A 115,343-nucleotide genomic window follows, 5' to 3' on the forward strand; every position below is an offset into this window, starting at 1 on the left:
TTGTAAGTAACCAGCCTCTTCTAATCTACTTACAATACCCGATACCGTTCCTTTAGCTAAAGAAAGTTCTTCACACAAATTAGATATAGTCATTTCTTTATTATGTGCAATTAACTTAATGACTAAAATCTGTTGAGGCGTTAATCCACTTGTTCGCATATTACTACCAATTTGACAATTCATACTTGAATAAATCTCTTTAATAAGCATAATCATCTCAAACCCTTTTTCCCTCATAGTTCCCCCTTAAATTACTCACTTATTTTATTCCACTTTAACCAACCAATCATAAAGCATACACCGCCACCAAAAAGTGCCGTTCCAAGACCTACATAAAAGGGTGCCCAATAAATTGGATTAATAAAACTTGTAGAGCGAATAACAATTCCTAATGTCATCATAAAGGCCATGATTATATAACCTTTTTTATCAAAAAATGCAAAAGCACACACCTTTTCCTTTACATAAGAAGCAATACGTTTTTGGTGTTTAATTGCCATCTTCCTAAAAATAAACTTAAAGAAAATACCAAATACACCAAGTGCTACAACGCCTGAAATAAACCAACAATTTGGCTTACTCAAAATAACTTCATAGCCTAATTTCATAATCATTGTACCTGCCATCATCCAAACCATTGCTGCAATAATGAATAAAGATCTTTTTGAACATCTTGGCATAAACTCTTTCATATTCTCACCTCTATTAGTTCGCATGCGAACCATTTGTCTTTTACTATTTTATGCTTCTATCATCTTTTTGTCAACTAGTAACTTTTATATTTACTTTCTCTAGGTAGGTTGGTTGTCATGTGATATAATTTTGGTAAGATTCACACCAAATGATAAACTTATTTTAGGAGGTACCTATGAAAAAATTTATAATAATAAGTTGCATCGCCCTTGTCACTTTATTAAGCTTTATAGGGTGTAGTAGCTCCATCTCTACAAAAGATATTTCTAAGCTTTATAGTACAAGTCAAGGCAGTCGTTATATTGTTGTAATTGAAGTTAAACAATCTCATCTTTCTTTTGACCTTAGTAAACATGTAAAAGATGCTATGAATAAAGTTGAAATTGCTATTCCTGTTGATGAACAATTTTATGACGATGTTAGAAAAGGCGACAAATTAAGCAGTGATTTTAGAATGGGCTCACTTCTTACTTCTGGCAGTGTAGGCTCATGGGATATTACAGTAAAAGATAAACTTATTTTAGAATAAATGCACTTGCATTCAATAAGCAAGCCCCTCTACTTGGGATTTCGCCTAAGTAGAGGGGCTTCTTTATTAAACTTTACTTACTCCTGGTACACCTGCAATAAGTTTAGTAAATTCACTTTTGATAATCGTTAGGGACATAAAAAATACAATGATCTTTTCTTCTTGAAAAATATAAGCAACTCTGCACGCAAAAGTTTTATTTAAGGGAATTTTATATTCATAAATAGTCTTGCCTTCATACTTATAACCTTTTACCGTCTTAATCTTATAGGCTTTTTCTTCAATAACCCTATTGATATTTTCATAAATCTCATTTTTTATCTTTTCTTCAAATGGTTTATTACGTCTAAAAAATTTATCTAATATACTGCTTTCTTCAATAATCACTTGATACACGCTCTACCTCCTAGTAATACCCATAAAGCACTACATTTTGCTCATCTTGTATATAATCTTTAAGTTGTTGATGGCTCGCTTCATCCATCAACAAATGTATACTTACCTCATCTAGATAATCTATTCGTACAATTTCTACGCCTAACTCTTCTACAAAAGTTTTTATAGGCGTTAGGATATTGTAGGGACACTTTAAAAGTACCTTTTCTAATTCTTCTTCCTCTTCTTCAGTCTCTTGCCTATAATTGGCACGTACAACACTACTCTCCTTAGACTCAAGTACATAAAGCCTTAGCTTATTACTTCTAGGAAACTCTCTTTTTTCTATAATCTTTAGAAGTTTCTTAAGTTCTTCTTTAGAAAGGTCATAAAAAATCTCTTCATGAAATCCTTCTTCATACAAATTGTATCCGCTTACTATTTTCTCTATAACAATCTTTCTATTCTTCTTATAAGAACGTATATCGAGACAATTTAAAAGCTCTAACTGTTCTAGTCGTTTAAGTGTATCCATGACAAAGTTATCAATGGTTAACATCACTCTCTCCTTTTGTCTTTATAATGTCCTCATTATTATAACCATACCTTGGTTTCTTGTGCTAGCTTTAATTTAAACTTCACCACTGTACATATAAAGGTATTCTTGATACCAATCTTCACAAAGTTCTTCGCATAAATAGTCTTCAGTTGTATAGAAAATCTCTTCTAGATCACCTCGCTCGGCAATCACTTTTGTTTTGCCAAATACCTGATTATCTTCTTCTATATAAAAGTACCAGCCACGCCATTCTAGTTCTGTCAAATACATCTTTTTAATCCTTTCTCGTTGTAACACTTACTTAGCATTTCTTTATTATAGATAGATTATAAACTTTTCCTCTTAATCATCTCTTTCAGAGTATTATATCATTCTCTTCACTATAAAAAAAGGAAGCCACCCATCCGGTAACTTCCTTTCAAGTTGAGAACTCTATTTCTACATCTTTATTTATTTCCCTAATAAACTAAGTTGGTTAACCGTAGCAAAGTTCTGTACATTATAAAGCATTAATGCATCTTCTATGCCATTTTCACGCATATAAGTTGCAATAGGCATATTTAAAAATCTTAAATCAAGTACATGTATTTCTTCAAAGTGTTCTGTTAAAAAAGGAATCATTGCATTGGCATAAGAGTCTTTAATAACAGCTAACTTTTTCCCATTATTCACACTTGATTTAATCGTAATAATGGGATGATTACCACCTAAGAAAACAGTATATTTATCTTTTTTATCCAGTTGTCCCATCTCATAAACTGTATCCGTTGTTCTATTATCAGCCATATAGAACACTTCTAGCTTTGCAGGTTGTTTAGGTATAAAAAGTTCAATGGTATCTGGCTTTGCAAAAGTAAAATTCCCTTTAGAAAAGAGTGAGCCATAAAAAGCTTCACTGCCAATAGCAAGGTCAAAATCTTCCATTTCTAAAGCCTCTATCCCATAAGCTTCACAAAAAGCTAAATAGCTATAATACGCTCCAAGAGTCGTCCAGTGATGGTCTGTTTTATAATACAGATCTTCTTCTTTATGTGCATCTAGTGCTGCAAATACATCTATTGTATGGATAGAATCTTTAAGTCCATTGTCTACAGTATCAATAAATAATTTTTCATCATAAGGTGTTGCATACGCTGGTAATTTATCTTCATATAGTTTAGTTGCTGTTGGTGCTAACATAAAATACACATTAAAGTTTTCTGCAAATTGATTAATATAGTTGATGTTCTTATTCATCAAATCTAAATCGGGTGTCTCAAACTTCTGTAAGAAATAATCATCTTTCCCAATATACACCCCATTGTTTTCTTTTTTCTGCAATAAAAGCTCTGTTCTAGACTTCATTGCAATGAAGGTCTCACGCCCTGGGAATTGATCTGCTATATATGTTTCTACCTCTTTACCATAAGTCCCCTTAAAGAATTTATCAGTGGTAAACTTTGGCTTAGTGGCTAATGTTCTATTTTCAAGTTCTGAAAAAGTTTTATCTTTAGCTATGAGCTGAAGTGCAAAAAAGCCTCCTATATAAGCAATAAAACTAGCTGTTAAAATGATTTGAAAGCTACGTCTCAAAGTATCACCTCCTAAAATCTAAAATATAAAAATGGATTGAATGTTGAATCGACTAAGTAAGCTGTGCTTAAAAGCATTACAACTACATAGAAGATATAAAGCATCCATGGTTTGAACTTCATTTGAAGCTTCTTCATGATTGGTGTAGCAAAAATCATTCCAAGGAGGATGACTACTGCATAATTTGAAAGCTGATAAAGTGTTTGGTTACTCAGTATACCTGCTTCCCCTAAGCCAAACATAGCTTTTAAGTACACTATAATATGACTACTTTCTTCAAGAGCAAATAATACCCAACTAATCAGTACAACACCTAATAAATAGATATGACTTACAAAACGCGGCATTTTATCAAGTGCTTTTAAAAGACCTGCACGCTCTATAATAATAAGCACACCGAAGAATAGCCCCCATAAAATAAAGTTCCACCCTGCTCCATGCCAAAATCCAGTTAAAAACCATACAATCATTAGGTTGCGATAGAACTTTGGCTTACTTACACGGTTTCCACCTAGAGGAATATAGAGGTACTCTCTAAACCAGCTGCCAAGTGTCATATGCCATCTACGCCAAAACTCTGTTACACTTTTAGACATATAAGGATAGTTAAAGTTTTCTGGGAATTTAAAGCCCATCATCTTTCCTAAACCAATAGCCATATCAGAGTATCCACTAAAGTCAAAGTATAATTGTAGCGCAAAGGCTATAATTCCAAACCATGCACCTACAAAAGTCAACTCACTCGCTGGCATAGCCTTTACCGCTTCCCATGCCATCCCAATATTATTGGCAAGAAGTACTTTCTTTCCAAGACCTTCTATAAAACGCATAATCCCTTCACTAAATTGATCAAGTGTCTCAACGCGATGATTCAGCTCATGTTCTACTGTTTCATAAGTTACAATAGGGCCTGCAATCAGTTGAGGGAACATAGCTACATAAGCACCAAATGAAATAATATTCTTTTGTACTCCAATTTTTCCACGATATAAGTCAATGGTATAAGACATGGTCTGGAACGTATAGAAAGAAATCCCTATTGGTAATGCGATTTGTAAGAAATGAATATCAAGATTTAAGAAGTTATTGACATTATCAATGAAGAAGTTAGCATATTTAAAGAATCCTAACATCCCTAAATTACCTACCATTGATACAATAAGTGCAATTTTAGGAATAACTGAATGACTTCTATAATGGTCAATAACACGTCCAACAGTATAATCTAACACGGTTGAAAAAATCATAATGAGCACATAAACAGGCTCACCCCAAGCATAAAAGATTAAGCTTGCAATAAATAAAATGAAATTACGCAACCCTCTTGGCGCTACGTAATAAATCATTAAAAATATCGGTAAAAATATAAACAGAAAGAGTAAACTGCTAAATACCATATAACACCCCTACTTTACTTGTGCATTAAAATTACTAATAACAGTGTCTGCTGATTCACTAATTACAAAAATAACATAATTTCCTTTTGTTGCTGTTTTATAGTTTTGAACAAGTTCAAATTGTGCTGGTAAATAAGATTGCCATTGATTTTTAAGTGATTCTACACGTCTTTCAATACCTGCAATAACTTTAGATGCATCACTTGCATTATTAAGTTCAAATACAGCAACTTCACTTGCATGAACCATCATCATTGGCATACGTACTTCATAACTTTTAAGAATAGACGTATCAATACCATATGTATCTGCAAAGAATGCACTTTCCATGTTCATCATACCTGGCATCTCAACATCTCCTGTAAGTACTTTCGCCATTAATTCAGATGCAGTCATTGTTGTTACTTCTGGTTTTGTTTCTGGTGTCGTTTCTGGTTTTGGTGTTTCTGGTTTGGATGTTTCCGGTTTGGATGTTTCTGGTTTGGATGTTTCTGGCTTTGATGTCTCCGGTTTGGATGTTTCTGGCTTTGATGTTTCTGGTTTAGATACTTCTGGTTTTGTCACAGGCTTATTTGTTTCTGGTTTCACTTCTTCTTTTTTAGGTTCTTCTTTTTTCTCTTCTTCTACTTTTTCCTCAACTTTTTCTTCTGTGCTTTCTTCAGTTATATCTGTCTCTTCTATATCTTCTTCTGGTACCTGTGTTTCTTCTTCACTTGTTCCCTCATTTTCTTTATCAACAGATGGCGTTTCAATTGTTGTATCTTCTGCTGGCGCTTTTTCGCTACTACATCCAACAAGTGCGCCTCCTACAGTGAGTGCAAGCATAAGTCCTATAAATTTTTTATTTAATTTCATATTCTAGTCTCTCCTTTTTGTCATCAAATCATTATCATTTTAACATTAAGACGTAGTGTTATCTAATAAAGTTCCAGTTTTTATACCTGGTATATATTGGTACATTTCATTTGGACATAATAAAAAGAGAAATACCCTATAGCATTTCCCTTTTTACTCACTTATCTATTCATTTATAGATGATGTACTTCTACTTCTTTCCCTAGCACTTTAAGCAGTTTCACTACATCTTTAACCACACTATTTTTCAAGTTAAAATTAGCTGGAAAATCTGGATTTTGATGAGCTGGATTAATGGCCTGCCCTACCCAAAAAGTAATATGGGTACTTTCTTCTAGTAACATACGTGCAAGTCTTGAAGCACCATCTAATCCATCTATTCGAATGACACCTAATCCTTTTTGTTTTTCCTCTAAATAATTAGAAAGTATTTCCTTTGTAGCATTTAAAGTAAGTAAGCCTTCTGTTACCAAATCAATACCTGCCATATATCCCATAGGAGGTACTTTCTGATTATAATTTTGTAAATCAATACAAATCTCTTCCTCTAGCTCTCTTGCTACAATATTTGCTGTTGTACCACCACAAAGTACAACTTTTCCTCTTGCTGCTTTTATTTGTTCTACTAAAAGCCCATCACTAGCTTGATCTTTTGGTGGACCTGTAAATAAATCTAGATAAGTTCTTTCTTGTAACTTAACTGCTACAACCGTTGTATCATCTCCTGGCCTGGAGTCATAGAGATTTTCACATACGCCTAATAAATCTCTTGCAATCATAGGTGCCTCTTGTTCTACTCTTACAAGGTCAGTCAAATATTGGTCGATATGTTCCCATTGCCAACCTAAATTGAGTGTCATCCCTACTCCAGCATGTACAACCCCATCACTAATGATAACAAGTGTATCACCTAGTCGCATCTGAAAATTACTTTCATAAATCACTTTATTATTAATGGTGCGCGTCCTCTTATGAAGTGGGAAAGCTTCTCCTTTACGATAGTAGAAAACAGGTGGGTTATCATATTCCACCATATAGGCTTCCCCTGTTTCTTTAATCTCTAATATTGTAAATGTGGAATACGCTAACTTTCTTACTTGACACTCTGGCAATGTATTTGCAATGGTAGAGATGGTTTCTTCAATACTTGCGCCTTCTTTTAGCATGGTAATAGCTATTTTTGAAGTCAGTGTGGCTAAGATATTAGCTTTAACCCCACTGCCTAGCCCATCTGATAAAACAATAATCATACCATCCTCTGTTTTGACCATCTCAACGTGATCACCACACAACTCTTCGTGGTATTTGTTCATACTGTATTTACCTATATCTATGGAATACCTCACTAGCGGTCACCTTCTTCATTCAGCACTTTCCTAAGTTTCATAATAGCCACTTTTGTCTCAGCAGTTGTCTCTCCCAACAAACTGGCTATTTCTTGTGCAACACGCATTTGTTTGTCAATAATAGACTGAGTCACATCCAGTGTACTTTCTTTTAAACTTAAAACTTCTTTTTTACGCTTTTCTTCATCTGTAATATCTGCAAAGATGACCAAAAGTGCTTTTTGTTTTTCTAGGTAAATAATATGTCTATAGGCAATAAAGTCATAGGTTGTAAATTCTACTTTCTCCTTATTTGAAGAAGTTTTTGTTCTTAGCACTTCTTCAAAAGGCTTAGGATCCATCATAATACTGATGCTTTTACCTTTCATTAAATCCCCTTTATATCCAAAGCGCTGTTCACTACTTGGATTCATATCTATTAATTTACAATGTCTATCTAATATTAAAATACTATTCGGTGAGTTGTAGAAAATTTCGTTGCTTAATCTTTCTGCAATACTTCTTGTATAAGGTAAGCACATATCTATTTGAGACATACCATGTAATACAGCAATAGCTTTGTCACGACAAGTTTCATAGCCACAAGCTCCACAGTTTAGTTCATCACTTTTTTCAACTTTCCCCATACTTTCTAGGACTTGATGAATCTGCTCCTTGGTTGCTGTATAAATTTCTACCTGCTTATTTTTAAAATTACGTAAGAAAGATACTTTTGGATTATAGTATTTCACATCACTTTTTTGATCTACTGGCTTACGCATAAACTTTTGAATAGCACTTAATCTTGTAAATACGCTACCTTCTTGGTTATGCCCTCCCGGTCCTGCAATACAACTTTCACCACATATATTCATCTCAATACATACATTTTTCAATTTACCTGCTCGTAAGTCATTGAGTATTTCTTTACAATTCTCCATACCATGTACACGTAATACTTCTAGATGATTATCCTCTATTACTTTACGTATACCATTTAAAACCCCGCCTACTACAGGGTACTTACTACCTCTTAAAGTCCCTACAAGATTAGGCTCATCTGGTTCTAACTTTTTATAATCAATGCCTTGTTCACTAAAATAGTGCATGATTTCATCAAAAGTAAGTACTGCATCTATATCCCCATCTAGCTCTTCACTAAGGGCTTCACAGATTTTTGAGATACAAGGTCCAATAAAGACAGTATACGCTTCTGGTGAAACCTCTTTGATCATACGCCCATGTGCAATCATAGGTGATACAATAGGCATCATATTGGGAATCAAATCAGAATAATAGCGCTCAATAAGTCTCACCGTAGATGGGCAGCATGTTGTAATCAATTCCTTTATCTCGGTTTCTTGTATGTAGTCTTCATAAGCTTTAGAAACAACTTCTGCTCCTACAGCTGTTTCTTCTATTTGATTAAAGCCAAGTGCACGTAGCCCTGCTATAAATTTATTACTTTCTTCAAAGTAGGCACGGTAAGAGGGTGCTAAAGAAACAACGACTTGCTTCTTTTCTACAAGTGCTGCCTTAACTTGGTCTAAACTAGATTTGACATCCCTTGCATTTTGAGGACATACGACTAAACAATGGCCACATGCCACACATCTTTCTGTTATAATATGTGCCTTATCATCTTTCACTTCGATAGCCTTCACTGCACATGTTCTGACACATTTATAACAATTTTTACAGTTGGTACTTGAAAAATTCATTACTTGCATGTTCTCACTCTCCTATAGACTTGCTCTTTAAAAAAGTCATCTACACCTTCTCTTGGAACACTATAAATCAAGCCCTCCATTTCTACTGAAACTGCCTCTGTACAATGCCCCAGACAGAATGCTGCTTTCAAAATGACACGTTCTTCTAAATGATAGTCTCGGATTAGTTGCTGAAGCCTTTCTATCACGTCATGAGACCCTTTCACATAACATGCACTTCCTACACATACTTTAATTTCCATAGACTCACCCCTGAATAGTCTAAATTTTAACAAATACTATGATTTTATTATAAACTTTCTATTTCATAGTATCAACCTTCTTTGGAAAATTCTTTACATAGGTTATGATATGAATGCGAACTATAGAAAAAAGAGTTATAAAACAAGATTGCTCATTGTTTTATAACTCTTTCTTCTCCATTTATACAATGTATTTATGCTCATCAAACATTTATACTTTTTAAGTATTTTTTTATTTAATGCTCTACCATATTATGAATCCATTTATACGATTTAAAACGTGTCATACATAAAATAGCTTTCACCACTTCTTCTAGCATAAGCATCATCACTACATACTCTAATCTTAAATTAAATACATAGACACCAATAAAGGATAAGGGCACACCTATTCCCCACATAGTACATGCTTCTAAAATAAGGGAGCATTTTGTATCTCCACCACCTCTAAAAATACCAATAATCATAACAATATTATAAACTCTCGGTATAATAATTACTGCATTAATGAGTAATACATTAATTGTCATTTGAGCTACTTCTGGTGTGACATTAAAACAACTCACAACCAATGGCGCCGTTAATGCAATCCCTATTGAAATCAAAATACCTAGTCCTGTAGATAAGATAATAATACGCTTAGCATATAATTTTGCTTTGTCTATATCTCCTTCACCAATGGCATTTCCTATTATAGTAAGGACTGCTGCCGCAATAGCAAAGATGACCACTAAGAAAAAGTTTGTAATGGTATTAACAATTTGAATGCTTGTAACTGCCGTCGAACCAATATGTCCATAAGCTTTAGTGTAGATCAGTGAACCAAGTCCCCAGCATATTTCATTGGCTGTAATAGCAAGCATAGGTTTGGTTGCTTTTTCTATCAATTCTTTTGGGACTACAAAAAGTTCTTTTGCTTTTGCTGCAAGCTCATACTTTTTAATATAAATCCCACCAACGATACATACTGTTTCTACAATACGTGCAAGGAGTGTTGCAAGAGCTGCTCCGGCTACCCCCATTGGTTCTACTATACCTAATCCAAAAATAAAAATGGCATTAAAAATAATATTTATAAGTACTGCAATAGCACTCGCAACCATAGGTAGTTTTGTACGCCCAATACATCTAAGCCCATAACTATAAGCAAATGTAATCGCTGTTAAAATATAACTAAACGAAACGATTTTTATGTAACTTGTGCCAAGTTCTAAAATTTTAGGTTCCTTATTAAAAAAGCCTATCATTTGCGTTGGAAATACCTGTACAACAACAGTGATGACTAAGGCATAAACACTTCCCACCATAAGCGCTAGCCCCAACATACGCTTAATATTAGTCAGATCTTTTTTTCCCCAATATTGAGAAATGAATACACCTGCTCCTGCACAAATTCCTGTTAATCCAACCATAATCAGAAGGAAAATTTGATTGGCTAAACCTACAGCTGCAATCTCTCCCTCTCCTAATCGCCCAATCATTAGGGTATCAATCATATTTAATGATGAACTAATAAGGTTTTGAATCATAATAGGAATAGCTATTGTAAAAAGTAATTTAAAGAAAACCTTATCTTTCGTCATATCTTTTATAGTTTGTTTCATTTTTTCACCTACCCCTTTTCCAAGTTTATTCTATGCTCAAACTCATTCTATCTTACCTTAATTATGTATTATAGTCTACTCTTTTAATTGTATGGATTAATAAAATCTGCACTTTTGGTACTGGCATTTTAGCAGACATCTTTTTCAGTTAGTTGACTTATTTATACTTTTTATTTACCATAAAAATATATGTTATATCTATAAACATTATAGACAGTATCTTTGAATAATGTCTTTTATATAATCTTATTTTAAAAGGAGACTTTTACATGGCAACAATTAGAGAATTAGCAAAACTCTGTAATGTATCTGCCGCTACCGTCTCACGTGTGCTTAATCATGATGAAACAATTAGCGTATCTAAAGAAACACGTAAGAAAATCTTTGAAACTGCAGAGCTTGTATCCTATCAAAAACCTATACGTACAAAAAAGCCTAAACCTACAACACTTACAATTGGCCTTGTCCATTGGTTTAATGAACTTCAAGAACTCAATGACCCTTACTTCATCTCTATTCGTCTAGGAATAGAAGAAGCTTGCTCCACCCATTCCATTGAGCTTGTGAAAATCTTTAACTCTGATGCATTAGAGATGAATTTTCCTAATGTTACTTTTGATGGCCTTATCATACTAGGTAAATTTTCGCAAGAACATATTGACCGTTTTACTACTTACTCACAAAACATCGTCTTTATCCATTCCAATGAACAATACTTTGCTCATGACTCGGTTGTGGTTGATTTTGCCGATGTTACAGAACACGTTCTTCATCATATAATCGAAAAAGGTCATAAAAAAATAGGATTCATCGGAGGTCACGAGGTCATTCCTTATACGAATACCGCATTAGATGATACACGGGAGACAACTTTCAAAGATTACCTCACAAAAATTAATCTCTATAACCCAAACTATGTTCGCATAGGTCAATTCAACTTCCATAGTGGCTATATACTTATGAAAGACCTTATCATAACAAATAAAGAAGAATTGCCTACTTGTATTTTTGCTGCAAGTGACACTCTTGCAATAGGAGCTTTAAGAGCAATTGCAGAAGCCGGACTTTCTATCCCTCAAGATCTTCAACTTATTGGCTGCAACGATATTCCGACTTCACAATATACTTCTCCTGCACTTTCTACCATAAAAATTTATACTGAACTCATGGGACAAACAGGTGTTAAACTTTTACTTGAACGTATCAATGGTGAACGTACAGAATCTATTAAAGTTGTTGTTCCTCACAAAGTCATTTTCCGTGAAAGTTTCCAATAAAAGAGGAGGGTACTACCCCTCCTCTTTTATTATCTATTTAGTTGTAAGCCAAGACATCACTTTTGCTTTAATAGCTATTCTAAGCATCTTGCCTTCTTCTTTTGTAATTTGTTTATTCTTTACACCTTCATTAATTGCTGCATAATATTGTTTTAATAAAGCTTTTTTAAAGCGTTCTACTTTTATATTACGCATTTCAAGTACTTCTGGTAGTTTTTTGCCTTCTTTAATCATTACTTCAAGTTCTTCATTTGAAATACCTAATTTACAAAGTGCATTTTGAATCACTTTAAAATTGTCAATGACAAAAGGTGTTGGTTCATTACTACGTTCTTCTTGTTTTTCTTCTGTTTTTTCTTTTGTTGCAGTTTTTACTGTTGCTGCATTTACTTTCTTATCTTCTTTTTGAGTTGGAACAGCCGCGCTAACTTCAAAATTTATATAAGTATTAGGTTTTGGAGCTGGTTCAGGCTTGCTAACATCAGCCTTTGGTGCTGCTGTACATGCCATGACTGCATTCATACACATAATCCATACAAAGGCCATACTTACAAATTTCAATGCAAATTTCTTCATCTTTTGCTTCACTCCTTTAGACTTGATATAGCAATAGCATGTGGAAATTTATACTTTTTATCCTCCCAAAATCTTGAAATGAATAATTTACTAAAAATTGGGCATTCTATTTCTAAATCCATCTGCTCCTAAAGGAGGTGTTCTTATATGCCAAATTATATACGTTGTAGAAATTGTGGATATGACATGTACGGTCCCGAGTACCTAGCTAATGCTATTGACCCCTTTGCTTACAGCAGTGATAGCTACTATCCTCCTACCGCACTACTTAATCTTTCTACTAGAGCTGATGACCAAATAGAATGTCCTTACTGCCACAGTAAAGGCAACTGGAGCCATTAAAAAAAGAGGTGCTAGCACCTCTTTTTTTAATACTTATAATTTAATACTAAGCAGTCATATTTATAATAACTAGAATAATAAATCTCATCTTGTGCCAGCTGAACAATTTCTTGTAATATTTTATCTAGTGACCATTTATTCATACTCAGGTTAGAGAATATAATATTTCTTTCTCTCATTTTATCCTTACTAAACTGTTTTTTTAAGTTGTCCCAATCCTGCTTAGTCTCTACTCGGTAAACACCTTCTAAAATGGTAGGTGTATTAATTGAAAGTAAGGCATTATTATTTGCCTTTGGATATTTTGTTTTATCCCATATATGGCTAAGTTCCATATAGCTATCTTTTTCATTAATATAATTATAATATTGTCCTATATGATTACTATCTTGGTCCCCCCATGTAAGATCTACATGATAATAGTTACCTCCAAGTTTTACCAAGTTCCAAGCGTGTGGTATACCGTCCGCCATTCCTTCAACAATTTGAGTAGGAATTCCTACACTATTTAAAAAATACATTAAACTTTTTGCATATCCATCACATACTGCTACTGTATCAATAAGCGCGCCACTCATCATATGTTCTGTTTTTGCTTTATTGGTTCCATATGTAATTTTTCTTGCTAAGTAATCAACTAACTTCCATTCACGTTCTACTTCTGTCATTTTAGATGTAATCTGACTTGAAATAGTATTATTAATCATCTTATCTACTTGAACAGAATCCTTAGTAAGCCTGCTTTTATCTTGTACACCATATTCTAGTTTTAAAACGACTTTCGGATTGCGCTCACCATAAACAGTGAGCTTATACTGGCTATAATACAATTTAGGATACTTCATTACCAATGTATCTAATTGATTAGAAAATAGGTTTTTCATAGTATCTATAGTATATTTTCCATTTTCAAATCTAAAAGTCATTTCTTCTTGATACGTGTCTAGGCCATATTTTAAAATTTCTTCTAATTGACTATTCTTTTCAATATACCATACTTGATTGACTTTTGGTGCAGGTATAGTAAAACAAGTAATTTGTATTTCTCCGCTTTTATCTTTCTGTGTTACATAGTAAGTTCCTGGCAAAGTAACATTTGTTGATGTTGTAATAGGAGCTGCCAAACTTCCATCTCTAGAAAGAAAAGTTTCTTTATCTCCTACCTGTATTGTATATGTATTTACATTCCCCACATTTTTCAACACATTGGCTTTAACTTGTACTGCTAAACTACAAACTAGAATCATAAGTATACCTATTAATCTTAGTCCATAATGCTTTTTCAATACTTCGCCTCCTAATCACCTTAAATCCGAAGGCTCTATTTGACTACTCGGATACGCCCTCTTGAGTCCGCTTGTCCTCCTTTAACAGGATATGCTTCACCTTCTATATTTATTACAACATAATCTGCATCATAATAATACCCAAGCGTTTGCACTAAACTTGCTAGTACACCCTTTTGTTCTCTTGCATTATAATTTAAATCTACAAATTCTCCACTTAATTCTACATATAGGCAATTCTCATCATCCTTAAAGGTTTTCTCAATCGTCACACCATTTGATAGCGTTGTTACATACTCTGAGTCTACTACTCTTTTTAGTAAATCCGTTAAAAAATGTTTAGGTTCCTCATTGGTCATTATAGCTACTTTTTCCTTAATAAGTTCTAGCACACCCGTTTCTTTTTTAGCTATATAAAGAGATACCGTTTCTTCTTGAGCTTTATTATTTTCTATTTGATTAAGTTCAAATTCCTGAACGCCATTATCATTTTCATACTTAGCATATATAAGTCCTACTTTTTCCCCATAAACCTCTGTTATTTTGTAATCATCATGTAGTGTTGTAACCTCAATACCCTTTTGCTCTCCTAATGGTGTGTCATACTTCTTATCTACTTTAGTAATCGTACGTATTGCACCATCCGAAAGCACCCAACTATTTCCAGCTATAAGTGGCAGTTTGAGCACTGTGTTTTTATATTGTCTCAGTGTAGTATAATTTTCTTTAATAGCTACATCTTCTACAGATGCCACTTCATAGATTGCATCTTCTTCCTCAACATAAACTTTTGTTACACTTTTATCTCCATATAAAAATTTAATTTGCATAACATCATTATTTATAAACTCTACCCAACTTGAAAGTGATTTATGTTTTTCATTACTTTCATAAGTCCATATTGTATCTTTAATAACAGGTAAATAAGTATCTAGTGATACACTTGGTTTTTGAGGTAAGTCTGCAATTTCTTCTTCTACTAAGATGTCACTAGGTTCTTGCTTTTTAACATAGTTAAATCCTAGACCTATTACAAGTACTGCACAAAGTACAGGAATAACTACTCGTTTCTTTAGTTGCATATTTACACTCCTTTCATCAAGAATGATACCCTTTCTCTTTCATATTACCTAAAAATACGTCTAAAAGCTAGCTTTTTATCGTATAAAACCTTTTTGTTTCTCTATATTAAAGTTTCCTTCCTCGTCCATTTCAACAGTATACATCATTTCTACTTTATAATCTTTAATCCATTCTTTCCCATATACCCTTAATTTACCAACTACTGTGACTACGTTTTCTTCTTGCATTTCTCTATTTTTAACTTTTCGCACTGAAAAATCAAGTAACTCTCGTTCTACACTGTCTCCACCTATTGGTAGAAAAGCCTTTTCTCCATTCTTATAGATGTAGTCATTGACAAAACAGATTAAACTTTGTAAATAATACATATTGTTAATTTCTTCTGTAGCTTGCTTAAGATTATTATAATACGTATTCTCCATAGTATTATTCCATTTATCTAACACCTCTGATTGACTCATTTCCCAACTATTTGTTACTTTTAACATACTAATTAATACATCTTCTTTAACTTGTTCAATCTCTCCTACTAGCATCTCTAATCCAAAGGGCATCATATAAAGTTCATCTTGAGGCGTTCTTTGTAAAATCATATAATAACGATATAAGTCTACTTTTTCTTTGCTATTTACACCGACACTTTCCACTTTTACAAGGTAACGATCATGTCCATCCGCTTCTAACAATGTCATTCTAGAATCAATTAAAGCTACTTTTCCCTTATAGGTTTCTTCAAGTATATTTTCGGCAAATCTAAAGAGTCGCTCTTCATCTATAGTTTCTTGGATGGAGTCACTGATATATTCTTCGTATTCCTCATTACTTTTTGTCATAGCGTACTGCCTAATACCATAAACACATCCGATAATAATCAATACACATAATGTCATGATAAGTAGTATAATCTGTATATGTTTTTTTATCTTCATATCAATGTCTCCTTCCCTCTTATCTTTTAACCTAATGCCTTTTCTATGGCTAGCTTCATATTATTAATTTCTCTACGTTTAAAAACATTTACTAATCCTAAGCCTACCAATATAGCTACTATACTAATATCTGTCACAAGACCTCCTACAAAAAATAGAAGAAATACTACTGTAAATATTCCTGCTATTAAGTATGGCTTTTTAGATTTTGACCACATAACGGGTACGGTATAACGATTGTTCCTAAGCTTTATAAGATACACATACCAATCTGTCTCAACAAACGTTTCCCCTTTATTATTTTGACCTATGTTAAGAACTGTATCATCTTCAAGATTCTTTTTTAATCTCTTTAAAATTTCTTGTTGATTCATGTCTTCTGTAAGATAATAGTTTATCATATAGTCCCCTCTTCTTTTGTATCTATAATGCCTTATTATGACGAATAAATTTTAACACAATATTAATTTTTAATAGATTCTATGAAAAAAAGATAGCAATCTATACAATTGCTATCTTCCTAGACACTTTATTCACTTCAATTTCTTATCCAATAAGGTGTGGATGATCAAGTTTAAACTTAAGGACACTATGTTGATTTTCTAATTGTTCAAGCTTAACAAGTGTTTCTTCATAAGCCAACTCACTTTGATCATATTGTAATTGTGAAATCATCCCTTTTTCAAGGTAAATCTTGTTTACTGCTAATTCTTTCTCTTTAAGAACTAAATCTGAAACATAAATTTCATGTTGTTGTTCTAGCTGTTTAATATTCACATAAATTTCGCGAATAGCTTTTTCTAAATTTTCTTTTGTTAGCTGTTTTGAATCTCTTGCAATTTCACGATTAGCACGCATTGTTATTACTTGAATATAGTCATAAGTCATTATTGGTGTTTCTTCAGCTACTCTTAAGTCTTCAGTCGCTTTCCAAAGATCAATATGTTTTTCTGCTTGACTACTTGCAAATGCGTTTAAACTAGCAACCTCTTTATAAGGTTCATAAACTACATTTGGATCTTCTAACTTATACCTACTCATCGTTACACCCACCATATTACCTAGTTGAGTGTACTTTAAATCCAGTTGCTGTTCTAGATCTGCCTTACTTTGTAATGTTTGTTGATAGGCTAAATCTTGTTGTTGCATATAAAGGTCACTTTTAAGCCCTTTATCTTTTTCTATCTGATTTTTTAAGTTCTGTTTTTCTAGAAGCGCAATGTTACTATTTAACATTTCTAACTGTCTTTCACTTAACAAGATATCTTCATAAAGTGATGTAACACTTAGTGTAATTTGATCTTTTATAACTTCTTGCTGCTTTCTTGTATATGTAGCTTGTACGTTTTGTGCATCATAAGCATAGTATCCACCTTGTAGATAAGCCATATCAGCATTTTCTTTATCCAAGTCGCCCTTTTTTTCTGTTATTTTAAGTTGGAGGCTTTTGGACTGTGCTTGTTTAATAGCATTATCTAAAGAAAGTACTTTTGCTTCTTCAACGTCTTTTGCATAAGTCAGACTACCCGCTTGCACCATCAAAGTAGCACCTAACAAGCATGCTAGCATTTTTCTTGTATCCATCTTTTCACCCCTTTTGTTCAATTTTAATCTTTTTTATTTCTATTCATAACGTAAAGCTTCTACTGGATCTAACCTTGAAGCTTGTTTTGCAGGATATACCCCAAAGATAATTCCTATGGCACTAGAAGTACCCACTGCAAAAGTAATCATACCTGGTGTTAGAACAACATTTAAGCCAAAAGCTCCTCCTAAAGCTGCTGCACCTACATAACCTAGTATCATTCCTATTATACCACCTAGTACGGTTAAAATAATAGCTTCCACTAAGAATTGTCTCATAATTTCACCATTACTTGCTCCTACAGCTTTACGAATACCAATCTCTCTTGTACGTTCTTTAACTGTTACCAACATAATATTCATAATACCAATTCCACCTACTAATAATGAAATGGCAGCAACAAAACTAATAAATCCTGTGACAATACTCATAACCATATCTAATTGGCCAATCATACTTGTAGCACTTTGTGTGGTATAGCCATTTTTTACATTATGACGTTTATCTAAAAACCTTCCTACTTGGTAGGCTACTTCATTTGGATCATACCCTTCTTCTGTCATAAATGCTGCGCAATAACTACGTAAATCTCCAAAGTTAGTAATTTGATCCATAGTTGCAAAAGGTAAGTAAATAATAATAGGCATCATATCTTCTGGCATTCCTGGGAAAGTCATCTGTTCTGCAAGTCCAATAATTTCAAAGCTATGCTTTTCACCCGCTATATTTAGTTCTACAGTTTCACCAATAGCATCCTTAGCATTGTTCGATCCCATAACAGCTTTTGCATAGGTTTCTGATACAACACATACATTTGTTTTTGCAGCTTCCTCTTTCGCCGTAAACATACGTCCATCAACAATAGTAAGTTTTTGTACAACATCCATATTATAAGGTACACCTGCAAACATAACCCACTTATCTTCATCTTTATAATCTTTAATTACATCTGACCAATTCTCTGTATAGAGTATGGCTTCTTTAACTTCTTTCATTTCTCCTATAGCTTCTAAGTCATCTTGATTAATCATATATTCTGGTGACCAGTTATTCACCTGAATCATAACAGAACCCTTACCAACATCTTTAAAGGTACTCATCATCATATCTTTGACACCAGCACCGACACCTAAAACCATAATAACCGAACCTATCCCAATAAACATGCCAAGCATAGTGAGAAACGTACGCATTTTATTACCTAGAAGCTGATTAATCGCACTTTTAATACATTCTATGAGATTCATTTTAATCCTCCCACATCAAGTCTTTGTTGTTGAAGTTGTTCATCTTGAGTCAGCTTTCCATCTTTAAACACTACTTTACGTTTTGTATAAGCTGCAATCTCAGGTTCATGAGTAACCATAACAATGGTAGCCCCCTCATCATTTAGCTCCTGGAAAATTCGCATGATTTCTTCGCTCGATCTACTATCTAGATTCCCTGTTGGTTCATCTGCAAAAATAATAGAAGGGCTATTAACAAGTGCACGTGCAATCGCAACTCTTTGCTTTTGTCCACCAGAAATTTCATTAGGCTTATGTTTTACACGGTCACCTAAGCCTACACGTTCTAATGCTTTATAAGCTCTTTCACGTCTTTCCTTAGGCTTAATTCCTGCATACATAAGAGGTACTTCTACATTTTCCAAAATAGTAAGTTTAGGCAATAAATTAAATGCCTGGAAGACAAAGCCAATCTTCTCATTACGAATTTTAGAGAAATCTTTATCCTTTAATTCTGATACATTAACACCATCTAATATGTAGCCACCTTCTGTCGCTTGATCTAAGCATCCTAATATCGAAAGAAATGTAGTTTTCCCTGAACCTGAAGGTCCCATAATAGAGACAAATTCTCCTGCCTCAACTTTAAAATCTACATCAAATAGAGCTTGTAATTCTAAGTTACCATTTTTGTAGACTTTATTCATTTTATCAATCTGGATCATACTTACTCACCTACTTCTTCAAGAGGTAAATAACTTACACTCATTCCATCTGTAAGTGCTTCTGTAGGGTTAGTTACAATAAGATCACCTGCATTTACATCACTTACTTGTACATATTGATTATCTGCTGCCCCTTGTTTAACAATACGCTTTGATAGCATATTATCAGTACCTACTACAAATAAATAGTTTTCATCTTCTTTATCTGTCATTGTTGCAAGTAATGGTACTGCTACAACACCTTTTACATCTGATGTAATAATCTTTAAGTCCACTGTAAGACCTTCTTTTAGCCCATTAGCATTCTCTAAAGTAACTTCAATAGGAATAGCTGTACTTACTGCACTTTTATCTTGAACAGCCTTTTGAACAGCTACTGGAGATACCATAGAAACAGTTCCTTGCGTTTCTACTGTTGTAGAACCATTATACTTCACATTCACTTGAAGACCCGTTTCTAATTGTGCTGCATAATATGGAGAAATCTCAGCTTTTACAATAAGTTTATCTGGATTAATAATTGTTACAAGTTCTGCTCCTGGTGCTACAAAGCCACCTTCTTGTGCTGTTACTTTTGAGACAACACCTTCCATTGGTGCTACAACTTGTTCTTTCACTTTTGAGATTTGATCTAATAAGCTTTCTTTTTGAAGCTCTAAAGAAGCAATTTCATTTTGTTTCATTAAAATATTTTGTGCTTTTGTTTCATCATGTACTTTATTTTCAAGTAAATCTAAGTTATATTGTGCATTAGCTTTTTGCATATTAGCTGTTTCAATATTTTTTTCTGAAGATGCTATTTTACTTTCAATAGATGTTACTTGTTCTTTAGCATTTAATAAAACTTTTTCCGCATCATCTAACTCTTTTTGTGCAGCTAAACCTTCATCAAATAAAGTTTTTGTTACATTATGATTTTTTTCCGCTTGTTCTACATCTTTCTTTGCAAGTGTAAGAGAAGTTTCTAGTTGACGAATACTTTCTTCTAAATCTGTAAGATTTTTGTCTATCGTTGCAAGTTCTGTTTGACTTTGCATAATAGCTTGCTTACTTCCACCTTGAAGTTGACCAAGAGCAATACGAGCTGTCTCCATTTGAAGTTCTAACTTTTCTAAATCTCTTTGCAAGTTTTCTTTTGTTTCTATATCATAAGTTAAGAGCACATCGCCTTGCTTTACATAGTCTCCTACTTCTACTTTTATTGTTTCTACTTTTGTACTCGCTTCAGCAAATACAACCTCACTTTTTTCTGCTTTTACAGTTCCTGTAGATGAAATTTTAGTTTGAATATCACGTGTCATTGCACGGTCTACATTAACAAATGTCCCTTTAGGATCACCAGCCAAAGCTACAGCTTGATTCCCCCCCTTTAGCATACCTGCTACTAAAAAGACCCCAATAACTACAACTACTATAATAGCAGTTAACTTCTTCTTACTTTTCATAATTGCCTCCCTGTCTCCTACAATATTATATTGCGTATAATATCATAATATAGTTTTTAATATAAGAATTGTCAAACACTTTTTTATTGATATGTATAATATTTCAACTATGAAAAATTTATCATATTCATATTAAAATAGTATGAATTATTATTCATATATTTTATTCATACAACCCTACCTCTAATTAAAAAACCTTTCCCTTCTTTTCATTATACCCTCCTTATGATCTCTAAATTTATTACCGATCTATTTTTAAGCCTATAAGCATCTTTTTTATAAATTATCTATTAATATTCCAATTATTATACTAACATTTAAATATTAATTTACACACAATATAATTCTTAAGTTTTTTTAATAATTAAACTCTAAAATTCTAATCAATATGTACATACGTTTGTAAAGCATAGAAGTTGGAAGTAAATTATTTTAATTGTATATTTTAACAGTTTGCCTTATAATATAAGCCATAACTTTTATTCGAAACGAGGTGTTCCTTATGTATGCAAAATTAGTTCAAGATGCACGCGAAAATATAAAAGATGTTGTTATCAAAACTCCTCTTTTACATAGTCCTGTCTTCTCTAATTTAAGCGGCAATGAAGTCTATTTAAAATGTGAAAATCTCCAAGTAACTGGTGCTTATAAAATTCGTGGTGCTCTGAATAAAATTAGAAGCCTTTCTGAAGAAGAAAAAGAAAAAGGCGTTGTATGTTCATCTGCTGGTAACCATGCTCAAGGTGTAGCTTATGCAGCTACTTTAAGCCATGTAAACTCAACAATCGTTATGCCAGAAACAACACCTTATCTAAAAGTTCAGTCTACTAAAGATTTTGGTGGTAATGTAGTACTTCATGGTAGTTGTTATGATGATGCTTTCCAGGAAGCTTCTCGTATTGAAAAAGAAAATGGTGCAACGTTCCTTCACCCTTTCAATGACCCTGATGTAATCTATGGCCAAGGTACAGTAGGTCTTGAAATCTTAGAAGAAATTCCAAACCTAGATGTTATTCTTTGCCCAATCGGTGGTGGTGGCCTTATTAGTGGAGTTGCTCTTTATGCAAAATCTATTAATCCAAATATTAAAGTAATTGGGGTTCAAGCTGAAGGCGCCAATGCTATGTACCGTAGCTTCAAATCTGGCACACTTACTTCTCTTGATAAAGTGGATACAATTGCTGAAGGTATTGCCGTAAAAACACCAGGTTCACTTACCTTCTCTTACATAAGAGACTATGTAGATGATATTATTACTGTTAAAGATAGTACAATTGTAGATAGCTTACTCATCTTAACAGAAAAACATAAACTTCTTGCTGAAACTTCTGGTGCTGCTTCTCTTGCCGCACTTAAGAAACTTAACTTTAAAGGCAAAAAAGTAGCTGCAATCATTAGTGGCGGTAACATTGATATGTTAACACTTTCTGCACTCATTAGAAGTGGACTCGTATCTCGTGGACGTCTTTTCTGCTTCACCATCGAGCTTCCTAATACACCAGGCGAGCTTCTTGAGGTCTCTAAGATTCTAAGTAGCATTAATGCTAATGTAGTTAATCTTGATCACAACCAATTTAAAGCACGTAATCGTTTTAAAAATGTACTTCTTGAAGTTACAGTTGAAACAAATGGCCCAGAACATATTCACCTCATCAAAAATACATTTGAAGAATGTGGCTATTTCATTACACAACTTTATTAAGCATTTTCAATGCCCTTTAATAGGGCATTTTTTATTTATAATTTCCCTAAGGTCTTCATGCAATATTGAACGACCAATAACAAAAAAAGGAACTGATACATTTATCCATGCATCAGTTCCTTTTCATTTACTTACTATATTACTTACGCTTGATAAGCAACAACTTGATTTGGTTTTACATCAAGAGCATTCGCTTCATCAGTATCAATGTGTAATTCTAATGTAAAACTTTCATGTACGCGTACTAATACGTCATGTAAAGTTCCTTTTCTTTCACCATCAAAGTCAAGTGAAATAAGTTGTTTATCACAAAGTCCAAACGCTTTAGCTTCTTCATTTGACATATGTACATGACGTTTTGCCACAATACAACCTTTATCTAATGTTACTTGCCCTTTGGGACCGATAAGTGTTACCCCTGGTGTCGCAGCAATATCACCTGAATCTCTAAGAGGTGCTTGCACTTTTAAGAACATTGCATCTGTTTTTGATACTTCTATTTGTGTTTCACTTCTAAGTGGTCCTAGAATACGTACATTTTCTAGCTGACGTCCATTTGATCCTACAACTGTTACACGTTCATCTGCTGCATATTGTCCACCCATTAAAGTTTTAATTGGATGAAGCTCAGCCCCTTCTCCAAATAAAACCTCTAAGTCTTCTTTACAAAGATGAATATGTCTAGCAGAAATGCCTACTGGAATCTCAATTTTTTTCATTGCTTTCCTCCTGATGTCTTTAAGGCCCTATATAAATATATAGGACCTTTCTATTTTATCTATTATTTTGTTAATCAAGCTATAAAAATTAAGCTACAAAGCTTTTAAGAACAGTTAAGTTTCCTTTGATTTCATAAGTACCTGTTGTAGCTGGAATTAAAAAACTATCGCCAAGTTTGATTTCTGCTTCAAAATCATCTGCTACTAAAGTACCTTCACCTTCTACACATGTGTAAATGAAGAATTTTTCTTCATTACTTGTGTCTTTTAAGCTATCTTCTACAACATGTTTTTCTACTGTGAAAAACTCACCTTCGCAAAGTAATGTTTCGTTGATCGCACCTTCTGGAAGAAGTGTAAAATCAGTTACTTCCATCGCTTTATCTAAGTGCATTTCACGTCCACGGTTGTAGTCATATACACGGTATGTAATATCACTACTTTGTTGGATTTCTGCAATGATTACACCAGGTCCAATAGCATGGATTAATCCACTTGGAATGTAGAAGAAATCACCCTTTTTAACTGGGATAGAGTTAAGGAATCTATCAAGTGTCCCTTCTAATGCTGCTGCCTTGAATGCATCTTTATCAGTTGTTGTTGTACCAATAACAAGCTCAGCACCTTCTTTAGCATCCATTACATACCAACATTCTGTTTTACCAAATTGATTTTCTACACGTCTTGCATATTCATCACCTGGGTGAACTTGAACTGAAAGGCTATCACATGAATTGATAAGCTTTACAAGAAGAGGAAACTCTTTACCTGCACATTTTGTACCTACTAATTCAGCACCTAATGTTTCTACAAGCTCTAATAAAGTTTTACCAGCATATTCACCTTGTTTTACAACACTCATACCTGCTGTATGTGCAGATACATCCCAGCTTTCGCCAATTACGCCTTCTGGCATATCATTTCTGTAGTTTTCTAAATCACGTCCGCCCCAAATACGTTCTACGTATACAGGATTAAATACTAATGGTTTCATTGTATGTCTCCTTTTATGTCTTTTAATAAAGTTTAGTGTGCAAGTGCAGCAATCGCTGTACCGATTAAGTTAAGGTCTTCCCCTTGAATGAATTCATAGTAATGACCATGTTCTTTAGTTAAATGAGATCTCATATAGAAATCTAATTTTTGTCTATAGTCTTTAAGTTTGTAGAATGTTGTACCTTCACCTACAATAGCAACTGGTCTTGCTTGGTCACGACCTGCACCTGTTTTTAAGATACATGCTGAAAGTTTAATTGCAGAGATTTTAGCTGCACGTTCAATCATTGCATCAATAAGTTCATACATAAGTGTACAATCTGTTGCTTCTTCAATACATTGTACAAGTACATTTTCACTGTTATGAGGATGTGCTACAAATAAGCTTACATCGATAAGCTCTAAGTTTTCTAAAGCCATAACTTTTTCGTTGCAACCTGTAGAGAAAATGCCTTCTTTAGCTGCACCTTTTAAAACTTCTTGTACTAATGGTCCTAAGTATCTACCACTGATCATTTTTTCTAATTGATAATCTCCAGGATTGTTAGAAGATTCATCTAACACTTTGTCCATTGCACCACGTGGTAACTTGTTGTATGCGCCTGACTCTGTATTAATAATCATTGTATCATCTTGAGCATCTGTAATTTTAGTAATTTTACTTGAATCTTCGATATAGCAAAGATTTGTGCCTGTCCCAAAGATAAATCCAATATAACCATCAAAGTTACGTTCACTTGTAATCCCTTTACCACCAAGTAAAGTTGCTACTGTATCATTTAAAATTGCTACATTACGATCTTTACCATCAACTTCTTTAAGACCTTCTACTAAGTTTGCACCAATCATTTCACCTACTACTTCTGGTGCTTTAACTTCTTTAGACCATCTTAAAAGAAGACCATCTTTATCTTTATTAATTTGAGTTGGATAAGAGAAGCAGAATCCGATTTCTGTAGATTTTGCTGCTACGTCTTTTGTATAATCAACTAACGTGCCAAAGAATTCTTGTTTACTAAGTTCACGTTCAATGCCAGGCATTCTTGTTTTTGAAAAGTCGCTAATGCTTGGTTTCATATTATCATCAAAGCTTACTAGCCCTACTCTAAAGTTTGTTCCTCCTGCATCAATAACAACAGCTGGTACATTTGTATCAATGTTATTCTTTACAGAAAGGTATGTTGGAATCATATCAAGGCTACTACCTTCTTGAGATAAACCTTTTTCCATTTCAGCAATAAACTTTTGGCATTCTGTTTCAAAATTAAGATCGCCATAGTACATGCCGTGTTGACTTAAAAATTGTGTAATAATTGTCTTTGACATATTCGTTTCCTTTCTCTCATTAAATCTACGATTATATTATCTATTTTATCATATCATGTCCTAAGCTTATCGTTAAGTGTAAATTAATATAATTTATAGTATTTTTTTATATACCATATTTTATCTGATATTTATGTCTCTCTTTTATTGCTTTTTAAAGTGCAAAAATGTATAATTGACACGTTGATAATATTTTGTCAACTACTACATATTATAGAACCGATTTATGGAGACTTAGGTGATGAATAGTAAGATTAAAAGTGTACTATCTATTTTATTTGGAACACTACTTATGTCTATTGCAATCAATGGCATACTTGTTCCTAATCACATGTTAAGTGGAGGGATTAGCGGAATTTCTCTCTTCCTGCATTTTCTTTTTGGCTGGAATTTAAGTATCATGAATGTTATATTTAATATTCCGCTCTTTATACTGGCTTTTATCTTTTTAAAAAAGCAATTTATTTATTTTAGTTTACTTGGTATGATAAGCCTTTCCTTATGGTTAGAAGTAACCTCCGGGATTGTTATTCCTACCAATAGCCCACTTACTATCATTCTAGTTGCTGGTCTTCTAAATGGCGTAGGTATGGGTATTATTTTCCGCAATGAAGCTTCTGTAGGTGGAACAGATATTATCGCTAAAATTGTTAATAAATTTTTCTCTATTAGTATGGGAAATGTGATTCTTGCTATTAATATGTTGATTATGCTTACTGCCATTTTCACATTTGGCCTAGATATTGCCATTTTAACTGCAGCAAGTATGTTTATCAGCAGCCAAACAACAAATTATGTTGTAGATGGCCTTAATCGTAGGCGTACAGTCTCTATTATTACCTCACCAGATGTCGGTCAAGAAATTGCACAAGATATTATGGATAAAATGCATCGTGGTGTAACTATTGTACCAGCCATTGGTGGTTATACCCATCAAAACAAATATATTCTTTATGCAAACGTTAACTTACGTGAAGTTGCTAAAGTTAAAAATATCGTTTCAAGCCATGACCCACATGCTTTTGTTACTGTATCTGATGTAGCTCAAGTAATAGGTAATGGACGTGGTTTCCTACCACTAGAACAAAATACATAAATAAAAGAGGAAGTGATCATCACTTCCTCTTTTATTATTCTCCAAATACTTCTTTATAATCCTTTTGGAATTTGATAATGCCTTCGGTAGTTAAAGGATGCTTGGTCATTTGCTCAATAACACCATAAGGTACTGTAGCAATATGTGCCCCTGCAAGTGCGCATTGTGTGACATGTATTGGGTTACGCACACTCGCTGCAATAATCTCTGTCTCTAATTTATAATTATCAAAAATGGTTACGATATTACGAATTAGATCAATCCCTGATTCTGAAATATCGTCTAAACGACCTAAGAATGGGCTCACATATGTTGCACCTGCACGTGCAGCAAGTAGTGCTTGATTAGCTGAAAAGATCAATGTAACATTTGTCTTAATTCCTTCTTTAGAAAGGACTTTTGTTGCTTTTAACCCTTCTAAAGTCATTGGAATTTTCACCACCATATTAGGGTGAATCTTAGCAATTTCACGCCCTTCATTGATCATCTCTTCTGCAGTTTCACTTGTTGCTTTTACTTCTCCACTAATAGGTCCATCAACTATTGTTGTAATTTCTTTAATGACTTCAAAGAAATCTCTTCCCTCTTTTGCAATAAGAGAAGGATTTGTTGTTACACCACAAATAACACCTAAGCTTTCAGCTTTTTTGATATCTTCTACTTTAGCTGTATCAATAAAGAATTTCATGCGCTCATCCCCTATACAATTTCTTTAAATAATGTTTTTACAGTAGGATAAATCTTTGCAAACTTCTTATACTGTGCATCATATTTTGCGACTAATGCTTCATCAGGTTCTACTGTATTAATAATTTTTACAATCTGCTCAGCTGCTTCTTCTACATTTTTGTATACACCACAACCTACCATTGCAAGCATAGCACCACCTAATGCTGGGCCTTCTTCGCTTTCAATCTGATCCACTTTTACATTAAGAACATTGGCTATAATCTGTCTCCATAATGAGCTTTTTGCACCACCACCACAGATTTTTGTACGTTCAATTTGAATCCCTAAACTTTTTGCTACTTCAAAAGAATCACGAAGTGCAAAGGCAACGCCTTCTAATACGGCTTGTGTCATTTCCTCACGTGTCGTATCCATAGTCATACCAATAAATGTACCTCTAGCATCTGGATCATTATGTGGTGAACGTTCTCCCATAAGATAAGGAAGGAAGAATACTTTATTCTCACCCAACTTATTTATTTTTTGTTGCTCACCTATATAATCTTTATCTTTTACAATATCATCCATCCACCATTTATTACATGAAGCTGCACTAAGCATACACCCCATTAAGTGATAGTGACCATCTGCATGAGCAAAAGCATGAAGTGCGTTATGTGGATCTACACCAAACTGGCCACTTGATATAAAAATAGTACCTGATGTGCCAAGTGAAATGTTACACATACCATTTCCTACAGTCCCTGTTCCAACAGCTGCTGCTGCATTATCACCAGCTCCAGCTATCACTTTAACATGACTATTTAAGCCAAGCTCTGTTGCAATCTCTTCTTTTAAAGTACCTACTACTTCATAACTTTCAAAAAGTGTTGCAAGTTGATCTTCTTTAATACCACAAATCTCTATCATTTCTTTAGACCAACATTTATTTTCTACATCTAGTAGTAACATACCTGATGCATCTGAAACATCCGTACAATGTACACCTGTAAGTTTGTACGCAATGTAATCTTTAGGAAGCATAATTTTGTTAATACGATTAAAATTCTCAGGTTCTTTATTTTTCACCCATAAAATCTTTGGAGCAGTAAACCCTGTAAATGCAATATTTGCTGTATACTTAGATAAGTTTTCTTGACCAATTACTTCATTTAAGTAGTTACATTCTTCCCAAGTACGCCCATCATTCCATAAAAGTGCTGGACGGATTACTTCATCCGATTCATCTAAGATTACAAGTCCATGCATCTGCCCACCAAAGCTGATGCCGTCTATCTCATCTTTGTCTACATTCGTAATAAGTTCTTTGATCCCTACTACAACTTGTTCCCACCACTCTTCTGGCTTTTGTTCTGACCACCCTGAGTTTGGAAAGTAAATAGGATATTCTTTAGAGACTACATTTTTAATGGTTCCTTTTTCATCTGTCAGCAGTAATTTTACTGCTGACGTTCCTAAATCAATACCGATATAGAGCATACGCTACCTCCTTATTATCCCATGAATGGATTTTCTGTTTTATAACGCATACCTTTTGGCTGATTAAAGCCAATTTCTTCTGTTTCAACACCAATGTATTTGAATACTTCATAAAGTGTTTTGCCAAAGTGACCGAATGCTACTGCACCATGATGTGGGTAGTTCCCTTCAATAAGTACATGACGGTAGAATCTTGCCATTTCTGGAATTGCAAAGATACCAATTGCTCCAAATGAACGTGTTGCAACTGGAAGCACTTCACCTTGTGCAATATAAGCTCTAAGTTTCGCATCTGCAGTACTTTGTAATCTAAAGAATGTAATATCTCCTGGTACGATATCCCCTTCTAAAGTTCCTTGTGTTACTTCTTCTGGAAGAGATCTTGCCATAATCATTTGATATTTCATTGAACAGAATGAAAGTTTACTTGCTGCTGTATTCCCACAGTGGAAGCCCATAAATGTATCTCTTAATGTATACTCATGCTTGCCTTTAATATCTTCTTCATATAAGTCTTGTGGTACTGTGTTATTAATATCTAGTAAAGTTACAGTGTCTTCACTTACAACAGTTCCAATAAATTCACTAAGTGCCCCGTAAATATCAACTTCACAAGATACAGGAATACCCATTGCTGTTAAACGGCTATTTACATAGCATGGTACGAAGCCAAATTGTGTTTGGAATGCTGGCCAACATTTACCTGCAATAGCTACATACTCTCTTGATCCTTTATGTGCTTCAACCCAGTCTAATAAAGTAATTTCATATTGAGCAAGTTTAGGAAGGATTTCTGGTTTCATGTTCCCTTTACCTAGCTCTTCTTCCATACTTTTTACGACTTCTGGAATACGAGGGTCATCTTTATGTTTGTTGAAGGCTTCAAATAAATCAAGCTCTGAGTTCTCTTCGATTTCTACACCTAAATTGTAAAGTTGCTTAATTGGTGCATTACATGCTAAGAAATCTTGTGGTCTTGGACCAAAGCTAATGATTTTTAATCCTTGTAAACCAATGATTGCACGTGCCATAGGTGCAAACTCATGAATCATATCTGCACACTGAGTGGCTGTACCTACTGGATACTCAGGGATATAAGCTTTAATGTTACGTAATTTTAAATTGTAACTTGCATTAAGCATACCACAGTATGCATCCCCTCTACCTTGAACCAAGTTGCTACCTGTCTCTTCTGCTGCTGCTACAAACATTACTGGACCATCGAATTTTTGAGCAAGTAATGTTTCTGGTGTTTCTGGCCCAAAGTTACCTAAATATACAACTAACGCATTACATCCTGCATCTTGAACTTCTTTTAATGCTTGTAACATATGTACTTCATTTTCAATACAAGTTGGGCATTCAAAAATCTCACTGTATTTTTCTGTATATGCTTTTACTACTGCCTCTCTTCTTGTTACTGATAAACTCATTGGGAAACAATCTCTACTTACTGCTACAATTCCTAATTTTAAAACTGGCATATTACTCATTTTTATTCCTCCTCTTATTTAACCTCTATATTTTTGCCTAATAATCCAACAAAAGCCCCTTTGATTCCTGCATCTTTATGAGCGATGAGCCATTTGTTTTTTGCAGCTAACAAACGGTCTTCCCCTACTTCTCTTTCACAATCATCAAGTGCTAAGTTAGTATGTTTAGGTAATATAACAATGCATTTAAAGCCTAATTCATCCACACTACAAGGTGCATAATGTAATGTTGTTCCATACATTTCTACAACTGTACCCGCTGGAACATAGAAAGCTTCCACAAGACTTGTATCATAGGTATAATCTTCACTGATATCTTGCTGACTTCCAAGTAGTAAAACCATATCCGTTACAGCAACATTGATTTCAGAATTTCTATGATACTCTAGAGCATTAAGCAAATGATTGTGCCCATTGCAGTAACCTATTTGGATTGGTAACTCACCAAATAATTTACTTTGAATTTCTTGTGCAATAGGTAACGCTTCTAATGCATTCACAGAAGGTTCATAGATAACACCATCTGGCACATCTACTTCATTCATCACTTCTAGTAATGACGAAACTTCTTGTACGCTTGTAATGATTCTTCCATACTTTTTAAAACTTGGTTCACTCACTTGCTTTACTTTCATGGATCTCATCCTCTCTACTTTGTGCACGTGCACAGTTTAATATAAAAAAATAAGTTTCTCAAACTTAAATATAATATTTAAGCTGTTAAATATTATATTTAAATTTGATCTGGGTTTTTGTTAAGTATGCTATAGTATCTGGCGACTGCCCTGTCATCAAAAAATCAAACATGATTTTTGTAGCCTCATATCCTTGTACATAAGGTTCTTGACATATAGTTGCTGCAATATTTCCTTCTAAAAGATTCTTTTTAACACTTTCAATCGTATCCACTGTTATAAGCATCACTTTCTTTAATAGCCCTAAGTCTTCTACTGCTTTTAGTCCACCTTCTATACCACCAGCTGCAAAAAATATTCCTGTAAGTTCTGGATGTTCTTCTAACATTTGTTTTGTTGCAAGGTAAGACTTAATATCTGTGTCATCATTTTCATAGACACCTATGATTTCAATAGGATACTGTTCTTGTTGTATAGCTTGCTTAAAACCTTCAATCCTCATGTTATGCCCTAGTATTAATTTATTACCTGTTATAATACCTATTTTATGCCTTCTCCCTGTAATACCGAAGATATTAGCAGCTACATATCCAGCTTGTAAGTAATCACTACCTACATAGCATAATTTTGTAACATCTGGTATATCCGTATTGACTGTGACAATCGGTATATTCAGTTCATTCAACCTGTTAGCAATACGCTCACTATTTATCGGTGATAAAATAAGTCCTGCTATATCTTCTGCAACAAGTTCATCTATCCTTTTTAACTGTTCTTCAATATCGTAACAATGAGTTGTTCTTAGTAAAGTCTCAAATCCAAAGTCTACAATTTCTTTATCTTTCGCTTCTACACCTAAAATCACATCTTTGTAAAAAGGGTTATCATGAGCATTTAAAATCACACCAATCTTCTTATTCGTACTCTTTTTAGCTAAGCCTTTTGCTACTAAGTTAGGTTTATAATCCAGTTGCTCTACGATTTTTCGTATTCTGTCTTCCACCTCCTTTTTTACACCGCCGCGATTATTAATGACACGGTCTACCGTTCCTCTAGACACCCCTGCCATCTCTGCTATCTGTTTTACTGTTACTGCCATTTACTCATTTCTCCTTCTATTTTGTGCACGTGCACAATACCTATTTTTAACATATCATATTTTATTTATACTTTCAATCTTTTTCCGATTTATTATTTAAGTATTTAAAATAACTACAAATATCAGCCTTTGCTCTTGTATACTTTTAACAATCTTTAATCCTTCTTCACTTTTTACGACGGATTTTCCCTTCTGATTTGTATATATAGGATGTAAAGGTTAAATCTCAAGTACTTTGGCGGCCACCTACTTGTAGTTTTCCTTTTACTGCTAAGGAAATGGATAAGCTTTAGGATTCCTCCCTCTTACCTATTGTTAAGCTTTTTCCCTAGTAAAACTTAATCTATAGTAGTCTGTGGCAAGCCTATAGATTAGGGATAGTACTGCTTATCTTAAGTTTTGTAGCATATTATTATGTTCAGCTCAATATATAGGCATCTATAACTGATGGGACAAACCTTGACACTTCTTCTGTACTATAGGCACTACCATTATTCTTAGCCAATATGTCTATTACCCTATTCCTATTTTCTAAGACACATGTCAATGCTATAGGGACAAGATCCGTTCATAGTATAATCTGATTGTTATAACTTCCTATACCTATCTGTGAATATTCTTTGCTGCAAACTTCACAAGCTACTTTGCCACAAAACAACAAACTCACTTAAGTAGATCTCATTTTTAAGAGGGAGAGATTACTTAGGTGGGCTTGTTGTATTTATATTACATCTTAAATTTGTTATATCATTCTTCAACAGACTAAAAGCTATCTCTTTATAGTGAGATAGCTTCCTTTAACTCTAAAATCGCTTTTGTAAATAATTCTGGCTGGTCTATCATTGTTGCATGCCCAGCTGCCGGAATACTTTTAAATTTTTTGTAAGGTGCTTCAATCTTTTCAAAATATGCCTTCGCTAATGAATAAGGTGTTTGCCAGTCTTCTTCTCCCATTATATAAATAACAGGCACTTTATATTCTGTACTATATCTTTCTAAGTCATATTCATCATATAAGAATGGCCACAACTTTCTGTAGTTCTTCCCTATATCACTTGTAAAACTCATTCCTTCTTTAATGCTCATATAAGGACTTAAAAATACTGTACTCACTAACTTTAAATCCGGCCCCATAGCTAGATTATATTTTTGTTGGATCTGACGTACTTGCATTAGCCTTTTTAGTTCTTCTTGCGTATATTGAAGTGCTGGATAAGGTTCTAACGACTTTAATTTTTCAATATGCTTTGTTGCACCTTGTGCTTTAGCACATGCCATCACTTTATTAAATCCCACTTGTTCATTTTTTCTAAAACTTACAACCTGCCCTACGCCAATATATCCACTTACATATTGAGGATATTTCTTTACAAATAGGGTACCAAGTACACTTCCCCAAGAGTGACCTAAAATAATAACCTTTTCTTTTCCTAGTTTCTGAGTTAAGTATCTGACTACTTCTAATGTATCAGCTAACATCTGTGTTATTGTAGCTGTATTTGCTACTTCTTCAGGATTATTGGCTTTAAGTGTCTTACCAGTATTTCTTTGATCCCACTGCACAACTGTAAAGTCCTTCTCCCAACCAAATTGAAAATCAGGTATAAAGGGCATCATCGAACTTCCTGGTCCACCATGTAAAAAAAGGATAACTGGGTTCTTTTTATTTTCTCCTCTAATATAAAGATACTGCCAAATTCCCCCGATTTTCCTCTTTTCCATCTGTTCGATACCATTGGGTGATTTTATTGCATATTGCTTTCGTCTGCTTGATTTTAATAACATCTTTCTCACCCTCATTTTATTTTTAGTATACGCTTTCATTTTAAGTTTACAAAGCTATTTCCACTTTTACATAAGCTCAAATTTAATCGTACTTGCTTCTTCATATAAACTAATCATAGTAATAATCTTATATTCATCACTTAATACTACATCTTTTTCTGATTTAGCACCCATTATAAAAGGTACTCCCATGGCACGGAATACATATATTCTAGCGCTTTCACCTGTTAACTGATCATAATGTTCTTTAATAAATCGCATCAATGTCTGACATTCTGGCAAGGTTAACTCACCACCAGCCAACTTATCTTTTAAGATTTTAATACTTACAACTTGATCCATTTCAACAATTTCTTTTGCCATCATAATATCTTTGTACATTTGTATAGCCTGTTCTGTTAAAACATGCTTCTTAATCAAACGTTCTAAGTCTATATTACTTTCTTCTATATCTGCACTAAACATTTTAGCTAAATCATCTAAAGAAGCTTCATCCTTCATATTCACTATCATTTCTATACGATCTAAGATTTTCTTTCTAGGAAAGAATGTTTCTTGACCTGTAGAAACGGATTTTTTAATAAACCATTCTTCTGGGATAATATTTTTTCTTTTCCATCTATAAAGCTGCCCATAGGAAATACCTGTTTCAATTAATAAATCCTTTTTTGAAATAAGTTCGTCTTCCATTTTTGATCACCCTTTTCTCACGCTGTAATTTGTACAATTTCTCCTACTTTTGAACATGGGTCAACTGAAATAAAAGTAGTATACTCTACTTTATCAATGATGCAATCTGGACCGATTTCTACATGTTCACCTCTTATAACACCTACTTCTGCTGTATCAATACGAATTCGGTCACCTTCAATAACTTGGGCAATTAACTTACCTTTTTTACCATCAAAGTCCATCTTAACAGCAAAATTAAACCATTTTTTGAATCCTACTTCATCGCTCGCTACTACTTTTTTTCCAATTTCAATTGTGCTTGCACCTATTTCTTCTACCTGACATGGTCCTAATAATTGAATCGTTACTTTCTCACTATTAATACGTCCAGCACCTTCTAATCCACCTCGTAATAAGAAGTATTCTGCCTCAAGATCTTCTTCTAAATGTAACATACCATATACTTTGCAGTGGTCTGCCTTAATACTTCCTCTTATTTCAGCAGCTCCCATAAGCTTCATCGTTTTCCCTTCCAAATTACCTGTAATCTCAAAAGCACCTGCTGTTTTCATCTCTTGAAAGTAAATATTCCCTTGTGCTGATGCAGCGCCTGCACTACTAAATTTCTGGCATGTAATATTCCCCTCTAATTCTCCACTTCCTAATATGCGAATCTTATTATATTGTCCTTCTATGCACTTTCCATCACCCATAATACGTACATCACCTGAAGCCATATTATTTCCTCCTTAATTTTTAACCACATCTATTACTTCTGCTTTATCGCTGATTTCAATAGTTTCTCTATATTCCACTTGCTGCACTCTACAACCAGGCCCAATCACTACACGATCACCTCGTACCATCTTTACGTCAGCATTCTCCATGTAGATGTCATCGCCTTCAACTACATTTCCAGTAATTACACTTGTTCCACCAGTAAACATCCCAAATAACTTAAAGAAATAAGGCCTAGAACTTTCATTATAACCATTAATAGATATTTTACTTGCTCCCATTTCATTAAAGGTACAGCTTCCATTTCCTGTACGGCATTCAATACGGATTTTTTCTGCATTAATTGTTCCATAATTCTTAATGGCCCCTTCAATGTTCACTTCTTCAGCTTCTATATTTTTACCTGTAGTTAATACCCCTGATGCTGTAACCTTCTCACATTTAATATCACCTTCAATAGTTGTTGCACCAGAACTTACAAGTAAGCCACCTCTCATATCTCCTCCGATTTTACATGAACCACTTACCTTTACTTCTTTTGCTTCTACATCTCCTGTTACTTTCCCCGCACCTGAACATCCAAACTTATCACATATTACATTGCCGTGTACCTTGGCTGAACCAGACCCTGAAAAACGAATACATTTTAAATCACCATTTATTTTTCCTGCACCACTGATTGATACAGCATCAAATTGTCCTCCTGGATAACTTCCAGCACCACTAATTTGTAAATCTCTATTACCCATTTTCATTCACTCCCTAAGTTGTAATTTTATTTAAAATATTAAAACTCATTTAGAATTATATTAACTTATTACTTTATAAACTAAGAATAACACAACATTGTTTCACTGTAAAGAGTTTTTTGTAACATTGTTTTACTTGTTTGTTTTATACTTTATTTTCTTCACTTATAAAACAGTTAAATTTCTATTAGACATTTAATTTTCCTATATAAAAAGCCCCCATACTATAACATATATCATTGTTATAGTATGGGGGCTTTGTGTAAAGTTCTCTATTTACATTAGGCTTCTATTTGTATTTGAAGTTCTCCATCCTTATAATCTACTAAAAATGTAGAGAATGGTTCTACGTCATTAGCAATAAGCATACGTCCAATCAACGTTTCCACTTTACGTTGTAAGAAACGTTTAAGTGGTCTTGCTCCAAACACTGGATCAAATCCTTGATCTGCAATATATGCTGCTGCTTCATGAGTTAGGCGAACACTTAGTTGTCTATCTGAAAGACGTTTATTTAAGTCTTTTACAAGTAAGTCTACAATCTCTATAATTTGTTCTTTCATAAGTGGTTTATAAATAACTATATCATCAAGACGATTTAAGAATTCTGGTCTAAAATGCATCTTCAAACGGTTATTAACGCCTTCTTCTACTTCTTGTGTAATCTCACCTGTTTCAGTAATTCCTTCTAATATAAGATCAGAACCAATATTAGAAGTTAAGATGATAATTGTATTTTTAAAGTCTACTGTACGTCCTTTTGAATCTGTAATACGTCCATCATCTAACACTTGTAAAAGTACATTGAATACATCTGGATGCGCTTTTTCCACTTCATCAAATAGGATAACAGCATAAGGTTTACGTCTTACAGCCTCTGTAAGCTGACCACCTTCTTCATAACCAACATATCCTGGAGGTGCTCCAATAAGTCTTGCCACTGCATGTTTTTCCATATACTCACTCATATCAATACGGATCATTGCACTCTCATCATCAAATAAAGATTCTGCTAATGCCTTTGCAAGTTCCGTTTTACCAACACCTGTTGGTCCTAAGAATAGGAATGAACCTATTGGTCTACGTGGATCTTTAATCCCCGCTCTTGCACGAATAATCGCATCACTTACTTTAGATACTGCTTCTTCTTGCCCAATCACACGTTTATGAATAATTTCTTCTAAGCGAAGTAATTTGTGGCGCTCACCTTCCATAAGCTTTGTTACAGGAATTCTAGTCCATCTTGAAATAATCTTAGCAATCTCTTCTTCATTGACTTTATCACGAAGAAGTCCTGCTTCACCGAGTGCATGTACTTTTGCTTCTGCTTCTTTTAGTTTTGTTTCTAGTCCAGGGATAATACCATATTTGTATTCAGCTACTTTATTTAAGTCATATTCTCTTTCATACTTTTGCATCATAGCTGTTGCTTGCTCTATCTCTTCTTTTGTATTTCTTACAGAAGTAATGAGTTCTTTTTCATTTTCCCATTTAACACGCATTGCATTAAATTTATCTTTAAGCTCTGCTAATTCTTTTCTTGTTTCTTTTAAGCTTTCTTTTGAAACAGCGTCATCTTCCTTTTTAAGTGCTGCTTCTGCAATTTCAAGTTGCATCACTTTACGTGCGATTTCATCGAGTTCTGTAGGCATAGAATCTATTTCTGTACGGAGCATCGCACAAGCTTCATCGACCAAGTCAATAGCCTTATCTGGCAAGAAACGATCTGAGATATAACGATCTGAAAGAGTTGCTGCTGCAATAAGAGCATTATCTTGAATTTGCACACCATGATAAATCTCATAACGTTCTTTAAGTCCACGTAAAATAGCAATGGTATCTTCTACTGTAGGTTCACTCACCGTAACAGGTTGGAAACGACGTTCAAGCGCTGCATCCTTCTCAATATATTGACGATGTTCATTAAGTGTTGTTGCACCAATACAGTGAAGCTCACCACGTGCAAGCATTGGTTTTAATAAGTTGCCTGCATCCATAGATCCTTCTGTTTTCCCTGCACCAACAATATTATGAATTTCATCAATGAAAAGAATAATACGTCCTTCACTTTTCTTAATCTCCTCTAATACTGCTTTAAGCCTTTCTTCAAACTCTCCCCTAAATTTAGCACCTGCAATAAGTGCACCCATATCAAGAGAAAAGATTGTTTTATCTTTAAGGCTTTCTGGTACGTCACCATTTAGAATACGCTGTGCTAAGCCTTCTGCAATAGCTGTTTTACCAACTCCTGGTTCTCCAATAAGGACTGGATTGTTTTTTGTTTTACGAGAAAGGATACGAATGACATTACGAATTTCACTGTCACGTCCAATAACAGGATCTAGCTTTCCATCTCGTGCACGTTGTACTAAATCATAACCATATTTGCTAAGTACATCATAAGTGCCTTCTGGCATATCGCTGGTTACACGACTTGCACCACGTACTTGTTTAAGCACTTCACCGAAGTTTTTCTTATTAATATTATAAGCACGTAAAAGGTTTCCTACTTCATAGTTAGCAGTCTCAATAAGTGCAAGCATAATATGTTCAACCGAAATATATTCATCTTGCATCTTATCTGCTAACTTCTCACTTTTTACAAGCATTTTATCTACGTCTTGAGATACATAGATTTTATCTGCTTCACGACCAGGTCCAGAGACGCTAGGCTTTTTGTTAATAGCTGAAATAACAGCTGATTTTACAGCACTTACTTCTATATTCATTTTTGTTAATAAACTTGGTATAAGCCCATCTTCTTGATCTAAAAGCGCATATAAAATGTGTTCTTGATCGACGGCATTATTTTGATGGCTAATAGCTGCACTTTGTGCATCATTTAAAGCTTCTAAAGATTTTTGAGTAAATTTTTGCATATTCATACTGTTACCTCCTCAATATGCTTAATGTCTAGATTGTTATTTTATAAATATTAAACTCTAATGATACTGCTATTTATATATTGTCCATAATGATTACTTAATTCATTATTTAAATAGGATAGATTATCATTGTATTCAAAATAAATCTTAATACCTTTATCAATGGCTTTGATATAGTCTGCTATAGCATTTGCTACTGCCTCTCCGTCATGCCTTCCTTCATCTTGACGTATAAGCTCTCTTGTCCATTTCCCCCCTTGGTCAATCTTCCATCCTGGGAGTTGTACTTGACTTTCATACATACTCCAAAGTTCGAAGAAATGAGAAAGATATCTTTGAAGCACATCACTTTGTGTTCTAGAAATAATCTTGAGTTCACCGATTCTTTTATTATTACTTCTATCTAAAGTTATGGCATAACGAATGGTTGGATTATATTTATATCTTAATACACTTCTAATACTCATCATGCAGTCAGCCGCTTGTGGCTGAATCTGAAAATGACTATATCCATCTAAAAGTTTTTCTACTTGATCAAACACGTTTTTCATTTGCATCTCTGGGGTAATGAGTGCAACTTTTTCTGCAAGTATTTGATTGATTAAATTTGAACGACTTGTATTTAGTCGATAAGCTAAGGCATCTACTGCCTCTACTACATCATCCATAAGAACAATACTGTAAACGCTCTTTTTCATCTCATCACCTCTTTTACACTCCTATTGTATGCTTTTTTATATTTCTTGTCAATGATATTATATAATTAATTACACGAATTATTGTTGTAAATTTTTCCTTATCTTTATACGAAATGGTATCATTCTTTTCTCTTTGATCAACCCATACATTATTATCCTCTCTTTCTTTCTCTTTATCCCCATTGTAATGATAAGATATTTAGTAATGTCTAAAAATATAAAGAGGAGGTATCCTTGGATACCTCCTCTTTATATTTTAATTCTTATCTTACTTATAGCACATTAATCTTCATAATCTTGGTATTGTGCTTTTAATGCATAAAGTTTTTCTTTCAGTTCTTCTACAACTGTTTGATAAGCTGGGTCATCATAAACATTGCGTAACTCTTCACTATCTGTTCTTAAATCAAAGAGCTCCCACTGTGGCCACTCTTTATCTTCTACTTCCTTTAAGCATACACCGTTAAAATCTCTTGCTTCTTTTAAATAGCAAATAAGCTTATAATCTAGCGTACGAATACCATAATGTGGTGATACGCCATGTTCACCTTCATATACCCAATAACGATAGTAGAGTGTATTACCCCAATCTTCTGGCACTTCCCCTTCTGCAATCGTTCTAAAACTACGCCCTTGCATATCTTCTGGTATTTCAATACCTGCATAGTCTAAGAAAGTCTCTGCAAAGTCTAGATTAGAAACGAGTTCATTAATAACCGTTCCTGGCTTAATTGCTCTTGGATAGCTCATTAAAAACGGCATACGTAATGATTCTTCTAACATATAACGTTTGTCGAACCATCCATGGTCACCTAAGAAGAATCCTTGGTCAGATGTATAAACAACTATAGTATCTTCAATTAAACCCTCTGCTTCAAGGAAATCAAGTAAACGACCAATATTATCATCTACAGATGCAATACATTTTAAGTAATCTTTCATATAACGTTGATACTTCCAATGTTTAAGTTCGGCATCTGTTAATCCTTCTGGAAATGGTTGTTTAAGATCAAATTCAGTAAGTTCTTCTATCTTCATTAGATTAAACTTAACAGCGTCACTACGTCCTTCATATGTATCATTAAAAGTATCTGGAACTGGAATCTCTACATCTTCGTACATATCTTTATGTTTTTCATCTGGTACCCAGTGACGATGAGGTGCCTTATGGTGACACATCATAAAGAATGGTTTCTCTTCATCTCTATTTTTAATCCAGTCTATTGTAAGGTCTGTTACAATATCTGTTGCATAGCCAATGTGTTGTTTAAGCTCTCCCATATCATATAATTTTGGATTGATATAATCCCCTTGCCCATGGAAAATATTCCAGTAATCAAAACCTGTTGGATCATAGTTGCCCCCATGGCCTAAATGCCATTTTCCAATAATACTTGTTTGATAGCCATGAGCTTTTAAGATTTTAGGTAAATTTTGTTGACGCCCATCAAATCCATCTTCCAATGTTTTTACACCATTTAAGTGGCTATGTTTACCGGATAAGATTACTGCACGACTTGGGGCGCAAATAGAATTTGTACAAAAACAATTATCAAATCGTGCCCCCATATCAGCTAATCTATCCATTTGTGGCGTTGTATTTACTTTACTTCCATAACAACTCATAGCATGAGCTGCATGGTCATCTGTCATAATAAAAAGGATATTTGGTTGTTTATTCTTCACGTTACTTCTCTCCTCCTATTGAATTTACATAGGATTACTATAACAAACTCTTAACTTTGTTTCTTTCTATTTTATACTGTGTTACAATATCATAAATAAATTACTTCAATTCGAGGAGCTGCACTTATGACTACTAGTACTTCATCTAAACGTACTGTTATTGATTATACAACTATAGATCCTTTCTTTAACTTTCAATTAGGTAAAGTATGCCACAATATGGCCAATACACCACTCGAAGAACATACCCACCCTAATGGGATTGAAATTACTTATTTCGTTCGTGGAGAACAAGTTTATACTATTGACCAAACAAGTTATACCATTAAAAGTGATGAAATGTTTATTACTTTTCCAAATGAACTGCATAGTTCAGGACAACACCCAAAAGATAAATCACTCTTTTATTATCTTATTATTGATAAAGATCTAATAAGTAAGTTACTCTTTGACCCATTAGAAAGCAAACACTTACTTGATAGCTTACTACAAATAGAAAATCGTGTTTTTAAAGTAAGTACTACACTTGCTAGCTTATTTGAAGAGCTGCTATCTTATAGTACAAGTTCATCTCCTTATATTAAAACACGTATTCATGCCCTTTTGAACCATATTCTCTTGACTATTGCCGAAACCAATCAAGCTCATATTTCCTATGAGGATACCTCTATGCCTGAGGTCCTTTCTTATATTGAGCAACATTTAGATGAAAACATTACATTAGAGCATCTTGCTCAAATTGCTAATCTCTCTGAAGGGCGTTTCAAAACTAAATTTAGGCAAGATATTGGCATGCCTCCACGAGAATATATTTTACGCGAAAAAATAAAGCGGGCTAAAGAACTTCTAGAAGATGATGTATTAAGTATCACAGATATTAGCTATATGCTCAGCTTCTCTTCTAGTCAATACTTCTCTACTGTTTTTAAACGTTTTACATCTATCTCGCCTTTAGAATATCGACTTAATTTACAAAACGCTCCTAATCTATAGGAGCGTTTTACTTATATTCTTTTAATAAAAGAACAACCTTTTACCTCATATCCTCTATCCTTATAAAACTGGCAAGTATCTTTTAATCCCTCATCTTCTACAACAATTCTATGTATGTTTCTCTTCCTCGCATAAGCTTCTACATCTTCTAGCAACTTATTACCCACTTCACTATTTTGATAACTTGATTTTACTGCAAGTGCATTGATTTTTATATATTCTTCATCAAACTCATATGACATTCCTTTATGGATACCTATAAATCCTATAACTTCTCTTTGATCTAGAGCTACCAATGTATGATAGTCTGGATGAACTTGAAAACGTCGGAGCCTCATAATAAGTTGTTGTGCATTTGATTCTTTATACCCAAACTCTCCTATCATCAAACTTGTTAACGTTACTGCATCTTTTACTTCATAAGGCCTAATGATTACATCCATCTTTCTTCCTCCTTGTAGTATGAAAAGAACCTTCTCTTATACCTATTATAAGAGAAGGTTCTTTAATTATCTATATATTTTAAAAATCGACAAATTTATTTTGCGGTATTTGAAGCAATAAGTGCCACATCCCACACACCACTAAATGGTGGTGAATAGCATAAATCCATAAATCCAAATTCATCTACAGTAAGACCTGAGTAGATCGCAATCGCATAATAGTTTGCACGTGGTACAACTACACCACTTCCAACTGTTTGAGCACCTAATATTTTTCTAGTCTCTGCATCGTATACTAACTTAATGCTTACTTTTTCTGTACCATAGTAAGAAGCATAGCTATTACCAGTAATAAAGTTTGTTTTATAATTAAGGCCAAGTCTTTTTGCTTCTACTTCTGAAATACCTACTTTTGCTGCATCTATATCAAATAATTTGATAGCTGAACTGCCAATAAGTTTAAATGGCTTTCTCTCTTTTCCACCTAATAAATCTGCTATAATACGCCCCTGTTTATTTGCATTAGTTCCCAGTGGTGCATAAAGAAAGGCTCCTGTAATAGCTGATTTCATGATACTACAGTCTCCTGCAGCATAGATATCTGCTACACTTGTCTCCATATCCTCATTTACAACAATTGCACCATTTGCTGCCTTTTCTACACATTCTATAAACGCAGTATGTGGTCTAATACCAGCACAATTAATAATCATATCCGCAGTTAATGTTAAGTGATCTGTACCATTTGTTACTACTACGCTTTCAATCACGTCATCTTTTGCACTTAAAGATTCTGCTTTATACCCTGTAAGTACTTGAACTTGATTACGTTCTAATTCTTCTGTTAGGGCTACTGTAATTTCTTCATCCATTGTACTTAAAACACGATCAGCAAGTTCTACTAGCACCACGTTCTTATTGTACTTTCTACATGCTTCAACAAGTTCAAGTCCAATAAATCCTGCTCCAACTACTACTATATCTTTAACATCTTCTTTTTGAAGTTGCTCTTTAACATGGGTGCCATCTGCCACATTACGAATCTCATAAAGATTAGAATATGGCTTATCAAATGGTACAAAGCGATTAACACCTGCTCCACTACCGATTACTAACTTATCATAAGAGTCTGTAAAAGTTTCACCTGTTGTTAAATCCTTTACAGTAACAACTTTTGCTTTTTCATCTACTGATAAGACTTCGTGATTAATCTTAACTGGAATACCACTTGCAACAAATTGTTCTGCTGTTCTAGCAATAAGATCTTCACCTTTTTTAATTTTATCTGAAATGTAAAAAGGAATACCACAAGCACCAAAAGATACTTCCTCTCCTTTTTCATAGACCACTAAATCCACTTGGTCGCCTAAGTTTCTTTTTAATTTAGTAGCTGTACTCATACCTGCAGCTACACCACCAATAATGATTACTTTCATTTCTAGCACCTCATTTCTAGCCAATATAATCTATTATTACTCTTCCATCATGCCTGACTTTGTCACGCCTGCTTTCATATCTTTAAAATGTTCCATATTCATTTGTCCAAGTGTACGATCTACAACAATCGCATTCACCATAGAACCTGTTACATTTAATAATGTTCTACCCATATCTACAATTGGGTCAATAGCAAGAACAGGGCTTACTACTGGGAATGATGATGCAAGTCCTACACCTGAAAGTGCAACTGAAGCAGCCATTGTAGCTGTCCCCGGAATACCTGCAATTCCAAGAGATCCTAATGCCACTACTATAATAGACATTGCAATAAATGTTACATCAATTGGCATACCATTTACATTTGCTACGAAAATAAGTAGTAATGCTGGGAATACCCCTGCACATCCTTGCATACCTGCTGTAGTACCAAATCCAGCTACAAAACTTGCTGTTCCATCATTAACACCTAACTTCTCTGTTAATGTTTCTATTGTAAGTGGTAAACAACCTACACTTGATCTAGAAGTAAATGCTAAAATCATAACAGGGAGTGCTTTTTTAATATAAATAATTGGATTGACACCAAAAATTGCAAGAGCAATAAGCTGAATTACAAACATAATTGCTACCGCCACATATAAAGCAACAATGAAAATACCTACTTCTAAAATACTTGTAAGACCTCTTTGTGCAATAGTATTAGCAAGTAATGCAATAACTGCATAAGGCATATATTTAATAATTGTCATTGCAACACTCATAATAATTTTATGAAGTGCATTGGTTAAATCAAAGAATGGTTTAACCGTATCATAGTACTTCTTAGACATTCTTTTTGCACCCATTCCAAAGAATACTGAGAAAATTACAAGTGCAATAATATTAACATCTACCATCGCCTTTACAGGGTTTGCTGGAAGTAAGCCTCTTAATGTATCTACTACATTATTGACCTCTTTAATCTCAGCACTTCCTCCGGCAATAGCCATACCACTACCTACATTGAATAACATACCTACCCCAAGTCCTACTATTACTGCAATAACAACCATTGTCATTGTTACAATAATAGAGTTCTTAGTCAATTGACCAATATTGGCACCTTCTTTCATATTAATAATAACATGAACGATAGATACCATTACTAATGGAATAACTAACATACGAATTAAATCAATAAAACCATTACCAATTAGGCTATACCACTTCGTTGTTTCAGCTACAAAGGTAATGTCCATAGGATTATCTGAAAATCCTGAAATAGCTTGGATAACAAGACCTAGAACTAATCCAAGGACCGTACCAACGATCATCCTCTTTGAGAAATTTACTTTTTTCTTTTGTAGCCTATTCATTACTACAAATAGTACCACAAGCAAACCAATACAAAGAAGTGTTTTGAAATCACTTAGCATCAAAAATTCTTTAAAAAATACACTATTCATGTTGTCTCTCCTTTAATGTCTTTATATTTTAAGTTAATTCTAAGTATATTATTAATATTTTACTCAGAATCAGCTCTCTAGCATAATATCTAGTATAACTTCATCTGTTTTTTGCATACCTTCACGAGCAAGGGTACCTACTGCAGCAATTGTTTTTTCAACATCATCTTTGACAAGACCTGTCCCTACCTCAAATACATTCCCCTCTAATGCCATTAAATGACCTAAAATCGCAGCATCTAAGCTTGTTGCAATCTTAGCTGCACATGAAGGTTTTGCTCCATCACATACCATACCTGATGCAATAGATAAAGCATTTGTCACTGTATCACTAATAACCTTTACATCTGCGCCTCTTTCTAAATAACTCATACCGCATGCAGCACCACATGCAGCACTTACTGCACCGCAATATGCTGAAAGTCTACCAATACCAGTCTTTTGATGAATACTCATAAGCAGTCCCATAGCAAGGGCACGATAACGTTCTTCCTCTGATGCATTTTTATATTTTGCATACTCAATGATAGGCAATGAACAAGTCATCCCTTGATTTCCACTTCCTACAACAGTTACTACAGGATATGGGCAACCTCCCATTCTTGCATCTGATCCAGCTGATCCCATTGCTTTTAATTTTAGATAAATATTTTCTTCTCCATAGTACTTAGCAATTGTTCTTGCTACTTCATTTCCATACTGTTTTTCTAATCCTGTCTTTGCAATTTCTGTATTATGGGCAAGTACCTGTTCAAACAAACATTTAAGTTCATTTACATCAATCTCTTTAACAAATTTGCAAATTCCTTCAACACTCATCATTGAACGGTCAACACTATAGCCTTTTAGTGTATCATCTTGTAAATTTTCTTCATAGATGACTTCATTGTTTTTAGTAATCTTACTAATATTATTATGTGTACGTTTAAGCTCTACTATAATGTGTTCTTTACCTTTTATGCACTCAACTATAATATGAAGTTTTTCAGATGTCTCTAATTTCTCTAATGTAATAATATTTTTTTCTAGAAGTGCTTTTGCCTCTTCTAATTGTTCCTTTGTTACTTCTTGAAGTATCTCAAGCTCTTTGTCGCTTCCCTTAACAACAAGTCCTAAAGCTACACATGCAAGAATACCTTTTAGACCATCACCATTAGGAATCTCTACACTTTTAGCATTCTTTATAAAATTACCACTACATTTAATAATAACTTTTTCAGGATATGCTCCTAATACTTCACTTGCTTTTGCAGCAGCATATACCACAGCAATAGGTTCTGTACATCCAATAGCTACAACTAGCTCTTCTTTTAAAATTTCTAAGTACTCTCTCTTCATATTCTTTCTCCTCGTGCCCTTTTCTAGTTTTAAATTTATAAGCATTGACAGCAATTTAAAAGTGATTATTAACCTTAATTGATTTTTATTATTACTTATAAATTGTATACTTTAAATACACATTATGTCAATACGTTTTCTATGTATAGTATAGTCATGCTCCATAACTCATTTTTAATACTTTTATTTTATCTTACCATATGACAAAGTACAAAAAAACAGTCTATTTTTCTAGATTAAAAGAGAAATAGACTGTCTAAAAAATTATTTATTTTTTTGCTCTAGATATTCATCGTATGTCATCATACGATCAATTACACCATCTTCTTTAATTTCAATAATACGATTTGAAATTGTTTGAATGAATTGGTGGTCATGTGATGTAAAGAGAATGTTTCCTTTAAAGTTGATTAGACCATTGTTAAGAGCTGTAATAGACTCAAGGTCTAAGTGGTTAGTTGGTTGATCAAGAAGAAGAACGTTAGAACCTGCTAACATCATACGTGAAAGCATACAACGTACTTTTTCTCCCCCTGATAATACTTTTGCTGATTTAAGAGCATCTTCACCAGCAAAGAGCATACGACCTAAGAAACCACGAAGGTAACTTTCTGTTTTTTCATTTTCAGAGTATTGACGTAACCAGTTAATAAGATCTAAATCACAATCATTGAAGTATTCACTATTGTCTTTAGGGAAGTAAGATGTAGATGTTGTAACACCCCATTTAACAGTTCCTGAATCTGGTTCCATTTCCCCAGCAAGGATTTTGAAAAGTGTTGTTACAGCAATTTCATTTTCCCCTAAAATAGCAATTTTATCTTCTTTATTTACACGGAATGTAACATTTTCTAATACTTTTTCACCATCAATTGTTTTTGATAAGTTTTCTACGTAAAGAATTTCGTTACCAACTTCACGATCTTGGTTAAATGCTACGAATGGATAACGTCTTGAAGATGCTGGCATCTCATCAATTGAAATCTTATCAAGCATTTTTCTACGTGATGTTGCTTGTTTAGATTTAGATTTATTAGCAGAGAAACGAGTGATGAAGTTTTGAAGTTCTTTAATCTTATCTTCGTTTTTCTTATTTTGAGCTTTCATAAGGGCTTGAACCATTTGACTTGATTCATACCAGAAGTCATAGTTACCTACGTACATTTTAATTTTACCATAGTCAATATCTACTGTATGTGTACATACTGTATTTAAGAAGTGACGGTCATGAGATACTACAATAACTGTACCTGGGAAGTCTAAAAGGAAGTCTTCTAACCAGTTTACAGAGTCGATATCTAAATGGTTAGTAGGCTCATCGAGTAAAAGAATTCCTGGCTCACCAAATAATGCTTGAGCAAGTAATACTTTAACTTTATCTCCACCTTGAAGATCTTTCATAAGGCTGTAATGAAGGTCAATGCCAACACCTAACCCTTGAAGAAGTTGTGATGCTTCTGATTCAGCTTCCCAACCATTCATTTCTGCAAATTCACCTTCTAATTCAGATGCTTTAACACCATCTTCATCTGTAAAGTCTTCTTTTGCATAAAGTGCATCTTTTTCTTGCATGATTTCATAGAGTCTTGCGTTCCCTCTAATAACTGTCTCAAGTACAGGACATTCATCATATTGGTAATGATCTTGTTTTAATACAGACATTCTTATATTAGAAGGAATACTAATTTCACCTGTTGAACTATCAATCTCACCTGATAGAATCTTTAAGAATGTAGATTTACCAGCACCGTTAGCACCGATTACTCCATAACAGTTACCTGGAGTGAATTTTAAGTTTACATCTTTGAAAAGCTTGGTACCACCGTACTGTAAGCTTACATCTGTTACTGTAATCATTGTATTCTCCTTTTTTCGTTTATTATCGCAATGCTCATTATAGCATATTCTCTAGCAAATAGTAAACTTTCTTATCATTTACTCATTACGAATATACAATGATAGCTTGCATCAGCGTCAAAAGGTACACCTTCAAAATCACCATAACATTCTATATTCTTATATCCTACTTCAACTAACATTGCCTCTAATTCATCTTTTAAAAGGGGTATGAGCATGGTTGTATGCTCTTCTACCTTATCTTTTAGATGGAATTTGGTATCAAAAGCTACTTGTGTTTGATCTTCATTCATGCGATAGCTTCTAAAAAATTGCATTCCTATTTCTTCATTTGTAATAGGAGGAAGTTCTGTTACATTATGACGCATGACGCGATCATAGTTTACGATCTGTACGACAAATTTCCCATCTGCTTTAAGAATGGTATTTAGATCTTTTAAAAAGCCTTTAATCTTTTCTTTTGTTTCTAAATGCACAATAGAATTGCCGATGCAGTATGCTCCGTCAAAATGCCCTTCTATACAATCTTTAATATTTTCCATACTACAATGAATTAATGCAAGTTCTGCCTCTTCTATATCTGCTTTTGCTTTTGCACTCTCGATCATACCAGCGTCTGCATCTAATGCTGTCATTAGGTACCCTAACTTGGCTAAAGCTAAAGCATAGCTTCCTGTACCACAAGCTATATCTAGTAGCTGTTTAGGTGCTTGTCCTAAAGTTTTTTGTAAAAATGTAATTTGTGTGCCATAAGCGGGAAAAATATAATCATAACATGATGCGATTGAACTATAAAATGACATACTAACTCTCCTCTTTCACCAAAATAATATTGTTATCCTTATTTCTATTTTACCCTTAAAATAAAAATTTAATAGTCATATGAATTGCTTTTTTGTTTTAAACCTCGTATACTTATTAACGGCGTTTATGCTAAGACAGTTCGAAAACCTCCTGTCTTAAAATAAAACTAGGTAAAGGAGAATAAAAAATGCAAAAAAACTTTTCAACAAAAAGACTGGTGACAGTCGCTCTCGTTGCTGCACTCTACGCAGTACTAACAGTGGCACTTGCTCCTATTAGTTACGGTAATCTACAGTTTCGAGTTTCTGAACTTATGGTTCTGCTTGCTTTCTTTGACCCATTTTACATAGGTGGCCTTACACTGGGTTGTTTCATCGCTAACCTCTTGGGACCAAATGGTATTATGGATATTATCTTTGGAACACTTGCTACGTTTATAAGTGTTACAGCGATTAGCCTAACAGCTAGGTATAGTAAAGGAAGTAAGATAGGCCTTTGTATCGCTTCTATATGGCCAACACTTTTCAATGGTCTTATCATTGGCTGGATGCTTAACTATCTCTTTAAGCTTCCTTTAATACTTACCATGTTAGAAGTAGGTTTCGGTGAATTTGTTGTTGTTTCAATAGTAGGTGTTCCTCTTTTTGTATTTATTATGCAAAAGTATCCACATCTATTATCTATGCATAAAAAAACACTTGCCAAATAGGCAAGTTTATTTTTCAAGAGGCGTATCCCATACGCCTCTTTTTTATGGTCTATATGGCTAATTGATTAGCTAAATAGATTTTTAATTGTTCTACACGGTTAGATTTTACTTTTGCTACTTCAAAGGTAATATTTTTATAAGTAACTGAGATACTTTGCTTTGGAATCCATCCTATTAAATGCACAACAAATCCACCTATTGTATCAAAGTGTTCACATTCAATTTCTAACCCTAACTTCTTGTTGACATCTTCAATATGAGCGAGTCCATCTACCAAATAGGTATGCTCATCTATTTTAGCAATCTCTTCATGAGTTTGATGCTCATCTAATAGGTCACCTACAATCTGACTTACAATATCTTCGATTGTAATAATCCCTTGAAAATCTCCATACTCATCTAGAATCATTGCCATATTATTTTTTGTTGATTGAAGCTCTTTAAATAAAGTATCAATACTTTTTGTTTCAGGAACATAATATGCAGGTCGTACTAAACTTTCTATATCAACCTTTTCTATTCCACATTTTAGGGCTGCTTCATAAAGTTCCTTAGCATGTAATATACCTATTACATTGTGAGGTTCTTCTTTATATACCGGAATACGCGAAAAGTGCTTATCCATAACTTGATTTAAAATGGTTACATTATCCTTTTTCAAATCAATACTATATACGGTTGCCCTCGGCGTCATAATTTCTATAGCTGTTTTATCATCAAATGAAAATACGCTATATAACATTTCTTTTGCTGTTGCATCGATAACACCTTTTTCATTTCCTTCATCAATAAGTGTTTTGATGTCCTCTTCAGAAATTTGTTTTTTGAGCCTTCCTCCCTTAGAACTTGTTAATGATCTAACCCATTTAAAAATATGCCCAGGCCTCGGCTGGTCATCCACAGTGATTCCCCCTTTAATTTAAATAATAGTATACTCTATACATATGCATTACTTTAATATTTTTGCCAATTTCCTTCAATAAATCTAGCAACACCTGATTCATTATGATGGCCGATAATAGCTGTGCTTAGCTCTTTTATCTTCTCAACTGCATTTTCTACTGCATAACCATAGTCTGCAAGTTCAAACATCTCAATATCATTATAATTATCACCGAAGCAAACAATTTCTTCATATCCATAATCACGTTTGAGCGTTTTAATTGCATTGGCTTTTGAAACAAGATGGCTATAGACCTCTAGATAGTAAACACCTTTTTCATAGATATCTTCATAATATACCTGACTGAGTCCATCATAGTCTTTTAGTGCTTCATAGATTGTATGAATTTTTTCTTGATCACCCATCATAACAAAGTATAACACTTTTTCCTTATGTGCAACTGTTTCATGCTTAAATATTTTTTGTGGCTTATTTTGTCTCTCATCATAGAACCTTTGTTCAACTGGATGATTGAAGTCTCCATGGTAAGCAATAAGCTGATTATCTTCTATACAATATACAAATGCTGATTGCTGATTTTCTTTTAATACATTTTCAATCACATTAGCCATTTCTGTACCTAAGTAGTTGACTTCTTCGTAGGTTCCTTTATTTATATTATATATAGCCGCACCATTCATAACTACCACTGGTGCACTAAGACTAAGACCTTCTAATAATGTGACAACTGTAGCAGGTGTACGTGCTGTTGCAACGCTAAATTGTAATCCTTCTTCTACTGCTTTATTAATGACTTCTTTTGTATAAGAAGTTATTTGTTTGTCTCTATTTAAAAGTGTTCCATCTAAATCTGAAATCCATAATGTTTTTGCTTGCATAATGCCTCCTCAAATGTTGTCTTACTTCATTATAACAGATTTCATCCATATAATGACTGGTATTTGCATACAATAATGATACATGTTAAACTGTTACCATTATATATGTGGGAGGCCTATATGACAACTTTTCTTATACGATTATTTGTAAAAAATCCTGAAGATATTAAAAATCCCTTTGTACGCGAAAGATATGGTCTATTAGGGAGCTGGGTTGGTATCTGCTGTAACCTTGTCCTCTTTTTAAGCAAATTGCTTATCGGGCTTATTTCTGCCAGTGTTTCCATTATGGCTGATGCGGTTAACAACTTATCAGATGCAGCTTCATCCATTGTAACCCTTGTAGGTTTCAAAATTTCTGCCAAACCAGCTGACGAAGACCACCCTTTTGGACATGCAAGAGTGGAATATATAGCTGGACTTGTTGTCTCCTTTATTATTATCTTTTTAGGTATTCAACTTGGTTTATCTTCAATCAACAAAATCTTCACACCAGAACCTATGAGTGTATCTCTTGTAACGATTATTGTTCTTATTCTTTCTATATTAATGAAGCTATGGATGAGTTTTTTTAACCGCCACCTTGGTAATCGAATTAATTCATCTACATTAAAAGCTACTGCTACCGATAGTCTCAACGATGTTATTGCCACAAGTGGTGTCTTAATTTCTGTAATTATTTACTTCTTTACCTCATGGAATCTAGATGGCTATATCGGCGTTGTTGTGGCAGGTTTCATCATTTATTCCGGTATCAATGTCATTCGTGAAACAGTAAGCCCTCTCTTAGGAGAAGCACCTACTTTAGAACTTGTAGATGAAATTCAAAACAAGCTTTTAAGCTATGAAGGTGTACTTGGCATTCACGATCTTATGGTTCATAACTATGGTCCAAATCGTTGTTTTGCTTCTGTTCATGCAGAAGTTTCTGCTACAGAAAACATTCTTGTAAGCCATGATCTCATCGATACCATTGAACGCGACTTTGCACTTGAACTTGGTATTCATTTAGTTATTCACTTAGATCCAATCATTCAAGACGATGAACTTACAAATACACTTCATTCATTAGTCATTAATTGTATTCACGAGATTGATCCTCTACTATCTATTCATGATTTTAGAGCTGTCCAAGGTGTGACACATACTAATCTTATCTTTGATATAGCAGTTCCTCATAACTTTGTTTCATCTGATAAAGAACTTGCTTATTTAGTCAATCAAGCTGTTAAAAACTATGATGAGAGCTTCCACTGTGTAATTACCGTTGATCGAAGCTATCTCTCTACTACAATAAACACCACAAAGTAATTACTTTGTGGTGTTTTGTTTTTTATCTGGATAAGAGCCACAAGCACAAGGTAAGACTTCTACCTCAAAAAGGATACGTTTCCTTATGCGAGACATACGTTTTTTATCAACATAGTCTGCCATAATCTTATATCTACCTGCACGAGTAGCTTGAATAAGCCATACATGTTTATTATGATCATTAACTACCTCTTCGGTTATCTTCATACCTTGAGGTATATTCAATTGCCATTTAAATCTTCCATCTACCTGCTCGTCTAGTTCAATTTTCATATTCTGTCCTACTGTCGCCTGATTATATCCAGGTAGAAGTTGATATTTCACTTCTTCAATTTTATCTCCTGTATGCCTGAAGAGTCCAGTTTGCTCCTCTGATTGATTAAGAATAGAAAGTAGTGTCCATGCCACAATTGCTGTCTGTACTTGAGTATTCATTATCAGTAACCTCCTAGCTAGACATAAAACATATTACCACTAATATCCTATTCTTATTTTACATATTATGTGCCTTTTCCCTAAAATATTTTAATCATCCCAAATTAAGGACACTTATAAAAATAGAGGCGCTACACCCTCATGTGTTAGCGCCTCTATTTTTATATCTTTTATTAGAATCCTAATGGAATACCAAAAGTGAAGAATCCAATTAGTAATGTTGACCATACAATTAAGAATGCAATTGAGTATGGTAACATAAGTGCAATCATATCTCCAATTGTGTATTCTGGTTTGTATTTTTTCATGAATACGAGTACAACACCTGCATAAGACATAAGTGGTGTAATAATGTTTGTAGATGAGTCAGCTACACGGAATGCCGCTGCTACAACATCTGGTGTCATTCCTGAATGTACTTGGAATAACATTGGTACGAAGATTGGACCAAGAAGCATCCATTTTGATGTTAAACCACCTACAAAGAGGTTGATAAGTGCTGTTACAAGGATAAATCCAATAATAAGTAAAACTGGTGAGTTATCAAGTCCCATTGATTGAAGACCTTTTGCTCCAAGGAATGTAATATATGTTCCCAGATTAGAGTTACTTAAAAGCGCTAAGAAGTTATATGAGAAGAATGTTAAAACAAGTACATAACCCATGTTACCCATTTGTTTTGCCATTGCTTTGATAATATCTTGAGCTGACTTAAACATACCTACTTTGATACCAAAGAATACACCTGGTACAAAGAACATAAATGTAATCATTAAAATAATGTTATCTAAAAATGGTGTTACTTTTGCACCTTCTTCATTAATGTATGTAGCTAAAGGACCAAACCCTAACATTGCTACAATAGCACCTGCTACTAATAAACCAAGACCTGCCCATTTTAAACCTTTATTTTCTTCTGGTTTAACAGTGAAGTCACTTAAATCAATATCTTCTGGAACAACATAATCTTGTTTTTCAAGTTTAGGTTTAATAAATTTGATAGTTACAAATGCCCCTACAATTGAAAGAACAAATGTTGAAGCTACTACAAAGAAGTAATGCATTGTTGGTGCATTTAATGCTTGCCCTGCTGCATTTACAAATGGCACCCCTTGGCTCTCTGCAAAGAGCTGAGCATTTTTACCAATGATAACGTCAATTGATGTTGCTGGAATAAGGTTAGCACTAAATCCAGCTGAAACCCCAGCAAATGCTGCTGCCATACCGATAAGTGGGTTTTTCTTAAGACCTGCATATAAAAGACCTGCAAGTGGAATAAGGATAATGTAACCTGCATCTGAAGCAATACTACTCATAATCCCTAAAAATACTAATACAAATGGTAAATATTTATCTGATACTTTAAGTCCTACTTTTTTAATAAGTGCTGTAAGAAGACCTGATTCTTCTGCAATCCCTACACCAAGCATAATGATAAGGATTGTACCAAGTACCCCTCCACCATAACCTAACCAGTTTTTAAGTAGAGCATTGTCAAAGATCCATCTAATATTTTCTGATGTAAACATGTTCTTAATCTCATTTACAACAGTACCCCCATCAGCTCCCATAGTTTCGAATGTTTTACCACCTAATACAAGTGTTAAAAGCATTACTACTACATAAAGCCCAATAAAGATAATAACTGGATCAGGAATTTTCTTACCTATCTTTTCTATGAAAGATGTACGTGTTTTCTTTTCTGCCTTCATCTCTAATCCCTCCTGTTTACTAAGCTGTCTATTTTTCGTTTGTCGTTAACCTTATGTTAACTTATTTATGTAACCATAATAGCATCTGTTTTGCAAGTTGTAAACCCCTTTTGTGCATTTTCTTATTTAAAGCATATTTTACACACATCTATTTTAGATCATTTTTTTCTCTCTTTTAATCTTTCATTTTTCTCATTCTTTATTCACTTTATCCCACTAAAGTCCTTTATAATTCAAGCTTTCATAGAGTTTATCTTTAATATAATTATGTATTTTCTTCTATAAACATAAAAAAAGAAGTAGCCTATTAAGGATACTTCTTTTTGGTAAAGATTTGTTTTTTCATCTTATGTCTATTAATTTTGCAAGTCATCATAACTCAAATTGCAATTTATCATTCCTATTTCTGAATTTTTAAAATTTAACTTCCTTTTATTCATTACATTCGTCTACTCTTCTTACGGTAAACCCACCTTCATTAAGTGCTTGAATAAGTGCCTTAACATTTTTAACATCTACACGTAGTATAATCTCTCTTAAATTCATCACTTCAATATCAATTTCTGCAATACTTATAATATTAACCCCTTGCTTTGTAATGATTTCAGTAAGAGTTGCTAGTCTTCCCTTTACATCTCTTGTAGTGACTTCAATTCTTGTATGCCCTACACCTAATATTTTATTAAAGGTCTTGAAAATAGCTTTATGGGTAACAATTCCTATAAACTCACCTTTCTCATTTTCAACAGGAACAAATTGTAGATTATGTTCTGCAAGTACTTGTCCTGGTACTTCAACTAAATCTCTCTCTTTTACTGCAGCAATTTTTGTTTTCATAAGTTCTACTATAGGGCGCTTTAAAAAGATTTCTTTCTCTTCACTACCATTAAAGTATTCTTCAAATATATATTTTTTAGAGATAACACCTACAAATTTTTTACCTGTTACTACTGGCAAAGATAAAAGGTGGTTTGTATCAATAAGTGCAATTGTGTCAGCAATAGTTGTTTGTACATCTACAACAGTAAGCTTTTCCACAGGAATCATGATATTTTTAACTAGCATAATTATTCCTCCTTAATTATGTAATATTTTAATTATATCACATTATATAATTATTTTCAGCGGACTTTATATATAGTGCATTATATTCTTTACATTAAATATAATTATTGTAAAATTTGACTACTACACCTTAAACTGTTATAATATCTTTATCTTCATTTGCTGGAGTAGCTCAGTAGGTAGAGCACATCACTCGTAATGATGAGGTCGTGAGTTCGATCCTCATCTCCAGCTTTACAAAAAGGTACACATCATCTTTGATGTGTACCTTTTCTTTTTACCTATATCCAATCTAAACGTAAACAGGGTTGATACACTACGTCATTAGTGCCCAACCCTGTTCTCTCATTTATTCTATTTACTTTCTACCCGTTTTTGATATTTATATCTATATAAGATATTATAGATATTCTATATTTATTAAAGAGTCTTTCTAATATTTTTCGTTTAAATCTGTATATTTGCTTATTTTTAAAAAAGCTTTTTGATATTTGCTATATTATCTTTTCCGTTAATCTTATTTATATATTTCGTCTACATATTTCTATATTTTATTTTGGGAGAGGATATTTCATATATTTTGATATTTACTGAATTAGGATTTTAAACATAAATTGGGAGAGGGACGTTTAAATCCTAATCTTTAGTTCGTACATCTATATTTTTGCATACTTTTAAAATATGTTGGGGGTAATAAGGACTCTTTAAAATAGAATTTGAGTAAATTTGTACGATCCTCCTTCTTTGCAAATTTACATAACCGATTAGGTTAAAACGGGCTTTGTTCGCACAAAAAAAACACCTGTTATAACTAACTGTTATCTGCTTCGGTAACTGGCTACCATCTCTACTAAATGTAGAATTAAGGCCCTGTAGTTTTGCGTCATTACCTTTCGGTAATTTTGCCTTTATCGGTCATGTGGTGCTTAACATCTTATATATCGACTTATTTTTAAAACACTTTATAGCTTTTTAGAAAAAAAATTAAATTTTTTTCTAGTTTTTTTCTAAAAGATGTCGAATACAGTCTTCTACTGAATCAACAGTATATTTTACATAGGATTTTAGATCTTCTTCTGCATGATTAAATGTAAAAGACGATGGATAACTTTCAAACATACTTAGATCATTCCATGAATCACCAATTACATAAATATGTTCTTCACTGCTTTCAAGTTTATCCATAAGTTTAGCAATGCCTGAAGCTTTCGAACACCCCTTAGGCACTATATCAATAAAAGTTTGATTACGATAAGCTATAATATCATTTCTATATCTAGTATTTAACTGATTCTTAATCTTTTCTACTTCATCCACTGTCGCACCAAGGGCAATTAATGAAATAAGCTTAATCTCACCACTTTTTTCATTCATTTCTTCTTTTGATACTTTTTGTACTTCTAATGCCATCTGGTCAATAAAATCCGGATAACGATCCATATACGTACTGTATCCATCTACATAAGCCATATAAAAGCCATCTTTCTGGTCATAAGCATCATAAATCTCTTTAGCTATACTTTGTTTTATATTTTTTTCATAATAAGATTCTAAATGACTATCTAAAATGAATGCTCCATTACATAGTACAAGACCATCTATATCTAAGTCATATTGTTCAAATACCTGTTTGGTATTAGCAAAGTCTCTTCCTGTACATAAAATAAAAGAATGTCCCGCTTCCTTTAAAAGCTTTATAGCATCAAGTGTCGTTGTAGCAATTTCTCCATTAATTAATAATGTTCCATCTATATCTGAAGCCAAAGTTCTCTTCATTCTATTCCTCCATATTTTTATCATCTAAAGTTCCTCTATATGCCTTACACCTTCGGCACTACTTAACAAACTCAAAAATTTTGCATGTTCTATTTTGGCAGGTGCTTTAATCGTTAGTAATGTAATAACTTGAGTATCAGTTTTAATCTTAGGTTTGATAATATCTATTTCAGCCACTTGTAAGTGATTTGCCTTAGCAAAATCAAAAAAATCACTTACACTGCTCATATTCGTAAATTCCACATATACGTTAATAACCTTAGATTTTGCAGCTACCTTATGGGTAACACTGTGCAAGGCTGTCATTGCTATGAAAATATAGATATAGGCAATAATAGCTCCACTATAAAATCCTATTCCTATAGCAAGCCCTACACATGCTGATGCCCATAAGGCTGCTGCTGTTGTAAGTCCCTTCACTTGATTTCTTCCTGTTACAATAATTGTACCTGCTCCTAGGAATCCTATACCACTTATTACTTGTGCACCCATTCTAACAGGATCCCCACTAAGACCCCATTTTTCAAATACATATTGATTAGTAATCATTGTTAAGGCTGCACCCATACATACAAGCATATAGGTTCTAAAACCAGCCGGCCTTTTCTTTTTAACTCTTTCTAGTCCTAATAATCCACCAAAAAGTAGAGCCATTCCTAGCCTTACACTAATCGATAAAATATTAATTTCGGATAAAGCATGTTGTAATGTTTCCATATCCATTTCCTCAATAATATCATTTTGTCTAATATCTCCTAGTATAAGCCTTTTTCAATTTTTAATGCCCTTCTTATAAAAATAAGGAAAATAGAACTGTAAAAATACCTGTCATTCCTATCGCAAGTCCTGACATAGCACCTTCAAGCTCTCCGATTTGAATAGCCTTACTTGTTCCCATGGCATGACTTGATGCCCCTATAGCCAAACCAGCAGCCACTGAATGCTTTTCTAACTTAAGGACCTTGATCATACTAGGCGCTACCACTGCCCCTAATATACCTGTTATAACAACTGCCCCTATTGTAATCCCCGCTATACCTCCTTGCTTACTTGCAACTTCTATAGCAATAGGTGTTGTAACGGACTTAGGAATAAGTGATGCAGTAATCGTATCACTTATTCCAAAAAGCTTACATAACAAAATAACACTTGTAATAGAAGTTAATGCGCCTACAGCTGTAGAAATAAGGATGGGCAAAATATTAGTCTTTAATGTTTCTAAATGCTCATACATTGGAATAGCTAATGCTACTGTTGCAGGTCCTAAGAATAAATTAATCAAGTCTCCTCCTTTATTAAATGCTTCTAGAGGTATATGACAAGTTTGTATCACTATGATTACAATTCCTATAGCAATAAGTAGTGGGTTGAGTACAGCTACTCCTGTTGTTTTATGTACTTTAAGACCAATCTGATAAGCTACTAAACATAATACAATCCCCATAAAAGGTGATGCCATCATTGCTTCCATCTATCTATTCCTCATTCTTTCTTGTAGTTTAGTAATACCTTTAGCTGTAAAAGCTGTTACTGTAAACGTTATAAACGTAGTCAAAATACAGATTGCTAATATGGGTAGTAAGTCTCCTTTTACTGTTTCAATACTCTCTATAATTGATACACCTGCCGGTATAAAGAAAAATGCCATATTACCTAATAAAAATTTACCTAACGTTTGAATCTGCCTAAGCTTTATCCATTTTAGAAGTAGTAAAATAAACAGGGCTAACATCCCAATTATATTACCTGGTATGGAAATTGGTAATAATGACGCAATACCTTCCCCTCCTAAATAAATTCCAAAAATCACTGCTAGCTGAATAAACATATGTGCATCCATAAAAATCTCCTTCACTACAGTTAATTATATTGCAGTTCTATTATCTGCCTTCAGTCTTATAATTTCAAGTGTAATTAAGAGCAAAATAAAAAAAGGAACTCAAAAAGAGTTCCTTTTTAAAACTTATTAAGACATGTAAGATACTACACCACGTGCACTATCCATACAAATTGTTGTTCCATTTTTTAAGATTGTAGTTGCATTTGTTGCACCTACGATTACAGGAATATCCAAAGCCATTCCAACGATTGCTGCATGTGAATTAACACCTGATTGCTCAGTAATAATACCAGCAGCTTTTTTAATAAGTGGGAAAAGTTCATTTGAAGTTTGTGGAACAACTAAGATGTCACCATCGTTAAAGTTGTTTTTTACATCTTCAATGCTGTTACAAATACATACATTACCACTTACACTCTTTTCGTTAAGACCAGTTCCAGATACTAAAATCTTTCCCACTACATCAACTTTCATGATGTTTGTAGTACCAGATACTCCAAGAGGCATACCTCCTGTAAGTACTACTAAATCACCTTTTGATACAATACCTGTTTGTTCTGCAGCTTCAATAGCTGTTTCGAATAAATCAGTTGTGTTATCTTTTTCATCCATGAGTACTGGAATAACGCCCCATGTCATAGCAAGTTGGTAGTAAGTTTCTTTAGATGTTGTACATCCAATAATTGGACATGTTGGACGGTATTTAGAAATCATACGAGCTGTACGTCCTGATTTTGTAACAGTAACGATTGCTTTTGCTCCTAAATCATGTGCAGCTGCACATGTTGAATGAGAGATCGCATGAGTTACATTTTGTACTTCATCATCTTTTCTATTTTTGAAACGATTTACATAATCGATATCTCTTTCTGTTTGAAGTGCAATACGAACCATGATTTTTAAGGCTTCTACTGGGTAAAGACCTGCTGCTGTTTCACCTGAAAGCATGATTGCACTTGTCCCATCATAAATTGCATTTGCAACGTCATTAGTTTCTGCACGTGTTGGTCTAGGATTTTTCATCATAGAGTCAAGCATTTGTGTTGCAGTAATAACTTGTTTACCTGCTGTGTAAACTTTTTTGATGATCATTTTTTGAAGAGCTGGTACTTCTTCAAGAGGAATTTCTACACCCATGTCACCACGAGCAACCATTACACCGTCAACTACACGAATGATTTCATCAATGTTGTTAACACCTTCACGGTTTTCGATTTTAGCAATGATTTTAATATCGTTCGCATTACATTCTTTAAGAATTTTACGGATTTCTAAAATATCATCTGCTGTTCTTGTGAAAGAAGCTGCAATGTAATCAAAGCCTGTTTTAGCACCGAACATAATATCTTCTCTATCTTTTTTACTAATGAATGGCATTGAAAGGCTAGCTTCTGGTAAGTTAACCCCTTTATTATTTGAAAGTGCACCATCATTAATAACTTTACAGATAATGTCTGTATTATCTTTAATATCGATAACATTTAATTCAATAAGACCATCATCTAAAAGAATAGCTGAACCTACGTGAACATCGTTTGGTAAGTTTTTGTATGTTACGCTTACGATCTCTTGTGTTCCTTCAAGATCTCTTGTTGTAAGTGTGAATGTATCGCCTTTTTTAAGCATAATTTTTGAGTCTTTAAATTTACAAACACGGATTTCTGGACCTTTTGTATCTAACATTGTTGCGATAGGAAGTCCTAGTTGTTCTCTAAGTCTTACAACTGTGTCGAATTTTTGTTTGTGACCTTCATAATCCCCATGTGAAAAGTTAAAACGTGTGATGTCCATACCTGCAAGCATTAACTCACGTAATACTTTTTCGTCATCAGTTGAAGGACCAAGTGTACATATGATTTTTGTTTTTCTCATGTTTTTCACTCCATTACTCTAGCTGTCTAATCTATTTTGTTTCTCTTACATCATACTGTATATAGGCCCCTATATTCAAGTATGAATGTCGGGATTTATTAATTTTGTAGATATTTATATAGTATGCCTAATTATTTTACATTTATTTAGTGTTTCTGATAGCTATTTTTTGACATTTTTCTATTTTATTTTTCTACTCTCTTTGTATATATGTTTACACATTCTCGCCACAATATTCTAAACACTTTGTTTTATGCACTTATTGCACAAGAATTTTTCAATAAATTCTAACTCCTAAAAAATAATTATGAGCCTTTCTTAATCTATTACCTAAACGTAAATTTCTTCAAAAAGCATATATAAAAAGCAATACACTATTAGTGTATTGCTTTTTATATATGCAGGTAACAGGACTTGAACCTGCATGAAGAAACCCCTCAATAGAACCTGAATCTATCGCGTCTGCCATTTCCGCCATACCTGCTTATTCAAATATTCACACTATTATTCTATCACTTTTATCTTAAATAAACAATATTATAGCTTAAATTATTATATCATCGCACAACAATACCCATTATATATCCTGCTAATATAAAGCCACAATTCCAAATTGCAATACCACCTATAGAGTAAATTGTAAAACTCCATACTTTCATTTTCCCTGTTCCTGCAACTAATGAAATAAGTGTTCTTGCTACAGGAATGAGACGACTAATAAATACACCTTTATTTCCATACTTATCTAAGTACCCAAAACTCTTATCAATAGCTGGTCTAGATTTTTTAAACTTATTGTACACCTTATCTACAACAGGACTTCCTATATAATATCCTAATGCATACAAACTATAACTTCCTAACATACCTGCAATGACAGATATAACTAAGGCATAAATAAAATTAATATTACTTGTTGCTACTAAGAATCCTGCAGCAGGCATAATAATTCCTGCTGGTAGCCCAGGCAAATTTAAATATTCTAAGTATACAATAATGAATAAGAAAATAATCCCATAATCTTGCATATATTGTACAACTGTCTCCATATTTTCCATATACTTTCCTCTTTATAATATATTTTCCTTATTTCTTCATTACTATTATAATCATTTTTATTATAATTATAATACCCTAATTATACTGTAGTAAAAAACCATTAAGAAATAATAAAGATTGCTTTCATTTTCAAGTGACAGTTGTTATACTTATCATATTGATTTTTTATAACATGTCAGACTTATGTGTTTTTTACACACTTTAATAGATGATTCATTTTATATAAAAGGAGTTAAAATTATGTCAATCAAAATTGTAACAGATAGTACAAGTTATCTACCTGAATCTCTTTGCAAACTTTACGATATATCTATCGTTTCCCTCAATGTTATTATGGACGGTGTAAGTCAGCGTGAAATAGACCTTTCAAATGACACATTTTATACTAAAATGGCTGAATCTCGCGAGATTCCTACATCTTCTCAACCTATTCCAGAAGAAATGATGGAAACATTTGAATCCCTCATTAAACAAGGCCATAGCATTCTTGGTATTTTTATCTCTTCAGAGATGAGTGGTACTTATGCAAATAGCCACCTTATGAGAGACCTACTACTTGAGAAATATCCAGATGCTGACATTCACTTTTTTGATTCCCTTACTAACTGTATGCAAATGGGATTTATTGCTGTAGAAGCAGCAAAAGCTGCCCAAGCTGGTGCTTCTATGGAAGAAGTATTAGAGCGCTGTGCATATGTACGCCAGCATAGCCGTTTTGTGTTTACTCCTGAAGTGTTAACTTACCTTCAAAAGGGTGGGCGTATTGGTGGTGCCGCTGCACTTCTTGGAAACTTCCTTCAAATCAAGCCTATTTTAACGGTTAATCCTGATGGAAAAACAGACGTTTACACTAAAGTACGTACCAAGAAAAAAGCTGTTGCCAAATTAATCGAAATTCTCCTAGAAGAGATTGGAGATAAAGCAAACTTAGAAGATGTTATTGTACATCATATTAATTGTGAAGAAGAAGGGAAAGCTCTAGCCCATGCACTTTCTACACAATTAGATAAATCTGTTTCTATCCAATCTATTGGTCCTGTTATAGGCCTTCATGTTGGACCTGGTAGCATTGGTATTGCTTATCATTATAAAGCGCATTAATTCCACAAAAGGTGGTATTGCATCCTTATGCAATACCACCTTTATCTATATCATCATTATATACTTGTGTGTACCATTGCCCCAGTACCTTATCTGTTTTCAAAATATGTTCTGTAATCCATTCTGTAATAAATCCTACTAAATCTAGGAGGCATTGGGTTTGATTTTCATCTACTGTATAAATATCTATACTATCCATCTTCTCAATAAAATCTTGATGCATAACTTTATGAGAAAATAGCTTATTATATTTAATTTTCATCATCAATTTTTCTTCTTCAGCAAAATGGAATTTTGTATAATCTTTTAGTTCCTCTGCTAATTGCATAATCTCATCAAATCGATCAGTATAACTTGGAAGCATTAATAATTCATGGGCAGCTTCAGCAATTTCAAATAATCGTTGATGTTGTTCATCAATGATATCCACTTTAACTTTAAAACTATCTTGCCATTTTATCATCTGTAACACCTCTTTTATATTTCATTATAATGAGTATAGCATCTTTTTACTCCATACAAAAGATAAACTATGTTATTTTTTATTTCTTCTATTTAAATATTTTCTTTATTTTAAGTAATTTTTAAGTTCTACTTCATTACATATTTTAAAGCTATTTTTATAAAAATCGATAAGTCCTTCATCTTTCATTCTAGAAAGTTCTCGTGACATAGCACTTCTAGATACATTTAAATATTCTGCCAAATCATTACGATTAAGAGGAATATTAAACGCCCTTTGCCCTTCTTTATAACTTTGTTCTAATAAATAAAGAGCTAATTTTTCACGCATTCCTTTTAAAATGAGATAATCAATCTTTTGATTAAGATGATAGTTCTTTTCACCTAGTACATAAAGCATATTCCGAATAAGTTGTTTATGAAAGCCACAACTTTCCCCACATGTCATAAGAATCTTTTCATATGGAATAAATGCAACTTCTGTATTTGTTTTCGCTCTTACAGAAACAGGACTCATACGTTTCTTTGTACATACAATGCCTTCTCCAAAAATTTCCCCTGTACCAAGTACGCCTACAATCATTCGATCTCCTGCTCTATTTTCTTTAATAATCTCAACTTCGCCTTCTACTACAATACTTACCTCTTCTATCACAGAATGAAGTCTAATAATAAATTCACCTTCATTATATTTCTTTGTTTTAAGATTTAAACACCCTAAAAGAGACTCTGTATATATTGTATCAATTTCATTAAATAAAATGGATTTTTGAACAGCCTCTATTACCTTTGTCATTTTATTTCCTCCATATTTACAAAATGTTGCTGTAGCAACACCACTTTTTTTATTTTTATATTATCTTATAAACATAAAAATTATGCAACTTACACAAGGAGTGATTGAATATATGAAAAATCAAGAAATGTTTTGTTACCAATGTCAAGAAACAGCTCATAACACAGGATGTACTAAAGTTGGTGTTTGCGGTAAAACCTCAGAACTTGCTAACTTACAAGATTTATTAATTTACGTTACAAAAGGACTTTCCCAAGTGACTACACGATTAAGAAGTGAAGGTGTAGAAATTAGTCCATCTATTAATCACTTTATTACTTTAAACTTATTCACTACTATTACAAATGCCAACTTTGATGATGCTATTTTCTTCTCACGTATCCAAGAGACATTAGCTATAAGAAATGAGCTATTACAACAGCTTAATATTAAAACAGATCTATCAGATGCAGCTTTATGGAATCTTACTTCTAAAGAAGACATTTACGCTTCATTAAATCAAAAAGCTTCTGCATCAGAAGTAGGTGTTCTAGCAACCCAGGATGAAGATATCCGTTCACTAAGAGAACTTATTACCTATGGTTTAAAAGGCTTATCCGCTTATTCAAAACATGCTTATGCCTTAGGTCATACCGATGAATCTATAGATGTATTTCTTCAATCTACTTTAGCTAAATTATTAGATGATGCTTTATCTGTTGATGAACTTATTGCTTTAACATTAGAAACGGGCAAAGTTGGTGTAGATGGTATGGCATTATTAGATACTGCAAATACATCTTCATATGGCAATCCTGAAATCACATCTGTTAATATTGGTGCTGGTTCTCGTCCTGGTATTTTGGTATCTGGTCATGACCTTAGCGATCTTGAGCAACTTCTTATTCAAACAGAAGGTACTGGCATCGATATTTATACGCACTCAGAAATGCTACCAGCTCACTACTATCCACAACTCAAAAAATATTCTCACTTAGTAGGTAACTATGGAAATGCATGGTGGAAACAAAAAGAAGAATTTGAAAGCTTTAATGGACCAATTTTAATGACGACTAACTGTATTGTTCCACCAAAAGCTTCCTATAAAGATCGTCTTTACACTACAGGTGCAGCAGGCTATGTAGGATGTAAACATATCGAAGGTGATACTGGTAATCAAAAAGATTTCTCCTCTATCATTGAACATGCAAAACAATGTCTTCCTCCAACCGAAATCGAAACAGGAGAAATTGTAGGTGGATTTGCTCATGCCCAAGTATTTGCTTTAGCGAATACTGTTGTCGAAGCAGTTAAATCTGGAGCAATCAAAAAGTTTGTTGTGATGGCTGGTTGCGATGGTCGTGCCAAATCTAGAAATTACTACACTGACTTTGCATTAAACTTACCACAAGATACTGTTATCTTAACTGCTGGATGTGCTAAATACAAATACAACAAACTCAACTTAGGTGATATTAATGGTATTCCTAGAGTTCTAGATGCAGGACAATGTAATGACTCTTACTCTTTAGCGCTTATTGCACTTAAATTAAAAGAAGTATTTGACTTAGCAGATATTAATGAATTACCTATCATCTATAACATTGCTTGGTATGAACAAAAAGCAGTTATTGTTCTACTTTCTCTTCTTTACTTAGGTGTTAAAGAAATTCACTTAGGGCCAACACTTCCTGCATTCCTTTCTCCAAATGTAGCAAATGTACTTATTGAAAACTTTGGTATACAAGGGATTCAAACAGTAGAAGAAGATATGGAGCTTTTCTTTAATGACGCTACTTCTAGTCCATCTAATGAAGTACACAAAGATATGGTTATTGGAGATATCCTTAAATTAAATCCTGACTATGCAAAAGTATTATTGCAAGCAGGTATGCATTGTCTTGGATGCCCATCTTCACAAATGGAAACACTAGAAGAAGCCTGTGCAGTTCACAATATTGATGTAAATACACTTTTAAAACAATTCAACTAAAAAAGAACCTAGTATGGTATGACACACCATGCTAGGTTCTTTTCTTATTCACTCCAATCTAATTTTGTGTTTTTTTCATCCTAATCTTAACAGCCACTACCCACAATAAACTTGCCACAAAAATCCCTATCGTATCTGCGCTTAAATCAAGTAAGTCCATGGAACGTTCTGCTGCGAAGAGCTGCATCACCTCTGTTGAACCTGCAAATACGAAGATACATGCCACTACATAATACCAAATAGGAAGTTTGCGATTTCTTATTAAATACTCTAAGTAATACACACCTGTTAAGACAAAAAACATTCCAAAATGTACAAGTTTATCAATATTAGGTATACCTACTTGTGGCACACTACTCCCTGGCATCCAAATGGCTATTAAAATGAGAATAATAGCACCTATTGTAAACTTATAGCCCATCAGTTTCTTAACCATGTTTAATTCCCCCTCAATTTTCACTATCTCTATTGTATAAGGAGGCTGTCCATTTCGCAACTCCTCTTTATATTATTTCCCTGGAAATAGCATGGTATTTTACCTATATACTATTTGCTTATTTAGTATGAATCTTATATGATATAAAAATAAAATTATATTTCAAAGGAGTTTTCTATGTTTGCGTCTTTTATTGACTTTATTAAGAAAGAAGTTGTTCTAGTCATTGCTTTATCTTTAGCAATTATTACTTCTTTATTTTCTCTACCTAAGCTTGCATATATCGACTTTAAAGTGCTTATTTTACTTTTTAACTTAATGATTGTTGTAGCAGCTTTTAAGCAACTCAATGTACTCGATACAATAGCCATCCTACTCTTAAAAAGATGTGGAGACTTAAAAAAGGTTTCTTATGTACTTATTTTCATCACTTTTTTTGCTTCAATGTTTATCACCAATGATGTTGCCCTTATCACCTTTGTCCCTCTAACCTTAGTCATTGCAAAAAAAGCAGAAGTAAATGTACTCAAAACTATTGTTTTTCAAACTTTAGCTGCCAACCCAGGAAGCGCTTTAACACCTATGGGAAACCCTCAAAATCTTTTTCTCTATTCTTACTATAATCTTTCCTTTGGTGATTTTATCAGATGTATGCTTCCTGTATTTATAGTCTCTGCCTTATTTTTAATACTACTTATATATAAAGAAAAAAATACAAAATTTCAAGTGGAACTACTTCTTCCCCAATTAGGGAATCGACTACATATTATAATTTATATGCTACTCTTTGTCATCATTCTACTTTCAGTTTTTCGTTTACTTGATTATCGTTTTGCATTTATTGTAGTATTACTTAGCGTACTCCTATTAGACCATAAGCTTTTTACTCAAATAGATTATAGCTTACTTCTAACTTTTGTAGGTTTCTTTATTTTTGTTGGAAATCTTTCCAACTTACCTACTGTAAAAACTTTTATGGAACAGCTTTTGTCTACATCATCTAGTACTTACTTTGCTTCACTAGCTGCTAGTCAAGTTATAAGCAATGTTCCTGCTACTATGTTACTTGCACCGTTTACTACATTTCCTGATGCGTTGCTATTAGGTGTGAATATAGGTGGTATGGGTACACTTATTGCTTCTTTAGCTAGTGTTATCTCATATAAACTCTTTACCAAAGACCTTCCTGAACAAAGTAATACATACTTATTTCAGTTTACGCTATATAACTTCTTAGGTCTTCTTATTTTTATACCCTTCATCTATCTCCTTTTCATCAGATGATTGTATTCAAAAAAGCAAAAGATCAGCTAGTCCTCAAACTAGCTGATCTTTTTAATGTGGTTTACGAATAACAAGTAGAAGTTTCTCTACCCATCCTTTTTTATACTTTATTGATATATACCCTACAATGGACATAACTACTGCGCCAATAGCATCAACGATTAAGTCTTTCATTGTATCCATCAAAGCCATTCTTCCTATTAAGTTCTCACCATTTTCAAATGCAAATTTTTGCATATTGGTATGTAAAAGACCATCAGCAAAAAATTCATAGAATTCCCATATAACGCCCATTGTTATTGCAAAGCAAAATGCAAATACTGCTACAAATAATGGACTTAAATTCATAGGAACTCTTTCTGTCTTATTTAAAAAGTTAATAAAAGAAAATCCTAGCGCTCCAAGCATTGCACCACTAAAAGTATGCAAAATACTATCCCAGTGAGGCACATTATAATAAAAACTACGTACTTCTCCTAAGTAAATTGCACAGTATAAAAAGAGTGTATAAAGAAGCATCATACTTGAAGGAATCTCTAAGTTAATTTTCTTTTTAAGCATACCAGGTAATAACATAGCAAATACACCCACTATACACTGTAGAAGCATAAGGACATATTCACTCTTAAGTCTTTCAAAAGGTCTAGTCGGATCCAGCTCAGTTGGTGCCAATGTCATTGCAATCACAATAAATACAATAGAAAAGATAAGTGAAAGCATAACAAAATAATTAAAGGCCTTTTTCCAATTGATTTTTTTAATATTCACAGGCTAATCTCCTTTTCTTTACTTCTTTTAATTATAAAGGAATTTCACCATACGTCAATGCCCTACTAAAATAACCTCTCTTGCCCCTTCTTCTAAAGCGAGTTCTCTAAGACTTTCCATATAAGTTTGTGTAGGTGTCATCATAAGTGCCTCATGATGCTTAACACCTACTGGTCTAAAAGCAATCAGTTTGTAGCGAATTATTGTCTCCGATTGTTTCAATATTTTGGCTACTTCTCTTACTGTTTGCTCATTATCAAAGAGTTCTGGCACAATAACTGTACGTACTTCATAAAGCTTCCCTGATTTTGCTAAAAACTCTAAGTTTTTAAGCACCATTTTATTAGTGGTTCCAATATATTTAAGATGTGTCTTTTCATCGTATACTTTCACATCTAACATAACGCCTTCGCACCATTTAAGAAGTTCTTCTTGTTCTTCAAAGTCACATGATCCATTGCTATCTATCATGCAACTTAATCCTTCTTGTACTGCCAACTCAAAGAGTTCACCTAAAAAACCTTTTTGTAACGTACACTCTCCCCCTGATACAGTAATACCATCAATAAAATGCTTATAGGGCCTAATCCCGTCTACTATTTGTTCTGCTGTAAGTTGCATAACTTTTGGACTACTGCTATTACCACAATTTCCCGTACAAACGCCACATTCTACGCAACTTTCCTTATCCCACTGAACTGTTCCATTTTCTTTTTTCAACGCACCTTCTGGACAAAGTGATACACACTCACCACAGTGTTTACATTTTTTGATTGTTTCTGGATTATGGCAATAAATACAATTAAAATTACAACCTTGCAAAAAAATCGTCATTCTATTGCCCGGTCCATCTACTGCACTAAATGGAATAATTTTATTTATAAAACCCTCTGTCATTTTTGCACCTTTCTTTCTAATACTCTACCATTTCTCACTTGTCCTTGCCCTAATACAACTGTATTTTGTAACGTTGCAATACCTTGGTCAAGTTTTTCAATTTCACTTTTTTTAACTAAGTATCCTGTAATACGAATCACATCGCTCTCTGTACTATAAAGTGAAAAATAGCGCATACCTTCTTTAAATGCACCTTCAATAATTCTAAGGACATATGCTGGATTATTAAAAGCCGTAACCTCAAACGGGAATATATCACCTATACCTGATGGGAAGTATTTATGGAATCTAGCTGATTGTACAAGGTGTTGTAAAAGTTCTGGTTCTTCTCCAATTGGGATACGACAGCCTGGACTAACATTTATATCATCGCCTATTCCAACTTGAGCATGAAGTAATAAACGCTCTTTAGTTGCACCACAATGTGGACTGACATGCTCCATTATAAAGGTATGCATGATTTCTATAATATGTTCGCCTAAATCATTAGCTACTTGGCTATGACCAAATCTATCATCATGTCCTTCTATACTTAATAAGTTATTTACACATTCTGCAAGTCCTACAAGTCCAAACATAGAAGTAAAGTTGTCCTTGCGAATAAATCCTTCTTTAACTAAAAAGTTAGTTTCAAAAAATGTACTTTCTTCTATTATAAAGCGAATACGTTCCTCGATGTAATTTGCCATACATTCCATTGCACGTGGCAACGCTGTTTCAAAAAACTCTTCTGTATCTGTTACTGTCATTGCCAATTTAGCTAAATTCATACGTACAAGTGTATGTGCACCCCCTGCAACAGGAAGCCCATTATAACAACTGGCAATACCATATTCACCTAACTCTGTTTTAAACATCTTATCATTTGCAAAACTTGGTTTTGCAGTTTTAAGTGCAGTCACAATCGCAAGTTCAGCAAATTCACGAGATGTCGTATCATCATATTTAAGTGTAATATTTGGTGTTGCATTTTGGAGTTCTTGTTCTAACTCAAGAATAATACGCCCAGCACGTGTACTCTTTGGTCCAATGTTTGCATGACAAAACGAATCTGTAATTGTACGATCAATATGGGTTAAAAAGAGTTTAATTGCTAGACGTGCTTCTTCTTCATTCTCAATAAAAGGTTCCAAAAGGGTATCAATATTGCCAATATAAACTGGCATTGTTGTAATAGATGGGACGTGCTTATAGAAAATAAGGAGTGTGTGTGTTGCCTCCCAAATGTTTGTCGGTGGTGCTAACTCTAAAAAGCTACAGCCTTTTTTCATAAGTTTCTCATAATCTGGCAAAATGTAACGTGGTCTATAAGGTGCATTTCCTTCAAATAAATCGCAAATAATACCTGCTTCACGTAATACTTGTATTTCATCACTGATATTTAAAACATTTAATGTATTTTCTGCGTAACGTGCAAGGTTTACTACTTTTTGCTCAAAAGTAAGAGTTTGATCTTGTATAATATTTAACGCCATGATGTACCTCCTTGTGGGTCATGTTCATTTCTATCTGATGTTGACTTTTACTTACTATCTTATAAGAAAAACTATTTTACGTAAAGTGCAAAATCATCCAATGCTTCTCTAAATACCTTCGTAACATTTGAGGGTGCCAAACCATTAGGCAATATATAAGAAAAGTTTCTTTTATAAGGTTCATCTAACTTGATAATATGGATTTCATCCATCAAATTTGCCTCTTTTGCAATGTAAACTGATACCATAGCAATACCTAGTCCATTTTTTACAGCTTCCTTTATGGCATAATTACTGCCTAGGATTAATTTTGCCTTTGGAACGATTTGATTATGGGCCAAGAACATATCAAGATATTCTCTAAGCCCAGACCCTTCCTCTCTTGTTACCCATCTTTGATTCTGCAAACTTTCTATAGAAAAAGGTTCTCTTCCTATCTGTTCCTCTTTATTGGTCACAATAACCAATTCATCCTCTAAAAAATAAACCTGTTCAAAGTCACCGGTATAGCCTAAGCCTTCAATTAGGCCTATATCTAACTGAAGCTCTTGAACCTTTTGTCTGATTGTGGCTGTATTATTGATCAACACTTCTATTTCAATATCAGGATACTTCTCACAAAAGCTTTTCAAAAAGTAAGGTAAGATACATTCTCCGATTGTATAAGTGGCACCTATTCTTAAATGCCCTTTAACCGTACTTGATAAATGCTGCATTTCTAACTCTGTCGTTTCTAAAAGTGCAATCATTTCTTTTGCTCTTCTATAAAGTAAATAACCTTTTTCTGTTATCGTGATATTTTTTTGCCTAACAGAGCGCACAATAAGTTGCGTATTAAAATGTTTTTCTAAGTTCTTAACATGTACACTCACGCTAGGCTGAGATAAATTAACTTTTTCGCTTGCTTTAGTAAAATTTTTATATTCAACAACTGCAATAAACGTTTTTAGTTCTTCTAACATACTTTACTCCAATGATTAATTTTTTTAATGATAAATATTAAATACATTCATTTTACTTATCATTATAACCGACTTATACTAACACTATCAACGAAATAATTAATGAGGTGAACTTTATGATAACAAGATTAATTTCTCCAATCAAACTCACTCGCCATCATTTTAGTAATATTCCTATTGCAATTACAGGCATTTCTCTTGGTTTTATTACACTTGGTAACTTATGGGGCGACTTAGGTTCTTATTGGCTTAAATATTTTGCAAACATTTTTTCTGCTGTAGCGGTTATTCTTATGCTATTAAAAATCTTCTTACATCCTAAAAAATGTTATGAGGAAATGCAACATCATATGACAGGAAGTTTCTATCCAACTATTGGTATGACACTTATGGTATTTTCTAATTTTGTTGCTAGTACAGTTAATCTTACAGCTGGTAGATGGATTTGGTGGATTGGCATCTGTATTTTCATAGTACTGGCTGTTGTATTTATGATTGCACAAATCAAAAATTTCTCATGGCATAATGTACTTCCAAGTTGGTTTGTACCATTAGTAGGTATTGGGGTTGCTGCTGTTTCAAGTGGTGGTGTACAGATGAATGATTTTGCATCTAACTTTTTCTATATTGCATTCTTTATCTATCTTATGGCACTTATTGGCTTAATTTATCGCATTGTAACACACGGTAACATTCCTGATGACAAAAAACTTACGTTAGCCATCATTGCTGCTCCTGCTAGTGTATGTTTAGCTGGTTATATGGCTACTACCCAAACACCTTCAACTATTATCTTAGCTATTCTCGTTCCATTAGCACTTGTTTCAACATTCTATGTTTATACATTAATTCCTAAGTTCCTTAGAATACCTTTCCATCCAGGACTCGCACCACTTACCTTCCCATTAGCAGTAGGTACAGTAGCCGTACAACGCTTGTCTAACTATTTAGCAAGTATTAACTCAAGTCTTGCAGGTTTATTCAATCAACTTTTCTATATTGAATTATTTGTTGCTACACTCGTAATCGGTTATATTGTTTATAAACTTTTATTCCTTCTTTTCAATACACTTTTTAAAGATAATAGAGAACTTATTCCTCATTAAAAAAAGACAACTTCACTTACATGAAGTTGTCTTTTTTTAATATAAAAGGCTACAACTTTCAAAAGAATATTGTAGCCTTATTTTTATTGTAAATAATCTTTTAATTTATTACTTCTGCTCGGATGACGAAGTTTTCTAAGTGCTTTTGCTTCGATCTGACGAATACGTTCTCTTGTAACATTAAAGTCTTTACCAACTTCTTCAAGGGTACGTGCACGTCCATCTTCAAGACCAAATCTAAGCATAAGTACTTTTTGTTCTCTCTCTGTAAGTGTTTCAAGTACTTCGCCTAACTGCTCTTTTAAAAGTGCAAAAGAAGCTGCCTCAATTGGAACTGGTGTATCTTCATCTGGAATGAAATCTCCTAAATGACTATCTTCTTCCTCACCAATTGGTGTATCAAGAGAAACAGGTTCACGTGAAATTTTCATAACTTCACGTACTTTTTCAATAGGCATGTCCATAAATGCTGCAATTTCTTCTGGCTGTGGATCACGACCAAGTTCTTGTAGTAATTGTTTTGATGCTCTCATTAAACGATTCATTGTCTCTACCATATGCACTGGAATACGAATAGTACGTGCTTGGTCAGCAATTGACCTAGTAATAGCTTGTCTAATCCACCAAGTTGCATAAGTACTAAATTTGAATCCTTTACGGTAATCAAATTTCTCTACAGCTTTGATAAGTCCTAGATTTCCTTCTTGGATTAAATCAAGAAGTGCCATACCACGTCCAATATATTTTCTTGCAATACTTACAACAAGTCTTAAGTTAGCTTCTGCTAATCTTTTCTTTGCTTCTTCATCACCTTGTTCAATACGCTCAGCAAGTGCAATTTCTTCTGCACTTGAAAGAAGTGGTACTTTCCCAATTTCTTTTAAGTACATACGAACAGGGTCATCTATACTCATATCATCTGGAAGGGTAATATCTATTTCTTCTTCGACTTCAGCTTCCATTTCTTTCATATTACCTATAATATCGATACCTTGAGCTTCTAAATATTCATATACCTGTTCTATTTTTGTAGGGTCCACATCTAAGTTCATAAATGCTTCCATGATATCTGTTTGCTCGAGTACACCTTTTTTCTCTTTAGCCAAGGCAATAAGCTGTTCCAGTTTTGTTTTAAACAATAGTTTTGGATCTTGTACTTGTTCTTTCAAAATTCTGTACGCTCCTTCGGATGATATTTTAACAATGTCTATTGACTTAATAAATGTTTTATAGTATACTTTATCTTAAATCCTTTAACCTTATAATAATACCTTTTTTAAAGGCTCTTGTCAATATTTTAGACACAAATTTTATATTATAATCATAAATCTACAAAAAAGCCCTCTTCCTATTATTGGTAGAGGGCTTTTTTCCTAAATTTGCCTATTTACAGCCATATAAAGAAGTGCGTTACATAATGCTGCCGCAATATTACTTCCGCCCTTTCGCCCTTTTGCAACAATATAAGGTACATTTACTTGCATCATTTGCTCTTTTGATTCTACTACATTGACAAACCCTACGGGTACACCTATAACAAGTTCCGGAGATAGTTTCCCTGTTTCAATAAGTTCTTTAATTTTCATAAGCGCTGTTGGTGCATTTCCTACAGCAAATATTAGAGGATAATTAAGCTCTGCTGCTTTTTCTATTGCAATAGCAGATCGTGTTGTACCTTCTTCTTTGGCACGCTTTGCTACATCTTCATCTGCCACAAAACAGTGCACTTCGCCTCCAAGACTTGCAAGAGTTGTTTTATTAATGCCGGCCTTAGCCATTTGGGTATCAGTTACGATGTGAGCTCCATTTTTGAGAGCTTGAATGGCACGTTCCACAACGTGATCAGAAAAACATAAATTGGTTGCGTAATCAAAATCAGCACTTGTATGAATCGCACGCTTAATAAGCGGTGCATGCAAGGGATTAATTGTAGTTTCTCCCAAAATTTCATCTATCATACGAAAACTTTCTTTTTCTATCTCAAAAGGAAGCATTTTTTTAGTATTTTTCTCTATTTTATACTTTTTACATGCTTCAACAAAGGATTTAGCCATATTGAGATGACTATAAAAGTGAATATGAGGATAACCTGCAAATAAGCTTTCATTTGCTTCAATACACTCCCATACTATATTCTTACCACTTTTAATTGCTTTAAAACTTTCTCCATTATAACTAGAATCTGAATAATGAAACTCATGAGCTCTTAGCCAACCACCTTTTTTACTTAGTAAATTATCCTTTTGGGCTTCTAATTGTATATATCCAAATCGCATTAACCTTTTAGTCATGTGACTTTCTCCTCTTAGAGCGCCTACCATTTCATAGCTTTCATTATCCAGAAATGTTAACCTTTCTTGCAAGTACATAAATCCTCCACATTCAGCAATACAAGGTAATTTATTCTCTATAGCATGTTTTATAGCTGCTTTCATTTGTATATTTTCAGCCAGTTGTTTAGCATAAACTTCTGGATAACCGCCTCCTAGTATAAGGCCTTGGATTCCTTCTGGAAGCTTTTTGTCTACTAGTGGTGAAAAGGCTATCAGCTCTATGCCCATTTCTTCTAAGAGCTCTAAATTGTCTTCATAATAAAACGAAAAAGCCTTATCCTTTGCAATAGCAACTCTTATTTTATTCTTACAATCTTCATAATCTAGTTTTCTTAATACTTCTGGTATTTCACTCTCTATTTCTTTCGCCTCATTTGCGAGTTCAAGTAGGCCCTCAATATCTATAGTTGCTTTTGTATGGGTATAAAGGGTCTGTATTTTTAAATCAAGTTCTTCTACTTCTTTTGCTGTAACTAATCCTAAATGTCTACTTTCTAGACTTACCTCCTCCAAATGTGGCAAATAACCATATACTTTTAGTGACGTATGCTTTTCTATCATTTCTTTGTAATAATTATAGCTCATTTCTGTAATGCCATTAAGAATCACACCTTTTATGGTATTCTCCTTAAAATTTAAGAATCCTTCTAAGAGAGGTACAATTGAAAGGCCCATTCCTTTACAAGATGTAATGATGACCGTTGGTGTTTGTGTTTTATACGCAAGTTCATAACTACTTCCTTCCGTTGTATCTGATATACCATCATAAAACCCCATCACACCTTCTATAACTGCTACATCTGCTTCTTTTGTATGCTTTTGTAAAAGATAGTTACAATTTTGCTCACCTATCATATATAAATCTAGATTATAAGATGGCGTATGCAAAACCTCACGATGAAACATTGGATCTATATAGTCCGGTCCACACTTAAAGGCTACTGTTTTCAATTGCCTTTCTTGAAAATGCTTCAATACAGCACATGTTAATGTTGTCTTACCTGCCCCACTACCAACGCCCGCTATCATTAATCTTGCTTTAGACATATACTTCTTTTCCTTTCAAAGTTAAAATAAAAATCGGATTTTGTCCCATCATCATATTATAATCTCCAATTTGTTTACTATTTGCTACAGTCACCTGTGTACAATTAAATTCTAAATTGAAGTGTTTTGTACAGCTAAGTGCTTCTTGTAGCGTTTCTAATGTAATTGCTGTAAGTACAATCTGCACCTTAGGATTTTTATCTAAAAGTATTTGGAGTATTGCATTCAGTTCTCCACTACTTCCTCCAATAAACACCTTATCCGGCGTCGGCAAATCACTTAGTCCATCAGGACACTTTGCTTCTATCACCTTCATATTAGAAATTCTAAAATGCTTTTGGTTGGTGTAAATAAGTTCTATTGCTTCATGTTTCTTTTCTAATGCATAGACAAATCCTTTTTTTGCTATTCTCGCCATTTCAATACTGACAGATCCTGTCCCTGCCCCTATATCATAAATACAATCTTCTAGACTCAACTGTAATTTACTCAGACATATGGCTCGAATTTCTTCTTTGGTCATCGGTACCTTACCTCGTATAAAACTTGTATCTGATAAACCGTAGGTAATACAAGACTCAACATGATCTTGTTCATTTTCAATCAATATAACTGCCAAGTCACTAAAAGACTCCTTTACAAACATCGTAGCTGTTCCTTCTAAAATACGTTCTTCTGGATAAGATAAGTTTTCACCTATATACACTTGCAAATGCCCTAGTCCATGTTGCTGCAATGTCTTACAAATATCTTGCACTTTACAGCTTCCACCTGTTAATACAAATAAAGTTTTATGAGTAAGTACCTCTCCTAATACTTTATTTTCCCGCCCATGTACACTTATGGTATGTATATCACTATAAGGTCTTTGAATTCGACTGCAAAAATACTGTAATGAACTTACGCCTGTTATAAATTCAAGCTTAACCTTTGCCCCATATTCTTTTTTGATCCAACTTGCAATACTAAAGAATCCTGTATCTCCTGATGCTAACAGACCTATTAAGCTAGACTCTTTTTCTATCTCATTATCACTTAAGTATTGCTCTAAAAATATTTTCATCTCACTCAAATTACAACTATAGCTTGCTGCATGCTGTGATTTTAAATTCTCTACTTCATTCACTAATCTACTGGGCCCCATCAAAACATCACATCTTTTGACCGCATCCATTGCCTCACCTGTCAAAAACTTTCTATTCCCTGGTCCCATTCCTATCACTTTAATAACTTTATCCATGCTTCACCTCCTCAAACCATTTATAAAATTGTTGCAAATTCATCCCTCCCTCTTCATCTGGACGCCTTAAACAAAGTAAAGTAACACCAAGTTGCCTAGCCGCTTCTACCTTTTCCTCCATACCACCTACTGTACCGGAATCTTTTGTCACCATATAACGTGCCTGTATCTGATTAAGCATGGCTTTATTCAACTCTAAAGAGAAAGGCCCTTGCATACAGATAAGATGAGACATCAGATAACCTCTTTCTAGTTGCTCATCTATACTTTTTGCCATGGGAAGCATACGGATATAAATCCGCTCCTTAAAATGAGTTAACTTTGTATAAGCCTGTAAATCTTTGCTCCCTGTAGTAAGCAGAATATTCCCTTGGGTATTTTCCAAATAACTTATAATCTCTTCTACCGAACTAAAACTTAAAATCCTATGTTCTACTTCTTCACGCACGATACGTTTATAAGGCATTTCTAATTTTTCACAAGCTTTCTTACAATTTTGTGTAGCTTCTTTTGCATAAGGGTGGGTTGCATCAATCACTAAATCATACTGTTGTTTTTTAAAGAGTGCTTCAAACCCACTTTCATCTAACCTTTGCTGTAAAACTTGAACATCCTTTTCTTCTTCTAATAGCTCTTCTCCATATGTAGTTGCCACACTTACTGTAACCTGTATGCCATAGTTTCTTACAAAGCTTATTATCTTCCTTGCTTCTGTAGTTCCTCCTAGTACAAAAACATTTTTAAACATCATAACGTTTTTCATAGCCACGTGGTGTAACCATCTTGCCATTAATAACTTTTGTTTCACTATTCCCTATGATTACAGTTGTAAACATATCCACTTTAGCATTTACCATTTCTTCTAATCTACACACTTTAATATTTTGCCCTTCACGTCCAATATGCTGCACATATCCCGCCACTGTCTCTGGTCTTTGATATTCCATAATAATCTTACAAGCTTTTTCTAAATAATCATGACGTTTCCTACTTGATGGGTTATAAAAGCAAATAACAAAATCTGCCTGTGCTGCTAAAGCAATACGTTTTTCTATAGTCTCCCAAGAAGTTAATAGGTCACTTAAACTAATCATTACAAAATCATGGATAAGCGGTGCGCCTAAAACGGCAGCTGCACTACATGCAGCTGTTACTCCTGGTATCACTTCAATTTCTACTTCCGGATGGTCTTTTGCAACTTCATGTACGATACCAGCCATGCCATATACACCTGCATCCCCACTACAAACCATTGCGACTTTCTTCCCTTTTAGTGCTTCTTCTAAAACTATCTTACAGCGGTCTACTTCTTGTTTCATCCCTGTAGCTAAGAAAGTCTTTTCTTTAAAATCCTCTCGTATTAAATCTACATAAACTGTATAGCCTACAATAATGTCACATCCTTCTAGTACTTCTTCTGCTCTATTTGTCATCTCAAATATGCCACCAGGTCCTAAACCTACAATATATATTTTCCCTATCATTTCACGTTTCCTTTCTATTCCCTGACGGGAGTTTTAACAAGTTTCATCAAACTGCACTTTATAGGTACCTTCTATAGCTATAGCTATAGCTATAGTAACACCATCTAGTGATGTCTTCGGAACTAAAAGCTTACCACCATAACTTCCTAATACTGCTGCCCTTTCACATACATTATCAACACCTGTTACTTGCTTTACAAAAGAAGAGGCTGTAAATTCACCTTCTACTTGACTCAGCTGTAGGGCACTAAAAAATCGAATAGACTTTTTATTTCTATTTGCCCATTCATTTAGTCCTTCTTCATTCTTCTTTAAATCAATAGAAACGATTTGTCCAACAGACTCAATAGGTAAATGGTATTGCTCTAAAATCTGCTTTACTAACCGTTCTATTTGTGCTTCACTGGTGCCTTTCTTACACCCTATTCCAACAGTTAAAAGTGGGGGTACAAGCCACAATGTTTCCTGAAAAGGTCTTTTTTCTTCCCATCCAATCCATATTCCCAAAGGGCCTTGTATTGTTTCCATTTGGTTAGCTTTGTAATATTTGAGGCCCTTAGGCAAATGCCCTTCTATAGATACATCTGCCATAAATCCAACTACTTCACCTTGTAATAAAGCTGCCGAAATATGCTTAGCTACTTTTAAATTCTTAATCACTAAACTATTTCGTTTTGCCCATTCATCTATGGCAAAGCACTTTTCTAAATCTGTAGCTGTTGTCACAACAGGCGTTCCTCCTATTAATACACTCAGTTCACTCGCTAACTTATTTGCCCCACCTAAGTGTCCCGACAGAAGAGGGATAATATACTTCCCTAATTCATCAATTACAAGCACTGCTGGGTCAACAGCTTTATTAATAATAAAAGGTGCAATGGCTCTTACTGCAATCCCTGTCGCCCCTATGAAAACAAGCGCTTCACATACTTGAAACTGCTCTTTCGTCCACTCATTCAAAGAGCTTTCTATATTATCAAGACCTTCTTCTTTAAATTTAGAAAGATGAACCCCTTTAACCTGAAATAGGCTACTTAACTTTCTATTAATACAAGCGCCTTTACTCGTAAAAGAAATAATCCCTATTTTCACTTGATCGCCTCTCTAAACATATGTGTAAAACCTGGATCATAAAGTTTAGAACGCTCATAAGTATCTCCTAGAAAATCGCCTACTACAATTAAAGCTGTTTTAGTAATATGATTTTCTGCAATAATATGACTTAATTGGTTCAATTCACCTTTATAAATTTTTTCTTCTGGCCATGTTGCTTTATATACAATGGCAATAGGTGTGTCTTCTCTATAACCACCTTTTATTAAACGTTCCTCTACCTCTTTAGCCAAACTAACACTTAGGAAAATAATCATTGTAGCTTGATGACTTGCAAGCATACTTAGTTCTTCTTTAGGGGGCATTGGTGTGCGCCCTTCCATTCGTGTCAAAATTACGGTTTGACTCACATTCGGTAAAGTATATTCCTTTTTAAGTGCAGCTGCTGCTCCACAAAAAGAACTTACACCGGGTACCACTTCATATTTAAGTGTTCTTTCATCTAACAAATCCATTTGTTCTCTAATAGCACCATAGATACTAGGATCTCCTGTATGTAACCTCACAACAACCCTATCTTCTCCTTTCATTTCTTCTTCCACCATCGCCTTAATCACTTCTTCTAAAGTCATCATTGCACTATCTAATATGATACATTCTTCTTTGCATTCATTAAGTAATGCTGGATTAACTAATGACCCTGCATAAATAACTAAATCTGCTGTTTTTAAAAGACGTTGCCCTTTTACTGTAATTAGCTCTATATCACCTGGTCCTGCACCTACAAAATAAATCATTTTTTAATCCTCCTTTATAACAACAACTGAAAAATAACTACTTTCTTCTAACGTATCTAAGCTACTATGAATCTTTTCATTTGGCATACTGGCACATTCTACTGCTTTTGCTTTTTCATATAAGCCTTTTTCTTTTAAATGTCCTTTTAATCGTTCCATAGACTTACCTGTTTTCATAAGTACTTTTGTACCCTTTAAATCAAGATAATCTTCTTTTCCCTTATAAGAAGCAGGTATAATATGCAAACAGTCACTTCCCTCACAAAGAGAATCATTTAATGCTGCAGCTACACTGCATATAGAAGATATGCCTGGTATAATTTCTGTTTTATAGCCTAATGCTTGAATACGACGATGAATATACATATAGGTAGAATAAATCGTAGGATCACCTAGTGTTAAAAAAGCCACATCCTTTCCCTCTTCTAAATACTCCCTAATACTGCTAGTTACTAATTCATGATTTTTATTAAGCGCTTCTTTATCTCTTGTCATGGGCATATAGCAGTCCAATATAAACTGCTCCTCTATATAAGGCCTTGCTATGGTTAACGCAATTTGCTCACTTTCACCTGATTTAGGTACTGCAATAATCGGACATTTTTTAATCACCCCTGCTGCTTTAAAAGTCATCAATTGCGGATCTCCTGGTCCTACGCCTACTCCATATAGTTTCCCTTTATTCTCCATCTTCAACCTCCATTTGTAATCGCTGAATAGATTTCTGCACTTCTTTAGTTTTTGCAAGAATACCTTCTTCTCCAAAAAGAATTATTTCTACTTGTACTTTATCTTTAACCCTAAAATTTATATGACGCTGAATTTTATTAAGGATACTTGCTATAACTTTTTTATAACAAGGCTGCTCTTTTAGAATACTTAATGCACCATCTGTTGTTACACATTCCATTACTTTGCAAATAATTTCTTTAGGAACACCTTCCATAGCCGCATGACTTGCTAGTACTTCAAACCTAGCATCTGCATACTTAGAGTGGGTATTCATTACACCTGCTGCAACCTTTACAAGCTTACCAATATGTCCAACAAGCAATACCTTTTCAAATCCTAAGTACACAATATGGTCTAGAGTCTCACCTAAATAGTTGCTATATTTAATGCCTTGTTCTAAATCTAATCCTAACTGCTCTTTTGCAAAGTCCCGGCCATAGTTCCCTGGGCAAATTAAGAGTTGCTTCACATGACTTGCAGCCTTCATCTCTAACTCTGTATAGATTGTGTCTATCAAAGCTTTCTCACTCATAGGTTCTACTATGCCACTGGTCCCAAGTATTGAAATACCTCCTACTATCCCAAGTCTTGGATTAAATGTCTTCTTTGCTATTTTTTCACCTTCTGGAGCAAACACAATAATCTCAAGACCTTCCATATAACCAACATCCTTACATACAGCTTCAACCTCTTGTCTAATCATTTGCTTAGGTACAGGGTTGATCGCTGCTTCACCTACCTGACATTTAAGCCCTACCTTAGTGACACGTCCTATCCCCTCTCCACCATCTATGTAAATACCTTCTTCTAATCTTTTTGATACTTGTACATATATTTTCATTCCATGGGTAACATCTGGGTCATCTCCACCATCTTTTACAACTGCACAACTTACATATTTATGAGTTACTAGCACATCATGTATATCTAACAAAAGTTCTATGCCCTTTGGCGTATAGATTTTAACTTGTTCTATTGGTTCACCTTTTAATAACATCCATGTCGCTGCCTTTGCAGCAGCAGTTGCACAACTTCCTGTTGTATATCCTAGTCGTAGTACATCTTGCCCTTTAACCATATAGGATTCCACTTTATCACCTCCTTAATATGCAAAAGAATTTCTCCTTTAGTTCTTATATCTTAGAAAATAGAGTTTCCTTATAATAAAAAATCTCCCACTTTATGAGTAGGAGATGTGTACGCCAAAAATACATACCTAGATTTTCTAGCTATGTTCTTGCATACACCCCCTATCACTCGTAGAGTTATGGTGTTTTATTAGTAGGCAGGTCTTCTGACTTAGATTCATCAAACTTACTCCCTTCCCCTCTATCGAAAGTGGTATGAATAAGTTCTCCTCATCACAGCGGCGGGACCGTACAGCAATTTCAGCTGTTTCCCTATTAAGCTACAAGTAGCACCTCTAACAGTATATTCACTTTATATATTCCTTATTAGTTTACACCCTAAATAAAGTTCATCACAAGCCCCATTATCATCCCAAGCACTGCCCCTAGCCAAACAATGGCTCTAAGCTCTTTGCGCATAAGATCTAGAAGCATCTTTTCTAAATCAAGTAAATCTAAACTTTTAATTTTATCTTCTACAATTTTACTAATATCAAGTGTTTCTAACCATCTAGATAATTGACTTTCTATAATATGAGTATATTGCTTCATTAATGAATACTTAATTTTAGGTACATGACTTTCAATTTGAGACGCTAATTCACAAATAGGGTAGTCTAAGCACTTTTCGCCCTCACTATCTACCACTTGGTGGATCATCTGTTCAGCTTCTGTATTAAGCATTTCTAAAATCATTTCTTCTATTTTAATTTGTAAACCTTCCATGACACTTTCATTCATAAAATGTGCTAAAAATCCTAAGTTTGCTTTAAGACCTACAGCTGCGCGTTCAGCCATAACCTTTTCAAGTTCTAAGTTCATTAAAGCGCCATAAGCTTTTTGTGTCGTCATATCTTTAAGTTTTATGGCTATCTCTTCTATATTTCTTTCACTACTTAATTCATTTAAACACATTCTTACCGTCTTATTAGATTGCTTTGCACTTATAAACCATTCTTCAAGAGCACGCTCTAAATGAGTATACATTTCTTGTGATAAAAGCGTCTCTTTAAGTGTCTCAGGCGCAATAAGTTCAGTCCCTACTACTGCCCCTACACTTTTGGCAATACGGTCTCTTTCTTTTGGAATAAGTCCCTGTGTAAAAGGTACCGGTTTACCTCCTATATACAAAGGTTTTAAAGGTCTAAAAAGCATTTTAATTGCAATACCATTTGTAATATATCCTATAAGTCCACCTACTAATGGTGCTGCTAAGAAGTCAATTGTCATTTTTCTCTTCCTTTCTGATTCATCTTCCATATACTTTACTGTGTTATAGTTTATAATAACTTTTTACTATTTTCAATTTTTATATTGTAAATGTTACATTTTATTTAATCCAGCAGTGCTATTTTACATTTTCCAACATATTGTAAATTTTATTTTATACTTTATCTATTTTTTCCTCTAATTTCTCTTATATTCTTGTTAAATTCTTTAAATTATAGTATATTAATAAGTTGAAACTTATATATAAAATAGATTAAAGGAATTATAATTATTGGGGAGATGACTAATCAATGCAACTTGTAGACTATTTTTCGTGTCAAAAAATGATTAAAGATTCACAAAAGCTAGGGACTATTCCACCCTCGAAGCAGATTTATCAAAATACAATAAACCTTGCATGGCCTTCTGCACTCGAACGTATGCTAGTAAGTCTAGTATCAGCTATAGATACTATGATGGTTGGGGTACTAGGTGCTAGTGCAATCGCTGCTGTTGGGATTACTCAACAGCCTACTTTTATTTTACTTGCTATTATTTTCTCTTTAAATGTAGGCGTTACAGCCATTGTTGCTAGACGTTGTGGCGAAGAAGACTTTGTAAGTGCTAATAAAACCTTAAGGCAGTCTATTATTGTTGTCGGCCTACTCTCTATTATTTTAGCAGCTATTGGCTTTATTTTTGCTAAACCCATTTTAACTTGGATGGGTGCCGCACCAGATGTTTTAGGAGATGCCATACTTTATTTTAGAACGATTGTTATAGGTATGGTATTTAATGCCCTAAGCCTTAACATTAATGCTGCACAACGTGGTGCTGGTAATACAAAAATTGCTATGACAACTAATGTTACTGCTAACCTAGTCAATTTAGTCTTTAACTTCTTACTCATTGGTGGTCATTTTGGTTTTCCAAAACTCGGTGTACTTGGTGCTGGAATCTCTACAGTACTAGGCAATATTGTTGCTTTTATTATTGCAACTTATGGCATCTTACATTCTAAAACGGAACTTCAACTTAATTTCAAAGATAGTTGGAAACTAGATAAGGTAACGATAAAAGGAATCTTTAAAATTAGTAATAGTGCTATGGTAGAACAACTTTGTATGCGTATTGGATTCCTAGCTTATACAAAAATGATTACTAATTTAGGAACTGTTGCTTTTGCAACCCATCAAATCTGTATGAATATCTTAAATATGACCTTTAGCGTGGGCGATGGCATGGGGATGGCTGCTTCTTCTTTAGTTGGACGTAATTTAGGTGCCAAACGTGCAGACTTATCTATAATCTATGGAAAAACTGCTCAGCGTATTGGTGTTATTTTCTCTAGTCTACTGGTTATAATCTATATTCTCTTTGGTAAACCTTTAGTAGGACTCTTTACTGATGATAATATGATCATCACTCTTGGTGGCCAAATCATGCTCATTGTAGCCATTGTATCACCTTTACAAATTTCACAAGTTATTATTTCGGGTTCTTTACGTGGCGCAGGAGATACTAAGTTTGTTGCTAGAACCTCCTTCATTAGTATCTTAATGATTCGTCCTGTTATCACATTTATCCTCTGTTACGGATTCGGTCTCGGGCTTATCGGTGCTTGGGTTGCATTGCTTCTCGATCAAACACTTCGATTACTCCTTAACATTATTCGTTTCTCCAGTGGTAAATGGATCCATGTAAAAATATAAATAAGAAAAATAAAAAAGGCATTACATTAAATGTAGTGCCTTTTTTATTTTTCTTATTGACTTTTTCACTTTAATTCATTAAAGTGTTATTATAATAAACTCATAAATAAACTAATATATAATTTTATATCAAATCAAATCTTTTAGGGGGATTCATTATGAAAAAACTATTTAAAAAAATTGTAACGCTAACAGCTTTAGGTACACTTGCATTTAGTCTTACCGCTTGTTCTACAGCCAATACATCTAACACAACTACAACTTCAACTATTGATAAAGAAGAATGGATAATCGGACTTGATGATACTTTTGCCCCTTTAGGCTTTAGAGATCAAAATGGTGAATTAACTGGATATGATATAGATCTTGCTAAAGCCATGGGTGAAAAGCTAGGAAAAAAATTAACACTTCAGCCTATTGATTGGTCTATGAAAGAAGCTGAATTAAACTCAGGTAATATCGATCTTATTTGGAATGGCTACACCATCACAGATGAGAGAAAAGAAAAAGTAGACTTTACTACACCATATCTAGATAATAAACAAATCATTGTTGTCCTTGCTGATTCTTCTATCCAATCAAAAGCTGATCTTGCTGGTAAAAGTGTAGGTGCACAAAGCGAATCCAGCGCTGTGACTGCAATGGAAAAAGAATCTGATCTCTATGCTTCCTTTAAAGATGGTAAAGCTGTTACTTTCGAAGACAATAATCAAGCCTTAATGGATCTTGATAGCAAACGTATTGATGCAGTTGTTGCAGATGAAGTTGTTGTACGTTATTACATTACATTGAAAGGTGATAACAAATACCGTATTTTAGATGAAGACTTTGGAGCTGAAGAATATGGTGTAGGCATACGTAAAGGTGATACAAAAACTGTAGAAGCCTTTAACAAAGCTTATGAAGAGCTTAAAGCTGATGGAACCATTGCAGAAATATCAACAAAATGGTTTGGTAGTGATGTTGCTAAATAAATTTAATCTATAAGGAGGAGCGTCCATGGACATTATGACTTACATCATTAATACACTTACTTATCTTTTTGAATATACAATTAAACTCATGCCTCAGGTTATAGAAGGCTTAGGTGTTACACTACAACTTTTTGCATTAACACTTTTGTTCGCTATCCCTCTAGGCATAGTTATTGCCCTTGGACGTTTGTCTCATTTTAAAATTTTAAATAAGTTAACATCAGCTTATATCCTAATATTACGTGGTACGCCACTTCTTTTACAAATTGTATTTGTATTCTTTGGTTTGCCAATGATTGGTATTACCTTTGATCGATTTCCTGCAGCACTGGTTGCTTTTTCATTAAACTACGCTGCTTACTTTGCAGAAATTTTCCGCGCTGGTATTGCTTCTATTGACAAAGGACAATATGAAGGTGCTGAAGTTCTTGGCTTATCTCCTCGAGAAACTTTTTCTCGTATAATCTTTCCACAAGCTTTTAAAAGAGTATTACCTCCAGTAGGGAATGAAATCGTAACCCTTGTTAAGGACACTGCTCTTGTATATATTTTAGGATTAGATGAACTTCTTAAAGTAGGAAAAATTGCTTGTAATCGAGATGCTTCTTTACTACCACTTGTTATCATTGCAATTGTTTATTTACTTCTTACCGGTGTACTCTCAAAAATTATGGCTATTATCGAAACAAGATATACTTATTATCAATAAGGAGGTTGTTCCATGTTAATCATTGAAAACTTACATAAAAGCTTCGGCAAAACTAAAGTACTAAAAGGGGTCAATCTCCATATTAAGAAGGGTGAAATATTAGTTGTTGTTGGACCTTCTGGTGGTGGTAAAACAACTTTTTTACGCAGCATTAATTATCTTGAAAAATGTCAAGAAGGTTCTATCTCTTTAAATGGTAACTATCTACTTAAAGAAGGTCACTACGCTAATAAAAAAGAGATTAAATCCATCCGCAAAGATATCGGCCTTGTCTTCCAAAACTATAATCTCTTTCCTCACTTATCCGTTCTTGAAAACATGATAGAAGCTCCTATTCGTGTTCTTGGTCAAACCAAAGAGCAAGCAACCAAAGAGGCTTTAAATACACTGGCCTTCCTAGGACTTAGTGACAAGGCAAATAGCTATCCCTACGAGCTTTCCGGTGGTCAAAAACAACGTGTAGCCATCGGTCGTGCCCTGTGCATGAATCCCCAACTTATGTGCTTTGATGAACCTACATCTGCTCTTGATCCTACCCTCACAGAGGAAGTAGCTAAAGTTATTAAAAGCTTAAGTATAAAAGGTATGACTATGCTTATTATCACTCACGATATGGGATTTGCTAAGAAAGTTGCAGATCGAATAGTATCTATGGATCAAGGTCAAATTATAGAGGATCATATGTATTCCGAAAGTGCAGTCTTGGCTTAATCTTCATTAATAACAAAAGAGCAGTTACACTTTATAATAGTGTAACTGCTCTTTTGTTATTATTAGTAAATATAGCTGTATGGATTAATTGGCGTTCCATCTTTTCTAATTTCAAAATGAACATGGTTGCCTGTTGAGTTACCTGTACTTCCAACACCTGCAATGTTTTGTCCTTTAGAAACTTTTTGTCCAACTTGAGCGTATAAACTATTACAGTGTGCGTAATATGTCTCATATCCATTCTGATGATCGATAATAATAAGCTTACCAAATCCACCATTATTGTATCCTGAATAAGTTACAACACCTGATGCTGCTGCATAGATAGGTGTACCTGCTGGGGCTGCAATATCAATAGCTCTATGGAAGGTTCCCCATCTACTTCCATATGGTGAAGACATTCTTCCTCCACCATTTAATGGATGCATAAACATACCCGAGTTACTTCCACTTACCGCTGAACCTGCACTCCCCTTATTAGATGTAGTCGAAGATGTTTCTTGTTTTGGTTTTTCCTTTGTACCAAAGGCAATAACTTTTGTTTTAGCTTGTTTCAAAACCTTTTCACTGATAAGGTCACGACTTACTTCTTTGCCGTTTACCTTATGAACAGAAACCGTAATTTCTTTAAGACCATCATGTCCTTCTTGATAAGTCTTTGTTTCATCTTTATAAAGATCTGAGAATTCTACATATTCAATATCTGCCGGAATAAGTTCTTTAAATACGGCTTCTTCTGTAGTTGAAATAGAAAGAATAGGTTCTGGCACTTCTAACTTAATGATTTCCCCAATTTGCATACGAGTTTCATCTTCAATTTGAGGATTAATTTCTAAGATATGATCCATGGTCGTACCATGTGCCATAGCAATATCCCAGATATTATCTCCTTCTTTCATTTCATATTCTACTACTTCTTCCGTATTAGAAAGCAAAATATCTATCGCTTCTTGTTCATCTACTATTTCCTCAGCATCTACATATGTATTACGTACAATAACTTCTTCATTAAAATCAAAAACTTTAAGATCACGCTGAATTTTTTGACCTTCTTTTGGAGTATCCTCTTCTTCTTGATCCTTTTTTATAAATTTAGCTACTTGAATTTTAGTTTGTTTTTCTGGCTCTTTTAGCGCATCTTGAACTTCTAACACCTCTACTACATTTCCTGCTTCATTAGTAATCGTTTGAGGTGGTACTGATTCTGTTGTGGTTTGATTAACTACCTCCTCAGCGCCTACTTCTACTTGAGGCATTTCACTTGAAGTGGTTGTTTCCCCACTTGCTTCAGTATCCTTCGTTGGAACTTGCTCTGATGTTACTTCTGGTATTTCCTGCATTGTCTTTTCTGAGGTTTCTTCTGAAACTCCCTCTTTAACATCCTGTTGTTTTATTACTGGCTGTTGTTTTATTACTGGCTGTTCTTCAATAACTTCTTTACCCTCTGCATCAAGTTCTCTAATATCTAATTCTACTTCTGAACCTTCTGGTAAATGTGTTTTTGCAATATATGTTAAAACATTTTGAGCAATATCTTCATTTGCTACAACTGCTCTTACTTCTCCATCTACTAGTATTTCATAAGCTTCAACCTCATAACTAACACTATCCTTTAATACTTTAGTCAAATCGTCTAATGTTTGTATCTCAGCTTTTTTACTATTAACATGTTCCACAGTGATCATTTCTTTTACAGCAATATCTACACCTTCTTGATTCTTTACTTCAGATACGACAGCTTCATAGGCTGTCTTTGCTTCTTCTTTAGTTTTTACAACACCTACTACTTTTCCATCTACTGAAATAGCATAAGAGTTATTTTGCATACCTACAAGTGTGAACGTAATAACAATTACACCTACCCCTGCAAGTACTTTATAAGTGTGTTTACTTTGTTTGATATATTCTAAAAAGGCTTTCATATTACTTTTATCCTTTACTGGTGTCTAATTATTTTATGTTTGTTAAAACTATTACATATTTATTACATCCTATAAATTTTATCAAAGTTTTATCATTCTGTAAAGTCTTGGTGAATTTAGATGTCGAAAAAGGAGACATTTTACAATGTCTCCTTTTTTATGCTTCTTTTATTTTCTTTAGATATTCATAAGCCTCATTAATTTCAGCAATTTTTTGATTTGCAAATTGTAAATAATCCTCTGGCATACTTTCTGAAGCCATTTTATCTGGATGGTACTCTTTTGCAAGCTTACGATATGCCTTTTTAATCTCAGACATACTCGCATCTTCACTTACACCAAGAACTTCACAATATTTCTTAGTTAAATCTACTGAATTTGCTGCTGTATAGCCTCCTGTTTGCCCATATCCATTTTGATAATAGTTTTGATTACCACCAAAACCTCCTTGATAGTAACTATAACTTTGTCCATTAAATGATCCTTTGATACTGCGATATTCATATTCTGAAATACCCAGTTCAGCTAAGATTTTACGAATCTGCTCATCTTGTTTGTCACTCATTTCTTTCCCGTCTTGCATTGTAAGGGATACAAGCAGATAAGAAACAAGCAAACTCATGTCTCTACTATTATAGTAGTCACGAATCATTCTTGCAAATACTTGATATTCTTCTGGATGATCTTTACCATAAGTAAATGCATCTGCATACTCATTTAATCTTTCACGCTCTATGTTAAAATACTTGGTAACAAAATCTTTAATTGTTTTAACTTCTTCCTTTGTAATACTACCATCTGTTTTAGCTACAATTGCAGAAAGTGCCATAATAGATGCTATCACAGGGTTTTTCCCTCTAAATGCTGGGTTATTTCTCAAATCACCAGGAAACTTTGGATACTTCTGCGGAATAAATGGTAGGATGAAAATAATCCATGGGAAAAAGAATGCAACGATTCCCCATAAAAGTGGATTTCTTCTTTTATACACTGCAATCCCCGCTGCAATCAAAGCTACTAGCAATGTGAATATAAAAGAGATCACACTTACTCCAAAGCCCAATATCCCTTGAATAAGGCTAAATATAAAATTCATTGTTTCACCTCTTTTGGTTATCTAATCTTTCGTCAATATTATCAGCTATTCTAACATATCATCTTTATTTATACAACGTATGTAGATTAAATAAAGGTTTTTATAATATAAAAAAGGTAGAACTAAAAGTTCTACCTCTGATTAACTATTAATTATAGTTTAGTTACGTTTTCAGCTTGAGCGCCACGTGGTCCTTGAGTAATATCGAAGCTTACAGCTTGACCTTCTTCAAGAGTTTTGAAACCATCACCTTGGATAGCTGAGAAATGTACGAATACGTCATCTCCTTCTTCTCTAGCGATGAAACCAAAACCTTTTTCTGCATTAAACCATTTAACTGTACCCTTGTTCATTATGAGTACCTCCTAATATAAATTTGACCGTAAAATAAAAACTTCACACATCAACAAAGATTATAACTTTCATTGACAAAGCCTTCTATAATCTCTGTTCATATGTGAAGTTTATAAAATACATATTCATTACTTCTCTAATATAAAACATTTATACCTATTTGTCAAGTATTCTTATTTTTCATAAAGACCTTGTTCTAAAATTTTTCTTGCTAAAATTCCAATATTCACTTCTCTTGTATCCATATAAACATCTATTACACGATCTGCTAACGTAACTTCTACGCATTCGATAGGATTTCCTTCTGCATCAAAGTTAATAATATCATAGGTTAGAATTTCTTCTTTAAGTTGTTTTAATGTAATCATTATTTACTCCTTTATTTATACTCTACGTTTATTATAACAGAAATTTATCATTTATTGTCTAAAAAAACTATAGAACATTTGTTCTTTTTGTAGTATAATGTCTTTAACATTAAGTTTAAAGGAGAGTTTAATCATGAGTGTATCGGGAAATATTCGTGAAGTCTTAAAGCAAATTGAACTACTAATTAGAATCTATGGCAATGCCTCATTAACTGAAATCCAACAATCTGTCTATAGCGTACGCAATAAATAGTTTTTTATACATATTTTAAGGAGGTGACCAGTCACCTCCTTTTTGATTATCTATATGAAGTTTTTAATGCTTCTTTTAATACTTTAGGATCTTTTTTGTATGGGGTTACAGGACAAATTTGTTGATTAGTTATATTAAGTAATGTATAAACAGCCATACGTGCTGCTCTTACTGAATATTCTTCTGTAAAGACCATATCCTCTGGTATCTCTACAAATTGACTAATCATCGCAAAGTTTGTTGAACCTTCTGGTACAACATGTGGTCTATCTGTCATTTTTCTTGGTTGGAATTGTGAAACAATGTATGGCATCATACATGGAATAACATTAACAACCGTATCGAGAATTTCATCTTGCTCATCTTCAAAATGTAAATGATGTAGAAGTTCTATAAGAATTTCTTTACCGGTACATTCTCTCATTGGCTTTTTCACATAGTCTCCTATTTGATCTGTATAAAGCCCATATCCCCAGAAAATAGTTGTATCTAGTGGTTGACCTTTAAAGTGAGGTTGAGCTGCTACTACAATACTCATAAGCCAATTAGAATCTTTGAATGTCATGAGTGCTCCACTACCTGGAACATTACCTGAGAATTGCTCTATTTTCTTAAGAAGCTTATTCCCTTTACAAGTCACAGTGAAGCTTTCCCAATTTGTTTCTTCTGGATAATTAAAGAAAGGTTCTGGATTTCCTAATAAGCCTGGTTTCTTTCTTGCAACTTTTGCCCATAGTTCACCTGATATTGGTTTTTCTGGATCATACGTTGCTGGTGTATTGAAATCACCAAGTCTTGCATTATCTGTCATACAACCATTGGTCATAATACATATATCTGTAGATTTAAGAGTTATCACCTTTTCTCCTTCTTCATCTTCGATATGAATAGCATTAGCTGTAATAGTATCTCCCTCAGCGAAATCAATATCTGTAACCGTTGCATTAATACTAAAGTCAACACCGTAGTGATCTAGATACGCTTTAAGAGGAAGAATCACTGATTCATATTGGTTATATGGTGTTCTTGTTACCCCTTCTAAAGTTTCTATGCGTGAGAATTCAAAAATCATACGTTCCATATAACGTTTGAACTCAAATAAACTTGACCATTTTTGGAATGCGAAGGTTGTTTGCCACATATACCAGAAGTTAGTTGTGAAGAAATGAGGTGTATGACTAAACCATTGTTCAATAGTCATATCATCTAATTTTTCCTCTGGTGTAATCATTAATTTACCAAGTGCCAAACGATCTGCTTGATTAAATCCCATACTTTTAACATCTAAAATATGTCCATTTTTATCTATTAATCTAGCTTGGGCATGTGTTGGATGAAGATGGTCAAAGTTAAGTATTTCTTCTGTTACGCTCATTCCTGGCATATCTAAAGATGGAATTGAAGAGAAAAGTTCCCAGAAGTTTTCATAGGTTTCCTCATTAAGCATACGTCCACCACGGCATACAAACCCTTGACTCACATCACCTGCTCCGTCATTACTTCCGCCTAAAATATGCATACCCTCTATAATATGAATATTTTCTCCTTTAAAACCACAATCTCTTATAAGATATGCGGCTCCTGCTAAGCTTCCTAAACCTCCCCCTACAAAGTAAACTTGTCTATCCGTATATTCATAAGGTAAGTGTTTAAGAGGTGCTACTTGTGCAACACCTTTTTTACATTGTGGTTTATTCTTCATACTTATGGTTGCAATAGCCGCTGCTCCTACTGCTGTCCCTACTAACCACCATGCTATATGATTATTTTTTTTAACATGTTCTGGCTTCTTAAAAGGAAATTGCTTAATCATTTTTGTAGCTTTTTTTACTGTTCTTTTTTTCATCTTATTTTCTGCCTCCTAAATTTTATTCAGCTATAGATTAGGTTAGGCAAAGTTATCTATTCTTATACAAATATCTTACAAATAAATTTTATATTAACCTCAAAATTAAACTAAGATTAAGCGTCAATCAAATAATTGGCGCTTAATCTTTATATTTATTCCACTAACGTTGTATGGTCTGTAGAAACTTCTTTTTCAAAAAGCTTATTAAATCCTTGAATAGCAACAATAATGCCTAATATAAAAAGTGCAATTGCAAAAGCAAGCTGAAGTATATCTCCTCCTATAGTTTGAGATACTCCATCAATTAATGCCATTCCTTTTCCGTAGATTGTTAATGTAAGCGCTGTTAATGTTACGCCCAACATAGCCACCATTGGCCCCCAAAGCATAAATCCTTTGCGGTTAGTCTTTTTGAGAAATACTGCACAAGCAATGAGAGCTAATGCAGAAAGTAACTGATTCGCTGAACCAAAAAGTGGCCAAATAGATGCATACCCTACCTTTGCTAATGCATATGCCACAATAAGTGTAGCGGCTGTTGCAAAATATTTATTTGTTACAACCTTAAGAAAAGGATTCATTTTTTCATCATCTACCGTTGAATCAAGGAAGAACTCTTGGAATGCTAAACGTCCTACACGTGCCACACTATCTAATGAAGTAAGTGCAAAAGCTGAAACCGCAAGTGTAATAATCGTTCTTGATATATGCTCTGGTATCATAAGTTTACTTAAAAATGTAGCAACTGCTCCTGCAAAAATTTGTGGTTGTGTCATATCTGTTGGCACTGCACCATCAGTTGCTAAGAATCCAACTGCAATCAGTGCAATAATAGCTAACATTGATTCCATAAGCATTGCTCCAAAAGATACAGGTAACATATCTTTCTCATTTTTAATTTGTTTTGACGCTGTTCCTGAAGATACAAGAGCATGAAACCCTGATACTGCCCCACAAGCAATGGTTACAAATAAATAAGGAAACATACTATTACCATCAATAACCCAACCATTAAATGCATTAAGATGAATTTCTGGATTAAATAAAATAACTCCTATTACTGCAGCCCCTATCATAGCTACAAGTAGGAAACTATTAAGATAATCTCGTGGTTGCAAAAGTGCCCATACAGGAACAATAGAAGCAATAGCAATATAGATAAAAACTAAAATATGCCAAAATCCTGTTGTACAATATACTGGTACAGTTAATCCTACTACAATACATCCTACAAGTAATACAAGGGCAACGATTGTATTAACCGTTGTACTTTGCTTGCCATACTTCAAAAACATCCCCAATGCTACTGCTGCCATAATAAAAAGAATACTTGTCATAGCAACAGCTCCATTTGCTTCTATTGTAGTCCCTTCAGTACTAAATCCATTAAAAGTTTTAGCCACAACATCTGCAAATGCTGCAATTACCAAAATAGAAAACAACCATGTAAATAATAAGAAAAGTCTCTTTCCTGTCTTACCTATGTATAACTCAATAATATATCCTATGGTACGTCCTTTATTTTTGACTGAAGCATACATGGCTGCAAAATCTTGCACAGCTCCAAAGAATACACCCCCTATTAAAATCCACAACAATACAGGTACCCAACCAAAAATAGCCGCTTGTATCGGACCATTAATGGGTCCAGCTCCTGCTATAGATGCAAATTGATGTCCAAATACAACACCTGTATCTGCTGGTACATAATCCACTCCATCATTCATTTCATATGCTGGTGTTTTGGCCTTAGGATCTATCCCCCATGATTTTGCAAGATACCTTCCGTATAAAAGATATGCCCCCCCAAGTACAACAATTGCAATAATCATCATCGTTAATCCATTCATTTTACTCACTCCCTTTATCAGATTAAAACAGAATAAATAAAAAAGCCCCGTCTCTTTTCTCATATAGAAAAGAGACGAAGCTTAACTCCGCGGTACCACTCTCATTCACATACTTTAATAGTATGGCCCTTAAATCCTTGTTAACGGAAGGCACCCGGTTCCCCTACTTAATCATTCAGTTCACAGCTCACAGGTGAGAGTCTCTAGTTACTCCATCGTCTTTCACCTACCGACGACTCTCTAAAGGTAGCAAACTACACACTATATCCTGATCACAGCCCTATTTATTCTGTATTTTTAATAATAGTACCATCCCGTTTCACTACTGTCAATAAAATATTTTAATTTTTATAATTTTCATTGTATATTTATTAATATTTCTCTTTATTCATTCATACTTATAAATATTATATTTTAACTAACTTAATCACTAAATCAACATAACTTACTCAATCATTATTTATTTATTTTTATACACTTATAATTTTAATCTTAATTTCTCATATCTAATTATTTTTTCTTTATTTATCCAACTTATATAGATAACATAACTTCCTCTTTTTGCTTTTCACTAATATGAATGTTTTTCACCTAATATGAGGCATATTATGAATATCATGCAATTAAATTGACTGAAATTTTTCAACTTGAAAGGATGCTACATCATGAATTCGACCCAAATTTTTGCAATCCTTATCTTTCTTGTGGTCATGTTCTTTATTATGACAGAAAAAATTGACCGTACTGTAGCTGCTATGGGTGGGGCAATCATTATGGTTCTCTTTAAGATCATTCCACATGATAAAATTATTGGATATATTGACTTTAATACAATTGGTGTATTAATAGGAATGATGCTTGTTGTTTCAGTGGTAAAAAACTCAGGATTATTTGAGTATATTGCCATTTTTACAGCAAAAAAAGCCAAGGGAGATGCTTGGAAAATCCTCTTAAGCTTTGCTCTTATTACGGCCTTTTTATCTGCAACACTTGATAATGTCACAACAGTTCTTCTTATTGGACCTATGACTTTAGTTATCACACAGATTCTAGAACTCAACCCTATTCCTTTTCTTATAACGGAAATTCTAGCTTCTAATATTGGTGGCACTGCAACACTTATTGGTGATCCTCCTAACATTATGATTGGTAGTGCTGCTGGTTTAGGTTTTAATGACTTTTTAACACATACTGCCCCTATTGCAGTTGTGATTTTAATTGTTACACTTACTATCTTATACTTTTTATACCGCAACCATCTTATTGTAGATGATAAACATAAGACTGAGATTCTTTCTTTAGATGAGAAAAAGACCATTAAAGATAAAACTTTATTAATCAAGAGCTTAGTAGTTATGGCATTTATACTCATTGGTTTTATCACACACCAAAGTTTTCATATGGAGTCTAGTACAGTTGCACTTACTGGTGCGGTTGTCCTTTTACTCATAGGTAAACAAGATGTGGAAGAAATTATTGGTAGTATTGAATGGGCCACAATTGCCTTTTTTGTCAGCCTTTTTGTTCTTGTAGGTGGTTTAGAACAAGTTGGTATCATCCATGCTCTTGCGAATACATTAATTGAACTTACCGCTGGTCGTACTACTATGACTATGATTGTACTTCTTTGGCTTTCTGCTATTGTTTCTTCATTCCTTGATAACATTCCTTTTGTGGCAACCCTTATTCCACTTGTCCTAACAATGGGTGCTCAAGGTATTGATATCACACCATTATGGTGGGCTATTTCTTTAGGTGCTTGTCTAGGAGGAAATGGTACACTCATTGGTGCTTCAGCTAACGTAGTACTTGCTAATATTGGTGAAAAAAATGGTTACAAAATAACTTTTGGTAAATATTTCAAAACAGGTTTTCCTTTAATGTTACTTTCTATAGGCATTGCAACTATTTATTTACTTTTAATTTTCCGCTAAATAGTAACTAAATCTACACATAAGGAGAGTGCTCATTCTATGAATGCAAATACAGTGAAAGGCGATACCATAGAGGCTAGGCTACGTTGTCTCGGTGCAAATGACGTTCAACAAGTTCAAGGTACTTTATACTTTGTAACTTTTGATATATCAGATTGTGAAGTCTCTTATACCTATAATATCAATGCTAAAAATAAGTATTTTCTTCAACGTATTAAACCCTATCCCATTCCTGAAGGAATTTTTTCTAATGAAGGACAAGTTGTAGAATTTATTAAACGTGATCTAATAAAATTTGAAAATGCTCATCATAGCCATAACTTTTCTAAGTTTGTCGAAGTGACTCAAATGATTCAAACAACCACTAAAGAAATGGAAACCTTCTTTCTAAATTATAATGTTGATAAAGAGTGCCTAGATCAACTTCTAGAAGATCTTGAGACCATTCAAAGAACCATTCGCAACGCTAAATCACGTAGTGAACACATCATTGTATAAAAAATAGGTCCTAGCTTATTTATAAAGCTAGGACCTATTTTTATTTTCTATATTATGCAGCTGGAGTTAATTTAGCTAAGATAGCTTCTACCTCTGTTGCATTAATATAAGTTACATTCTCTTTAACAACTAAAGCTGCACTAAGTTCACCTGATTCATTTGAATCAGCATCTTTTGCTGTATAAGCTTTACTATTTGATTTGAATGTTAATACTGTATCTGCTTTTTCAGCTGTTACCACTTTTTCTACATCATCAAATGTTACTTTAAAACCTTTATCTTGTAAGTAAGCTCTAAGTGCTACTACTTTACTTTCTACTGTTGGTTGTGTAATTTCTGTAGATGGAATAACTTCTTCTACTGGAGCTTCTGTTACAACTGTCATACGAGGAACAAATGTACCTTCTACTGTACCTAATTTTTCTACATAAGCTAAAAGAGTATCCATTAATGTATTATACTCAGCTTTGATTGGATAGCTTTCAAACATTGTGTAACCATCTCCACCAGCTGCCATAAAGTCATTTGTTGCTACTAAATACATTTTGTTAAGGTCAAGTGCTTCACCAGATACTTTGACATCACTTACTCTACTCCCTGCTTCTTTATAAGCATTTAATGTAAATGTAATTCCTGCTGTATGTGGGAAAGCTCCTTTTGTCTCTGGGAAACTATCTACTCCATATTCAAGAGCTGCAAGAAGATCGCTACCTTTGATTTCTTTTACCATGATTGTGTTACCGAATGGGAATACTGTAACCATATTATTCATTGTAATGTCTCCTGCTTCAATAGAAGCACGAATACCACCACCATTTGTAATAGCCACATCTGCCCCTGTAAGTTCAATCATAGCATCTGTCGCTAATTGACCAAGATTAGATTCACCTGTTCTTACAACTTCACGGTCACCAACTAATTTAACTTCTGTTGTTCCTACTACTTTTTCTAACATAGGTTTTTGAGCCTCTTCAACTTTTGCAATTGCATCAATAATTTCTTGTTTTGGTGCTACTTCGTTGAATGCTTCATATCCTAATAAAGTTGCTGTTTTAGAAACTACTTTACCATCTTCAACAACAAGTTCTACTTGTCCAATATCTTTAAGTGCTGTACCTGTACTTACGATTAATGTTTCACCTTCCATACGACCTTCTGGAAGTGTTGTATGACTATGTCCATCAACAATTACATCAATCCCTTCTACACCTTTAGCTACTAAGTCTGATGTATAATCCCCTTCTTCAAGACCTAAGTGACTTAACATAACAACAATATCTACTTTTTCTGTTTCTTTTAATGTTTTAACTGTTGCATCTGCTGTTTCAATAATATCTGCAAATGTATAACCTACTACATTATCAGGGTGTGTTTTAAATGCTGTTTCTGGTGTAGCCATACCAAATACCCCTACTTTAACATCATCAAATTCTTTAACAATGTATGGTTGTACAGCTTGCTCTTCACCTTTAAGTACATTGGCTGCAATAACTGGGTAATTTAATTTATCCATGATACTCATTAAGTTATCTGCCCCAAAGTCAAACTCATGATTTCCAATTGTCATTGCATCATAACCTACTTGGTTAACAATCTCAACAATACTATGTCCTTTTTCAATATTTGCAAAAGGTAAGCCTTGGAACATATCCCCTGCATCAAGCATTAAAACATTGCCATTTGCTTTTTCTGTTTCTACAAATGTTGCAAGCTTTGCAAAACCAATAATTGATTTACCATCATCTTTTACATTTGAGTGTGTATCATTAGTGTGTAGAATTTTCACTGTTGTTTGTGCTGCAAATACTGGTATAGTAGAACATAATGCTGTACCTATTATCGCTAATTTTAACCCTATCCTCTTCATCTTACTTCCTCCTCGTGATTTAAATAATATTTATTAAATTTATGTTAAATCTCTATAAACTATTTATATCACGAACTTTTACTTAAATCAAGCAATAAATGTTCGACTTATGTTAATTACTCTAAAATGTATCAAATAATCGTAACAATTCTTCAGGGTTTAATTTTTTCACTAACCCTTCACCATTTAAATCTTGTTCCATTACAGATTCAATAAGTTCTTTTTTACTTTCTTGTAGCTCAACAACGCGTTCTTCTACAGTTCCTCTTGCAATAAGACTCACCACATTCACAACTTGTTTTTGTCCAATACGATGTGCTCTATCTGTAGCTTGGTCTTGTACAGCTGGATTCCACCATGGATCAAAGTGAATGACCATACTAGCACTGGTTAAATTAAGCCCTGTGCCACCTGCTTTTAATGAGATTAAGAATACTTGCTTTTCATCCGTCTCATTAAACGCTTCTACCAGTTCTATTCTTTTCTTAGCTTCTGTTTTCCCATCTAAATAACTATAACTAATCTCTTCTTGTTCAAATCTTTTTCCAATATACCCAAGCACTTTTGTAAATTGTGAGAAGACTAAAATTTTCTTATCCTTATTCTCATTAATCAAATTGATAAGTACTTCTAACTTAGAATTTTTCCCTTGATAATTTTTTACTAACCATTCTGGCATCAATGCAAGTTGCCTTAATTTGGTTAAATACGTAAAGGCTATAAGCCCCTGGTCTGCTCTACCAAACACTTGCTCCTTCGCCATCTTATTAAAGGCGTTGTAAGCTTTCTGATGCATTCCATCTAGTGGCACATAAAACTTCTGCTCTATTTTATCTGGTAACTCATTTGCTACTTCCTTTTTAGTTCTTCTTAAAAGAAATGGCTTAATCATTTCTTTCAGTGCACCTATTTGATTATGCCCTCCCATAAATACTTTTTGGAATTTAGCCTTTGAATAAAGATACTCTGGCATAACAAAATCAAATATAGACCAAAGTTCTAGCAAGTTATTTTCAATCGGTGTACCTGTTAAAGCAAATTTATGAGTTGCTTTAACAGTTTTAATTGTGCGTGTCAAAACAGCATCCGGATTTTTAATCGTCTGAGCCTCGTCAATAACGCAAAAGTCAAAGTTCTTTCCACTATAAAATGCCACATCATTTTTATAAGTTGTGTACGTAGTTAGTAATACATCATAATCTTTATAATTGTTAATAAGTTGTCCACGTTCTTTGTGTCCATGTACAATAGCAATCTTTAGCTCTGGGGCGAACTTCTCAAATTCTTTCCTCCAGTTATAGATAAGCGCTGTTGGCGTAATAATAAGGCTTTTTTTATCTTTTTGACTCAATATAAAAGTAATAACTTGTAGTGTTTTTCCAAGTCCCATTTCGTCAGCCAATATCCCTCCAAATCCATACCATGCTAATGTGCTAAAAAACTCATATCCTTTGACTTGATAGTCTCGTAGAATAGGGCACAAAGTATCCGGTACCTCTACCTTCTTCTGTTTTTTCTTCACTTTTGCTAGTACTTGGCTAACATACTCTCTTCCTTCCATAAAGCTCATATGCTCTTCTAAATACTCTTCTAAATAAAGCATCTTAGTTTGAGGAAGAATTAATGTACCAAAATCATTGTAGAGCCCTAATAATTCAATAAATTCAAAGGTCTCTTTTAATCTTTCATCACCTAAATCTAAACAGCTTCCGTCTTCTAGACGATAAAGTTTTTTTCCTTCTTTAAATGCTGTATAAATTTTTCTTTGTTCACTCTCTTCTATCCCTTCTATACTAAAATTCATCTTAAGTGTACCATTTCTAGCAGGGGATAAATTTACATGTACTACAGGGCTATAGACTACCCCTTCTTTATCTTCTACTACATCCTGTTTTGTTCTTAAGCTTTCAATTCCTTTTAAAACTGTTGCTACTACATGAGGACATATTTTAATATTTCCTGCTAAATGAATTGCACTTTGACAATCACAACTCGCTTCCACAGTCCCTCTTCTTGAATCAATATTCGCCATGCATGTATAATTTTGACGGTGATATTCATCCTTTACATTTGCATAAAAGGTAGCACCATATTCAGTCGTATTTACATATTCACCATAGACACATTGATTTTTATAAAGTGCCTGTCCACTCTTATATTTCATACTATCTGTATGAAGCTGCAATAATGCTGGAATTCTATTTAAATCCATTTTTTCACCTCTTTCTAGACAAACATAAAATCCTCAAATAACTACTAGGTATATCTGAGGATTTACGCATTTTATTTTATTTTCTGATGGCATTGTATCACATTCGCATTAAAGTTTCTACCCATAAGACCTATTACTACGCTTATTCCGTGATCATATCTAATTCTTTTCTTAAAAGCTCAATTTCTTTTCCTAATCGTTCTTCTATGGCATTCTGCATCATTTTAGTTGTTTCATCTACTGTATATTCTTCATCTAGTGAGAGATTTAAAATGTTCTCCCATATTTCAAATCCTTTTTTATCTAACGGTGTTATCCTATACTCTTGTGTTTTGCTAAGTACTTCATAATAAAGCTGTTGGTCTTTTTGTCCTCCTAAAAAGGTATTTTCATGATTCAAGCTTTCTTGAGTTTCTCTAGAAGGCAAATAGCCCGGTATATTTCCTAAAGCCGCTGAATCTTGCTCAAAATTATAAAATCTTATAAAATTCCAAGCACCTTCTTTGTTTTTCCCTTCTTTAGGAATAGACATCAATGTACTGTTATTCCATCCATATATATTAAATGGCAAACGGGTTACTCTCCACAAGCCTTCTTGTTCGGGTACTAATGTCTGTAATTCATTTGCTCCCCATGTACCTAGGTAGAGCATAATTAAATCCCCATCTCTAAGTGCCTGTCTTCCTCTTTCCATCCAAATATCAGCATAAAGTGCTAACCTCTCTTTGTGAACTTCTTGAGATATGCCTAGAGCTTGTTCAAATTCAGACGTTATACGTACAAAATTTAAGTTTTCATCAAAACATGGTCCTGCCAATCCAGCTATCCACACTGCATTTCCTGCCCATTGAGAAAGATATTTGTTGTCTTTGGCAAATACACGACACATCTCTAACCATTTCTCTGGGTCCGCCATATATATCCCCAACGCCTCAGGCTCTGAGGGGAATCCATAAGCCTCCATCACATCTGCACGATAATACGTTACAACAGGTGCTGTAGCAAAAGATAACCCTATTAGTTCCTCACCACCAAATGCTTTACCTAACTGCCATAATTCAGGATCAAAGTCTTTTTTATAAGCTGATGCATTATAAGGTTCTATACTTAAATTTTCAAAAGAAGATAGAGTATTAAAATTAGCCCAATCTGTACTATCAATAATCATAAGATCTGGCACCTCTCCTGTCACAAGCGCATCTATATAATTACTTACATATTCCTCATAAGGTAACACTTTTACCTCTACTTCCATATTAGGATATTGTCTATTGAAATCTTCTATTACTTCTTCCCATCCACCATAATGTGACCATATGGTTAACTTTTCCCCTTGTTGTTCAACTTCTACCCTACCAATGTTTGAAATATCTATCGGCTCTTTCTCTGTACATCCCACTAACATACATACTAATACCACAACTACCCCTACTGCTCTCTTCATACCTTCTCCTTCAACGGCTTATTTATTCTTTTTTACATTATATAAATACACACTTTTATCTCTTCTATTTTTGGAATGATACATGGCTTCATCGGCTCTTTTAACAATTTGATCTATACTATTACCATGATCAGGATAAATACCTATTCCTATACTCGCAGTTATCTCTCGCATTTCTTGATTCAATTTAAAACTTTCTTCAAAAATTTGATTAGCGCTTTTTCCCAATGCTACAATAGACTCTTTTTGTATTGTTTGATGAATGAGTACAAATTCATCACCACCCAACCTAAAAGCCTTAGTTTCATACGACTCTAATCTTCTAAGACGTGCTGCAACTTGCATTAATAACTGATCGCCTACATCATGCCCCAATTCGTCATTTACTTGTTTAAATTTATTAAGATCAATGAATATAACACCAACTTTACCTGCTGCCTTACTATTAACAAGGTTATTCAAATACTCTTTAAAATAAAGACGATTTGCAAGTCCTGTTAAAACATCGTAATAAGCTAATTCTTTTAGCTCCTCTTTCGATTCTTGAAGCATTTCAAACATCTTATCTAATTCAGTGTACATACTTTTAAAGTTCTCTACTAACAAATTGATTTCGCTTATTCTACTCATTGGCCAAATGATTTGTTCTTGTGTTGTCAAACGACTCGGCAAATGATCAGTTAATGTTACTAATTCATTAATAGAGTTTAATAAAACACGATTAAGTGCCCAAAATGCTATAAGAACGAATAAAATAAAGACACTCATAATTTGAAAATGTGTTAAATATTCTTCCATAACCATTATCCTATAGCGATCTATAGGAGTAATAATATGTATATTAAGCTGGCTTTTTATAATAGGTAACTCAAATATATAATAACCTTTTAATTCTTTACTAAATATTTTAACAGGCCTAATCTTAGAAATTTCAACATATGAAAAATCTTCTTTAATAGGCATAATTTCAATATCTGATGCAATTCCTTCTTCTATACTAGGTATAGAATTCATAATCAGTTTATTAGTATCTGTAGAAATCATTAGATAAATAGGTTCTTCTCCTATATATTGATCTACAATTTGTTGGATATGGGCTACTTGAACCTTACCTTGTAACTTAAACTTTTGTAACTCTAGCTTCGACCAACTCATAATCTTTTTATTAACTTCTTTTGCTACTGTTTGAGCTTGCTTATAATTGTTCTCTTGATATACCTTTTGCATCTGGGCACCATTGGTAATAATTGTAATAAAAAATGGTGCCAAAATAGTTCCCATGATAATGTGAAAGGCAATTTGACTAAAAGATACTGTGGGCATACTTGCTTCTTGTCGCTGCCTAAAAACTTTCCAGTAATAGCATATGATCTGTGCTATAAATGCATTGAATAAACTATTGATCAAAAGATTGATTAAACTAAAAATCATCTCATTATTCTTCATTCCGACCAGTAAATAACATGCCATATTTCCCCAAAGCCCAAATAAGCACCAATAAGTAAGTACATTAATAAATAAATTCTTTCTTCTTTTTTTTCTATAATAGTAGCAAACTACTAGCACTTCCAATAAACCTATGACCTGAATAGGATTAAAACCTCTTACTACAAAACTCAATATATAAACAAGAATTGTCGCACCTATAACATGCTTATAGGCATATATACCCCCAATTATAAAAAGAAATAAATTCCCAAATGTAAAACCTATATCAAATATATAGTGCATTGGATTAATATTTGCAACAAAAGCTGCCATAAAAAGTATGGCAAATATTATGTGTCTCCCCATTTCCCCTCCCATTTTATGTCATTTTTCTACATTTTTATACTTTATTATACCATCTATTGCATTAACCTTCTATTACTTTATAATTTCTGGTCTACACTTTTAAATTCACACCATTATAAATAGCCTTCTAAAACTATTTTATTAAAAAAAGCATGGCTTATTACCATGCTTTTCACCTATACGTTTAATATTTCATCAATAAAGCTTTGATTCTCTTGTAGTACTTCTGAACGCATTATAAAAATTCTAACATCTTTAATATCTCTGATCCAGCTATGAATATGATCTTCTGTTTCTTTAAATGCTTGTAATTTTTCATCAATTGCCTTTTCATAGCTACTTAAGCGTTCGGTTTCCCCTTCTTCTTGACGGCGTTCCGCTAAAAAGGCTTGTAGATTATCTTTTAATTCTTCTAAGTTGTTATGAAGCTCTACATATTCTACAAGTTTAACATCTTCTCTTTTATGATTAATAGTACGCTCATCACTCCAAAGTTCTAATTGTCCAACGAGTTCATCTAATTTACGTAAATCACCTTCAAAACATTCATATTGCTCTTCTAATTGTTCGTTATAACTCATAAGTCCTCCTAAAATGCTATCGCTTTCTTTTTTAGATTATACAAGCTTTTAGGCTGTATTAAAAGCCATATTGTAATATTTATTCATAGTATCCAACAAAAGTCGCTGTTTCTAGCTTACTATTCCACTCAACCTTTAAGTCAAGGGCACGTGCTACTTCTCCAATAGGAACCATTGTATAGCCTTGTTTTAACTTGGCTGATGTCTGCATAACTACTTTTTCACCATCTACATACATCGTATCTGAATTAATTTCAAGCTCGATCACTTTATTTGCATACACAGTTAAGACTTGTGTCTTGGCATCGTATTTAACATTTTCTTGTCCTATACCAAGTGCTTCAGCTACATATTTAATGGGTACCATTACACGCCCATTCTCTATATAAGCTGGCACTTCTAAGTGATAATAGCGTCCATTTACCGCATAAGCTTCTTCTCCTAGCTTAAATGTAATCACTTTGCGATTTTTAGGACCAATATCTACTAATACAAAGTCTTCATTTATAATAGGTGCAATCGATTCAAAATGATTATTTTTACTAATAGTTTGTTCTGATAAACTCGAAAGAGCAGGACCTCCAACAGCCACCTCAAATCTTCCCTGTGGTACAGTACCATCTAATGTAAGTCCAAAATGCTTAATGACAATAGTAGAAGGGACACTAGACTCCGCAATAATAGGAAGTTCTACACCTCCATCTACTATTTTAGGTTCACCCACTACTATATCTCCTTCAATCACGGCTACAAGAGGTGCCTTTGAAAGGTGTATCATAGAAGTGTCTATTCCTATGAATAAAGAAGCATTTTGTTTGAGAGCACCTTGTTTATTCTCTTTGATAGTAAGACTCCCACCCATTTGGTCTTTGACACCACTTTTTGCTTCAACAGCTTCCACCTTCACATTTACAGGTTGTGCTACACTAAATAATTTCTCATCTATCTCATTTGGTAAAGCACTTCCTTCTAAATGTACTGTCACATTCCCACTAAATTCTGTAGGTATTTTTACGTTAAATTTAAAATTAAGATTTTGCTTATTTCTTAAGCTTTCTTCATTTAAAGTATTTATTTTGAACCCTATACATTTCCCATTTTCTATAAGGGCATCGTATTGAAGTGACATGCCTTCAACCATTACGTCTACTTTTCCATCTTTTTGCAATACTTCAACACCACTAGATACTGTTATAAACATTGCTCTTTCTTTTAAAAGAGAATCTTGCATATCTTGTAATAAAGTAAAATTTACTTGTTTAAGTTGACCCGATAAAATAGAGGCTTCATTTTCCACTTTTAAAGTTACTTTATACTCACCAAGCTCTAATACTTTAAAGCTTGTTTCTTCTACTAAATCGCCTGTTACTTTCACAGTAACCTCTTGTATTCTAGGTTGATGATCTTTTGCCTTTACTAAAACACCTTCTAAGGTAAATGCTCCTTTACTACTTTTAGGCACTTCTTTAATTGTATCTGGTAAAGTAATTTGTAGCTGTCCGTCTGAAAGTAATTTCAAATTCTCTTTACCTACGTTAATGCCTTCAAAGCCTTTACTTCCTACTAATTTGCTACTATCCATTAATTCAAACATAAAATCTGTATGCTCTAAACGAAGTAAAATAGTATTTTGTTTCCCTTGTTCTAAGCTACTACGTATCTGCCCTACATAATTTTCTTCTATATTAATCTTAGGCATCATACCCTTTTCAGTTACTTTTTGTATTTTCTCTATAGGTATAACTTTTGCTTTGCCTGAAGCAATGTTTGCAAAAGTTAACATTTCTTCTGTTACTGTTGTATTATTGCTATCAATATGAAGTTTTGCTTCTTTTCCTGCTACTTTCACATATAAAGGAATCTCTAATACTTTTCCTTTTTCTAAATTCCCTTCTACAACCTGTACTTCAAGCTCTATAGGTGAAATTTGTTTACCTATAACCAAAACGTCAGGCTGTTCTTCTGTCTCATCAACTTTAAGTAAAGTCATCTCATCCTTTGTCCATATTGCATCTTGCAAATTAATATAGAATCGATCTCCTTTTGACAAACCATCATTAAGTTCTATATTAAGCTTTGGTGCATCGACCTCATTTTCTTCTATACCAAGCACTTCTCCCTGTCCAACTGTTACTACCTTTGTAATATGATTAATGGATTTTGCCCATAATAGATTAGGCATAATCCCTAGTGTATATATTATAATGATACTTGCTATAATCCGCTGGCGTCTTTTCACATTACCACCCACTTTCTAGTTTGTTGTCATGCTACTATTTACGTCCGTGAGAATGATTATACGCTTCCTATACATGTACCTCAATAGGAGTTTGCTGGATAAATTTTAATAATCCTTAAGATAATTTAATATTTTTTTCTACACAATATTAAGATTTCATATATATGATAGTGATAGTAAATCTATTATCGTAAAGGTGAAAGACATATGTGTACAAATACAACGCTAACTAAAAAATTTATTAATAGTTCCTCTATGATCGGACTACTTTTAACCATAGTCTTTTTAGTCTATGGATTTAAGACAGGCATTTTTACCTCTCCTGAACATCTTTCTGCATTTATAAAGCATATTGGAATATGGGGGCCTATTATATTTGTCATTATTCAAATCATTCAAGTTGTAATTCCTATTATTCCTGGTGGTATAAGCTGTGTTGCAGGGGTTATCCTATTTGGTCCACTCTATGGTTTTCTTTATAATTATTTAGGCATTGTAATTGGTTCTATTATCGTATTTGGACTTGCAAGATACTATGGAACGCCATTTATACAAAACTTAGTGTCACAAAATACTTATAATAAATATATAGGTTGGCTAGATAACGGGCGCCATTTTGATAAATGGTTTGCACTTGCTATCTTTCTTCCTGTTGCCCCAGATGACTTTCTTTGTATGCTTGCTGGCTTAACTCAAATGAGTTATAGACGCTTTATTGCTATTATTATTCTCGGAAAGCCTGCTTCCCTTCTTGTCTATAGCCTAGGTCTTACTGCCCTCCTTCAATCTCTTATGCACATGCTCTAATAAATTAAAAATTATAAAAGAAACTACTATTTTAATAATAGTAGTTTTCTTTTTTGTACTATTATCCATTTTTGTTTTTGACCGATATAAATTTTGTATTCGTATACAGATTTTATACAAGGAGGAATTTTATGCAAAAAAAAATTGCTTGGCTTTTAATGAGTGCAGTTGTTACAACTAGTACATTGCCTGCTCCACTCACCCTCGCCTTGCCCACTAGTACTTATGCACAAGAAGCCTATGGTGACTTAGAAGTTACAGTAGGTTTTGACTATCCTCTTCACTTTGTAGATGCTACTCACACTAAAATGCAAGTGACACTTCTACAAGATGAAAGTGAAGTCTTTACTTTAGCCTTAGGAAAGGATATCATTGAACAATCATTTAACTTAAATGGTAAATCCTACTCAGTAACAGTCTCGCCACAACTGAAATCGGACAGCACAGTTCAATCCTACGCTCTTAACTTCCACCAACTTCCTGTAGGGGATTACAGAGTGCAAGTAGCTGGTGATGGTTATAAGACCTATACATCTAGTAATATGTCTCTTAGCCAATACTCAAAACATCTTTATGTCAATTCTGCCAACGCTACCTTTACCGCTGGAGATTTAAACCAAGATGGTGCCGTTTCTAACGAAGATTTAAAACTTCTTGAAGAAACACTTAATCAATCAACTAGCAATATACAATATGATTTAAACCGTGATGGACTTATTGACATTACAGACATGACTTATATCTACCAAAATATAAAAGCTACTGAAGGTGAAAAGCTATTAGATACCTCTCTTATCCTTGGTACTACTATTGATTTAACAACATCTAATCAAGATCTTAAAGATGCTAATAGTGAGCATGTTACTATTACAGGGTCCCTTAACAACTTACTAGATAGTACGATACCTGAGGGGATTAGTCTCACAAATACTGCCGGAACTATAACAGAGGAAAGCCCTGTTCAAATCCCTATCGTCTTTAATGAACCTGTTGAAATGCAACAAATTGCATTTACAACACCTGCTTCTGAGGATGGTATTACTAAAGGTACACTTATTATAGAGCAAGAAAATGGTTCTCCACTTACATATGACTATGACTATACAAACGAACCTGTAGCCACAAGAAGTGCTTCTTTCTTTAATACTCAAAAAGAGATTGTTATTCCTCTTGGCAAACAAGTTGCTGTAAAGAAAATTACGATTCAAGTAACTGGTACTGTAAGTGGTAAAGATACTGCTGCTGTAACAGAGATTAAGTTCTTAAAAGATATTGTAGATGATGCCATTGACCAAGAAAAAGGCTATATTAAGAACCTCACTGCTAAAGCTGGCGATGAAGAAGTCACACTAAGCTGGGACCGTGTACCAAATGCTTCTGGTTACACCATCGAATACGGTACTCAAACAGGCAACTATACAAAGACATTAACAACTTCTAAAAGTTCTATGACTATAGATGGTTTAGAAAATGATATGGATTATTACTTTGTTGTACGTGCTACAAATGGTGCTTGGGAAGGTCCAATCTCTAACGAAGTATCTGCTATGCCAAAACCTGGTTCCGCACCAGCTGCTCCAGGGGGGTTATCACTTATTGAAGGTGATGGCATGCTTACTGTTAATTGGGGTGCAAGTGAAGGTGCCAAAAGCTATAATCTCTACTATCGTAAAGCTACAGATTCTAGCTATACACAAATTAAAGATATTACAAGTGCACGTTATGACTTAGTTGGATTAGATAATGATATGACTTACTATATCTATGTCACAGCAGTCAATGCACGTGGTGAAAGCTCGCCTTCAGCTGAACTTGTGGGAATACCAAGCAAACCAAATACAGATGCACCACTTATTCCAACTTATAATCAGCTTCCTACAAGTGCGATTACGAATATTGAATTAGTAGATCCAAACAATATTAACTTACCTCACTATCCAAATGGATTTGATATTAATAATATCATCGATGGTGATTTTACAACCCATTGGACTGCTAAAGGTTGGGGGCATAATGCTGGTGTAAGGGTAACCTTCGATCAACCTTATGATATGAACTATGTAGTACTTGCCCCAAGACAAGATGGTGATTTTAAACGTGTTCTTCATTACTACTCTATTAAGGTTTGGGAAGATTTAGAGAGCGAACCAAAAGTTCTTGTTCCAGGTTGGACAGTTATTCCTGGAAAAGATCATGAAATTGTTTCAAAAGGATATGCCGTACTTCCTTTCCCTAAATCAAAAGTTCAAAAAATTGAAGTACGTATACGACAATGGGATGGTTCTCCTGCTGGATCATTACCTACTATATCTGAAGTTGACTTCTATGAATATTACGGCGTTGAAGAAGAGCTACGTGCCCTCTTTACAGATGACGCTTACAAAGCACTTAAATCAAGTGTTACTTTAGAAGAAATCGAAGCTATTGAAGCAAAAGTTCAAGGATTAAATGGTGAATACTTCATTGACCAAGATATTCTACTTGAAGAAGTCAAAATGGCTAAAGCTCTTTATTATAAGGAAGCGAATGCACTTGGTCCTATTGTAACAGTAGAAAACACAAGAAATGCATCAAGTGACCGTGATCGCCAATTTGCTTATACCTTAAATGATTTGCAGCCTATAGGGGCAGCTGTTGTATATGATCAAGATAAACTCAATCGCAAGTATCCAGATCATATTGTTGCCTATGTCAATGCACCAAAAGAAGGTTCACTTCCAAAACTCATCTTCACTCAATATTATGGTGAGGCTTCTAAATGGCAAACTGCAGTAGAACTCACACCAGGTCGTAATGTTATTGAAATTCCAAAACTCACTAACATCAACACACCTGTTGGTGGTTCACTCTATCTACAATATAGTGGAGATCAAAAAGATATAGAAGTTCATCTTGAAGGTGTAACTAAAATTCCTACACTGGATGTACAAAACATAAGTGATTTAAGTGCAGCTGCTACTATTAAATCTGATATTAAAGACTATCTTCTTGCATTACAAGCACACCAAGCACTACTCAAAGGAACGCTTACAATAAATCCTCTTAACTCAACTGAAATTGGTACAGATAAAGTACTTCTTTCTCTTCCAAGTGCTGAGGTATTAAAAGCTATCCAAAACACAGCTGGTAATGATTTAGATGCACAAGTAGATGTGCTCTATAATGCACTTATTACATGGGATCAGACTATGAATCTACACTATCAAATTGCTGGTTTAAGCGAAGATGCAACTGAATCTAAAAATCGTTTCCCATCTTCTCGTATTAATATTCGTACAATGCGTATGACAAAAGCCTTCATGTATGCAGGTGGTGCACATATTGGTATCGGTCATGGCTCTAGTGGTAACTTAGTAACTTGTCCACCAGACGCACTTTCTGGCTACTTTGGCTGGGGTATTAATCACGAAATCGGACATGTCTTAGATATGCCACGTCGTACCTATGGTGAAACAACTAACAATATTTTCTCATTATTTGCTCAAACGATTAATGATGGCCCTTCACGCTTAGAAACAAGTAATAAGTATGAGGATATTTATAAAAAAATCGTCTCTGAAAATCCAGGTATGGCAACTGACGTCTTCGTTTCATTAGGATTATTCTGGCAACTTCATCTAGCCTATGACTATGATGAGTTTGTAGGCACTAATGCCTTCTATCCTCAGCTTCACAGATTATACCGTGATAACTTTGAAACACCTTCTACTAATGGGGATATTGATGAGAAAATGAATCTTTTGATTCGCCTTGCGAGCGATGTTGTAGGTAAAGACTTAACACCATTCTTTGAAAAATGGGACATTAAAATCTCTTCTGATACCAAAGCCTATATGAGTGCCCAAGGTTATGAAAAAGAAACACGTGCAATCTATTACCTAAATGATGAAGCAAGACGTTATAAGCTTGCTGATGGCCCTGGTATTAATAATTTTAATCTGACTGCTTCTGCGACTAAGCTCGACCTAGAAGCTCATTTAGATCCAGCTGTAGAAATTAATATTGAACTTGCTAACCCGTCAGATGCTGAGCATATTTTAGGTTATGAAATCTATCGTAATGATAAACTTATAGCCTTTACAACAGAATCTACATATATTGATGAAATCAGTTCTCTTAACAATGTAAGCCTTGACTACAGCGTAATTGCTTATGATAAGTTACTTAATGCTTCATCTGAAGTATCTTGTAACTCTGTTTATAT

Annotated in this window: 101 protein-coding genes, 2 tRNA genes, 2 riboswitches and 1 other annotated feature (2 of these 106 running past the window's edge); of the genes, 20 read left to right on the forward strand and 83 right to left on the reverse strand. The window is 33.8% G+C overall.

Annotated elements, in window-relative coordinates; translation table 11 throughout:
* Both BN2390_RS10205 and BN2390_RS10210 read right to left on the reverse strand, forming a co-directional pair.
* A protein-coding gene (locus BN2390_RS10205) for a MarR family winged helix-turn-helix transcriptional regulator (protein WP_053984255.1) crosses the window boundary here: on the reverse strand, positions 1–237 show its 5' portion. 195 nt of this gene lie to the left of the window's left edge; only the first 237 of its 432 coding nucleotides appear in the window; it begins with the start codon at positions 235–237; the stop codon falls past the left edge of the window.
* Between the two features lie 14 nt (positions 238–251).
* Complete coding sequence (locus BN2390_RS10210; protein ID WP_082238726.1) at positions 252–692, reverse strand: hypothetical protein; 441 nt, start codon at positions 690–692, stop codon at positions 252–254.
* Between the two features lie 176 nt (positions 693–868).
* On the opposite strand from BN2390_RS10210, the gene BN2390_RS10215 reads away from it, so the two are divergent.
* A complete protein-coding gene (locus tag BN2390_RS10215) occupies positions 869–1,222 on the forward strand; it encodes a hypothetical protein (RefSeq protein WP_053984257.1) in 354 nt (117 codons plus the stop codon).
* A 66-nt stretch (positions 1,223–1,288) separates the two neighbouring features.
* Here the strand turns inward: BN2390_RS10215 and BN2390_RS10220 are convergent, their stop codons facing one another.
* From BN2390_RS10220 to BN2390_RS10265, 10 genes are all read right to left on the reverse strand, one after another.
* The gene (locus tag BN2390_RS10220; protein ID WP_053984258.1) at positions 1,289–1,618 is read right to left on the reverse strand and encodes a hypothetical protein; all 330 of its coding nucleotides are present in this window, start codon (positions 1,616–1,618) and stop codon (positions 1,289–1,291) included.
* A gap of 10 nt (positions 1,619–1,628) precedes the next feature.
* Positions 1,629–2,156 (reverse strand): DUF1949 domain-containing protein, encoded by a 528-nt coding sequence (locus tag BN2390_RS10225; RefSeq protein WP_053984259.1) that lies wholly within the window; start codon positions 2,154–2,156, stop codon positions 1,629–1,631.
* A gap of 72 nt (positions 2,157–2,228) precedes the next feature.
* The gene (locus BN2390_RS10230; RefSeq protein ID WP_053984260.1) at positions 2,229–2,426 is read right to left on the reverse strand and encodes a hypothetical protein; all 198 of its coding nucleotides are present in this window, start codon (positions 2,424–2,426) and stop codon (positions 2,229–2,231) included.
* Between the two features lie 180 nt (positions 2,427–2,606).
* A complete protein-coding gene (locus BN2390_RS10235; protein WP_053984261.1) occupies positions 2,607–3,728 on the reverse strand; it encodes a DHHW family protein in 1,122 nt (373 codons plus the stop codon).
* Between the two features lie 11 nt (positions 3,729–3,739).
* The gene (locus tag BN2390_RS10240; protein ID WP_330373740.1) at positions 3,740–4,975 is read right to left on the reverse strand and encodes an MBOAT family O-acyltransferase; all 1,236 of its coding nucleotides are present in this window, start codon (positions 4,973–4,975) and stop codon (positions 3,740–3,742) included.
* 159 nt (positions 4,976–5,134) lie between these two features.
* Positions 5,135–5,980, reverse strand: coding sequence for a DUF4358 domain-containing protein (locus tag BN2390_RS10245; RefSeq protein ID WP_053984263.1), 846 nt, complete (start codon positions 5,978–5,980; stop codon positions 5,135–5,137).
* Between the two features lie 173 nt (positions 5,981–6,153).
* Complete coding sequence (locus tag BN2390_RS10250; RefSeq protein WP_053986300.1) at positions 6,154–7,293, reverse strand: SpoIIE family protein phosphatase; 1,140 nt, start codon at positions 7,291–7,293, stop codon at positions 6,154–6,156.
* 32 nt (positions 7,294–7,325) lie between these two features.
* A complete protein-coding gene (locus tag BN2390_RS10255; RefSeq protein WP_053984264.1) occupies positions 7,326–9,035 on the reverse strand; it encodes a [Fe-Fe] hydrogenase large subunit C-terminal domain-containing protein in 1,710 nt (569 codons plus the stop codon).
* Entirely contained in the window at positions 9,026–9,277 is a 252-nt protein-coding gene (locus BN2390_RS10260; RefSeq protein ID WP_053984265.1) for a (2Fe-2S) ferredoxin domain-containing protein, read from the reverse strand. The genes BN2390_RS10255 and BN2390_RS10260 overlap by 10 nt, the downstream gene beginning before the upstream one ends.
* 236 nt (positions 9,278–9,513) lie before the next feature.
* Positions 9,514–10,881: an MATE family efflux transporter gene (locus BN2390_RS10265; RefSeq protein ID WP_082238728.1), complete on the reverse strand. Its 1,368-nt coding sequence runs from the start codon at positions 10,879–10,881 to the stop codon at positions 9,514–9,516.
* Positions 10,882–11,150: 269 nt separating this feature from the next.
* On the opposite strand from BN2390_RS10265, the gene BN2390_RS10270 reads away from it, so the two are divergent.
* Positions 11,151–12,158: a LacI family DNA-binding transcriptional regulator gene (locus BN2390_RS10270; protein WP_053984266.1), complete on the forward strand. Its 1,008-nt coding sequence runs from the start codon at positions 11,151–11,153 to the stop codon at positions 12,156–12,158.
* Between the two features lie 33 nt (positions 12,159–12,191).
* On the opposite strand, the gene BN2390_RS10275 is transcribed toward BN2390_RS10270, so the two are convergent.
* The 9 genes from BN2390_RS10275 to BN2390_RS10320 all read right to left on the reverse strand — a co-directional run bounded on the left by BN2390_RS10275 (position 12,192) and on the right by BN2390_RS10320 (position 21,355).
* Positions 12,192–12,734: a hypothetical protein gene (locus BN2390_RS10275; protein ID WP_053984267.1), complete on the reverse strand. Its 543-nt coding sequence runs from the start codon at positions 12,732–12,734 to the stop codon at positions 12,192–12,194.
* Between the two features lie 368 nt (positions 12,735–13,102).
* On the reverse strand, positions 13,103–14,362 hold the full coding sequence (locus BN2390_RS10285; protein WP_053984269.1) for a transglutaminase domain-containing protein: 1,260 nt from the start codon (positions 14,360–14,362) through the stop codon (positions 13,103–13,105).
* Positions 14,363–14,397: 35 nt separating this feature from the next.
* Positions 14,398–15,444 (reverse strand): GerMN domain-containing protein, encoded by a 1,047-nt coding sequence (locus BN2390_RS10290; protein WP_053984270.1) that lies wholly within the window; start codon positions 15,442–15,444, stop codon positions 14,398–14,400.
* Positions 15,445–15,519: 75 nt separating this feature from the next.
* Positions 15,520–16,374, reverse strand: coding sequence for a hypothetical protein (locus tag BN2390_RS10295; protein ID WP_053984271.1), 855 nt, complete (start codon positions 16,372–16,374; stop codon positions 15,520–15,522).
* Between the two features lie 26 nt (positions 16,375–16,400).
* Positions 16,401–16,775: a hypothetical protein gene (locus BN2390_RS10300; RefSeq protein WP_053984272.1), complete on the reverse strand. Its 375-nt coding sequence runs from the start codon at positions 16,773–16,775 to the stop codon at positions 16,401–16,403.
* Between the two features lie 145 nt (positions 16,776–16,920).
* Entirely contained in the window at positions 16,921–17,958 is a 1,038-nt protein-coding gene (locus BN2390_RS10305; protein WP_053984273.1) for a TolC family protein, read from the reverse strand.
* A gap of 39 nt (positions 17,959–17,997) precedes the next feature.
* Positions 17,998–19,206 carry an ABC transporter permease gene (locus tag BN2390_RS10310; protein ID WP_053984274.1) on the reverse strand — a complete coding sequence of 403 codons (1,209 nt, stop codon included), beginning with the start codon at positions 19,204–19,206 and terminating at the stop codon, positions 17,998–18,000.
* Positions 19,203–19,910 (reverse strand): ABC transporter ATP-binding protein, encoded by a 708-nt coding sequence (locus BN2390_RS10315; RefSeq protein ID WP_053984275.1) that lies wholly within the window; start codon positions 19,908–19,910, stop codon positions 19,203–19,205. Before BN2390_RS10315 ends, BN2390_RS10310 begins: the two co-directional genes overlap by 4 nt.
* A gap of 2 nt (positions 19,911–19,912) precedes the next feature.
* Positions 19,913–21,355: an efflux RND transporter periplasmic adaptor subunit gene (locus BN2390_RS10320; protein WP_053984276.1), complete on the reverse strand. Its 1,443-nt coding sequence runs from the start codon at positions 21,353–21,355 to the stop codon at positions 19,913–19,915.
* Between the two features lie 502 nt (positions 21,356–21,857).
* Between BN2390_RS10320 and ilvA the strand changes: the two genes are divergently transcribed.
* Positions 21,858–23,057, forward strand: coding sequence for a threonine ammonia-lyase (gene ilvA / locus BN2390_RS10325; protein WP_053984277.1), 1,200 nt, complete (start codon positions 21,858–21,860; stop codon positions 23,055–23,057).
* A gap of 143 nt (positions 23,058–23,200) precedes the next feature.
* On the opposite strand, the gene BN2390_RS10330 is transcribed toward ilvA, so the two are convergent.
* From BN2390_RS10330 to BN2390_RS10340, 3 genes are all read right to left on the reverse strand, one after another.
* The gene (locus tag BN2390_RS10330) at positions 23,201–23,776 is read right to left on the reverse strand and encodes a phosphate propanoyltransferase (protein ID WP_082238729.1); all 576 of its coding nucleotides are present in this window, start codon (positions 23,774–23,776) and stop codon (positions 23,201–23,203) included.
* A gap of 88 nt (positions 23,777–23,864) precedes the next feature.
* Positions 23,865–24,770 carry a type I phosphomannose isomerase catalytic subunit gene (locus BN2390_RS10335; protein WP_053984279.1) on the reverse strand — a complete coding sequence of 302 codons (906 nt, stop codon included), beginning with the start codon at positions 24,768–24,770 and terminating at the stop codon, positions 23,865–23,867.
* Between the two features lie 32 nt (positions 24,771–24,802).
* The gene (locus BN2390_RS10340) at positions 24,803–26,098 is read right to left on the reverse strand and encodes a hexokinase family protein (protein ID WP_053984280.1); all 1,296 of its coding nucleotides are present in this window, start codon (positions 26,096–26,098) and stop codon (positions 24,803–24,805) included.
* Between the two features lie 241 nt (positions 26,099–26,339).
* On the opposite strand from BN2390_RS10340, the gene BN2390_RS10345 reads away from it, so the two are divergent.
* On the forward strand, positions 26,340–27,194 hold the full coding sequence (locus tag BN2390_RS10345) for a YitT family protein (protein ID WP_154668818.1): 855 nt from the start codon (positions 26,340–26,342) through the stop codon (positions 27,192–27,194).
* A gap of 34 nt (positions 27,195–27,228) precedes the next feature.
* On the opposite strand, the gene fsa is transcribed toward BN2390_RS10345, so the two are convergent.
* From fsa to BN2390_RS10405, 12 genes are all read right to left on the reverse strand, one after another.
* Positions 27,229–27,882, reverse strand: a complete 654-nt coding sequence (gene fsa / locus BN2390_RS10350) for a fructose-6-phosphate aldolase (protein ID WP_053984282.1) — start codon at positions 27,880–27,882, stop codon at positions 27,229–27,231.
* Between the two features lie 11 nt (positions 27,883–27,893).
* On the reverse strand, positions 27,894–29,363 hold the full coding sequence (xylB, locus tag BN2390_RS10355; protein ID WP_053984283.1) for a xylulokinase: 1,470 nt from the start codon (positions 29,361–29,363) through the stop codon (positions 27,894–27,896).
* Positions 29,364–29,377: 14 nt separating this feature from the next.
* Positions 29,378–30,856 carry an L-fucose/L-arabinose isomerase family protein gene (locus BN2390_RS10360; protein WP_053984284.1) on the reverse strand — a complete coding sequence of 493 codons (1,479 nt, stop codon included), beginning with the start codon at positions 30,854–30,856 and terminating at the stop codon, positions 29,378–29,380.
* A gap of 14 nt (positions 30,857–30,870) precedes the next feature.
* Positions 30,871–31,491: a DUF4867 family protein gene (locus BN2390_RS10365; protein ID WP_053984285.1), complete on the reverse strand. Its 621-nt coding sequence runs from the start codon at positions 31,489–31,491 to the stop codon at positions 30,871–30,873.
* 85 nt (positions 31,492–31,576) lie between these two features.
* Entirely contained in the window at positions 31,577–32,590 is a 1,014-nt protein-coding gene (locus BN2390_RS10370) for a LacI family DNA-binding transcriptional regulator (protein ID WP_053984286.1), read from the reverse strand.
* A gap of 777 nt (positions 32,591–33,367) precedes the next feature.
* Positions 33,368–34,375: an alpha/beta fold hydrolase gene (locus tag BN2390_RS10375; RefSeq protein ID WP_198524901.1), complete on the reverse strand. Its 1,008-nt coding sequence runs from the start codon at positions 34,373–34,375 to the stop codon at positions 33,368–33,370.
* Positions 34,376–34,441: 66 nt separating this feature from the next.
* Positions 34,442–35,065 (reverse strand): DUF4004 family protein, encoded by a 624-nt coding sequence (locus BN2390_RS10380; RefSeq protein WP_053984288.1) that lies wholly within the window; start codon positions 35,063–35,065, stop codon positions 34,442–34,444.
* Between the two features lie 17 nt (positions 35,066–35,082).
* Entirely contained in the window at positions 35,083–35,784 is a 702-nt protein-coding gene (locus BN2390_RS10385) for a hypothetical protein (RefSeq protein ID WP_053984289.1), read from the reverse strand.
* Between the two features lie 12 nt (positions 35,785–35,796).
* The gene (locus BN2390_RS10390; RefSeq protein ID WP_053984290.1) at positions 35,797–36,534 is read right to left on the reverse strand and encodes a hypothetical protein; all 738 of its coding nucleotides are present in this window, start codon (positions 36,532–36,534) and stop codon (positions 35,797–35,799) included.
* A 281-nt stretch (positions 36,535–36,815) separates the two neighbouring features.
* Positions 36,816–39,419, reverse strand: coding sequence for an ATP-dependent chaperone ClpB (gene clpB / locus BN2390_RS10395; protein WP_053984291.1), 2,604 nt, complete (start codon positions 39,417–39,419; stop codon positions 36,816–36,818).
* A gap of 50 nt (positions 39,420–39,469) precedes the next feature.
* Positions 39,470–40,117, reverse strand: a complete 648-nt coding sequence (locus BN2390_RS10400; RefSeq protein ID WP_053984292.1) for a hypothetical protein — start codon at positions 40,115–40,117, stop codon at positions 39,470–39,472.
* Positions 40,118–40,399: 282 nt separating this feature from the next.
* Positions 40,400–41,803: a sulfatase family protein gene (locus tag BN2390_RS10405; RefSeq protein ID WP_082238730.1), complete on the reverse strand. Its 1,404-nt coding sequence runs from the start codon at positions 41,801–41,803 to the stop codon at positions 40,400–40,402.
* A 126-nt stretch (positions 41,804–41,929) separates the two neighbouring features.
* Between BN2390_RS10405 and BN2390_RS10410 the strand changes: the two genes are divergently transcribed.
* Entirely contained in the window at positions 41,930–42,796 is an 867-nt protein-coding gene (locus BN2390_RS10410; protein ID WP_053984293.1) for an AraC family transcriptional regulator, read from the forward strand.
* A gap of 11 nt (positions 42,797–42,807) precedes the next feature.
* On the opposite strand, the gene BN2390_RS10415 is transcribed toward BN2390_RS10410, so the two are convergent.
* The 6 genes from BN2390_RS10415 to BN2390_RS10440 form a co-directional block, all read right to left on the reverse strand.
* Positions 42,808–43,239, reverse strand: coding sequence for a GNAT family N-acetyltransferase (locus tag BN2390_RS10415; protein WP_053984294.1), 432 nt, complete (start codon positions 43,237–43,239; stop codon positions 42,808–42,810).
* Positions 43,240–43,334: 95 nt separating this feature from the next.
* Entirely contained in the window at positions 43,335–44,675 is a 1,341-nt protein-coding gene (locus BN2390_RS10420; RefSeq protein ID WP_053984295.1) for a CoA-disulfide reductase, read from the reverse strand.
* 36 nt (positions 44,676–44,711) lie between these two features.
* A complete protein-coding gene (locus BN2390_RS10425) occupies positions 44,712–46,124 on the reverse strand; it encodes a cation:dicarboxylate symporter family transporter (RefSeq protein ID WP_053984296.1) in 1,413 nt (470 codons plus the stop codon).
* A gap of 69 nt (positions 46,125–46,193) precedes the next feature.
* Entirely contained in the window at positions 46,194–47,462 is a 1,269-nt protein-coding gene (locus tag BN2390_RS10430) for an L-cysteine desulfidase family protein (protein WP_053984297.1), read from the reverse strand.
* Positions 47,463–47,726: 264 nt separating this feature from the next.
* Positions 47,727–49,319, reverse strand: coding sequence for an ABC-F family ATP-binding cassette domain-containing protein (locus tag BN2390_RS10435; RefSeq protein WP_053984298.1), 1,593 nt, complete (start codon positions 49,317–49,319; stop codon positions 47,727–47,729).
* Between the two features lie 74 nt (positions 49,320–49,393).
* Positions 49,394–50,122 (reverse strand): class I SAM-dependent methyltransferase, encoded by a 729-nt coding sequence (locus BN2390_RS10440; protein ID WP_053984299.1) that lies wholly within the window; start codon positions 50,120–50,122, stop codon positions 49,394–49,396.
* A 188-nt stretch (positions 50,123–50,310) separates the two neighbouring features.
* On the opposite strand from BN2390_RS10440, the gene BN2390_RS10445 reads away from it, so the two are divergent.
* Positions 50,311–50,832 (forward strand): QueT transporter family protein, encoded by a 522-nt coding sequence (locus BN2390_RS10445; RefSeq protein ID WP_053984300.1) that lies wholly within the window; start codon positions 50,311–50,313, stop codon positions 50,830–50,832.
* A gap of 49 nt (positions 50,833–50,881) precedes the next feature.
* Here the strand turns inward: BN2390_RS10445 and BN2390_RS10450 are convergent, their stop codons facing one another.
* Positions 50,882–51,733 (reverse strand): hemolysin family protein, encoded by an 852-nt coding sequence (locus BN2390_RS10450; RefSeq protein ID WP_053984301.1) that lies wholly within the window; start codon positions 51,731–51,733, stop codon positions 50,882–50,884.
* A gap of 53 nt (positions 51,734–51,786) precedes the next feature.
* On the reverse strand, positions 51,787–52,614 hold the full coding sequence (locus tag BN2390_RS10455) for a Cof-type HAD-IIB family hydrolase (RefSeq protein WP_053984302.1): 828 nt from the start codon (positions 52,612–52,614) through the stop codon (positions 51,787–51,789).
* Between the two features lie 120 nt (positions 52,615–52,734).
* Between BN2390_RS10455 and BN2390_RS10460 the strand changes: the two genes are divergently transcribed.
* A complete protein-coding gene (locus tag BN2390_RS10460; protein WP_053984303.1) occupies positions 52,735–53,925 on the forward strand; it encodes a cation diffusion facilitator family transporter in 1,191 nt (396 codons plus the stop codon).
* On the opposite strand, the gene BN2390_RS10465 is transcribed toward BN2390_RS10460, so the two are convergent.
* The 3 genes from BN2390_RS10465 to BN2390_RS10475 form a co-directional block, all read right to left on the reverse strand.
* Positions 53,926–54,360 carry a protease inhibitor I42 family protein gene (locus BN2390_RS10465; RefSeq protein ID WP_053984304.1) on the reverse strand — a complete coding sequence of 145 codons (435 nt, stop codon included), beginning with the start codon at positions 54,358–54,360 and terminating at the stop codon, positions 53,926–53,928. It lies immediately after the preceding gene.
* Positions 54,361–54,533: 173 nt separating this feature from the next.
* Positions 54,534–56,072 (reverse strand): AbgT family transporter, encoded by a 1,539-nt coding sequence (locus BN2390_RS10470; RefSeq protein WP_053984305.1) that lies wholly within the window; start codon positions 56,070–56,072, stop codon positions 54,534–54,536.
* A 432-nt stretch (positions 56,073–56,504) separates the two neighbouring features.
* Positions 56,505–57,137, reverse strand: coding sequence for a CBS domain-containing protein (locus BN2390_RS10475; RefSeq protein ID WP_053984306.1), 633 nt, complete (start codon positions 57,135–57,137; stop codon positions 56,505–56,507).
* A 161-nt stretch (positions 57,138–57,298) separates the two neighbouring features.
* Between BN2390_RS10475 and BN2390_RS10480 the strand changes: the two genes are divergently transcribed.
* Positions 57,299–57,371, forward strand: a tRNA-Thr gene (locus BN2390_RS10480).
* Positions 57,372–57,963: 592 nt separating this feature from the next.
* A riboswitch (cyclic di-GMP riboswitch) is annotated at positions 57,964–58,054 on the reverse strand.
* Between the two features lie 79 nt (positions 58,055–58,133).
* Here BN2390_RS10480 and BN2390_RS10485 read toward each other — a convergent pair.
* The 7 genes from BN2390_RS10485 to BN2390_RS10515 form a co-directional block, all read right to left on the reverse strand.
* On the reverse strand, positions 58,134–58,913 hold the full coding sequence (locus BN2390_RS10485) for an HAD family hydrolase (RefSeq protein WP_053984307.1): 780 nt from the start codon (positions 58,911–58,913) through the stop codon (positions 58,134–58,136).
* A 24-nt stretch (positions 58,914–58,937) separates the two neighbouring features.
* A complete protein-coding gene (locus tag BN2390_RS10490) occupies positions 58,938–59,630 on the reverse strand; it encodes an MgtC/SapB family protein (protein WP_242847661.1) in 693 nt (230 codons plus the stop codon).
* Between the two features lie 73 nt (positions 59,631–59,703).
* Positions 59,704–60,384 carry an LrgB family protein gene (locus tag BN2390_RS10495; RefSeq protein ID WP_053984309.1) on the reverse strand — a complete coding sequence of 227 codons (681 nt, stop codon included), beginning with the start codon at positions 60,382–60,384 and terminating at the stop codon, positions 59,704–59,706.
* Positions 60,385–60,753 (reverse strand): CidA/LrgA family protein, encoded by a 369-nt coding sequence (locus BN2390_RS10500; protein ID WP_053984310.1) that lies wholly within the window; start codon positions 60,751–60,753, stop codon positions 60,385–60,387.
* Positions 60,754–60,879: 126 nt separating this feature from the next.
* Complete coding sequence (pyk, locus tag BN2390_RS10505; RefSeq protein ID WP_053984311.1) at positions 60,880–62,625, reverse strand: pyruvate kinase; 1,746 nt, start codon at positions 62,623–62,625, stop codon at positions 60,880–60,882.
* Positions 62,626–63,024: 399 nt separating this feature from the next.
* A tRNA-Leu gene (locus tag BN2390_RS10510) sits at positions 63,025–63,109 on the reverse strand.
* A gap of 73 nt (positions 63,110–63,182) precedes the next feature.
* The gene (locus BN2390_RS10515) at positions 63,183–63,683 is read right to left on the reverse strand and encodes a DedA family protein (protein ID WP_053984312.1); all 501 of its coding nucleotides are present in this window, start codon (positions 63,681–63,683) and stop codon (positions 63,183–63,185) included.
* A gap of 241 nt (positions 63,684–63,924) precedes the next feature.
* Between BN2390_RS10515 and BN2390_RS10520 the strand changes: the two genes are divergently transcribed.
* A complete protein-coding gene (locus BN2390_RS10520; protein ID WP_053984313.1) occupies positions 63,925–64,785 on the forward strand; it encodes a DegV family protein in 861 nt (286 codons plus the stop codon).
* Between the two features lie 25 nt (positions 64,786–64,810).
* Here the strand turns inward: BN2390_RS10520 and BN2390_RS10525 are convergent, their stop codons facing one another.
* A complete protein-coding gene (locus BN2390_RS10525) occupies positions 64,811–65,248 on the reverse strand; it encodes a bacteriohemerythrin (RefSeq protein WP_082238736.1) in 438 nt (145 codons plus the stop codon).
* Positions 65,249–65,353: 105 nt separating this feature from the next.
* Positions 65,354–66,043 (reverse strand): Crp/Fnr family transcriptional regulator, encoded by a 690-nt coding sequence (locus tag BN2390_RS10530; protein WP_053984314.1) that lies wholly within the window; start codon positions 66,041–66,043, stop codon positions 65,354–65,356.
* Between the two features lie 112 nt (positions 66,044–66,155).
* Here BN2390_RS10530 and hcp point away from each other — a divergent pair, with 112 nt between their 5' ends.
* Positions 66,156–68,015 carry a hydroxylamine reductase gene (gene hcp / locus BN2390_RS10535; protein WP_053984315.1) on the forward strand — a complete coding sequence of 620 codons (1,860 nt, stop codon included), beginning with the start codon at positions 66,156–66,158 and terminating at the stop codon, positions 68,013–68,015.
* A gap of 58 nt (positions 68,016–68,073) precedes the next feature.
* On the opposite strand, the gene BN2390_RS10540 is transcribed toward hcp, so the two are convergent.
* Entirely contained in the window at positions 68,074–68,451 is a 378-nt protein-coding gene (locus BN2390_RS10540) for a VanZ family protein (RefSeq protein WP_053984316.1), read from the reverse strand.
* Between the two features lie 177 nt (positions 68,452–68,628).
* Here BN2390_RS10540 and BN2390_RS10545 point away from each other — a divergent pair, with 177 nt between their 5' ends.
* Positions 68,629–69,735 (forward strand): SLC13 family permease, encoded by a 1,107-nt coding sequence (locus BN2390_RS10545; RefSeq protein WP_053984317.1) that lies wholly within the window; start codon positions 68,629–68,631, stop codon positions 69,733–69,735.
* Positions 69,736–69,786: 51 nt separating this feature from the next.
* On the opposite strand, the gene BN2390_RS10550 is transcribed toward BN2390_RS10545, so the two are convergent.
* The 4 genes from BN2390_RS10550 to BN2390_RS10565 form a co-directional block, all read right to left on the reverse strand.
* Positions 69,787–70,503, reverse strand: coding sequence for a DUF2238 domain-containing protein (locus BN2390_RS10550; RefSeq protein WP_154668819.1), 717 nt, complete (start codon positions 70,501–70,503; stop codon positions 69,787–69,789).
* Positions 70,504–70,557: 54 nt separating this feature from the next.
* Positions 70,558–71,400: a YjjW family glycine radical enzyme activase gene (locus tag BN2390_RS10555; RefSeq protein ID WP_053984318.1), complete on the reverse strand. Its 843-nt coding sequence runs from the start codon at positions 71,398–71,400 to the stop codon at positions 70,558–70,560.
* Positions 71,397–72,875, reverse strand: coding sequence for a YjjI family glycine radical enzyme (locus tag BN2390_RS10560; protein ID WP_053984319.1), 1,479 nt, complete (start codon positions 72,873–72,875; stop codon positions 71,397–71,399). The genes BN2390_RS10555 and BN2390_RS10560 overlap by 4 nt, the downstream gene beginning before the upstream one ends.
* A 71-nt stretch (positions 72,876–72,946) precedes the next feature.
* On the reverse strand, positions 72,947–73,837 hold the full coding sequence (locus tag BN2390_RS10565) for a LysR family transcriptional regulator (protein ID WP_053984320.1): 891 nt from the start codon (positions 73,835–73,837) through the stop codon (positions 72,947–72,949).
* 116 nt (positions 73,838–73,953) lie between these two features.
* On the opposite strand from BN2390_RS10565, the gene BN2390_RS10570 reads away from it, so the two are divergent.
* Positions 73,954–74,943, forward strand: coding sequence for a TDT family transporter (locus tag BN2390_RS10570; RefSeq protein WP_053984321.1), 990 nt, complete (start codon positions 73,954–73,956; stop codon positions 74,941–74,943).
* An 83-nt stretch (positions 74,944–75,026) separates the two neighbouring features.
* Here BN2390_RS10570 and rpoD read toward each other — a convergent pair whose 3' ends face one another.
* The 10 genes from rpoD to BN2390_RS10620 form a co-directional block, all read right to left on the reverse strand.
* Positions 75,027–76,112, reverse strand: coding sequence for an RNA polymerase sigma factor RpoD (gene rpoD / locus BN2390_RS10575; protein ID WP_053984322.1), 1,086 nt, complete (start codon positions 76,110–76,112; stop codon positions 75,027–75,029).
* Positions 76,113–76,316: 204 nt separating this feature from the next.
* Positions 76,317–78,323 (reverse strand): cobyrinic acid a,c-diamide synthase CobB, encoded by a 2,007-nt coding sequence (locus BN2390_RS10580; protein ID WP_082238738.1) that lies wholly within the window; start codon positions 78,321–78,323, stop codon positions 76,317–76,319.
* The gene (gene cbiE / locus BN2390_RS10585; RefSeq protein ID WP_053984323.1) at positions 78,316–79,563 is read right to left on the reverse strand and encodes a precorrin-6y C5,15-methyltransferase (decarboxylating) subunit CbiE; all 1,248 of its coding nucleotides are present in this window, start codon (positions 79,561–79,563) and stop codon (positions 78,316–78,318) included. The genes BN2390_RS10580 and cbiE overlap by 8 nt, the downstream gene beginning before the upstream one ends.
* The gene (cobK, locus tag BN2390_RS10590; RefSeq protein WP_198524902.1) at positions 79,556–80,326 is read right to left on the reverse strand and encodes a precorrin-6A reductase; all 771 of its coding nucleotides are present in this window, start codon (positions 80,324–80,326) and stop codon (positions 79,556–79,558) included. The genes cbiE and cobK overlap by 8 nt, the downstream gene beginning before the upstream one ends.
* Positions 80,304–81,044, reverse strand: a complete 741-nt coding sequence (gene cobJ / locus BN2390_RS10595) for a precorrin-3B C(17)-methyltransferase (RefSeq protein ID WP_053986304.1) — start codon at positions 81,042–81,044, stop codon at positions 80,304–80,306. The genes cobK and cobJ overlap by 23 nt, the downstream gene beginning before the upstream one ends.
* Before the next feature lie 36 nt (positions 81,045–81,080).
* Positions 81,081–82,139, reverse strand: coding sequence for a cobalt-precorrin 5A hydrolase (locus BN2390_RS10600; protein WP_053984325.1), 1,059 nt, complete (start codon positions 82,137–82,139; stop codon positions 81,081–81,083).
* Positions 82,136–82,897 carry a precorrin-4 C(11)-methyltransferase gene (cobM, locus tag BN2390_RS10605; protein WP_053984326.1) on the reverse strand — a complete coding sequence of 254 codons (762 nt, stop codon included), beginning with the start codon at positions 82,895–82,897 and terminating at the stop codon, positions 82,136–82,138. The genes BN2390_RS10600 and cobM overlap by 4 nt, the downstream gene beginning before the upstream one ends.
* Positions 82,898–82,900: 3 nt before the next feature.
* Positions 82,901–83,587, reverse strand: coding sequence for a precorrin-2 C(20)-methyltransferase (gene cobI / locus BN2390_RS10610; RefSeq protein ID WP_053984327.1), 687 nt, complete (start codon positions 83,585–83,587; stop codon positions 82,901–82,903).
* Positions 83,577–84,719, reverse strand: a complete 1,143-nt coding sequence (gene cbiD / locus BN2390_RS10615; RefSeq protein WP_242847662.1) for a cobalt-precorrin-5B (C(1))-methyltransferase CbiD — start codon at positions 84,717–84,719, stop codon at positions 83,577–83,579. Before cbiD ends, cobI begins: the two co-directional genes overlap by 11 nt.
* 176 nt (positions 84,720–84,895) lie before the next feature.
* A riboswitch (cobalamin riboswitch) is annotated at positions 84,896–85,069 on the reverse strand.
* 26 nt (positions 85,070–85,095) lie between these two features.
* Positions 85,096–86,016, reverse strand: a complete 921-nt coding sequence (locus BN2390_RS10620) for a DUF445 domain-containing protein (protein ID WP_082238742.1) — start codon at positions 86,014–86,016, stop codon at positions 85,096–85,098.
* Between the two features lie 260 nt (positions 86,017–86,276).
* On the opposite strand from BN2390_RS10620, the gene BN2390_RS10625 reads away from it, so the two are divergent.
* The 4 genes from BN2390_RS10625 (at position 86,277) to BN2390_RS10640 (ending at position 90,071) form a co-directional block, all read left to right on the forward strand.
* Entirely contained in the window at positions 86,277–87,677 is a 1,401-nt protein-coding gene (locus BN2390_RS10625) for an MATE family efflux transporter (RefSeq protein ID WP_053984329.1), read from the forward strand.
* A gap of 158 nt (positions 87,678–87,835) precedes the next feature.
* Positions 87,836–88,651, forward strand: a complete 816-nt coding sequence (locus BN2390_RS10630) for an amino acid ABC transporter substrate-binding protein (RefSeq protein WP_053984330.1) — start codon at positions 87,836–87,838, stop codon at positions 88,649–88,651.
* Between the two features lie 25 nt (positions 88,652–88,676).
* The gene (locus tag BN2390_RS10635) at positions 88,677–89,360 is read left to right on the forward strand and encodes an amino acid ABC transporter permease (RefSeq protein WP_330373746.1); all 684 of its coding nucleotides are present in this window, start codon (positions 88,677–88,679) and stop codon (positions 89,358–89,360) included.
* Between the two features lie 12 nt (positions 89,361–89,372).
* A complete protein-coding gene (locus tag BN2390_RS10640) occupies positions 89,373–90,071 on the forward strand; it encodes an amino acid ABC transporter ATP-binding protein (RefSeq protein WP_053984331.1) in 699 nt (232 codons plus the stop codon).
* Between the two features lie 62 nt (positions 90,072–90,133).
* Here the strand turns inward: BN2390_RS10640 and BN2390_RS10645 are convergent, their stop codons facing one another.
* The 6 genes from BN2390_RS10645 to BN2390_RS10670 all read right to left on the reverse strand — a co-directional run bounded on the left by BN2390_RS10645 (position 90,134) and on the right by BN2390_RS10670 (position 97,763).
* The gene (locus tag BN2390_RS10645; protein ID WP_053984332.1) at positions 90,134–91,993 is read right to left on the reverse strand and encodes a peptidoglycan DD-metalloendopeptidase family protein; all 1,860 of its coding nucleotides are present in this window, start codon (positions 91,991–91,993) and stop codon (positions 90,134–90,136) included.
* A gap of 157 nt (positions 91,994–92,150) precedes the next feature.
* Positions 92,151–93,089 carry a DnaJ domain-containing protein gene (locus tag BN2390_RS22255; RefSeq protein ID WP_053984333.1) on the reverse strand — a complete coding sequence of 313 codons (939 nt, stop codon included), beginning with the start codon at positions 93,087–93,089 and terminating at the stop codon, positions 92,151–92,153.
* Between the two features lie 152 nt (positions 93,090–93,241).
* Positions 93,242–93,442 carry a cold-shock protein gene (locus BN2390_RS10655; RefSeq protein ID WP_053984334.1) on the reverse strand — a complete coding sequence of 67 codons (201 nt, stop codon included), beginning with the start codon at positions 93,440–93,442 and terminating at the stop codon, positions 93,242–93,244.
* A gap of 174 nt (positions 93,443–93,616) precedes the next feature.
* On the reverse strand, positions 93,617–93,811 hold the full coding sequence (locus BN2390_RS10660; protein WP_053984335.1) for a hypothetical protein: 195 nt from the start codon (positions 93,809–93,811) through the stop codon (positions 93,617–93,619).
* A gap of 299 nt (positions 93,812–94,110) precedes the next feature.
* Entirely contained in the window at positions 94,111–95,910 is a 1,800-nt protein-coding gene (locus tag BN2390_RS10665; RefSeq protein ID WP_198524903.1) for an oleate hydratase, read from the reverse strand.
* Positions 95,911–96,065: 155 nt separating this feature from the next.
* Positions 96,066–97,763: a carbon starvation CstA family protein gene (locus tag BN2390_RS10670; protein WP_053984336.1), complete on the reverse strand. Its 1,698-nt coding sequence runs from the start codon at positions 97,761–97,763 to the stop codon at positions 96,066–96,068.
* A 67-nt stretch (positions 97,764–97,830) separates the two neighbouring features.
* Positions 97,831–98,048, reverse strand: a binding site (T-box leader).
* A 380-nt stretch (positions 98,049–98,428) separates the two neighbouring features.
* Here BN2390_RS10670 and BN2390_RS10675 point away from each other — a divergent pair.
* Complete coding sequence (locus BN2390_RS10675; RefSeq protein WP_053984337.1) at positions 98,429–99,697, forward strand: ArsB/NhaD family transporter; 1,269 nt, start codon at positions 98,429–98,431, stop codon at positions 99,695–99,697.
* Between the two features lie 39 nt (positions 99,698–99,736).
* Complete coding sequence (locus tag BN2390_RS10680) at positions 99,737–100,195, forward strand: hypothetical protein (RefSeq protein ID WP_053984338.1); 459 nt, start codon at positions 99,737–99,739, stop codon at positions 100,193–100,195.
* 52 nt (positions 100,196–100,247) lie between these two features.
* On the opposite strand, the gene BN2390_RS10685 is transcribed toward BN2390_RS10680, so the two are convergent.
* The 6 genes from BN2390_RS10685 to BN2390_RS10710 all read right to left on the reverse strand — a co-directional run bounded on the left by BN2390_RS10685 (position 100,248) and on the right by BN2390_RS10710 (position 110,332).
* A complete protein-coding gene (locus BN2390_RS10685; protein ID WP_053984339.1) occupies positions 100,248–102,062 on the reverse strand; it encodes a bifunctional metallophosphatase/5'-nucleotidase in 1,815 nt (604 codons plus the stop codon).
* Between the two features lie 121 nt (positions 102,063–102,183).
* Positions 102,184–104,274, reverse strand: coding sequence for a DEAD/DEAH box helicase (locus BN2390_RS10690; protein ID WP_053984340.1), 2,091 nt, complete (start codon positions 104,272–104,274; stop codon positions 102,184–102,186).
* Between the two features lie 142 nt (positions 104,275–104,416).
* Positions 104,417–105,718: an ABC transporter substrate-binding protein gene (locus BN2390_RS10695; protein ID WP_053984341.1), complete on the reverse strand. Its 1,302-nt coding sequence runs from the start codon at positions 105,716–105,718 to the stop codon at positions 104,417–104,419.
* A gap of 18 nt (positions 105,719–105,736) precedes the next feature.
* Complete coding sequence (locus BN2390_RS10700; RefSeq protein ID WP_053984342.1) at positions 105,737–107,512, reverse strand: diguanylate cyclase domain-containing protein; 1,776 nt, start codon at positions 107,510–107,512, stop codon at positions 105,737–105,739.
* Positions 107,513–107,688: 176 nt separating this feature from the next.
* Complete coding sequence (locus tag BN2390_RS10705) at positions 107,689–108,093, reverse strand: hypothetical protein (protein ID WP_053984343.1); 405 nt, start codon at positions 108,091–108,093, stop codon at positions 107,689–107,691.
* 79 nt (positions 108,094–108,172) lie between these two features.
* Positions 108,173–110,332 (reverse strand): copper amine oxidase N-terminal domain-containing protein, encoded by a 2,160-nt coding sequence (locus BN2390_RS10710; RefSeq protein ID WP_053984344.1) that lies wholly within the window; start codon positions 110,330–110,332, stop codon positions 108,173–108,175.
* Between the two features lie 207 nt (positions 110,333–110,539).
* Here BN2390_RS10710 and BN2390_RS10715 point away from each other — a divergent pair, with 207 nt between their 5' ends.
* Positions 110,540–111,139 (forward strand): TVP38/TMEM64 family protein, encoded by a 600-nt coding sequence (locus BN2390_RS10715; RefSeq protein ID WP_053984345.1) that lies wholly within the window; start codon positions 110,540–110,542, stop codon positions 111,137–111,139.
* Positions 111,140–111,270: 131 nt separating this feature from the next.
* Positions 111,271–115,343, forward strand: partial view of a M60 family metallopeptidase gene (locus tag BN2390_RS10720; protein WP_053984346.1) — the 5' portion only. 850 nt of this gene lie beyond the right edge of the window; 4,073 of the gene's 4,923 nt are visible here — the first part of the coding sequence; it begins with the start codon at positions 111,271–111,273; its stop codon lies beyond the right edge, outside the window.

This window comes from Niameybacter massiliensis (assembly GCF_001282685.1).
Classification (GTDB): Bacteria; Bacillota; Clostridia; order Lachnospirales; family Cellulosilyticaceae; genus Holtiella; species Holtiella tumoricola.

Bases quoted from the DNA above. Each gene is read 5' to 3' on its own strand.
- BN2390_RS10540 (WP_053984316.1), bottom strand. From the start codon at position 68,451: ATGGTTAAGAAACTGATGGGCTATAAGTTTACAATAGGTGCTATTATT.
- BN2390_RS10705 (WP_053984343.1), bottom strand. From the start codon at position 108,093: ATGAGTTATAACGAACAATTAGAAGAGCAATATGAATGTTTTGAAGGT.
- cbiE (WP_053984323.1), bottom strand. From the start codon at position 79,563: ATGGATAAAGTTATTAAAGTGATAGGAATGGGACCAGGGAATAGAAAG.
- BN2390_RS10380 (WP_053984288.1), bottom strand. From the start codon at position 35,065: ATGGAAGACGAACTTATTTCAAAAAAGGATTTATTAATTGAAACAGGT.
- BN2390_RS10315 (WP_053984275.1), bottom strand. From the start codon at position 19,910: ATGATCCAGATTGATAAAATGAATAAAGTCTACAAAAATGGTAACTTA.
- BN2390_RS10660 (WP_053984335.1), bottom strand. From the start codon at position 93,811: ATGATTACATTAAAACAACTTAAAGAAGAAATTCTAACCTATGATATT.
- BN2390_RS10695 (WP_053984341.1), bottom strand. From the start codon at position 105,718: ATGAAGAGAGCAGTAGGGGTAGTTGTGGTATTAGTATGTATGTTAGTG.
- BN2390_RS10305 (WP_053984273.1), bottom strand. From the start codon at position 17,958: ATGGATACAAGAAAAATGCTAGCATGCTTGTTAGGTGCTACTTTGATG.
- BN2390_RS10270 (WP_053984266.1), top strand. From the start codon at position 11,151: ATGGCAACAATTAGAGAATTAGCAAAACTCTGTAATGTATCTGCCGCT.
- BN2390_RS10330 (WP_082238729.1), bottom strand. From the start codon at position 23,776: ATGAAAAAAATTGAGATTCCAGTAGGCATTTCTGCTAGACATATTCAT.
- BN2390_RS10320 (WP_053984276.1), bottom strand. From the start codon at position 21,355: ATGAAAAGTAAGAAGAAGTTAACTGCTATTATAGTAGTTGTAGTTATT.
- BN2390_RS10635 (WP_330373746.1), top strand. From the start codon at position 88,677: ATGGACATTATGACTTACATCATTAATACACTTACTTATCTTTTTGAA.
- BN2390_RS10340 (WP_053984280.1), bottom strand. From the start codon at position 26,098: ATGTCAAAGACAATTATTACACAATTTTTAAGTCAACACGGCATGTAC.
- BN2390_RS10420 (WP_053984295.1), bottom strand. From the start codon at position 44,675: ATGAAAGTAATCATTATTGGTGGTGTAGCTGCAGGTATGAGTACAGCT.
- BN2390_RS10700 (WP_053984342.1), bottom strand. From the start codon at position 107,512: ATGGGGAGACACATAATATTTGCCATACTTTTTATGGCAGCTTTTGTT.
- BN2390_RS10265 (WP_082238728.1), bottom strand. From the start codon at position 10,881: ATGAAACAAACTATAAAAGATATGACGAAAGATAAGGTTTTCTTTAAA.
- BN2390_RS10425 (WP_053984296.1), bottom strand. From the start codon at position 46,124: ATGAATAGTGTATTTTTTAAAGAATTTTTGATGCTAAGTGATTTCAAA.
- xylB (WP_053984283.1), bottom strand. From the start codon at position 29,363: ATGCTCTATATCGGTATTGATTTAGGAACGTCAGCAGTAAAATTACTG.
- BN2390_RS10250 (WP_053986300.1), bottom strand. From the start codon at position 7,293: ATGAACAAATACCACGAAGAGTTGTGTGGTGATCACGTTGAGATGGTC.
- BN2390_RS10295 (WP_053984271.1), bottom strand. From the start codon at position 16,374: ATGAAGATAAAAAAACATATACAGATTATACTACTTATCATGACATTA.
- BN2390_RS10655 (WP_053984334.1), bottom strand. From the start codon at position 93,442: ATGAACAAGGGTACAGTTAAATGGTTTAATGCAGAAAAAGGTTTTGGT.
- BN2390_RS10225 (WP_053984259.1), bottom strand. From the start codon at position 2,156: ATGTTAACCATTGATAACTTTGTCATGGATACACTTAAACGACTAGAA.
- BN2390_RS10690 (WP_053984340.1), bottom strand. From the start codon at position 104,274: ATGGATTTAAATAGAATTCCAGCATTATTGCAGCTTCATACAGATAGT.
- ilvA (WP_053984277.1), top strand. From the start codon at position 21,858: ATGTATGCAAAATTAGTTCAAGATGCACGCGAAAATATAAAAGATGTT.
- BN2390_RS10490 (WP_242847661.1), bottom strand. From the start codon at position 59,630: ATGGAAACATTACAACATGCTTTATCCGAAATTAATATTTTATCGATT.
- BN2390_RS10230 (WP_053984260.1), bottom strand. From the start codon at position 2,426: ATGTATTTGACAGAACTAGAATGGCGTGGCTGGTACTTTTATATAGAA.
- BN2390_RS10665 (WP_198524903.1), bottom strand. From the start codon at position 95,910: ATGAAAAAAAGAACAGTAAAAAAAGCTACAAAAATGATTAAGCAATTT.
- BN2390_RS10495 (WP_053984309.1), bottom strand. From the start codon at position 60,384: ATGGAAGCAATGATGGCATCACCTTTTATGGGGATTGTATTATGTTTA.
- cobM (WP_053984326.1), bottom strand. From the start codon at position 82,897: ATGATTTATTTTGTAGGTGCAGGACCAGGTGATATAGAGCTAATTACA.
- BN2390_RS10470 (WP_053984305.1), bottom strand. From the start codon at position 56,072: ATGAAGGCAGAAAAGAAAACACGTACATCTTTCATAGAAAAGATAGGT.
- BN2390_RS10210 (WP_082238726.1), bottom strand. From the start codon at position 692: ATGAAAGAGTTTATGCCAAGATGTTCAAAAAGATCTTTATTCATTATT.
- BN2390_RS10545 (WP_053984317.1), top strand. From the start codon at position 68,629: ATGTTTGCGTCTTTTATTGACTTTATTAAGAAAGAAGTTGTTCTAGTC.
- BN2390_RS10415 (WP_053984294.1), bottom strand. From the start codon at position 43,239: ATGGATGTAATCATTAGGCCTTATGAAGTAAAAGATGCAGTAACGTTA.
- BN2390_RS10255 (WP_053984264.1), bottom strand. From the start codon at position 9,035: ATGCAAGTAATGAATTTTTCAAGTACCAACTGTAAAAATTGTTATAAA.
- BN2390_RS10570 (WP_053984321.1), top strand. From the start codon at position 73,954: ATGATAACAAGATTAATTTCTCCAATCAAACTCACTCGCCATCATTTT.
- BN2390_RS10465 (WP_053984304.1), bottom strand. From the start codon at position 54,360: ATGAATACTCAAGTACAGACAGCAATTGTGGCATGGACACTACTTTCT.
- BN2390_RS10435 (WP_053984298.1), bottom strand. From the start codon at position 49,319: ATGATTACAGTAACAGATGTAAGCTTACAGTACGGTGGTACCAAGCTT.
- BN2390_RS10520 (WP_053984313.1), top strand. From the start codon at position 63,925: ATGTCAATCAAAATTGTAACAGATAGTACAAGTTATCTACCTGAATCT.
- BN2390_RS10430 (WP_053984297.1), bottom strand. From the start codon at position 47,462: ATGAAGAGAGAGTACTTAGAAATTTTAAAAGAAGAGCTAGTTGTAGCT.
- BN2390_RS10640 (WP_053984331.1), top strand. From the start codon at position 89,373: ATGTTAATCATTGAAAACTTACATAAAAGCTTCGGCAAAACTAAAGTA.
- BN2390_RS10400 (WP_053984292.1), bottom strand. From the start codon at position 40,117: ATGAAAAAGAGCGTTTACAGTATTGTTCTTATGGATGATGTAGTAGAG.
- BN2390_RS10560 (WP_053984319.1), bottom strand. From the start codon at position 72,875: ATGGCGTTAAATATTATACAAGATCAAACTCTTACTTTTGAGCAAAAA.
- BN2390_RS10565 (WP_053984320.1), bottom strand. From the start codon at position 73,837: ATGTTAGAAGAACTAAAAACGTTTATTGCAGTTGTTGAATATAAAAAT.
- BN2390_RS10485 (WP_053984307.1), bottom strand. From the start codon at position 58,913: ATGAAGAGAACTTTGGCTTCAGATATAGATGGAACATTATTAATTAAT.
- BN2390_RS10455 (WP_053984302.1), bottom strand. From the start codon at position 52,614: ATGCAAGCAAAAACATTATGGATTTCAGATTTAGATGGAACACTTTTA.
- BN2390_RS10685 (WP_053984339.1), bottom strand. From the start codon at position 102,062: ATGAAGAGGATAGGGTTAAAATTAGCGATAATAGGTACAGCATTATGT.
- BN2390_RS10555 (WP_053984318.1), bottom strand. From the start codon at position 71,400: ATGACAGAGGGTTTTATAAATAAAATTATTCCATTTAGTGCAGTAGAT.
- BN2390_RS10365 (WP_053984285.1), bottom strand. From the start codon at position 31,491: ATGAAAGTAAAGCAAGTGAGTGAACCAAGTTTTAAAAAGTATGGAAGA.
- BN2390_RS10445 (WP_053984300.1), top strand. From the start codon at position 50,311: ATGCAAAAAAACTTTTCAACAAAAAGACTGGTGACAGTCGCTCTCGTT.
- BN2390_RS10290 (WP_053984270.1), bottom strand. From the start codon at position 15,444: ATGCAACTAAAGAAACGAGTAGTTATTCCTGTACTTTGTGCAGTACTT.
- BN2390_RS10245 (WP_053984263.1), bottom strand. From the start codon at position 5,980: ATGAAATTAAATAAAAAATTTATAGGACTTATGCTTGCACTCACTGTA.
- BN2390_RS10645 (WP_053984332.1), bottom strand. From the start codon at position 91,993: ATGAAAGCCTTTTTAGAATATATCAAACAAAGTAAACACACTTATAAA.
- hcp (WP_053984315.1), top strand. From the start codon at position 66,156: ATGAAAAATCAAGAAATGTTTTGTTACCAATGTCAAGAAACAGCTCAT.
- BN2390_RS10620 (WP_082238742.1), bottom strand. From the start codon at position 86,016: ATGGAAGATGAATCAGAAAGGAAGAGAAAAATGACAATTGACTTCTTA.
- BN2390_RS10410 (WP_053984293.1), top strand. From the start codon at position 41,930: ATGACTACTAGTACTTCATCTAAACGTACTGTTATTGATTATACAACT.
- BN2390_RS10370 (WP_053984286.1), bottom strand. From the start codon at position 32,590: ATGGCAGTAACAGTAAAACAGATAGCAGAGATGGCAGGGGTGTCTAGA.
- BN2390_RS10530 (WP_053984314.1), bottom strand. From the start codon at position 66,043: ATGACAAAGGTAATAGAGGCTGTTCAAAAATCCATTTTATTTAATGAA.
- BN2390_RS10385 (WP_053984289.1), bottom strand. From the start codon at position 35,784: ATGGCTTCAGGTGATGTACGTATTATGGGTGATGGAAAGTGCATAGAA.
- BN2390_RS10360 (WP_053984284.1), bottom strand. From the start codon at position 30,856: ATGAGTAATATGCCAGTTTTAAAATTAGGAATTGTAGCAGTAAGTAGA.
- BN2390_RS10670 (WP_053984336.1), bottom strand. From the start codon at position 97,763: ATGAATGGATTAACGATGATGATTATTGCAATTGTTGTACTTGGGGGG.
- BN2390_RS10675 (WP_053984337.1), top strand. From the start codon at position 98,429: ATGAATTCGACCCAAATTTTTGCAATCCTTATCTTTCTTGTGGTCATG.
- BN2390_RS10310 (WP_053984274.1), bottom strand. From the start codon at position 19,206: ATGAATCTCATAGAATGTATTAAAAGTGCGATTAATCAGCTTCTAGGT.
- pyk (WP_053984311.1), bottom strand. From the start codon at position 62,625: ATGAGAAAAACAAAAATCATATGTACACTTGGTCCTTCAACTGATGAC.
- BN2390_RS10460 (WP_053984303.1), top strand. From the start codon at position 52,735: ATGACAACTTTTCTTATACGATTATTTGTAAAAAATCCTGAAGATATT.
- BN2390_RS10630 (WP_053984330.1), top strand. From the start codon at position 87,836: ATGAAAAAACTATTTAAAAAAATTGTAACGCTAACAGCTTTAGGTACA.
- BN2390_RS10390 (WP_053984290.1), bottom strand. From the start codon at position 36,534: ATGGGTAATAGAGATTTACAAATTAGTGGTGCTGGAAGTTATCCAGGA.
- BN2390_RS10580 (WP_082238738.1), bottom strand. From the start codon at position 78,323: ATGTCTAAAGCAAGATTAATGATAGCGGGCGTTGGTAGTGGGGCAGGT.
- BN2390_RS10715 (WP_053984345.1), top strand. From the start codon at position 110,540: ATGTGTACAAATACAACGCTAACTAAAAAATTTATTAATAGTTCCTCT.
- BN2390_RS10300 (WP_053984272.1), bottom strand. From the start codon at position 16,775: ATGATAAACTATTATCTTACAGAAGACATGAATCAACAAGAAATTTTA.
- fsa (WP_053984282.1), bottom strand. From the start codon at position 27,882: ATGAAATTCTTTATTGATACAGCTAAAGTAGAAGATATCAAAAAAGCT.
- BN2390_RS10375 (WP_198524901.1), bottom strand. From the start codon at position 34,375: ATGTTATTAAAATCAAGCAGACGAAAGCAATATGCAATAAAATCACCC.
- cobI (WP_053984327.1), bottom strand. From the start codon at position 83,587: ATGGAGAATAAAGGGAAACTATATGGAGTAGGCGTAGGACCAGGAGAT.
- BN2390_RS22255 (WP_053984333.1), bottom strand. From the start codon at position 93,089: ATGAATTTTATATTTAGCCTTATTCAAGGGATATTGGGCTTTGGAGTA.
- BN2390_RS10680 (WP_053984338.1), top strand. From the start codon at position 99,737: ATGAATGCAAATACAGTGAAAGGCGATACCATAGAGGCTAGGCTACGT.
- BN2390_RS10240 (WP_330373740.1), bottom strand. From the start codon at position 4,975: ATGATTTTTTCAACCGTGTTAGATTATACTGTTGGACGTGTTATTGAC.
- BN2390_RS10275 (WP_053984267.1), bottom strand. From the start codon at position 12,734: ATGAAGAAATTTGCATTGAAATTTGTAAGTATGGCCTTTGTATGGATT.
- clpB (WP_053984291.1), bottom strand. From the start codon at position 39,419: ATGAATATGCAAAAATTTACTCAAAAATCTTTAGAAGCTTTAAATGAT.
- BN2390_RS10525 (WP_082238736.1), bottom strand. From the start codon at position 65,248: ATGATAAAATGGCAAGATAGTTTTAAAGTTAAAGTGGATATCATTGAT.
- cobK (WP_198524902.1), bottom strand. From the start codon at position 80,326: ATGAAAAACGTTATGATGTTTAAAAATGTTTTTGTACTAGGAGGAACT.
- BN2390_RS10345 (WP_154668818.1), top strand. From the start codon at position 26,340: ATGAATAGTAAGATTAAAAGTGTACTATCTATTTTATTTGGAACACTA.
- BN2390_RS10335 (WP_053984279.1), bottom strand. From the start codon at position 24,770: ATGAAACCATTAGTATTTAATCCTGTATACGTAGAACGTATTTGGGGC.
- BN2390_RS10215 (WP_053984257.1), top strand. From the start codon at position 869: ATGAAAAAATTTATAATAATAAGTTGCATCGCCCTTGTCACTTTATTA.
- BN2390_RS10260 (WP_053984265.1), bottom strand. From the start codon at position 9,277: ATGGAAATTAAAGTATGTGTAGGAAGTGCATGTTATGTGAAAGGGTCT.
- BN2390_RS10475 (WP_053984306.1), bottom strand. From the start codon at position 57,137: ATGCTAGTTAAAAATATCATGATTCCTGTGGAAAAGCTTACTGTTGTA.
- BN2390_RS10440 (WP_053984299.1), bottom strand. From the start codon at position 50,122: ATGTCATTTTATAGTTCAATCGCATCATGTTATGATTATATTTTTCCC.
- BN2390_RS10625 (WP_053984329.1), top strand. From the start codon at position 86,277: ATGCAACTTGTAGACTATTTTTCGTGTCAAAAAATGATTAAAGATTCA.
- BN2390_RS10500 (WP_053984310.1), bottom strand. From the start codon at position 60,753: ATGGATGCACATATGTTTATTCAGCTAGCAGTGATTTTTGGAATTTAT.
- BN2390_RS10515 (WP_053984312.1), bottom strand. From the start codon at position 63,683: ATGGAAAATATGGAGACAGTTGTACAATATATGCAAGATTATGGGATT.